The sequence below is a fragment of the Citrobacter sp. MGH104 genome, from assembly GCF_001034485.1.
GTDB lineage: Bacteria > Pseudomonadota > Gammaproteobacteria > Enterobacterales > Enterobacteriaceae > Citrobacter > Citrobacter freundii.
This window is the reverse complement of the sequence record NZ_KQ089818.1, coordinates 1,675,911-1,790,002: the sequence shown is the minus strand read 5'-3', so window position 1 is coordinate 1,790,002 and position 114,092 is coordinate 1,675,911. Positions and strand designations below refer to the sequence as shown.

Below are 114,092 nucleotides of genomic sequence, written 5' to 3'. Positions count from 1 at the left end.
ATGCTGCGTCGCGTCCGGCACGGTCGCCGTCGTAACAGCAAATTACGTTGTTCGTCGCGCGGAACAACAGTTGGATGTGATCGGCGGTGGTTGACGTCCCAAGGGATGCCACGGCGTAGTTAATGCCGTATTGCGCCAGCGCCACCACATCCATATAGCCTTCTACCACTAACAGGCGCTGTGGATCGGCGTTATCCTGCTGGGCTTCATAAAGACCATACAGCTGGCGACCTTTATGGAAAATATCGGTTTCCGGGGAGTTCAGATACTTCGGCAGGGCATCGCCCAGCACGCGTCCACCAAAACCAATGACCCGACCACGTTTGTCGCGGATGGGGAACATCACCCGTTCGCGGAAGCGATCGTAACTGCGTCCCTGATCGTTGGTGACCAACATCCCCGCATCAACCAGCGATTTGCGATTTTCAGCATTGCCGCCAAACCGTTTCAGGACGTTGTCCCAGCCGGGGGGCGCAAAACCAATAGCAAAACGGGTGATAACGTCGCTACTTAATCCTCGCTTTTCCAGGTACTGGCGCGCAGGGGTAGCGGCGGGTTGCATCAAAGACTGTTGATAAAAAGTGTTCAGGCCATCCATCAATTGATAAAGGCTTTGCCGTTGATGGCGCTCTATCTGACTGGGGCCACTGCCTGCTTCATAGGGCACTTCAAGGTTGTGCATTGCGGCCAGTTCTTCGACGGTTTCCACAAACTCGAGCTTGTCGTAGTTCATGAGAAAGTCGACGGCGTTGCCATGCGCGCCACACCCAAAGCAGTGATAAAACTGTTTTTCACCGTTTACGGTGAAAGAGGGGGTTTTTTCGTTATGGAACGGACAGCACGCGTGATAATTTTTGCCCTGCTTTTTCAGCTTTACCCGCGCGTCGATGAGATCGACGATGTCGGTTCTTGCCAGCAGGTCATTGATAAAAACGCGAGGAATTCGTCCAGCCATAAGCCCCTGTTTTTTGATGACTCATATACACAAAATCATTCAGGATGCATCAAGGCGGCAAGGAAGCGAATCCTCAGGAGCGTACAGCAGTACGTGTCTGGGGTGAGCGACTGCAGCCAACACTGAGGCAGCTTGAATGATGACGTGTATAAACGAAAATAAGCCGCGCATTCCTTCCGGAAGCACGGCCTTACAACTACAACTCAGTCTGAATTGAGAGCTTTGGCTCTCAATAGATTAGTACAGACGAGTACGGCGTGCGTTTTCGCGAGCCAGTTTCTTCGCGTGACGTTTCACAGCAGAAGCTTTAGCGCGCTTACGTTCGGTAGTCGGTTTTTCATAGAACTCACGACGACGAACTTCCGCCAGAACACCTGCTTTTTCGCATGAACGCTTGAAGCGACGCAGTGCTACGTCGAACGGCTCGTTTTCACGTACTTTAATTACCGGCATGTAACTCTCACCTTTAATAAATTCGGTTTGCCGCTGGCATCAACGCCAGCTTATTTCAAAATGGTGCGGAATTTTACTGCAATTGCTGCTGCTTTGTAAAGCACCGACGCGATTTTGAAAGGGACTTTTATAAGGACAAGGAGTATACACGAGCGGAACTCCTGGGGCGAACAAAGTTTTACATCAACCCGCATTGGTCCTACACTGCGCGGTAATAGAGCGAGGTAAAACAAGTCATGCGTGTACTGGGTATTGAAACATCCTGCGATGAAACCGGCATCGCCATTTACGACGATGAAAAAGGTCTTTTAGCCAACCAATTGTATAGTCAGGTGAAATTACACGCTGACTACGGCGGCGTAGTGCCAGAACTGGCCTCGCGCGATCACGTACGTAAAACCGTACCGCTGATCCAGGCCGCGCTGAAAGAGGCGGGACTGGCGGCAAAAGAGATCGATGCGGTGGCGTATACCGCAGGTCCTGGTCTGGTTGGCGCGCTGCTGGTTGGCGCAACCGTAGGACGTTCGCTGGCGTTCGCCTGGGGCGTACCGGCAATTCCTGTGCACCACATGGAAGGGCATCTGCTGGCGCCAATGCTGGAAGATAATCCCCCTGCGTTCCCGTTCGTCGCGCTGCTGGTTTCCGGCGGTCACACGCAGCTGATCAGCGTCACCGGTATCGGTCAGTATGAATTACTCGGCGAATCGATTGATGATGCTGCTGGCGAAGCGTTCGACAAAACCGCCAAGCTGCTGGGGCTGGATTATCCTGGCGGTCCAATGTTGTCAAAGCTGGCCTCGCAAGGCGTTGAAAAACGTTTTGTCTTCCCGCGCCCGATGACCGATCGTCCGGGGCTGGATTTCAGCTTCTCCGGGCTGAAAACCTTTGCCGCGAATACCATTCGTAATAACGAAAATGACGATCAGACGCGCGCAGATATCGCCCGTGCCTTTGAAGATGCGGTAGTTGATACGCTGATGATCAAGTGCAAACGCGCGTTGGATCAAACCGGTTTTAAACGTCTGGTGATGGCGGGGGGCGTGAGCGCGAACCGTACGCTGCGCGCAAAATTGGCTGAAATGATGCAAAAACGTCGTGGCGAAGTATTTTACGCGCGTCCGGAATTTTGTACCGACAACGGGGCGATGATCGCCTACGCGGGCATGGTGCGTTTTAAAGCGGGCGCAACGGCGGATCTTGGCGTAACCGTGCGCCCACGCTGGCCGCTGGCGGAATTACCGGCGGCGTGATTTTTTGCCCGGTGGCGCAATGTTACCGGGCAAGACGCTACATCCGCAGCATTCCTTTCTCTTCCAGAAACGCGATAATTTTTTCCAGACCCTCTCCGGATTTTAAATTACTGAACGTCCACGGACGCTCCCCGCGCATACGCAGGGTATCGCGTTCCATCACCTCCAGCGAGGCGCCGACGTAAGGGGCCAGATCGGTTTTATTGATAACCAGAAAATCGGATTTAGTGATCCCAGGACCGCCTTTACGCGGGATCTTCTCGCCTTCGGCAACGTCGATCACATAGATCGTCAGATCCGCTAATTCCGGACTGAAGGTGGCGCTCAGGTTATCGCCACCGCTTTCCACAAAAATCAGATCCAGATTGCCGAATTTCTCGCTCAGCGCCTCTACGGCAGCCAGATTCATCGATGCATCTTCGCGGATAGCAGTATGCGGGCAACCGCCGGTTTCCACACCGACGATCCTGTCTGGCTCCAGTGCGCCCGCCTCGGTGAGAATGCGCTGATCTTCTTTGGTGTAGATATCGTTGGTCACCACCGCCAGTTGATAGCTGCTGCGCATGGATTTGCATAACGCTTCCAGCAGCGCCGTTTTGCCGGAGCCGACCGGGCCGCCAACGCCCACACGCAGGGGATGCTTGTAGTTACTCATTTTTTCTCCTCAGGAGCGGAATAATCGGGAATATTGGGTTTCATGCCGGGCAGACGCGATAGCGGCCAACGGCGTTGCGGAGCCGAGACTGGCGTCAGGCGTCGCCAGCGCCTGTGCCAGCCCCTGCGCATAGCGATCGCAGAGCGCAATAATCAAACGCTGGGCCGCCTGTTGTCCAAAAGGAACCAGCTTGACGCCAGCCATCACAGCGCTCTCAATCCAGCTGTAGCCGAGGCTTAACGCCAGTTCGGTCAGGGGAATTCTCCAGCGCACGGCCAGCCAGGCCATGCCGCAGAGTTGGCTGTCGGTGAAGAGAGTGCGCCACTCTCGCGAGCAATCCGCCTCCCAGTCGGTGACCAGCCGCGTAAACGCCGCGCCCCGACTGCGTTCTTCATCCCGCAGTTCGCGAGTTTCCCGGCAGGCCAACAGGTAAGCGCTCCAGCGGCGCGCGGCATCGAGATCGTCCTGCTCGCAGGCGCGATACAGTCTCGCCAGCAGCGGTAGGTCGACGGTAAAAAAGTTCTGCTCCATCTGCTGAATTTGCCAGGCAGAGAAGTCATCGACGCTTTTCACCCAGCCAATCTCCACCGCCCATTCCAGACCCTGGGACCAGGTAAACGACCCCACCGGGAGTGCGCTGCTGGCGAGCTGCATCAGACGCAACTGTTGGGTGTTATGCATCAGTGCGCATGGCCGTGATGATGCCCGTGTGATTCACTGGCATAAGCGCCTGCTTCCGGTTCAAACGGTAGTTGAGCGAACGTCACCTCGAGGTTGAACTGGCGCAGCATGGCGTCCAGCACATGATCGTGGTGGTAGCGCAGCTCATCCGGCAGGATTTGCAGCGGAACGTGGCGATTGCCGAGGTGATAACAGGCTTTGGCGAGTAGGAAAGGATCGGCGCAGCGCACCACGGAAACCGACTCCGGCGCGGCGATCACTTCGATCACCTCGCTGCCATCGTCGGTGGTCAGCAGGTCGCCACCGCGTAACAGCAAACCGCGCGGTAGCATCAGCCCGGCTTCGCGACCGTCGTTCAGTGCCACTCTGGCACGACTTTTTACGCGCATATCAATGGGTAGCGTGACGCTTGCGGTGACGCGGTGAGCGTGGTCAAGGCGTTGGGTCAGGTAGATCATCGTCACTCCTAAAACAGAAAATAGCGTTGTGTCATCGGCAAAACGTTTGCCGGTTCGCTGGTAATCAGTTCGCCATCAATACGCACCTCGTAGGTCTGAGCATCGACGGTGATATTGGGTTGCAGGTCGTTGTGGATCATGTCGGCCTTTTTCACTGTTCTGCAGCCTTTAACGACGGCGATGGCGCTTTGCAGGTTGAGCTGCTGCACGATGTTTTGCGCATCAGCGGCCTGCGAAATAAAGGTCAGCCGGGTGTGATGCCGCGCTGCGCCAAGTGCGCCGAACATCATGCGGTAATGCACCGGCTGTGGGGTGGGAATCGAGGCATTGATGTCGCCCATCGGCGCACAGACGATCATCCCGCCTTTAACGATCGTCGCCGGTTTTACGCCAAAGAATGCCGGTGACCACAACACCAGATCGGCCAGTTTGCCAGGTTCAACGGAGCCGACTTCATGGGCGATACCGTGGGTTAGCGCCGGATTGATGGTGTATTTGGCGACGTAACGTTTAACGCGCAGGTTGTCGTTGTCACCGGTTTCTTCTGCCAACGGGCCACGCTGAACCTTCATGCGGTGCGCCACCTGCCAGGTACGCAGGATCACTTCGCCCACGCGCCCCATTGCCTGTGAATCGGACGAGGTCAGGGAAAAGGCGCCAATGTCATGCAGCACATCTTCGGCAGCGATCGTTTCCCGGCGAATGCGTGATTCGGCAAAGGCCACGTCTTCGGCGATATCTGGATCGAGATGGTGGCAAACCATCAGCATGTCGAGATGCTCGTCGATGGTGTTGATGGTATAGGGCAGCGTCGGGTTCGTAGAGGAGGGCAGGATATTCGGATGCGCGCAGGCGGTGATGATATCCGGCGCATGACCGCCGCCCGCGCCTTCGGTGTGAAAAGTATGAATGGTACGATCGCCAATCGCCGCCAGCGTATCTTCCACGAAACCGGACTCATTGAGCGTGTCGCTGTGCAGCGCGACCTGGATGTCCATTTCGTCGGCCACGGTCAGCGCGCAGTCGATAGCGGCGGGTGTGGCGCCCCAGTCTTCATGGATTTTCAGGCCAATTGCGCCTGCAGTGATTTGCTCGCGCAAGGCGTCAGGATTTGAGCCGTTACCTTTGCCCAGTAAACCGATGTTAACCGGTAACGTGTCTGCTGCCTGCAGCATGCGTGCGATGTACCACGGACCCGGCGTACAGGTGGTGGCGTGAGTGCCCGCGGCCGGACCGGTGCCGCCGCCGATCATCGTCGTCACGCCGGAAACCAGCGCCTCTTGCGCCTGCTGTGGGCAGATCCAGTGAATATGCGTATCCACGCCGCCTGCGGTGACGATCTTGCCTTCCCCGGCGATGACTTCAGTTCCCACGCCTATCGGGATCGTAACGTTGGGCTGAATATCGGGATTACCTGCCTTGCCGATGGCGAAGATCCTGCCGGCTTTGATACCGATATCCGCTTTCACGATCCCCCAGTGATCGACGATCAGCGCGTTGGTTATCACCAGATCCACACATGCATCGGCGCGCATTTGCCCCTGGCCCATGCCGTCGCGGATCACTTTTCCGCCGCCGAATTTGACCTCTTCACCGTAGGTGGTGAAGTCTTTTTCCACTTCGATCCACAGGTCGGTATCCGCCAGGCGCACTTTATCGCCAGTGGTTGGGCCAAACATGTCGGCGTACGCCTGCCGGGAAATGTCACTCATTATCTGCCTCCAGCGCGCCCATCACTTCGCTGCGAAAACCCACGATCCTTTGTGCGCCAGCAACGCGCACCAGTTCGACTTCGCGTTTTTGTCCGGGCTCAAAACGCACCGCTGTGCCCGCAGCAATGTTCAGACGAAAGCCGCGTGCGGCCAGCCTGTCAAAGTGCAGCGCCGGGTTCACTTCGAAAAAGTGATAGTGCGATCCCACCTGGATGGGCCTGTCGCCATGATTTTCCACCACGATCGTGCAGATCTCTCGCCCCTGATTAAGTGCGATACTGCCTTTTGCGATCTGATATTCACCTGGGATCATTGCCGCTCCTTAGACGATCGGATTGTGGACAGTGACCAGCTTCGATCCGTCCGGAAAGGTGGCTTCAACCTGAATATCCGGGATCATTTCCGGTACGCCTTCCATCACCTGATCACGGCGCAGCACGTGACGCCCGTCCTCCATCAGCGCGGCTACAGTTTGCCCGTCGCGCGCCCCTTCCATGATGAAAGCGCTAATCAGCGCCACCGATTCCGGGTAGTTCAGCTTCAGCCCGCGGGCCAGGCGACGTTCCGCCACCAGCGCGGCGGTAAACAGCAACAACTTATCTTTTTCTCTGGGGGTCAGTTCCATAAGGGTTCTCTTAGGTTTGCCAGATTCTCGGTAGTACAGGCGTTTTATGTGTCAGCAGCGGGCGCAAAAATTGCCAGATGTCACGCATAACGCGCTGAACAACCAGGTTGTCGTTAGCAAGAAAACGGATTGTCAGCAGCGAGTCGTTAAGCGTTGCCCCGGCGTAATCGCCAAGCGCCATAAGCCGCTCCCGCGTGCCCTCCAGCATGTGTTCGTTGGCCGGATAACACAGCAACGTGCCGACCCAGGGATGATGCGCGACGCCGCTCAGATTCCCCTCCTGCAATATCAAGCGTTCTATCAGCAGCGGCAGCCCATCTCGCCACACTTCCAGGCGATTTTGCAGCATGCCGTGGCTGAAAGTTTCCTGCATAACCGGTCGGCCAAGACACAGCAGATCCCAGGCCAGCAGGCGACTTGCGGATGTCAGATGAAAGACGGTCTGAATAGCGGCGTTGGCGCCGGGAAAGAGGATCGTATCCTGCGGCAGCCACTCCAGCGTGGCGTGCGAGGCGAGGGTAAAATGCTGGCGCAGCAACGCTTGTGGCCCTCGACTGCGATAAAACTTGCCCGCGCCGGGCTGGGTGATTAACGCATGGCTGTTTTCGTCGAGCGTGACGGCAATATGAAGCTCATCCCCGCCAACGATCCCCGCAGGTGGATGCAGCAAATAGAGGTGGCAGACGTCCTCTTCCGGGTAAAACGGGCGCTGAACTGTCAATGGACCATGATGACGCGCCGAGGCGAGCACCGTTTTGTGCCCGGTGCAGGAAAAATGCAGTTCCAGTTCGGCCTGCCAGCCTCGTGTGAGTGTCTCGTGCGCAACCGTGTCCAGAGCGTTTCCCCTATCAGCATGAGGGTGTTTGCATACAAAAAAGTATGCCTCAGCGCATCGGGAAATCGATCATATGAGAAGCTTATGGATTAAGGGGCGACAATATGCCGCCCAAGGGAGATTACAGTAAAACGAGGGGCATCCAGATCAGACCGGTGATCACCAGCAGCACGAGGAAAATCAGGCCAAAAATAGCGCCGAGTCGCCAGTAATCCACCGTTGGCAAATAACCGCTGCCGTAGTAGATAGGGCTAGGACCGGTGGCGTACGGGGTCAGAATGCTGCCCAGGCCAATGGCGGCGCCGACCATCAGGCAGAAGACCGGTAGCGGGATTTCCGGCATTGCCAGCGCGGCGGCAATCATCATCGGCGCGAGGGCAGAGGTATACGCCGTGGCGCTGGCAAAGAAGTAGCGCAGCAGATAGAACACCACGATCAGCGCCACCATCACCATCATCGGCGAATAGCCGCTCAGTCCTCCCGCCAGCAGCTTGCCGAACCAGGTAATAAAACCGGTGTTATTGAGCCCGGTGGCGAGCGTTATCAGCGAGGCCAGCCAGAAAAAGACGTTCCATGCGGCTTTATTGCTGACGATGTCATCCCAGCTAATGATGCGTAGTACCAGCATCAACGCCACCACGCTGTATCCGACCATTGCGGCGTCAATGTAGTCGCCGCCGAAGATCCACAGCACTAACGCGCCGACCATCAGTACCAGCATCTTTTTCTCGCGAGCGCAGAGCGGTCCCATCGCTTTTAGCTCTGTATCCGCCCAACGTGGAACCTGATCGCCGGATTTCAGTACCGGTGGATACAGCAGGTACGCCAGCCACGGCACGATCAGCACCAGTAAAATGCTCAGCGGCAGCATGCCTAAGAACCAGTCGCCCCAGCTCAGCGCCGTGTGGGACGCGCCTTTCATCAGGCCGATCAACAGCAGATTCGGTGCCATCGCCGTTAAGAAAATAGCGCTGGTAACGCAGTCAGCGACAATGCCCATCCACATGATGTACGAGCCAATGGAGCGTGAACTGGCGCTATTGGGCTGCGAGTTATACAGCGGCGGCAGGTTGCGGATAATCGGGTAGATTATTCCGGCTCCGCGCGCGGAGTTGGAAGGCGTGACGGGAGCGAGGATAAGTTCGGAGAACATCACCGCATAGCCGAGAAATAACGTCCGGTGCCCCATCTTTTTCACCAGCATCAGCGCGATTCGCCGACCAAGGCCGGTTTTCTCATAGCCAGTACCAAACATAAAGGCCGCGAAGATCAGCCAGATGACCGAGTTTGAGAATCCAGATACCGCCCACGACAGCGATTTGGCAGTAAATTTAAAACCGTCCTGCGCGAGTTGCTCCGGACTGAACAGCAGCCACGGTGAAAGGACGGCGATGATCGAAATGCCAATCATCGCCACCACCGCGCCCGGTACAGGTTCCAGAATAAGCCCGACAATCACACCGGTAAAGACGGCAAAATAGAGCCAGGTGTGACTCTCAAGACCGGTGGGGACGGGCAGAACAGCAATAATGGCGATGACCACCAGCGGAGCCAGGTATCGCCACCAACCAGCTAAAGGTGCCATTGTTGTATCCCTGCAAAGAGGGAGAGGCGTTACGCCCCTCCGGGAGGGTTATTTGATGTAGTGCACGTGCTCGCAGATTTCTTCGACGATAGGATCGCGACGTTCAGCGAACAGCTTTTTGTTTTCGGCAATCAGGTTATTACCGTGAGTATCGATGGAAACGATCAGCGGGCCGAACTCTTTTACCCGGCATACCCACAGAGATTCCGGCATGCCGAGTTCGGTCCAGTGTACCTCTTCAATTTCTTCAACCTGAGTAGCCGCCACGACCGCACAGCCAGCCGGGAAGATGACGTGCAGTGATTTAAACTGTTTGCAGCCTTCTTCCGTCAGCGGCCCCATGCCGCCTTTGCCGACCACCAGCTTGACGCCCGTCTGCTCGATAAAGTCTTTCTCAAACGCTTCCATACGCATGCTGGTAGTTGGGCCGACGGAGACCATCTCCCATTTTTCACCGTTCTTACGGACGATCGGGCCCGCATGGAAAATGGCTTTGCCGTTCAGGTCATAAGGAATCGGGCGCTTCAGTTCGATCAGGCGACGGTGGCAAACGTCACGGCAGGTCACCAGCGTGCCGGTCAGGTAAATGACATCGCCAACGCGAATGTCTGCCAGATCTTCGGTTTTGATCGGGGTTGTGAGGATCTTTTTCATAACGCGCTCCGGGTGTGAGACAGGTTTTCGAATGAGAGGTCGGCATGAACCAACAGCGTGCCGCGACGATGCGCCCAGCAGCCGGTAGAGACGGCAACGCCGATAGTCGACGGGTGGCGCGCGGCGGATTCGATATGTACGCCCATCACTGAGCTATTCCCGGTCAACCCTTGCGGCCCAATGCCCAGACGGTTAAGTCCTTCTTCCAGGCGCAGTTCCAGTTCTGCCGCTTTTGGGTTTGGATGGCGTGATCCGATTGGGCGCAGCACCGCTTTACGAGAAAGCACGGCAGCGGTTTCGACAGAGGTGGCAATACCCACGCCCACCAGCACCGGAGGACAGGCGTTAACTGCCAGCGTGGAGATATTTTCGAAGACAAATTTCACCACGCCTTCGTAGCCTTCAGAAGGCATTAACACTTTCGAGCGCCCCGGCAGCGTACAGCCGCCGCCTGCCATGTAGACTTCGATTTCCGCGTCATCGTTATCAGGGATGATGTCCCATGTGACCCACGGCACACCGGTACCGGTATTTTTTCCGGTATTCACTTCGTCAAAAATCTCAACCGCGTTATGGCGCAGCGGCGCTTTTACCGTGGCATCTTCAACAGCCTGTTTCAGAATGCTTTGCAGTTCGCCAAGTAGCGGAAAACGGGAACCGACCTTCACGAAGAACATAATCTCCCCGGTGTCCTGACAGGCTGGGCGGTTCAGGTCGATAGCTTTCTGCATGTTGTCAAACATGGTGTGGTAGATGATTTTACCCATCGGCGAGGTTTCGCCTTCACGCAGCTGTTTTAATTTATCCACAACATCGTCAGGCATGCGGGTAGAAATCATGGCGGTAAAGTCGGCGACAATGTTCGTCAGCGTAGTTATCGCATGTTGGTTATTTTGATTGCTCATCTTATTAACTCCAGTTCTTTTATTTGTCTGGAAATAAATTCTCCGCCACAAACTACCACTAAAAATGTGGTTTTATATTATTTGGCACTGTGAATATCTAATTAACAGTTCGTGAATGATGTCCAGATAAGGCAATAAAAATTGCGCCAGGGCAGGGTTTAATACGTATGGGAGAATTACACTGCGGTTAATCACATTACGGATTACCGATCATGCTGAATACGTATCCCCTGGCGAAAGACCTACAGGTGCTGGTTGAAATTGTTCATAGCGGCAGCTTTAGCGCCGCCGCTGCGACGCTGGGCCAGACGCCAGCGTTTGTGACGAAGCGCATTCAGATCCTCGAGTCCACGCTAGGGGCTACGTTGCTAAGCCGCTCGGCGCGCGGCGTGGCGCTAACGGAGAGTGGTCAACGTTGCTATGAACACGCGCAGGCGATCCTCGCAGGTTATCAACATCTGGTCGATGACGTTACGCAACTCAAAACGCGTCCGGCAGGGATGATTCGTATCGGCTGTAGCTTTGGTTTTGGGCGCAGTTATATTGCACCGGCAATTACAGAATTGATGCACAGCTATCCTGAATTACAGGTACATTTTGAACTTTACGATCGGCAAATTGATTTGGCGCAGGATAATATCGATTTGGATATTCGTATCAATGATGAAATTCCTGATTATTATATTGCTCATTTGTTAACGAAAAATAAAAGGATATTATGCGCAGCACCGACGTATTTACAAAAATACGGTGAGCCGACGACGTTACAGGAATTAATTCGGCATGATTGTCTGGTCACCAAAGAACGGGATATGACTCACGGGGTGTGGGAACTGGATAACGGTCAGGAGAAAAAGTCGGTTAAGGTGGCGGGACATCTTTCTTCTAACAGCGGTGAGATTGTGCTGCAGTGGGCGCTACAGGGAAAAGGGATCATGCTGCGTTCTGAATGGGACGTACAACCGTTTCTGGCCAGCGGTGAACTGGAGCGGGTGCTGCCGGACTATGCGCAGAGCGCTAATATCTGGGCGGTTTATCAGGAGCCGCTGTATCGCAGCGTGAAGCTTCGCGTGTGCGTGGAGTTTCTGGCGACGTGGTGTCAGAACCGATTAGGCAAACCGGTGGAGGGGTATCACATCCCCGAGGCCGGATAAGACGCCGACGCGTCGCTATCCGACAATAAAATCACTCGGGGTCTTTTTCGCGTTTTTTCTTTAGCTTGGTCCAGATCTTCGGCTCCTGACGACGCCACAGACGCTGAATGTTGTCATGGTGACGAAGCAGAATTAAGCACGACAACATGGACACCGGGAAAGTGAACTGGGGATTGAACCACCAGACGTAAAAAGGGGCGATCAGCGCACTGACGATAGCGCCTAACGACGAGTAGCCGCTTAACAGGACGGTTAGTAGCCAGGTTCCGGCCATCACGCCGGTTAAGTCCCAGCCAATCGGCGCAATTGCGCCAAAGGCGGTGGCAACGCCTTTTCCACCTTTAAAGCCGAAAAATACCGGCCAAATATGTCCCAGACAGGCGGCGATTGCGATCAACCCCAGCCAGAAGGGGCTGACGCCTAGCGCATAGGCACCCCAGACGGGTAACATACCTTTCAGGACGTCGAAAATCAGTACCGCGACGGCGGCTCCCTTGCCACCGATGCGCAGCACGTTTGTCGCGCCCGGATTCCCAGAGCCGCTGTCGCGCGGGTCCGGCAATCCAGCAAGGCGGCATACCAGAATAGCACTGGAAATTGAGCCACAGAGGTACGCGAAGATAATCATTCCAGGCGCGATTGCACTCATAAGCTGTTCCGTTTTGAAAATGTCGTGTAAAACGCTACTTCTGTGGATAATACGCATATTTCGCCGGAAGTGGTATCCGGGTTAGCCAAAAAGCAGGCAGGTCGTGATGGATATTGTATTTATAGAGCAACTTTCTGTAATCACCACTATTGGTGTTTACGACTGGGAACAAACGATCGAACAACGGTTGGTGTTCGATATCGAAATGGCATGGGATAACCGCAAATCAGCTAAAAGCGATGATGTGGCTGATTGCCTGAGCTATGCTGATATTGCTCAAACGGTTGTTAATCATGTGGAAGGTGGGCGTTTTGCGCTGGTAGAACGTGTGGCGGAAGAGGTGGCGGATTTGCTACTTAACCGCTTTAATTCACCGTGGGTGCGGATCAAACTCAGCAAACCTGGCGCGGTAGCCCGTGCGGCAAACGTCGGGGTCGTCATTGAGCGTGGCAATAATCTGAAAGAAAATAATTAATTTAATAATTTCTAAATCAAACGGGTATAAAAGAGTCCTTTCGTCGGCTCTTTTTTGCCGTGTTTTCTCTATCTAGGGGTTTATTAATGAGTGATATGCACTCGCTGCTGGTGGCGGCAATTTTGGGTGTGGTCGAAGGATTGACGGAATTTTTACCCGTTTCCAGTACCGGCCATATGATTATTGTTGGCCACCTGTTGGGTTTTGAGGGTGATACCGCAAAAACATTCGAGGTGGTGATCCAATTGGGGTCTATTCTGGCAGTGGTGGTGATGTTCTGGCGACGTTTGTTTGGCCTGATCGGCATTCACTTCGGCAAGGCCCCGCATGAAGGTACTGGCAAAGGTCGACTGACGCTGGGGCATATCCTGTTGGGGATGATTCCGGCGGTTGTACTGGGACTGGTGTTCCACGACACCATCAAGTCGCTGTTTAACCCGATCAATGTGATGTATGCGCTGGTGGTGGGGGGGGTACTGCTGATTGCCGCAGAATGCCTGAAGCCGAAAGAGCTGCGCGCGCCGGGTCTGGATGATATGACCTATCGCCAGGCGTTTATGATTGGCTGTTTTCAGTGTCTGGCGCTGTGGCCGGGTTTTTCTCGCTCAGGGGCGACGATTTCTGGCGGCATGCTGATGGGCGTGAGCCGTTATGCGGCTTCTGAGTTTTCATTCCTGCTGGCGGTGCCGATGATGATGGGAGCGACGGCGCTGGATCTCTACAAGAGCTGGTCGTTCCTTAGCGCATCAGATTTACCGATGTTTGCAGTCGGTTTTGTGACGGCGTTTATCGTGGCGCTGGTCGCGATCAAAACCTTCCTGCAGCTAATTAAGCGTATCTCGTTCATTCCGTTTGCGATTTACCGCTTTGTTGTGGCGGCTGCCGTCTATGTGGTTTTTTTCTGATCGCCACTAAATGCCGGATGGCGCTGCGCTTATCCGGCCTACGGCGTAATATGTAGGCCGGGTAAGGCATTTATGCCGCCATCCGGCAACGTCAGTTTAATGGGCAGGTTTGGGACACCGCTTCTCCTTCCAGTTGGCCACCGCCGCAATGCGGCGCCGGGTCAGTTCTTCACGAATTGCCTGACCTTTGAATCCCGCTTCCACGACATCTTTCGTGGGAACCGCCTGTGCAACCAGCCAGGCTTCACGCAACAGCCTGCCTTGCGGGTAATCCGCCGCTTCAAAACCGGTTCGCCCACGCACGTCGGCCTCGCTGGTGAGGGCGATTTGCTCCACGCGCTGCGGTTTGCGCCATGCATCGATGGAATCAAACAGCTTAACGATTGTTTTCGGTTGCAGGATCGGGAAGGTATGAATGAGGTCGTGGAACTCGGCCACCAGTTTGGCTAAATCACGGATGTCATTCGGCACGCGCAGGCGCTGACACAGTTGCTCGACCAGCTTAACGCCCGCCGGACCGTGGCCATGATGGCGCGGCCATAGCGCTTTAGGCGTTAATGCTTTGCCAAGATCGTGGCACAGCGTGGCAAAACGCACGTCGACCTCCGGGCTTAACATGGCTGCCATCGACAGCGTCATCAGCGTGTGAATACCGGTATCAATTTCCGGGTGCCACTGCGCGGGCGCGGGAACGCCGAACAGAGCATCCACTTCAGGAAACAGAACGTGCAGTGCGCCGCAGTCGCGCAGGACCTGAAAAAATACCTGCGGGTTGCGGGTAGTTAAGGCGCCTTCCGTTTCTTTCCACACGCGCTCTGGCGTCAAGTGTTCCAGTTCGCCAGCGGCGTTCATATCGCGCATCAGCGTCATGGTTTCGTCGGCAATACGAAAGCCAAGATGCGCATAGCGGGCAGCAAAGCGCGCTACGCGCAGCACGCGCAGTGGATCTTCGCTAAAAGCCGGGGAAACATGACGCAGCAGGCGGTTTTCCAGATCATCGCGTCCGTTATACGGGTCGATAATCTCCCCGTTGTCATCGCGGGCCATTGCGTTGATGGTCAGGTCGCGCCGCTGAAGATCGGCCTCCAGCGTCACATCTGGCGCGGCGTAGCAGGTGAATCCGGTATATCCCGAACCTGATTTGCGTTCAGTACGCGCCAACGCATACTCTTCCCGGGTTTGCGGATGCAGAAACACGGGAAAATCGCGGCCTACCTGTTGGTAACCCGCGTCGAGCATTCCTTGCGGCGTGGCACCGACAACGACCCAATCTTTATCTTTAATCGGTAGCCCTAATAACGCATCCCGAACAGCACCACCGACCAGATAAATCTTCACGCCACTTTCCTTTTGAAAAAAACATCCCTTAATCATATGTCAGTGTGGCGGAGAAGGCGATTCAGTTCATCCAGCGATCTTTGCGTTTACGGCTTGGGATCATGTGTGGCAGAACCAGACCGAGCAGCAGACCAAGACCCAGCACGCCGCCGCCATACATAAACCATTGCATGATGATAGTACGCTGCTTGTCATCAAGCTGAAGGTTGGCTGCGCTCACCTTCTTTTGCGCCACGATAAGTTCGTTCTTCAGCTTCTGGTTTTCTTGTTTCAGCCCGTCAATCACGCTGTCGCTCTGCGCTACCTTTTGCTGCATGTCGGCGGTACGCTGATTCCATGTGGTATCGATATTATTGAGCTTATCGGTCAAGGTCTTAACCTGGTTTTCCAGGTCGGGAACGCGGGTACGAAGGCTCGGCGTACTGTTCAGCTCTTTCAGTGGGATCCAGGCGGTACGTCCGGTGCTGTCTTTCACCTGGGCGTAGTTGGTGTTGGCATCGGTCTGTAATAGCGTGACTTCCTCGCCGGCGTTAACCGTACCCACGAGGCGATAATTATCTCCCGGACCGCTGCGGACCCAGGTGTTCAGTTCGTCAGAGACATAGCGCTTTTCTTCGGCATGAGAGACTGCAGTGGCGCTAAGTGCGAGTAAAGTTAATCCAATCAGGCGTAATTTTGGCATCAGGCTGTCGTTATTGTCATAGAAAGTGGAACGATAGTAGTGGCATCAGTGTCTCTACGCAAAGCATTCGACATCAATCGGAATCATCTGTGTCCTTTTTGCCACCACTCGAAACTTTTACGCCCGTCAAATTGCTCGTTGCATGGCAATTTGGCGCAAAATACTATCTACTGACCATAAAGAACGAACTTAGTTCGCAGTCAGTTTTCTCAACTGTGACATAACCCATAAGTACAAGACCATGGCCCAGGAAATCGAATTAAAATTTATCGTTAATAGTGACGCTGTCGATGCGCTACGTGAACGTCTGAATACGCTGGGGGGAGAGCATCATGCACCCAGCCAGTTACTAAATATTTACTACGAAACGCCGGATGCGTGGTTGCGTGGTCACGATATGGGGCTGCGTATTCGCGGTGAAAACGGTCATTACGAAATGACCATGAAAATTGCCGGACGCGTGACGGGCGGTCTGCATCAACGACCGGAATTTAACGTTGCGCTGGACGCGCCTGAGCTGGATCTCGCCTTGTTCCCAACGGAAGTCTGGCCTGATGGCAAACTGCCCGCTGAACTTGCTTCTCAAGTGCAGCCGTTGTTCAGCACCGATTTTTTCCGTGAGAAATGGTTGGTTGATGTTGATGGCAGCCGGATTGAAATGGCCCTCGATGTGGGGGAAGTGAAAGCGGGCGAGTTTGCAGAACCTATCTGTGAGCTTGAACTTGAACTGCTAAGCGGCGATACCCGTGCGGTACTGAAGCTGGCAAACCAGCTGGTTTCGCAAACCGGTTTACGCCAGGGCAGTTTGAGCAAAGCCGCGCGCGGTTATCATTTGGCCCTGGGGAATGCGCCGCGCGAACTCAAACCGACGCGGATTTTGAAGGTTCCGGCGAAGGCAAGCATTGAGCAGGGGTTGGAAGCGGCGCTGGAGCTGGCATTATCACAGTGGCAGTACCACGAAGAGCTGTGGGTACGCGGCGTTAAAGGGGCGAAAGCCGAGGTGCTGGCGGCAATGGGGCTGGTGCGTCACATTCTGATGTTGTTTGGCGGTAATGTGCCACGAAAAGCGAGCGCTCACTTACGTGATTTGCTGACCCAATCGGAAGCGATCATTACGTCGGACGTTTCTGCTATTTCGGCGGTTTACAGTACGCAAACGGCAATGGCCAAGCTGGCGCTGACCGAATGGCTGGTGACCAAAGGATGGCAGCCGTTCCTGGATGCGAAGGCGCAGGGCAAAATTGCCGACTCCTTTAAGCGCTTCTCTGATACCCATCTTTCACGCCATGCCGCTGAGCTGAAAACCGCTTTTGCGCAGCCGTTGGGCGATCAGTACGCCGATCAGCTTCCACGTTTGACGCGCAACATTGATAGCATGCTGATGCTGGCGGGATACTACGACGAAAATGTCGCATCAGAATGGATCGCTACTTGGCAGGGCTTACGTCGCGCCATTGCGGCCAACCAATATATTGAAATTGAACACTTCCGCAACGAGGCGATCGCGCTGGAACCGTTCTGGCTGCACAGCGGAAAACGATAATCAGGGCCGAGGCCGGGATGCCTGATGGCGCTGCGCTTATCAGGCCTACGCGATGTGTGTAACTGTCATGTAGGTCGGATAAGGCGAAAAGACGCATCCGGCACCATTCAAAGGATAACCCGTAAATGAAGCAGCTCTCTTCACCGTTACAGCAGTACTGGCCGACCGTTGTTGAGCGGCTGCCAGCAGCAATATCTGAGTCCTCGCTTAGCGTTCAGGCGAAGTCAGTACTTACATTCAGTGATTTTGTCCGTGACAGCATTATTGCCCATCCCGAATGGCTGGCTGAGCTGGAAAGCACTCCACCCCTGGCGGATGAATGGCAACACTATGCCAACTGGTTACAGCAAGCATTGGCTGACGTTAGTGACGAAAACACACTGATGCGTGAGTTACGCCTGTTTCGTCGTCGCATTATGGTGCGTATCGCCTGGGCACAGACGCTGTCGCTGGTGACCGAAGAGAGTATTTTGCAGCAGCTAAGTCATCTGGCTGAAACGTTGATCGTTGCCGCGCGCGACTGGTTGTACGCAGCCTGCTGTCGCGAATGGGGAACGCCGTGTAATCCTGAAGGTGTGGCGCAGCCGCTGCTGATTTTAGGCATGGGGAAACTGGGCGGCGGCGAGCTGAATTTTTCCTCCGATATCGACCTGATTTTTGCCTGGCCGGAACACGGCAGCACACAGGGTGGGCGTCGCGAGCTGGATAACGCGCAGTTCTTTACCCGTATGGGCCAGCGGCTTATCAAAGTGCTGGATCAGCCCACAATGGATGGGTTTGTCTATCGGGTGGATATGCGTTTACGCCCGTTTGGCGACAGCGGCCCGCTGGTGCTGAGCTTCTCCGCGCTGGAGGATTATTACCAGGAACAAGGGCGCGACTGGGAACGCTATGCGATGGTTAAAGCCCGCATTATGGGCGATGCCGACGGTACATACGTCAGCGAGCTTCGTGCCATGCTGAGGCCTTTTGTCTTCCGTCGCTATATTGATTTCAGCGTGATCCAGTCGCTGCGTAACATGAAAGGGATGATTGCGCGTGAAGTACGCCGTCGTGGCCTGAAAGATAACATCAAGCTAGGGGCGGGCGGCATTCGTGAAATCGAATTTATCGTGCAGGTATTCCAGCTGATTCGCGGTGGGCGCGAGCCATCGCTGCAATCCCGCTCGCTGTTACCGACGCTTAGCGCCATCAATGCGCTGCACTTGCTTTCTGATACCGACGCGGAACAACTGCGCGCAGCCTATCTCTATTTACGCCGCCTGGAAAACCTGCTGCAAAGTATCAATGATGAGCAGACCCAGACGCTGCCGGGTGATGAACTGAATCGCGCGCGGCTGGCGTGGGGGATGAACGTTGATGACTGGCAGCAGTTAACCGATGTGCTGACCAATCATATGGACAATGTGCGCCGGGTCTTCAACGAGCTGATTGGCGATGACGAAGCTGAAACCCAGGAAGAGTCGCTCTCAGAACAGTGGCGCGAATTGTGGCAGGACGCCTTACAGGAAGATGACACCACGCCAGTGCTGACGCATCTGGCGGATGACGATCGGCGGCGCGTGCTGTCTCTGATTGCTGATTTCCGCAAAGAGCTGGATAAACGCACCATTGGCCCGCGTGGACGCCAGGTGCTGGATCATTTAATGCCGCATCTGCTGAGCGATGTCTGTACGCGTGACGACGCCTCAGTCCCGCTGTCACGCATTACACCGCTGCTGGTGGGTATTGTGACTCGCACGACCTATCTGGAACTGCTGAGCGAATTCCCCGGGGCGCTGAAGCATTTGATTTCGCTCTGTGCGGCCTCGCCGATGGTCGCCAGCCAGCTGGCGCGGTATCCGTTGTTGCTCGATGAACTGTTGGATCCGAATACCCTGTATCAACCTACCGCGACGGACGCCTACCGTGATGAGCTGCGCCAGTATTTGCTGCGCGTGCCGGAAGATGACGAAGAGCAGCAACTGGAGGCACTGCGCCAGTTTAAACAAACGCAGCTACTGCGTATTGCCGCGGCTGATATCGCCGGTACGCTGCCGGTGATGAAGGTGAGCGACCATTTAACCTGGCTGGCGGAAGCGATTATTGATGCGGTAGTCCAGCAGGCGTGGACGCAGATGGTTGCTCGCTACGGGCAACCTACCCATCTTGGCGAACGTGAGGGGCGCGGTTTTGCCGTCGTCGGCTATGGCAAACTGGGCGGCTGGGAACTGGGTTACAGTTCGGATCTTGATTTGATCTTCCTGCATGATTGCCCGATGGACGTGATGACGGACGGTGAACGTGAGATTGATGGGCGACAGTTCTATCTGCGTCTGTCGCAGCGCATTATGCACCTTTTCAGCACCCGTACCTCGTCCGGTATTTTGTACGAAGTGGATGCGCGGCTGCGTCCATCCGGCGCGGCGGGAATGCTGGTGACATCAACCGACGCTTTCGACGATTACCAGCGCAACGAAGCCTGGACATGGGAGCATCAGGCACTGGTGCGTGCTCGTGTGGTATATGGCGACCCGCAGTTGACCTCTCAGTTTGATGCGATTCGTCGCGATATCATGACCCTCGTCCGTGATGGGAAAACCTTGCAGACCGACGTGCGTGAAATGCGTGAGAAAATGCGCGCCCATTTGGGCAATAAGCATCGGGATCGTTTTGATATTAAAGCGGATGAAGGTGGCATCACAGACATTGAGTTTATTACGCAGTATCTGGTGTTGCGCTATGCGCATGAAAAACCGAAGCTGACGCGCTGGTCGGATAATGTGCGCATTCTGGAATTACTGGCGCAAAACGACATTATGGACGAGCAGGAAGCGCTGGCGCTTACCCGTGCTTATACGACGTTGCGTGATGAACTTCACCATCTTGCGTTGCAGGAACTTCCGGGCCATGTGGCGCTGGAGCACTTTGACGCTGAACGTACACTGGTGCGTGACAGCTGGCAGAAGTGGCTGGTTGCCGAGTGAAGTGTGCTATTATCGCGCGCAAATTTTAAGACCCTCAGAGAATCTCTCAGGAGACAGGAATGAAAGTAACGCTGCCAGAGTTTGAACGTGCAGGAGTCATGGTTGTCGGTGATGTGATGCTGGATCGCTACTGGTACGGCCCTACCAGCCGTATTTCACCTGAAGCGCCGGTTCCGGTGGTGAAGGTCGATACCATCGAAGAACGTCCCGGTGGCGCAGCAAACGTGGCGATGAACATTGCCTCTCTGGGCGCAAATTCCCGTCTGGTGGGTTTGACCGGTATCGACGACGCGGCGCGTGCGCTGAGCAAAACGCTGGCGGATGTGAACGTAAAATGCGACTTCGTTTCCGTGCCGACGCATCCGACAATCACCAAACTGCGCGTGCTTTCCCGCAACCAGCAGTTGATTCGTCTGGATTTTGAAGAAGGTTTTGAAGGCGTGGATCCGCAGCCGCTGCACGAGCGTATTAATCAGGCGCTGGGTTCTATTGGCGCTCTGGTGCTTTCCGACTACGCCAAAGGCGCGCTGGCAAGCGTGCAGCAGATGATTGCGTTGGCGCGTAAGGCTGGCGTGCCGGTACTTATCGATCCGAAAGGGACCGATTTTGAACGTTACCGCGGCGCAACGCTGCTAACGCCGAACTTGTCTGAGTTTGAAGCGGTAGTGGGTAAATGCAAAAGCGAAGATGAACTGGTTGAGCGCGGCATGAAATTGATTGCTGATTTCGACCTTTCCGCACTGCTGATTACCCGTTCAGAACAGGGGATGACGTTGCTGCAACCGGGCAAATCGCCACTGCATATGCCGACGCAGGCGCAGGAAGTGTATGACGTGACCGGTGCGGGCGATACGGTAATCGGCGTGCTGGCGGCGACGCTGGCGGCGGGTAACACACTGGAAGAGGCGTGCTATTTTGCCAACGCTGCAGCCGGTGTTGTGGTCGGTAAACTGGGAACCTCCACCGTTTCTCCGATTGAACTGGAAAACGCGGTGCGTGGTCGGGCTGATACTGGTTTTGGCGTGATGAGCGAATCTGAGCTGAAACAGGCCGTTGCCAGCGCCCGCAAGCGCGGTGAGAAAGTGGTGATGACTAACGGCGTGTTCGACATCCTGCATGCGGGCCACGTTTCCTATCTGGCAAATGCGCGCAAGCTGGGCGATCGCCTGATCGTGGCGGTAAACAGCGATGCGTCGACCAAACGTCTGAAAGGAGAAACGCGTCCGGTCAACCCGCTGGAACAGCGCATGATCGTGCTGGGCGCGCTGGAATCCGTCGACTGGGTGGTCTCTTTTGAAGAAGATACACCGCAGCGTCTGATCGCCGGTATCCTGCCGGATCTGCTGGTCAAAGGCGGTGACTATAAGCCAGAAGATATTGCGGGTAGCAAAGAGGTATGGGCGAACGGCGGTGAAGTGCTGGTGCTGAACTTCGAAGATGGCTGCTCAACGACCAATATCATCAAGAAGATCAAGAAAGACAGCGATAAATAACAATTGGAATGTTTGTCGGATGGCGGTGTCCGGCCTACGAGGTTGTAGGCCGGATAAAACGCGTAAGCGTTGCCATCCGGCATTTCTGTTTCTTATTCTTCAGTCGTTTTCTCAACAGGCTGTGGACTGTTTTTCAGCGGATCGGCCAGTGCCGACAGCGAACCGCCGGACAAACCAATTTCATTTAACAGCGAGTCAATCAGCGGCGCTTGTGTACGATAGGCAAGGGCGGCGGATAATGCCTGCTCAGCCAGATTCCCTCCGGTTACGTTACCTGCGGTCACTTCACCGACGGCGCCGCCACGATTCAGACCATCAACCTGGATAATCTTGATCCCATCGATAGACTTCATTGGCTCAACGGATTTCTCAATGACTGCTGGCAGGGACTGCAGCAGGGCCAGCTTAAATTTCAGACTGGTCTGTTCGTCGGAAAGCACGTTGATAGCATCGTTCAGCGCACGCTGGGCTTCGGCTTCCGCCAGACCTTTTTTCCGCGTGGCTTCGGCCAGTTCCACAATTGCCGCCGCCTGCAATTCTGCGGCTTCTTTTTCCGCTTTTGCCCGGACGGTCAGTTCAACCGCCTGGGTTTCTGCATCCTGCGCAGCGGCAATCAACGCCACCTGTTTGGCACGATCCGCTTCTGCGGTCTGGCGGGTGGTTTCTACGTTCTGCTGGGCGCGAACCGCTTCGGCTAGTGCATCGTTAGCGCGTGCTTCAGCCTGAGACTGCTGTTCGGACTTGGCGGCAATGGCGATAGATTTTGTCTGATTAGCAATCTCCGTTACCTGCTGTTGTTCGATTTCTTTAATGCGAACTTCACGCTCGGCCTCGACTTTTCTGGATCGCACCGCCTGTTCGCGCTCGATTTCTGTTTCCTGAATCTGGCGTTCTGCAAGAATGCGCGTCTGCTCAGCTTCACGATGACGTTCGGCTTCGAAGGCGGCAATTTTGGCGTTTTGCTCGGCCGTGCGGGTCTTCACCTGCTGCTCCTGCTCGAGAGTCATGAAGGCTTCCTGCTGTTCGATTTCCAGCTTGCGTGCCAGCGCATCACGGTTTTTCTCACGAACGGCAACTTCTACGTCCTGCTCGACTTCGTTACGTTCGCGACGACGGCGTTCTGTTTCCTGGGTCAGCTTGGTCAGACCCTCGGCATCAAAGGCGTTATTCGGGTTGAAATGGACTTTTTCGGTCTGGTTAAAGTTGGTGAGTGAAACGCTCTCCAGTTCCAGGCCGTTTTTGGACAGGTCTTCCGCGACGGTATTTTGTACGCCCTGAACGAAGTTTTCACGCGTATCCTGCAGTTCATGCATGGTCATCTGCGACGCAGTGGCACGTAGGGCATCAACAAACTTATCTTCTATTAGCACACGTAAATCCTCTGGTGACAGCGTCCGCTGTCCCAGCGTCTGTGCGGCGGTAGCAATCCCTTCAACAGACGGTTTTACACGTACGAAAAAGGCGACGACGACATCCACGCGCATACGGTCTTTGGTGATGAGACTGTCGACAGTTGAACGGCTCACCTCAAGTTTGAGGGTGTTCATGTTGATAGGAATAATTTCGTGGAAGATAGGCATGACAATTGCGCCGCCGCTCATCACCACTTTTTGTCCGCCAAGACCGGTACGCACAAACGCCTGTTCAGCAGATGCGCGGCGATACAGGCGGGCAAAAATAATCCCGATAATTACTAAGACGACCACCGCCACAATGGAGGTAAACATCCATGAAGGTAACATGCCAAAAACATCATCCATCTATAAGATCCCTCTGTATAAAATTATAAAACAGTCGGCCAGGGGTTTAGCTCGGCCAGGTAACGCGTTGCGGAGAGTCGGCAGATAATCAGCACCTTGTCTCCTTTTTTGAATTCTTTGCCCGCTTCAGGCTCCAGCAGCACATAGTGAGTCTGCCCGAACTTATCGGTAAATTTGCCTTCGCAGGGGGTTCCGGCACTTGCGGAATGTCCGGTAATAATCGCCATGCTGCCGATAAATTCATCTTCAGCGAGGGCGGTGGTTTCATCCCGCGGCAGCCAGGGAACAATGATTTTTCCGCTGTAATGCACGGCGAAGACCGCAAGAATAAAGCTCACCGGAGCAAGCAGCAGGTTGCTGAGCGGTGCTTGCCACAGCGTGACCCAGCCATGCTGAAGGAGGATGCCGAAGAGTCCAAAGAAGCCAGCGAGTAAGCACAGTACGATCAGTGCCGGGATCCGCCCGATATTGAGATAGTGAAGCGCCTGGCCGATATTGCCGGAAGTCAGGGCATCGTAATGTTCGAGGTGAGCATCAAGCGCACCTGAAAGAAAATGGCCAAAAATAAGAGAGATGATTTCCAGTAGGCCAATCAACAGTACAAATGAAATAGCAAACAGGTAGGGGCTGTTGTAATCCGTGAATAATGCCAAGTTGTTTCCTCCTGTTACTGCGTTCCCTGTCCGTGTCAAAAGTAATGGTTTTACCTCTTACTTTTACATGACGTTACAATAACATGCGTTACCCTGGTCTTTAATCCGAAAAGGGGCTCATCCCCCTCTTAGATTTCGTAGGAAACTGTGAAGCAGGCGGTTTTTTTGCGCACAATATGTACAGAATAACTTCGTATCCAGGGAAATACTGAAATTAGAAAAAGCATATGGCCTTAGCAGATATTCAATAACTGGAGGGTATGCTCATGAACAGCAATATGTATTCAATGAACAATTTCGATTTCCTGGCCCGTAGTTTTGCCAGAATGCAGGCTGAGGGCCATCCCGTTGATATCCAGGCGATAACCGGGAACATGGATGAAGAACATCGAAGCTGGTTTTGCAAACGCTATGCGCTGTACTGCCAGCAGGCGACGGAAGCCAGGAAGCTAGAACTGGAACACTAACAGAAAAACGGGCCTTGCGGCCCGTTGTCGTTTTACTCTTGCGGATCGACTGACGGGATCGCGGGGGCAGGTTTAACTTCTGCCGTTTTTTCACGCGATTCCAGCTCAGTCAGACGTTGCTCAAGCAGCGCCAGCTTTTCACGTGTGCGCAATAAAACCTGAGTCTGTACATCGAATTCTTCACGGCTTACCAGATCCAGACGGGTCAGCTGTGACTGCAGCGTTTGACGAATTTTCTTCTCGACGTCTTCGCCAAACTCGCGGATCCCTTTCGGCATCGACTCGTGAACCTGACGAGCGATCTGCTCAATTTTTTTCGGGTCAATCATTGTGGTTTCCCTGAACTGGTACGTGTTGCTGCCTATTGTAGTGCGAACTGGCACAGGCATAAACCAGAATTGTGTGAAGCTAAGACGAGTAAAGGCGTTGATGAAGGTAATCAATAGCGTTATAGTTAACCCGCTTATTCTCAGGGCGGGGCGAAATTCCCCACCGGCGGTAAATCAACTGATGTTGAAAGCCCGCGAGCGCTTTTTGTTACGGCAAAAAGGTCAGCAGATCCGGTGTAATTCCGGGGCCGACGGTTAGAGTCCGGATGGGAGAGAGTAACGATCCAGTCGGGCATGGACCCGCTCACGTTATTTTTTTGCCGCTTAGACGGTACTCCTAAGACTGCCCTGATTCTGGTAACCATAATTTTAGTGAGGTTTTTTTACCATGAATCAGACGCTACTTTCCTCTTTTGGTACGGCTTTCGAACGTGTTGAACATGCGCTGTCTGCGCTGCGTGAAGGACGCGGTGTGATGGTGCTTGACGATGAAGATCGCGAAAACGAAGGCGATATGATTTTCCCGGCAGAGACCATGACCGTAGAACAGATGGCGCTGACCATCCGTCACGGTAGCGGTATTGTATGCCTGTGCATCACTGAAGACCGACGCAAACAGCTCGATCTGCCAATGATGGTGGAAAATAACACCAGTGCTTACGGCACCGGTTTTACCGTGACAATTGAAGCAGCAGAGGGCGTGACCACCGGTGTTTCCGCTGCGGACCGTGTGACTACGGTGCGTGCGGCAATTAAGGATGGCGCCAAACCTTCCGATCTTAACCGTCCGGGGCACGTTTTCCCGCTGCGTGCTCAGGCTGGCGGCGTGTTGACCCGCGGTGGTCATACTGAAGCGACCATCGACCTGATGACGCTGGCAGGGTTTAAACCGGCAGGCGTGCTGTGCGAACTGACCAACGACGATGGCACCATGGCGCGTGCGCCAGAGTGCATCGAATTTGCCGGCAAGCATAATATGGCGGTGGTGACTATCGAAGACCTGGTGGCTTACCGTCAGGCGCACGAGCGCAAAGCCAGCTAATCGTACAGTGCCATGGTGAAGAAAAGCCGATGCAATGCCATCGGCTTTTTTTTGTTTAGTTGTAGTTAATTTTAAATAACACTACCGTTTCAAATGGTCCGGTCTGAACGGCCTCGCCAGCGACTTGACTTAACTCTGCTTGATAACTTTTCTCTCTGGTCAATAATTCCGTATCAAATTCGGCATACTCTGCGTACTCGTTGTAGGTGGAGAGTGTATTATCTTCCATATTACGGATTTTTAATTGCAAGCCATTCCCTATTCTCAGTGAAGTATCATCTTCTGCTAATTCTTCAGTAGTATAGAATGAAGATGAAACTTTGAATGTATCAGTACATCCACTGTCTGCATTTAAATTCTTTATAGTCTTGATGGAGAAACTTTTGGTCATGGTTTTGGCATTGATTTCCATATTATTAAAGGTGCCAAAGTCAATGGTCTGATTTTCAGGATAGATGTTGAATTTTACGCTACAGTCCAGTACTCGAATTTGATCTAATCCAGTGACATGATATTTCAGGTTAGCGGCATCCGGGCTGACGTTGATACCACCAACACCATCAAACTGCACAAGAATATAATCGCCGATACTACTGGTGTAGTCATGGGGAGGCATAGAGATGACTTTTACATACAGGCGCATTCGTGCGATAAACGTTCTCGAGTAGTGTGTATCTTCCGCATTACCTGAGCAAAGATAATGTTCCCAACCGCTGGCTTTGATTTGCGCCGGGTTATAGATCTTCAGTTTCTGATTATCAATACACTGGTGGGTATCAATACTGATAGCACCTTGCGTCGCGTCATAATCAACGCCTTCGTAGGTGACACCTAACTGGTAGTAGGTATCATTGACAGAAGCATAGGGGTTAACCCAGGCATAGGCGTTTTCACCGCTATATCCATCATCGGAAGTGGCGTTATCACAGTACACGGGAATTTTTATATCATTACTTTCCCAGATTTTGTCCCCGGGTTTGGCGTTGTTAGGGACTGCAAACGGCTCGATAGCGGTATAACCTTCAACAGGACCTCCGGTGGCTCCCAGATAGCAGTGAACCGCCAGCGCTGAACGAAAAGGGAGCGCGATGAATATTAACAGCAGAAATAACCGTAGCGTGCGGATCATTTTCTGGCCTCCGGCACGATAAGATCGCATTGACCATGGCATTTCACGTTCAGCATGCGCAGTCCGCCATAATCATCCATATATCCTAGTGCGAACGCATTTCCGTTATAACCGCCGGCATTTAATGTGACAGAGGAAAAAGGGGCAATCATCTTACTGCTAAAGCCTGACAATTGGCTTTTGCTGTCTTTGCCAAAAAAAGCCAACGTAATGTAGTAGGCGGTAGGATTATTAACCAACAGCGTATTTCCCTGTTGGCTAACTTTGAGCTGAAGTTCAACTTCAGTACCCGGCTTTTTCTTCAAAGCCGCTGGACGCCAGAACAATTTCAATCGAGATTGCAGGGCCATCTGCACAATGGCATTGCTTCCCTTATTTTCTGGCGCAGGTGGAATTTCACGGACATTAAAATAGAACAGCGTTTCCCGATCCTGAGGTAGTGAGCGAGCTTTATCCTGCTTAACGATCCTCACTTGTGAAATTGCGCTGGGATTTAAGCGTTGTATTGGAGGCAGGGCAACCAGAAAGGTGTCGTCCTTATTACCTTTTTCATCTTCAATCCATGAATAGGCCAGATAGGGCAGCTGCTTGCTCTGGTTTTCGATTTTCAGGCTGCTGGCTTTTTCGTTGCCGTTAAATATTATCCGCGTTCTGTCAGGTTGAATTGCCGCCTGAGAGGTGAGTGATAAGGCGAGTAGTACTATTGGCAATTTTTTAAATAATGTCATTTTTCATCCTTAATTAATGACAAGGTAAAATAAGGTTTTGCGTGGTGATATCCAATGTGTCTGGTAATGCGAAGGTGCATGTCTTTTTATCACCCCATTGAACTGTAAAGTGTTGCCCACTGTCGACACCACCAAGCCAGGCATGACCTTCTTCACTGACCATTCCTACTTCGGTATTGCTGGCAATATGCCGAACGATCGCGCCAAGTGGCGGGTAGTCTCCATTTTCCATTCTGATGGCGACGGTAATATTTTTGCCTGCACGGGATATCAGCGCTTTGTAACCGATAGCTCCTTCCGTCCAGGTTTGGCGGGTGATCGTTTCATCAACGGTAACGCCGTCAGGGAGATCGTTCATGTTGACGGCGATGGTTGAGGGTTGATAACTGGATATCATCGGTACAACCGCATAGCCGAGGCGGTTGGTGCGATTGCTATCTCCCTGAACAGGTATATCGGCCACGCCATCTGTACCGATCATAACTCGAGGTTCATTACCAAAACTGCGACGATGCAAGGCAATACCTTTGCCCGTGGCTGTCATTGAACCGCTCCAACTGGCGCTGACAGAGGTGTAGTCGCTGGCAGCATAGCTTCCGGAGAACTGTAGTTCGCCCGCAGGGGTAGTATGCTGGTAGTTGCCCCTGAATTGCGCGCCGTTATCTGGCTTGTCGGTGGCGGTTCCTGCGGAAACGCCCCAGGTATTACGGGGATCGGAGGAATCATTCCATGAGAGAGTGTTAGTGGTGTTGCTGCTATTGCGCATGTCGTAATTCAACCGCCGACCAAAGTCGAAGGGAACGGAGAACGAAACGTAAATCTGCTTATCGTTATCACTCTCTTCGTAATGCGTTGTGCTGAAGGATGTAGATACTGATAAACCTTTCCAGTCACCGATATCGAAATTAAATCCGGCAGTTACGGATGCGGTAGTAGAGCTGTCGCCATCCCACCATTGCTGGCGTAGTGCGCTGACGTACAAATTCATCCGTAGAGGGTCAATCGGCTGGTTGAAGGAGATGCTAACGGTCTGCTTTTCGTCCTGCGTATCAGCATTGTTGTACTGATGGGCGATAAAGTTGGCATAGCTATGAAATTCACGTTCGGAGAAACGATATGCCGCAAGTGAAATCTGGCTGTTTGTCGCATCAAAGCGTTTGCTGTAGTTCAGTCGGTAACTGAGACCGTTTTCTTGATGACCATCATCGAAAGTGCTGCTGGCACGTGTAACGTCAAATGAAAGTGCGCCCAGCCATAGCATATTCTGCCCAATGCCGAGTGCCGCAGAGCGATAATCGCTGCCTCCTGCGAGGATCCCGCCATACAGCGAGGTATTGGACAATATTCCCCACGAGGCTTCTCCACTGGCAAAGGTCTCATCGATCACATAATGCGAGATGTCCGGACGTGCACGGCCTGCCGCGATTTTGTAACGGACCTGCCCCTCGCGGGTCAAGAAGGGCGTGGATGCTGCAGAAACCTGAAATGTATTGGTTCTGCCATCTTCCTCGGTGATTTTAACATCTAGCGTACCCTGTACCGATTGGTTGAGATCGGTAATGACAAAGGGGCCAGGGGCAACCTTTGTTTGATAAATAACGCGACCGGAGTGGCTGACGGTGACGGTTGCATTGGTTTGTGCGAGACCGCTGATTTGTGGGGCATAGCCACGTAATTCCCACGGCAGCATGCGATCGTCGCTTGCCAGTGCAGCGCCATTATAGGAAAAACCGTCGAAGATATTGGAACTTAGATCAGTTTCTCCCAGTGTGAGTTTGGCGCCCAGAGAAGGGAGAGGGCGAAAAAGATAGGTACGCGAAATGCTCCGTGTCGTTTGGGTGTTTTTTTCATTGCGGTTCTGACTGATTTGGTAATCGCTACGTAAGCGCCACGCGCCCATATTCAGACCCGAAGTACCGTATGAGTTTATATTTTCTGTACTTGCGCCCTGATCGGGGCGATAAGTGCTGGCAAATAAGTTGTAGTCGAAGAGCAAGCCATTTACGCCGTGATCCCAGGTGGATGGCGGCATCCAGCTCTCTGATTTCCATGCCATTAATACTTGCGGAATACTAATATCCAGGTGTTGATTCGCAATGTCTAGCGTAAACGCAATGTCGGCGTATGCGGTGAAATCTACGCAATTGTTCTGCATTGGCAGGGAACGTAAAATTTTCTCTTTTAACCCCAATTGCTCGGCAAGATCGGTAGGAATACAGACTGCAACACCTTCACCTTTTTTCCCCCAGCTCAGTTGGCGGCCAGAGGAGATTTGGTTTTTATTCACAGCAATTGTGACAAAGTAGTTCCCAGGGGCAATTGAGAGATCATCTTTTAGTAGTGAGAGATCCACACTGCTACGCATGGATTTATCCAGTACATTCAGGTTGAATTCGACGGCCAGAGTGGAAAATGACAACAGTAGCCCACATCCATAGGCCACGACCTTGCAGGTATTCATGGCAATCCTTACCTATACCCAAGCGTTGCAAGTGTTATAGGGTGGCCATCCGGCCACCATTATGTGACTACTTATAGGTAAGTCTGTAGGTTGCCGTCGCGGCGACAGCGCCCACGGTGACATCCGTTGCGCCAATTTTTTCCATATAGGCTTGGAATGGAAGGATTTGAGTCGCTGATCCTGCACTTAGATCAATGGTTTTTGCGGTCCCCAGAGTAATCTTCGTGCTTGTTTTGTCCAGAAGGCGTACGCCAACATTTGTTGCACCACTGGCAAAAGTATTGCTAAGCAGGCTGGTATCTTCAGCTGTAACGCTGTCACTGTTAAATGTGACATCAACTTTGGACACAGGTACATCGCTGCCATTATTTGAGTGTGGCAGATCGCAATTGACTAAGTGAAGGCTGGAGTCAACCGCATCAGAATGTCCGTTAGTATTGATATAGCTGGCAGGAACTTCACCCAGCTCAACCTGCTTGTCAATATCGTCAGGTTCAATGGCGCAAGGGGCATTAATAATGGTACCCGTGAAGGTTATTTTGCCGCTACCACCGTCAACATCGGCGAAGGCACTGGTGGTAGTTAATGTGGCGATAGCCACGGCTAATAACGTTTCTTTGCCTAGTTTCATACAATCATTCCTTTAGTAATATACAATATCCTTTATGCTTAAGTCGAAATAATAGGTTTTTTAAAATATTATATCACCAGAATATTTTGTTTTTGCGTGATATTCGGAATTTGACCCGGTATTGATTAAGTTTGGCGTATATATATTTCGATATTGCAATTTGCATTGCATTTGATGAGAGAATGAATGGTGTTTTATTATTGTTTTTCGTGGTGTTGACTCTAAGGTGGTTATTGTAAAACTGTGATTTAGATGAGTTTTTTTTCTGCAAATCAGAATATATAAATATTGATTTATTATTGTTTGCGCCAAATAATTTGCGTTTTGTATGATTTGAACCGAAGGGAATCCAGCGATAGGATTGTATAACCATCGTAAAAAAAGCAGAAATCTGAATACAGACTTCTGCTTTGATTTTTCCATTCAGGTTATTTGGCCCTGGCCAGTTTCAATGCCCATGCGCCGCTCATTATCACCAACAGCAATAAACATAAGCCAAAGGCTAGCAGGCATGCCTGCGCCATGTTCATAAATTGCCACGGTGGAAGCAGATACCAGCCTTCAGACTGTTGGTATAGATCGATAAACCACTTTTGCGTACTGCTGAGTGCCACGCCATCAGGCACTATGGGGGCATCATAGCCGCAATCTCCAGTGGGTTTAAACCACTCCGGAGCCCAGTTTGCCAGCGGCAAATTGAAAGGGAATGTCGGATCGGTGGAACACCCCTGGACGCCAAACAGCGAATCCGGGCTATGTACCGCATGATGAATATCATTGAGTTTGAGCGAGAACTTAATGCCCATGATGCTGCCGTAAAATGCCGCAATGCAGCCAATAAGCTTCAGAACAACATTTTTAGGGTTTATTGCCGCGATCAATCCACCGAAAACCATCACAAACATGGCAAAGCGAATGTAGACACACTGCTCGCAGGGGGCCATATAGAGATAGATTTGGAAAAACGAGTGGGCCAATATTATTAACCCGCCCATCGCGCAGGCCATCAGTAGCCACAGAAAGCGCCGTTCCTGCCATCTCACCAGCGTATCAACCGGCGTGGTACGTAAGTCCCGCCACAATCCTTTTATGAAAACCATAGCCTCGTCCCTGTTTATTTTGTTGCCAGCTCTCTGACAAGCTCAGCCATGGAGTCAATGGATTTGATACTCTTGGTGTAGATCAGGTATTTACCGTTAACGACGTAAGCCGGAACCCCCTGAATTTTGGCGACGTCGTATGCCGCTTTCCATTTCTCCAGCGTTTGCTGAACGGTGGGATCTTGCAGCGCGGCGTCAAAATCTGCCTGGCTCATGCCTGCAGCATCCAGGCCTGTTTTAATGAATGCGGCCGGATCTTTACCATCTGACCAGCGCTCTTTCTTGTCGTGGTAACCAGCGTAATAAGCGAATTTCGCTTTTTTGAACTGTGATTTGGCATCAAATAATGAAATCCCTGCTGCCTGATCTTTAGCAATCATTACTGCAAAAACTTCACTGGCCTGTTTACCATATTCCCCTTTGGTTTCCAGATGAAATGGTGTGAAGGTGACGAGATCGGCAACTTTTTCAGAAACCGGGCCAGTCACGGCTTTATCATATTTGTAACAGAACGGACAGGCGTAGCTGAATACTTTTATTAACGTCTTATCAGCATTAGGAATCGGTTTCTCTAAAACCATATAATCAGTGCCTTCTGTAAAAGCGGAGGCGGCAAACGACGAGGCAAGTGCGGCGGTTAATACCACGCTTTTAAATAATGAAGTAATCCATTTAGATGACATAATTAATCCTTAATCTAACGATATTATTTAAACATTTGTTGTGGGTGAACCAGTAATGCGCGGTAGTGCGTTTGGTTTGGCTTATCTGAAAGGACATCAATTTCGACTTTGACTTCTTTGGTCTTATAGTCAATTTCGTTGATTTTGCCGATGGTTGGTTGTCCAACGTCAAATAAATTAATTGAGCCACCAAAGCCAAACATGGTGTCACGGTCTTTCTGATATTCGATAACCGAGGTGATGGGACTATAGAAATCGTAGCCGCGTTCTTTTCCGTATTCCCAAATTTGCTGAACGGTTCCTTTTTTCTCGTCAACTTTATATTCGACGAAACGGGAATATTTCATCGTCGGCAATGCCGGTTGTTCGAGCCCACGACCATCGCCGTTGTCAAAGATGGTTAATGTCCCTTTGCTCGAGAGCCATGCGGTGTGTTGGGTGTAGGTAAAATCGAAATCAGTATTCTCGCACTTACCGTTTTCGTCACATTTTAGCGCGTTGCCCTTATCATCAACCGGTTTTAACAGCTTGCTTGCCAGCGCTTTATTCCAGCCTTTAGACGGTGCCAGAATCCACTTCACCTGTTTATCGCGACCGATTTTGACAACACCCTGATGGCGGGAAGAGATAATAATGGAGTCATCTTTGGCATCATAGGCAATGGAGTTAACGTGCGCCCAGTTACGACCTGCACCCACTCCGAGGGCGTCACCGTAAGGAGTATCTGGCTCCAGTTTCGCCTGTTGACCGGCATGAGCGAGGTCAACGTTGACGCATACCGCGCCTGCGTCCAGTGCACCCAGAAGCGCATCACGCATCGGATCGAGTATCTTTGTCAGATCCCACACATCAACCACACGACCGGACTTGTCTACTTCAATTATCTGATCGCGGATGGTTTGCACATGGATGCCATCTTCTTTGCGATAATCGCGTTTGCCCACGCGAAGCAACACGGTGTCGTTGATTGTTTCGATCGATTCATGCGACGCGTCGAGGAAGCCGCGCGGTAGCTTATGATCGGCCAGAATCTGCCCCATCATATCGAATTCGTACCAATGCTGACCCTGAACGGCTGTGAAGGTGCCGCGCGGTGTTTCCCGGATACCCATCAAGTAACCGCGCTTATTGATATCCATGTCATGGCCATCGTAAAAGGTATCTTGATCCAGCCACCAGCGGTATTCACCTTCCGTATCGACGACAAAGGTAAAGGGTGCGATATCAAAAGGTAATGCGCCACCGGCTGGACCTGCATCCAGGATGCCGGCATTTTTGTCTTTTTCCCCATGCCAGTGGAATTCTGCCCCCTGTGGGGTGAAAGTATGGGTATTCACCAGATAGAGACGGTCTTCAAAGCCAGGCGCTACCTTAATAACTTTCGTTTGCTGTAAATCGGAAATAGAACGGTTATCCATGTAGTGATTAACGATGGCGGACGTTTGCACCACATAATCATCCTTCATGGCTTTGCCATTTTCTTTATATTCAACGGTGACCTTATTGGCAAACTTTTGATAAAGGCCAAAAATAGGTATGCCATCGTAGGTAGCGAGTGACTCTTTGCCCACGGCATATGTCACAGGAATCCCTTTTTCACCTTTACCATGAACGGTGACTTTGACATCTGAAATAACGTGACTATCTAATTCAACCAGTGCGGTAAGCGGGGCGTTTCCGTATGGGTCAACCACTATTGCCCCCAGTTTTCCCGCAGGTTGAGCGGGTTGAAAACCTGCGGCAAACGAATTTCCAGCGGTTAATCCAAACGTCAGTGCGAGTGTGCCAGCGAGAAGTGTTTTTCGGTATTGTCTAAACATGGATATATCTCCTTATATTAACTTTAAATATAATTTCACTGAATATATTATGTTTTTACGATATGGCTAAAAATGAAAATGGTACTACTGATGTCACTTTTATTGTGGGTATATAAATATTGATGAAGTGTATTATTCTACAAAATCTAATTTTTATTGTTTTCTGGATAGTATGAGTGAGGTATTTTAAGGACAATGTTTATTATTGCTTAGTGTGATCTCGTCGACAGAGTTTTATTTTTTATAACTGTTTTAGCTATTGGCATAGCTGCTGGTTTATATGATCGAAATCATATATTTGTTTCTGAAATATGCCACTATAGGGGTATGTCAGAATAAGTTTATGTAAAATTTTAACGTTAAATGTTTAATGATGTTAAATGTTAAGGGTAAAAGAATGTTTATTGCCTGGTATTGGATCGTATTAATTGCACTCGTTGCATTGGGTTATTATTGCCATATGAAGCGTTATTGTCGGGCATTCCGACAAGACAGAGACGCATTGCTTGAGGCGCGAAACAAACTCTTCCGACGTTCTGGTGAAGATAACAGCGTGATTAAGGAACAGGAATAGTCCTTCACGTTCTGCTATGGATGAGCGGATGCTGTAAAATAGCAGGGTGGCATCCGCCCTCTGGATTATCCGACTCCCATGGACTGGAGGATGACGAGACTTAACCCCATCACCGACATTCCGCACAGAACCCCATAGCTGGGATTATTATTTGGGTCGATCTCTTTTGCCAGTGGCATCAATTCATCGACTGACAGCGCCACCATAATACCCGCGACTGCCGCCATTATTGCCGCCATCACCACAGGCGAGATGAGACTCCCCAGAATTAACCACGCCAGTACGCCGCCCAGTATTTCTGCCATGCCCGAGATCCCGGCCCAGAATATCGCCGTACGTTTGGAGCCCGTTGCTGCATAGACCGGACCTGCAACGGCTAATCCTTCTGGAATATTGTGTAATGCGACGGCAAGCGCAATACCAAAGCCCAGCTCGAGGTTGCTGCTGGCGGTAACAAACGTCGCAATCCCTTCCGGAAAATTGTGCAGGCTGATGCCGAGCGTTAATAAAATCGCGGTGCGTTTAATGGATCCGGGTAGAGGCTGCGTTGTTTTTTGTACCAGATCCTGAGGGTGCGCGTGCGGCAATAGACGGTCCAGGCCAAAGTAGCCCAGCAAGCCGACGATAAACATTCCGTAGCCTAGCACTGGCGACATGCCTTCAGCGGCCAGCGCAGCAGGTAGCATTTCCATTAGAGAGATCAGTAGCATAATCCCGGCAGCGAAGCCTAAAGAAAAGGCGAGAACGCGGTTGGAAGGCTTTTGCCCTAACACGCCGAGAAATGCGCCGATAAACGTGGCGGCACCTGCCAGTAAAGTCAGAAGTAAAGGTACTGACATCGACAAATAAAACTCCTTATCAATCTGCTTTCCGGACTGGATCGTCAAAATAACTGATGATCTTCATCATGGTTATCTGAGTTCTTCATCAACCGAATAAGCGTATTGTAATGGTATCAAAATGACTCCCTCAGTAAGGATATCATCATGTCTTCAACTCGTATGCCAGCATTGTTTTTGGGCCACGGTAGCCCGATGAATGTTCTGGAAGATAACGTTTATACCCGTGCCTGGCAGCAACTGGGGGAAACGTTGCCGCGTCCGAAAGCCATTGTGGTGGTCTCGGCGCACTGGTTCACCCGTGGAACGGGTGTGACAGCGATGGAAGCGCCTAAAACGATCCACGATTTCGGCGGTTTTCCGCAAGCGCTGTATGACACCCATTACCCAGCGCCAGGTTCGCCTGAACTGGCGCAGCACCTGGTTGATTTACTTGCTCCTGTACCCGTCGCGTTAGACAAAGAGGCGTGGGGTTTTGACCACGGTTCCTGGGGCGTACTGATCAAGATGTACCCGAATGCCGACATCCCGATGGTGCAGTTAAGCATCGATAGTACAAAACCGGCGGCCTGGCATTTTGAGATGGGCCGCAAGCTGGCGGCACTGCGTGATGAGGGTATTATGCTGGTGGCCAGTGGTAACGTGGTGCATAACCTGCGTACTGCGCGTTGGCACGGTGAGAACACGCCATATCCGTGGGCAACCTCATTCAATGATTATGTTAAGGCTAACCTGACCTGGCAGGGACCGGTTGAGCAGCACCCGCTGGTGAACTATCTCGATCATGAAGGTGGATCGTTGTCGAACCCGACGCCAGATCACTATCTGCCGCTGCTGTATGTTCTCGGGGCATGGGATGGTAAAGAGTCTGTTACGATCCCTGTAGATGGTATCGAGATGGGAAGTTTAAGTATGTTGTCGGTGCAGGTTGGGTTATGAACGCCCGATGGCGCTACGCTTATCGGGCATTAAGTTCGTGCCGTAGGCCGGGTAAGGCGGAGCCGCCACCCGGCACTCTCAATCATTCGACAAAAATATGCGGATAGAAACGTGACAGATCCTGCGTGATCAACGCGCGGTCTTCACGAATGCCGATCCCTGCGGGTTGATCGTTGATCAGCCAACTGCCAATCAGCATATAGCTGTCGCCAAACTTCGGTAGCTGATGGAACTGCTGCACGATCATGCCTTCTTCACCGTACGGTCCTTCCACCGCTTCGATCGTTTTACCGTTCTCAACGATCGACACGTTAGCGCCTTCACGCGAGAAGATCGGTTTGACAACGAATTTATCCATCTGTGGGTAGTCGTCTTCGGCGAAATACGCTGGCAGCAGGTTCGGATGATTCGGGAACATTTCCCATAACAGCGGTAACAGTGCTTTGTTGGAAATAATGCTCTTCCAGGCGGGTTCCAGCCAGCGAACGCCAGCATCTTCCAGCTTGGTGGAGAACATTTCACGCAGCATGAATTCCCACGGATAGAGCTTGAACAGGTTAGCGATCACCTGATCCTGCATATCGGTGAATTGGCCTTTTTCACCAAGACCAATATCTTCTACATAGAGGAATTCTGTAGCGATCTCAGCTTCGGCCGCGCAATCCTGCAGATACTGGATCGTACCGCGATCTTCCACCGTATCACGACAGCAGGTCAGATGTAGCAGTTGAAAACCATACCGTTCACGCAGCTCGGTGAAACGCTCGATAAGCTTTTCCTGCAGACTGTTGAACTGATCGCTGCCTTCCGGCAGGTTGCCCGCATTGAGCTGATCTTCCAGCCAGATCCACTGGAAAAACGCGGCTTCGTACAGCGAGGTTGGCGTATCAGCGTTGTTTTCCAGCAGTTTGGGTTCACCGGTTCCATCCCACGCCAGATCGAGACGTGAATAGAGCGACGGTTGCTGTGTCAGCCAGGACTGGCGGACAAAACCCCAGGTATGCTTCGGAATGCGAAACTTGGTCATCAGCTCATCGCTGGCAATGACCTTTTCCACCACTTTGAGGCACATTTGATGCAGCTCTGCGGTGACCTCTTCCAGCTTTTCAACCTGAGCAAGGGTGAGTTTGTAGTACGCGTCTTCACACCAGTACGGCTCGCCGTACATAGTGTGAAAATTAAAACCGTATTCGGTGGCTTTATCGCGCCAGTCCGGGCGCTCAACAATACTGACTCTTTCCATGACGATCAGCCACCCATTGAACGTGTGGTGGTGCCGCTTGCGCTACGCTGCATGGTGCTCTGTTTGGCCACAGACTCACCAAATCCGCCGCGGGTTACGGTAGAGGTGGTGGCTGGTTTCGGTGCCATAGCGGTTTTCGGTACGGTCATGGTGCGACCCGGCGTTGCTGCGCCGTAGTTTTTACCGCTGGCATCTGTGTATTTGCCGTAAGCCGGGCTGGCCGGGTTTTTCGAGCTAAACAGCGGTTGCTGAGCGCCCATTCCGCCACCCATCAGTCGGCCCATCATGTAGCCTGCCATCAGTGGCATCCAGAAGCTGCCGCTGCTTTGATTCTGCGCCTGAGCCTGACCTTCACCGGTCGGCGCCATACCTGCTTGCGCAGGAGCCTGCTGGCACTGGCCTTCGCCGAATTCAGCGATACAGTCTTCACGAGTGGCGTATTTTGGTGCGGTACGTTCAGCTTCTTTCAGCGCATTGTTAAACGCGGTAGTACATTCGGCGCTTTTACCTGGATTCGCTGCAGAGCAATCGTCAGCGTTCTGATAAAGCGAAACCGTTTCGTCACTCTTTTCACAGCCCGCGAGCATAAACACTGCGGTAACTGCCAGGGCGACAGGAGTCAGATGGCGCGCGCTCCAGCTTTTGCGGAACGAGGCGTGATGTATCGATTTTGTCCGTTTCATTTTTGTCTTCCAGGACCCAGTGGTAAACACAGTAAATAATGCTCAGGATAGAGGATGACTGGTCGAAATTGAAGCGGGAAGAGGCGAGAATGCGCAGGAAGGGGCGGATCTTTACGTTGTCTTACGTTCAGACGGGGCCGAAGCCCCGTCATCAGCATCAGTTACGGAACGGGTTGTTGCCGTTGCTGCTGGTTGAACGTGCTGCTGTCGGCTGAGCCGCAGGCAAATTGCCAGTGCCGTTAAAGTCATTCACTGCGGCATCTTGTTGTGGATTTTGCGGCGCTACGGTATCCGGTGTTGTGGATACCGGTTTACCCAGCGTATTGTTCAGTGCCACCAAATCCTGCTCGTTCAGCGTGCCGAGCGCAGATTTGACGTTTAACTGATTGATAAGATAGGTATAACGCGCATTTGCCAGTTGCTGCTTGGCATTGTATAGCGTGGTGGTGGCATCCAACACATCCACAATGGTACGTGTACCTACGGAATAACCGGCTTCCATCGCATCCAATGAGCTTTGAGCAGAGACAACCGCTTGTTTGTACGCGTTAATGCTACTAATAGAAGCATTAATGTTGTTGAATGAAGAACGAACGGTCTGCACCACGCTACGGTGTGCGCTTTCCAGTTGTTCACTCGCGCCAACAAAGTTGTACTGCGCTTGTTTCACCTGTGAGTTAACCATCCCGCCCTGGTACAGCGGCAGCGAGAAGCTCAGACCGATTTTGTTCTGGCCCATGTTGCTGTCGTCATACTGATTACCCGTAGTACCACCATGAGTTTTCGACCCGCTGTAGGAGGTGTCAGACACGCCTGTAGATGCGGTCAGGTCCAGCGTTGGCAGATGACCGTCCTGTGCCTGACGAATCTGCTCACGCGCCAGATCCTGGCTTAAACGCGCCTGCAATAAAGTCAGGTTGCGGTTTTCCGCTTCTTTCAGTAGCGCATTCACCGCCTGCGGTTTGTTGGTTTTGAAACCATCAACGTTCAGCGAAGCCAGTTCCGGGTAATAGTTACCGGTCACCTGACGCAGCTGTTCTACCGCGTTATCCAGATTGTTACGCGCGGTCACTTCGTTCGCCAGCACGGTGTCGTATTGTGAACGGGCGTTCTGCACGTCAGTGATGGCGACCAGACCAACGTTAAAACGCTGAGTGGTCTGATCTAACTGACGATAAACCGCATCTTTCTGTGCCTGGGTGTAAGACAGCACATCAATCGCGTTCAGTACGTTAAAATAGGCCGTAGCGGTATTCAGGATCAGCGTTTGCTGATCGGTCTGATACGTTACGTCCTGGATGCCCGCTGATTTTTCTTGCAGCGTCAGGGCACGCCATTTAGACATGTCGAACAGCGTCTGAGTCAATTGTAATGACGCGCTGGTGGCGTTGGAGTTGACGCCGTTTGCATCACGGTAGCCATTGCTGTAGGTGTAATCGGCACCTAAACCCAGTTGCGGCAGTAATGGACTACGCGCTTCGTTAATTTTTTCGAATGCAGCATCGCGATCGGCGGCGGATTTACGCAATTCCGGGTTGCTCAGGCGTGCTTGCTGATAAACCTGCATCAGGTTTTCTGCCTGGCTCAAAGTACTGAACCCCGACAGGCTCAGGCCGATAAGGATGGGGAGCAATTTCTTCATTTGCATTCCTTGTTGTGAAGCAGTATTTAGCGCTGATCAAATTGTAAAAATATTTGCTGATTCTAGCAGAATCCGCCACTGCAAAAAGTTGGCGTTACGTGCCATACGGCGTTAATTTGCATCAATTTAACACAAGGGCGTTCAAACATCAGTCAAACGACCTTGAAATTCACATTTTAATCACTATTGGTTTCAGGACAGCACAATGCGTAAACCAGACAACTTGCCAATGACTTTCACTAAAAATGATGTAGAAATTATTGCACGAGAAACGCTATACCGCGGTTTTTTTTCACTGGATCTTTATCGGTTCCGCCATCGCTTGTTTAACGGTGGTATGAGCGGTGAGGTAAAGCGCGAAATTTTTGAGCGCGGACACGCGGCAGTCTTGCTACCCTTTGACCCTGAGCGGGACGAAGTTGTACTGGTCGAGCAGATCCGTATCGCGGCGTTTGATACCAGCGAAAGCCCGTGGCTACTGGAAATGGTAGCCGGAATGATCGAAGAGGGCGAAACTGTTGAAGATGTGGCCCGTCGTGAAGCGATGGAAGAAGCCGGACTGGACGTTAAACGTACGAAACCCGTTCTGAGCTATCTGGCAAGCCCTGGCGGCACCAGTGAGCGCCTGTCTATTTTAGTTGGCGAAGTGGACGCTACGACCGCGAGCGGAATTCATGGTCTGGCTGATGAAAACGAAGATATTCGTGTTCATGTGGTGAGCCGGGAGCAGGCTTATCAATGGGTAGAAGAGGGGAAAATCGACAACGCGGCTTCTGTCATCGCCTTGCAATGGTTACAGCTGCACTATCAAGAGTTAAAAACTGAGTGGAAAAAATGAAGCGTTACACACCTGACTTCCCTGAAATGATGCGCCTGTGCGAAACCAACTATTCGCAATTGCGCCGCCTGCTGCCACGTAAAGATGCAGCCGGTGAAACAGTGAGCTATCAGGTAGCAAACGCACAATATCGGTTAACGATCGTTGAATCGACCCGATACACTACGCTTGTCGCGATCGAACAAACGGCGCCGGCCGTCACATACTGGAGCCTGCCGTCATTGACCGTGCGCCTGTATCATGACGCGAGGGTGGCTGAAGTGTGTTCAAGTCAGCAGATCTTTCGCTTCAAAGCGCGGTATGATTATCCAAATAAAAAGTTGCATCAACGCGACGAAAAGCATCAAATTAATCAGTTTCTGGCCGACTGGCTACGGTACTGTTTAGCACATGGAGCGATGGCGATTCCGGTTTATTAGCGTCGTGAAACCTAAGGACACCATTTGGAAAGCCTGTTAACCCTTCCTTTGGCTGGTGAGGCCAGAGTCAGGATCTTACAAATTACAGACACTCACCTGTTTGCCGAAAAGCATGAAACGCTGCTGGGTGTGAATACCTGGGACAGTTATCAATCCGTACTGGATGCCATACATGCAGAGTCGCCTGAGTACGATCTGATCGTCGCGACGGGGGATTTGGCGCAGGATCAATCCGCTGCGGCCTATCAGCATTTTGCTGAGGGCATCGCAAGCTTTCGTGCGCCCTGCGTTTGGCTACCGGGCAATCACGATTTTCAGCCGGCAATGTACAGCGCGCTGCAGGACGCGGGAATTTCCCCTGCCAAGCGTGTTTTCATCGGTGAGCAGTGGCAAATATTGTTGCTCGACAGCCAGGTGTTCGGCGTTCCCCACGGTGAATTAAGTGAATTCCAGCTCGAATGGCTGGAGCGTAAACTTGCTGATGCACCAGAGCGTAATACCTTGCTGCTTCTGCATCATCATCCTCTGCCTGCGGGTTGTAGCTGGCTCGATCAGCATAGCCTGCGCAATGCCGCTGAGCTGGATAACGTGCTGGTGAATTATCCACGCGTGAAGTATCTGCTGTGCGGGCATATTCATCAGGAACTGGATCTGGACTGGAACGGACGCCGCCTGCTGGCGACGCCATCGACCTGCGTGCAGTTTAAGCCGCACTGTTCCAACTTCACATTGGATACCATCAGCCCCGGCTGGCGGACGCTGGAGCTTTTTGCTGACGGGACGTTGCAGACTCAGGTACGTCGTCTGCAGGGTAATCGGTTCCACCCTGATACCGCTTCAGAAGGCTACTGATGTCTACGCTTCTCTATCTTCACGGATTTAATAGCTCTCCTCGTTCGGCGAAGGCGTGTTTGCTGAAAAACTGGTTGGCGGAGCACCATCCGCACGTTGAGATGATCGTACCGCAGTTACCGCCGTATCCGGCCCAGGCCGCAGAGATGCTGGAATCGATCATTCTTGAACATGGCGGAGAGTCGTTGGGGATTGTCGGCTCCTCATTAGGTGGTTATTACGCCACCTGGCTGTCGCAATGTTTTATGCTGCCGGCAGTGGTGGTGAACCCTGCTGTACGGCCTTATGAACTGCTGGTCGACTATCTCGGTCAAAACGAGAACCCCTACACGGGGCAGCAATATGTGCTAGAGTCACGCCATATTTACGATCTTAAAGTCATGCAGATTGACCCGCTGGAAGCGCCGGATTTGATCTGGCTGCTCCAACAAACGGGCGATGAAGTGTTGGACTACCGCCAGGCGGTGGCGTATTACGCCTCCTGCCGTCAGACAGTTATTGAGGGCGGAAACCACGCATTCACGGGCTTCGAAGATTATTTCAACCCGATTGTCGATTTCCTTGGACTGCACAGTTTCTGACGATCAATTCGAATTGCTTATTTAAACCATGACGCAAACTTATAACGCTGATGCCATTGAGGTACTCACTGGGCTTGAGCCGGTACGCCGTCGCCCTGGGATGTACACCGATACGACCCGTCCGAACCATCTTGGACAGGAAGTGATTGATAACAGTGTGGATGAAGCACTGGCGGGCCACGCGAAACGCGTGGACGTGATCTTACATGCCGACCAGTCTCTGGAAGTCATTGATGACGGACGCGGCATGCCAGTAGACATTCACCCTGAAGAGGGCGTTCCGGCGGTTGAGCTGATCCTCTGTCGTCTGCACGCGGGCGGCAAGTTCTCCAACAAGAACTACCAGTTCTCCGGTGGTCTGCACGGTGTGGGGATCTCCGTTGTTAACGCCCTGTCCAAACGTGTGGAAGTGAACGTACGCCGCGATGGGCAGGTATACAACATCGCGTTTGAGAATGGCGATAAAGTGCAGGATTTACAGGTTGTCGGTACCTGCGGCAAACGCAATACCGGGACCAGCGTGCACTTCTGGCCGGATGAAAGCTTCTTTGACAGCCCGCGTTTTTCTGTTTCGCGCTTAACGCACGTACTGAAAGCCAAAGCGGTACTGTGCCCGGGCGTTGAAATCACCTTCAAGGATGAGGTCAACAACAGCGAACAGCGCTGGTGCTACCAGGATGGTCTGAATGACTATCTGAGCGAAGCGGTGAATGGCCTACCGACGCTGCCGGAAAAACCGTTTATCGGTAATTTCAGCGGTGAGACGGAGACGGTGGACTGGGCGCTGCTCTGGCTGCCGGAAGGCGGTGAGCTGCTGACCGAAAGCTATGTGAACCTGATCCCAACTATGCAGGGCGGGACGCACGTCAACGGTCTGCGTCAGGGTCTGCTGGATGCGATGCGCGAGTTCTGCGAATACCGCAATATTTTGCCGCGCGGCGTGAAGCTGTCGGCGGAAGATATCTGGGATCGCTGTGCTTACGTGCTGTCGGTAAAAATGCAGGATCCGCAGTTTGCCGGACAAACCAAAGAACGCCTCTCTTCGCGTCAGTGTGCGGCGTTTGTTTCTGGCGTGGTGAAAGATGCCTTCAGCCTGTGGCTGAACCAGAACGTACAGTCAGCCGAACTGCTGGCTGAGATGGCGATTTCCAGCGCCCAGCGTCGTCTGCGTGCGGCGAAAAAAGTGGTGCGTAAAAAGCTGACCAGCGGTCCGGCGCTGCCGGGTAAACTGGCGGACTGTACTGCACAGGATCTTAACCGCACCGAACTGTTTCTCGTCGAAGGTGACTCCGCAGGTGGTTCCGCCAAGCAGGCGCGCGATCGTGAATATCAGGCGATCATGCCGCTCAAAGGTAAGATCCTCAATACCTGGGAAGTCTCTTCTGATGAAGTTCTGGCGTCTCAGGAAGTGCACGATATTTCGGTAGCGATCGGTATCGATCCGGACAGCGACGATCTGAGCCAGTTGCGTTACGGTAAGATCTGTATCCTGGCGGATGCGGACTCCGATGGTCTGCACATCGCCACGCTGCTGTGCGCACTGTTTGTGAAACACTTCCGCACGCTGGTGAAACACGGTCACGTGTACGTGGCGCTGCCGCCGTTATACCGTATCGACCTCGGTAAAGAGGTGTATTACGCGCTGACGGAAGAAGAGAAAGCGGGCGTACTGGAGCAGTTAAAGCGCAAGAAAGGTAAGCCGAACGTGCAGCGCTTTAAAGGACTGGGTGAAATGAACCCGATGCAGCTTCGTGAAACCACGCTGGATCCGAACACCCGTCGCCTGGTGCAGCTCATTATCGATGATGAAGACGATCAGCGCACCAACGCAATGATGGATATGCTGCTGGCCAAGAAGCGTTCTGAAGACCGTCGTAACTGGTTGCAAGAGAAAGGCGACCTGGCGGATCTCGAAGGCTAATTGACCGTTGAATGCCGGAAAAGCAACGTGCTTTCCGGCGTTATTGTTTATGCCGCTTGCGATACTGCAACGGCGTCTCGCCAATGCCTTTACCGAAGGCGCTGATGAAGTATGTTACCTCTGAAAATCCCACCTTTTGGGCAATCTCCCGCACGCTGATTTCACTGTGTAACAGCGCTTCACAGGCTTTGCGTAACCGCAGCGTATTGAGATAGTCGAGAATGCTCTCGCCCGTTTCCATCTGGAAGCGGCGGGATACATAGCTTTTTGATTTATTCAGTTCCTGCGCCAGCGCTGCCAGACTAAATTTGTGAGTGTAATGTTCATCCAGCCAGAACATCACCTGACTGGCAATTCCGCTGCTAATTTCCGGCATATTGCCATTATCGTCGGGTAACAGGCTGAATAAATTGACTAACAGACAGGCAACCTGCTCAGTGCTCAGCGGTTTTTGAGCGGCCATTTTTTCATAACGGCTGAAGAGAAAATCAACATGTGGATGAACATCCGCCGCGTCGACGACCCATGCTTCACTGCCGCGAATGCTCAGATTTTGCAGATGCTGTTGAGTATGAGGCAAGTCGCGCAGCACCTTCAGTACCGCATGTTGATCGAGATGAATAATGGTACGTCGATAACCATCCCGCGCCTGCTCATCGACCCAGATCTTGTGTAGGGTAAACGGCGGGAAAAAGAACATTCGTCCCGGTCGCATGGTGTATTGCTTATGGTCAACCGTAACCACGCCAAAGCCTTCTTCCACATACAGCACTTCCAGACACTGATGCCAGTGGTGATAACGCACCGTATTGGCGAATAAACGGCTGAACGACGCAACCGCATCATTAAGGGCGATCAGCTCCAGACGTTCTTGTGGTGAGGATAAAGTCATAGTGCAATAAATTTAAATTTTTGCCGCCGAATGGTAATTTATAAACCCTATTTTTAAATTTTCTCAATCACTGTTTTACTTTAATTCTGGTGCTGTGATTGACGTAACATTTCTGCTGCTCTGCGATTCACTATTCTTTAGCCACTTAATTCAGAGGGGCAGATTATGTGGTCAGCAACTGAAGAAAAATCAAATCCATTGTCATCACGCGAAGACGTAACGTGTGCGGTTAACGCCATTTTACGTGCGCTGGATCGGCAGTTTCCGGCGGGACAGGCTCAGTTTTCTCTTGGCAATACCTGTGCTCACTACAGCGCGGATATTGCCTGTATGGAAGGGCTTTCCCGGGCGTTATGGGGGCTATTTCCTCTGATGGCAGGCGGGGCTAAAGTGCCGTTTGCCGAAAAGTACATTCAGGCGATAAAACTCGGTACTGACCCACAAAGCCCACATTACTGGGGAGACACCGGTCCTTACGATCAGCGTCTGGTTGAGATGGCTGCTTATGGCCTGGGTCTGGCATTGTTACAGACGCAATTAACGCAGCATTTCTCCCTGAGCGAACGCGAGAATCTGCACCGCTGGCTGAATCAGATAACCGACTCGCAAATGCCGGACAGCAACTGGAACTACTTTGCGATTATCGTTCAGCTTGGTTTCAAGCGTGCAGGTCTGCCTTACGATCAGGCAGCTATCGATCGCCGCTTTGAGCTGATGGAAGCCTACTATCTTGGTGACGGTTGGTATTCCGATGGTCCCGGTCGACCGAAAGATTACTACATCTCAATGGCTTTTCACTTCTACGGCCTGTTGTATGCCACCCTCAGCCCGGATGACACCGAACGCGCTGTCGTTCTGCGTGAACGTTCGCGCTTGTTTGCCGAAGATTTTATTTACCTGTCCGCCGCTGACGGCGCATCGGTGCCGTTTGGCCGCAGCCTGACCTACCGCTTTGCCATGGTTGCCTTCTGGAGCGCGGTGGCGTTTGCCGAACTGGATGTTCTTTCGCCAGGCATAATCAAAGGGGTGATCCTGCGTCATTTGCGCTGGTGGCAGAAGCAGCCGATTTTCGATCGTGATGGCATTCTGACGCTGGGGTTTGCCTACCCGAATCTGGCGATGTGTGAAGACTACAACTCGCCGGGATCGCCTTATTGGGCATTGAAGGTTTTTTTGATTCTTGCACTGCCGGAGGATCATCCATTCTGGCAGGCTGAAGAGCTGGCGCTACCGCAACTGGTTGAAAAACGTGTTATCCCCCATGCTGCGCAGATCCTGCAGCATAGTGAGCATTCTGAGCATGTCATGATGTTGACCTCAGGCCAGCTTGAACTGAACAACTACGTTAATACCGAAGCCAAATACACCAAATTTGCCTACTCCAGCCGCTTTGGTTTCACCATTGAGCGCGGCCGTTACGGCATCAAACATGCAGCCTGTGACTCTATGCTGCTGTTGGCGGACGGCGATGGCTACTATCGTGGCCGTCGTCAGTGCGACGAGGTTCGGGTCGATGAGAATTTTATCTGGTCCCGCTGGGCTCCCTGGCATGACGTGATGATTGAGACCTGGCTTGTCCCGTTTGGCGAATGGCATCTTCGCCTGCACCGTATTAACAGTGCGCGAACGCTGCAAACGGTGGAAGGGGGATTTGCGGTGATGAAAGCCGAGCCTCGGTTATGTGAGTGTGGATGCCTCCTTGCGGCATGCAACGGAACCAGCGTTATCGTTGATCTGTCGCCGTCCATAGTTCGCCAGCCAGACAGCGTGGTCACGCCGCCGAACAGTAGCATCATGTTCCCTGAATGTGCGTCGATTCCTGTGTTGACCAGCGAAATCCCGCAGGGCGAAAGCTGGCTTTGCTGCGCCGTGAGTGCTAGCGGGCAGCAAAGACAGTACTCAGCCGTTCCGCAGCTATCCATCAACAATAACCAGGTTGTTATTCAGCAACCTGAAAGTGCACGCCAGTTGTCGTTCTTTTTATAGCGAGGGTGGTATGAAAAATAATTCAACGGGAAATCGGACTGAATATTATAAAATAAGCAGTTTTATATTCCTTTATTTCTTTACCTGGTCCGCAAGTATTGGTTTGTTGGCTATCTGGTTGGGGCAAAAAGCGCAGTTGAGCGGTACAGTGATTGGCACCGTATTTGCTGTGAATGGTATTTTCTCGGTTATTCTGAAGCCTATTTATGGTTATATCCTCGATAAAATAGGTATGAGCAAATATCTGCTCTATTTCGTCGTAGTGATGTCAGCGTTAATGGCACCGTTTTTTATTTATGTCTATCAGCCATTATTACTCTCCAATACCATGCTGGGTATTATAGTTGGCGCGATTTACTTGAGCTTTGCGTGGTATGCCGGGGTGGCGGCCTGTGAATCTTATTCTGACCGCTACAGCCGTCTGAACGGCATGGAGTTTGGGCAGATCCGTATGTGGGGGTCGCTTGGCTGGGCGGTGGCGTCATCGTTCTCTGGCCTGCTGTTTAACCTCTCACCGGCCTATAACTTTATGCTCGGCAGCCTGACGTCAGTGGTGATGCTGGTTGTTCTGGTGAGTCTGAAAGTCAATGTCAATGCGGCCAACGCCTCGGAGGTGATAACTAAAGAGAAAATCTCCCCGACGGATGTTTACGCCCTGCTGCGTAATCGCAAATTTTGGGCATTCTGCCTGTACGTTGCGGGCGTGGCGTGGATGATGTTTATCGCGGAGCAGCAGTTCTCCCGCTACTTCGTCACTTTCTTTGCCGATGTACATGAAGGGAACGCCGTCTTTGGTTATCTGGGCACCGTGCAGTCGGGAATGGAATTTGTCATGTACATGGTCATTCCGCTATTCGTCAATTATATTGGCGCGAAGCGTGGTCTGCTGATTGTTGGGGCGCTGGTGGGCGCGCGATTGGTGATATCTGGGCTATGTGACTCTCATTTATTAATTTCTGTGCTGAAGCCGCTATACGGCCTGGAGATCTGTTTATTACTGGTTTCCGTCTTCAAATATATTGCCGAGCATTTTGATAAACGTGTCAATGCGACCATGTATTTACTGGGTTATCAGGCGATGCTGTATGTCGGTAACGTGGTGGTTTCCTCTCCTGCCGGATTAATGTACGACCGGATAGGCTTTGAGAAGACATATATCATTATGGGCATTGTGGCGCTGACCTTTACATTGATATCGGCATTTACTTTATCAGCCTGTCAGAGCAAACGTGGCAAAAATATCGCTCTCGATATTGCTGAAAATACCCCTGCAAAATAATTTACGTCATAAGGAACCGAAATATGTTAAATCATATCGTTGAGGAATCGTTGCGCGTATTTCCTGGCAGTCCGGTTAATCCCGGCAGTTTTCAGGATCAAATAAGTTGCGCCCGAGAAGATGTCCTCGAATTGATTAGCCGTCATTTAACGGAATTCGGTGAACAATTTCCTGCCGAAACCTGTGTGCAAGGTTATTACCCACTGACAGAGAATGTGGAATGGACGACCAGCTTCTGGACCGGGCAGTTATGGCTGGCGTGGGAAATGAGTGGTGAGAGCAAATTTCGTGAGATGGCGGAGAAGCATGTGCGTTCGTTTGGTCTGCGTATTGCCGGACGCCACGATACCAACACCCACGACCTGGGATTCCTCTACACGCTTTCCTGTGTGGCGGCCTGGCGATTGACCGGCAATCGCGATGCTCGAGGTTTTTCCCTGATGGCGGCAGAAGCGCTGTTGGAGCGTTTTCATGAAAAGGCGCAGATCATCCAGGCGTGGGGCGATCTTCGCGATCCCGATCAGGCAGGACGGATGATCATTGACTGCAATATGAATCTGCCGCTGCTGTACTGGGCTAGCGAGCAAACGGGCGATCCGCGTTTTGCGAATGCGGCGAAGGCCCACGTTGCGCAGGCAGCCAAATATCTGATCCGCCAGGATGCGTCGACCTTCCACACCTACTATATGGACGTGCAAACCGGCGCACCGCGTTACGGTAATACGCAGCAGGGCTATGCTGATGATTCTTGCTGGTCGCGTGGGCAGGCATGGGGGATTTATGGTTTTCTGCTGAGCTATATTTACACTGGCGATACACAAATGGTGCAGCTGTCGAAAAAGCTGGCCAACTACTTTCTTAATCGCTTGCCGGAAGATGCCGTTTGCCACTGGGATCTGGCATTAGTCGGAACCGATGCGCTGCGCGATTCATCTTCGGCGGCGATTGCCGTCTGTGGTCTGCTGGAGCTGATTAAACATCTGCCGGTGACCGATCCGGATCGTGAGCGCTATCAGCAGTGGGCGATGGGGATCATGTCTTCGCTGACCAGGTATTATCTGATGGGCAAAGATGAGCAGGGGAACGGGCTACTGAAACACTCGGTGTATCACCTGTCGAGCAACAAAGGGGTCGATGAGTGTGCAAGCTGGGGGGATTACTTCTACGTTGAAGCGTTAATGCGCTTCACTCAGAGCTGGAAGCTGTACTGGTAATGAGTGTCCGGTGGCGCTGCGGTTGAATGCCGGATGGTGGCCTGAATGCCTCATCCGGCAAATCGACAACCTTAAATACCCGACTCCAGAATACGAATATTCATGTCCAGCACGTCACCTTTTACGGCTTCGCTGTAGGCTTTCATATGCGGGGTCTGCAAATGCGCTTCAAGATGCGCGATGCTTTCCCACTGCTCAACCATCACGATTGAATCTGGCGCTGTGGTCTGAAAACTCACACCTGCGGCATGATCCACCATCGGCGCATAGCCGTGGCAGCCTTCTTCTTTCAGTACGGTCGGAACGATTTTAGCAAACTGATCCAGTACCGCCTGGCGGTGATGTTGACCTGGACGTGTACGGATTTCTGCAATAACGGTAAGCATGGTTAACTCCTTCTAATTCCAGGTTACCAGTTAACCAAAAATTTCGGTCAGATGCTTGCGATATTCTGCGATATAACGCGGGACGTCCGGCATTTTAATCACGTCATTGGTGATAAAGGTCGGCAGCGCTTCCATTCCCAGGAACTGGTTTGCTTTATGGAACGGGAGATAGACGCCATCAACACCAACGCCATGGAAGAACTGGTCTTTTTCAGTGAAGGCTTCCATCGGTGCGTTCCAGGTCAGGGACAGCATGTATTTTTTGCCCTGAATCAGCCCGCCGGAGCCATATTTTTTAGAGGCATCTGAACGTGTGCGGCCATCGCTGGCGTACAGCGTGCCGTGACCTTCGGTAAACACGTCATCGATGTATTTTTTCACGGTCCACGGTGCGCCCATCCACCAGCCTGGCATCTGCCAGATAACCGCATCGGCCCAGACGAAATTCTGCACTTCTGTTTTTACGTCATAATCGCTGTCCGCGCGTACGACTTTAACATCATGCCCGAGGTCGCGCAGGATACCGTCCGCGACCTCGGTCAGGGTGTCATTCAGTTGGCCATTAGAATGGCCGAATTTTTTCGCCCCGTTGATAATCAGAATGTTGCTCATTTTGTGTCCTCAAGGAAATACGTTTGAGGACGATTTTACCCCCACCAGCGGTGCGGTGAAATTAGCAAAATGTGCAAAGTCTTTTGCGTTTATAGCAATAATTTTTTGCGAGCCAAGAGTGATTAGCTGAGTATAAGGCTAAATGAATTCTGAAATGTGTGTAACTGATAGGGGAAGAGATTTTTTATCCTAGTGAAGGAATAAAATGCTGTGGCTAGTTTTCCAAAAACATCAATATACTGAGGGATAACAATGGCCAATATTATATATGCGACTGTTACCGGTGAAAAGCAGGGCATGATTTCTGCTGGTTGTGGAACATCTGCTTCTATTGGTAATAAATACCAAATAAATCACACTGATGAAATTTTTGTCCTGCAATTCGATCATTCTATTAGTCGAGAGCATAATGTTTTACATCATCCTGTGAAATTTTATAAACCGATAGATAAGTCATCACCCTTGTTAAGTGCTGCGATATCTGAAAATGAAAAATTATCGGTTGTATTTGACTTTTATAGAACCGCCTCCGGTGGTGGTATTGAAAGATTTTACTCTATTGAGTTACAGGAAGTTTATTTGTCTAACATCTCATCCTGCTATCCTCATGCGCTAACTCATGTTGGTAATCAACCAGAGGAAATTGTTATGCTGAGTTATAAAAATATTACATGGAAACATCTTATTGCCGGTACTGAATCATATAGCTTATGGGATGAAAGGATTTTTTGACAATGAAAACTGATTTTGTGTTGAAAAACCGTTTCTGTACTATCCCACAGACAAAATTTCGGAAATGGGATGAAATTGATGTTTTATTTTGGAAGTTGGGTAGAAATGATGCGCGTGGTCGTTCAGGAGTTTTTTATTTGAATGCCTATAAAGATGCATATGTACAATACAACAGAGATAAAATCATTAATCATGCTAATGCTGCGGGGATACGCTCTGACCTGCTTGGTGCAGTAGCATGGATTGAATCAGGAGGAATGCCTGAAAATTTTAAATTTCAAGTTTTTGAAGCTAAAAGAATGATCGGGTTGGCGAATAAGCCTATAGATAAAACATCATTTGGTTCGGTAGCAGCACAGATACGCGTTGCGGCTGTTACATTTGGTCTTGATCCTTCGGAACTGACTACCAGGGATCAGTTGGAGTTAGCAACTTGTCTCATGGAGGATGATTTTAACTTGCGTGTTACAGCAAATTATTTGAGAGATCTTATTCTCTATGATTATCCTGATGTAGCAACACTTTATATGACCGATGAGCAATACATAATGGCAGGTGTGAGGTATAATCGGGGAGTTCAAAGGCGTTTAGACGATTTCATCCGATTAATAAGAAATCTACCCAAACGAGGTACAGAAGACTATAACTATATATCCTATGGTATGAGATTGCTGGAAATAAGAGAACATATCAGAACATTACTTAGAGAGTAATTATATATGTTAAAAGAAAAAATAATATCCATACTTGAAGTGTTTATATACATAGTCCTTGCATATTGGTTAACCGACACATTTTTTGCCTTCAATAAATACAGTTGGATGCTTGAACTGGATGACTCAATTTGTAGTATACCTGTCGTGTCAAACGATAACCGCAGTTTGCAGGCTGCCGTTGCAGCCTTTTTTTTGCTTACACCGCTTATCATTATCCTCATCAGAAAACTCTATGTCCGAAGAATGTTTGATTTCTGGTTATCTTGTCTCGCGATAGCCACCTGCCTTTTCTTCGGCTGGTGGCTTTTTTGGGGGCGTTATTTAAATTGCCACTAAGTCTGGTCTACCAACTGATCTTAGCTTCAAACCCGCCTTCCGGTGCGTTGCCAAACGAGGCTGACATTCCATGCAGTGTTGCGATACGGCGGACAATTGACAGGCCGAGACCGCTGCCGGTCACGCTTTGTCCCGGTGGACGATAAAAACGTTCACCGATGTGTGTAAGTACCTCCGGCGCAACGCCAGGACCATTATCTTTGACGCTGAAATTGCGGGCGTTGAGCGTCACTTCCACAATGCTCCCCTGTGGACTGTAGCGAATGGCATTATCCAGCAGATTTCGTACCATCAGGCTCAGCAACAGCGGCTGTCCTGTGCGCATAATATTGTGTGCGTTAATCTGCAAACGTACGTCAATGTGCGCCTGCTGGGCCGGGTGGTAGATATCCATCACCGCGGATTGCAGTAGCTCCTCCAATGAAATTTCCGCCACATCCTGAAGATTATCGAGGGAGTCGAGGCGCGAAAGCGTCAGGAGCTGATCGACCAGTCGGGTGGCGCGTTCAATTCCCGCATGTAGCTGCGCCAGCGCTTTTTCCCGCGTTTGCGGGTCGTCGTCTGACAGTTGCACCACTTCGGTTTGCACCTTCAGCGCGGTCAACGGACTGCGCAGCTCATGGGCGGCATCAGAAGTGAAGCGGCGTTCACGCACCATCATTGAGTGGATGCGGGTAAACAGCTGATTTAGCGATTCAACCAGCGGGCGCACTTCGCTTGGCACACCTTTCGAGTCGAGCGGCTCTTCTGATTCCGGGGCGCGCCAGCGCAGAGCTTGCGCCAGTTTTTTTAGCGGCCTGAGTTCGCGACTCAGCATGACCACCAGGATCAGCAACATCAGCGGCAGCGCAACCAGCCACGGGGTTAATTGTGCAGTAAGGATCGACAGCGCCATATCCTCCCGATATTCCCACTCCTGGCCCACCACAATGCGATATTTCCCATCAGCGGAATTTAGCCACAGGAAGCGCCAGGAATCGCTGTCGCCCCTGAGTTGGCCGTCGCTAAACCCTTCCCGGCTGTAGCTGTAGGGAATATCCTGGCCATTATCGCCATCGTGTAGCACCATTTTGCCGTCGGTGGAGTAGATGGCAAACGCCAGTGCGTCGTCATCAATATGGCCATGCTTCAGTTTCTTTGGCGTGCGGGCCATATTGCTTGAGGTGGTGACATCGCTGATATCCAGCGTGCTAAGCCGCTTGGCGAACAGCATCAGTTGGGTATCAAACAGCTCATCGACATTATCGGTAGTCTGCCTCCAGGCCACAAAACTGGATACGGCCCAGGTGGCTGATGCCAGAATCAGAAAAATAAGCGTTAGCCTGACGCGCAGGCTGAGGCGTTGTGTGAGTTTCATGCGTCACCCAGGGTGTAGCCAATGCCATGCACGGTACGGATAAAGTCGCTGCCGAGCTTACGGCGTAAGTGATGAACGTGGACCTCAACCGCATTGCTGGAGACATTTTCGTCCCAGGTATACAGTTTTTCTTCAATCAGTTTGCGGGGCAGGACGCGACCTTTGTTGCGCATCAGCAGTTCCAGCAGTGCGAACTCTTTAGGTTTGAGTGACAAAGGTTCACCCGCCGCCGTGGCGACCAATGCGCCAGGATCGAGCGTTACCTGGCCATGGCGCAATGTGTTGCTGGCCTGGCCGCTGGCACGACGCACCAGCGCCTCCAGTCTGGCAGCAACTTCGATCAGCGCAAAGGGTTTACACAGATAGTCATCTGCGCCCAGGCGCAGGCCTTCAACGCGTTCCGCCAGCGCGTCGCGAGCGGTCAGAATCAGTACCGGCTCCTGCTTCCCGTTAGCTCGCCATTCTCGCAAAATGTCCCGTCCGTCTATGCCTGGCAGTGTCAGGTCGAGGATTATCGCATCATAAGGTGCGCTGTAGAGTGCTTCTTTCCCCTGGCGGCCTTCGGTAAACCAGTCAATGCTGAAACCCATTTTACTCAGACCTGTTTTCAGGCCATCGCCAATCAACGTGTCATCTTCGATCAGTAAAATACGCATATGTTCTTCCCTGCGATAACTCATTTGCAGTCAGTAAACCTGTGGCTACAGTCTCTGTACAGTAAAAAAAGTATCTTTTTTTGCCTTAAGAAATTGTTAAGGATTAACTTATTTAATAGTCGTAAACCAACATGAAAGGGAGACATGACGATGAAAAAATTAGCTGCAATGGTTGCCGTAATGGCACTGTGTTCCGCACCTGTTCTGGCAGCTCAGCAGGGCGGCTTCTCTGGGCCAACGACAACCACTACGCAGAGCCAAAACGGCGGATTTGTCGGCCCTAACGGTAGCAGCACGACAGTAGAAAGCGCCAAATCACTGCGTGATGACACCTGGGTTACCCTGCGCGGGAACATCGTTGAGCGTATTTCCGACGACCTGTATGTGTTTAAAGATGCGACCGGCACAGTGAATGTGGATATCGACCACAAGCGCTGGAACGGCGTAACCGTCACACCGCAGGATGTGGTTGAAATCCAGGGTGAAGTGGATAAAGACTGGAACTCCGTTGAAATCGACGTGAAACAGATTACCAAAGTTGCTAAGTAATCCCCATCAGGGCCGCATTCGCGGCCCTTTTCTTTGTGACTCAACACGCCAGATAGGGTAGTATCTGCGGCAATATTGCCCTTCAATAGAGGGGTACAAAGTTGAGGAACCACGATTAATGAGCGATATGGCAGAGCGCCTGGCGCTGCATGAATTCACGGAAAACGCCTATCTGAACTATTCCATGTACGTCATCATGGATAGGGCGTTGCCGTTTATTGGCGATGGTTTGAAACCCGTTCAGCGTCGCATCGTGTACGCGATGTCCGAACTGGGGCTGAATGCCAGCGCCAAATTTAAAAAATCCGCCCGTACCGTCGGTGACGTGCTGGGTAAATACCATCCGCACGGCGACAGCGCCTGCTATGAAGCGATGGTGCTGATGGCGCAGCCGTTCTCTTACCGTTATCCGCTGGTTGACGGGCAGGGGAACTGGGGGGCGCCGGACGATCCGAAATCCTTCGCGGCGATGCGTTATACCGAATCCCGCCTGTCTAAATATGCGGAAGTCCTGCTGGGTGAACTCGGTCAGGGCACGTCGGACTGGGTGCCGAACTTCGACGGCACCATGCAGGAGCCGAAGATGCTGCCTGCGCGTCTGCCAAATATTCTGCTCAACGGTACGACCGGTATTGCCGTTGGTATGGCAACGGACATTCCGCCGCACAACCTGCGTGAAGTGGCAAAAGCAGCGATTACTCTGATTGAGCAGCCGAAAACGACGCTGGATCAGTTGCTGGATATCGTGCAGGGGCCGGATTACCCGACCGAAGCGGAGATCATTACCTCGCGCGCGGAGATTCGTAAGATTTACGAAAACGGACGCGGCTCCGTACGTATGCGTGCGGTATGGACGAAAGAAGACGGCGCGGTGGTGATTTCCGCGCTGCCGCATCAGGTTTCCGGGGCAAAAGTGCTGGAGCAGATCGCTGCTCAAATGCGCAATAAAAAGCTGCCGATGGTAGACGACCTGCGCGACGAATCGGATCACGAAAACCCGACTCGTCTGGTGATTGTCCCGCGCTCCAATCGCGTGGATATGGAGCAGGTGATGAACCACCTGTTTGCCACCACCGATCTGGAAAAAAGTTACCGCATCAACCTGAACATGATCGGTCTTGATGGGCGTCCGGCGGTGAAAAACCTGCTGGAGATCCTCACCGAATGGCTGGCGTTCCGCCGCGATACCGTGCGCCGCCGCCTGAATTATCGTCTGGAAAAAGTGCTCAAGCGCCTACACATCCTTGAAGGCTTGCTGGTGGCGTTCCTCAATATTGACGAAGTAATCGAAATTATTCGTCATGAAGATGAACCTAAGCCAGAGCTGATGTCGCGGTTTGGTATTTCTGAAACCCAGGCTGAAGCCATCCTTGAGCTGAAATTGCGCCATCTTGCCAAACTCGAAGAGATGAAAATCCGCGGCGAGCAGGATGAACTGGCGAAAGAGCGCGATCAGTTGCAGGCCATTCTGGCTTCTGAACGTAAAATGAATAACCTGCTGAAGAAAGAACTGCAGGCTGACGCTGAGGCCTATGGCGACGATCGTCGTTCTCCGCTGCAGGAGCGCGAAGAAGCGAAGGCGATGAGCGAGCACGACATGCTGCCGTCTGAGCCGGTGACCATTGTGCTGTCCCAGAGTGGCTGGGTGCGTAGCGCGAAAGGCCACGACATCGATGCGCCGGGATTAAGCTATAAAGCGGGCGACAGCTTTAAGTCGGCAGTGAAGGGTAAGAGCAATCAGCCGGTGGTGTTCGTGGACTCGACCGGCCGCAGCTATGCCATCGATCCGATTACGCTGCCGTCGGCGCGCGGTCAGGGTGAACCGCTGACCGGGAAGCTCACTCTGCCGCCGGGCGCGACGGTTGAGCACATGCTGATGGAAGGCGATGATCAGAAACTGCTGATGGCATCGGATGCGGGCTATGGTTTTGTCTGCACCTTCAATGACCTGGTAGCACGTAACCGTGCAGGTAAGGCATTGATTACGCTGCCAGAGAATGCGCGTGTCATGCAGCCGGTGGTGATTGAAGATGAAACCGATATGCTGCTGGCGATTACTCAGGCTGGTCGCATGTTGATGTTCCCGGTGAGCGATTTACCGCAGTTGTCGAAAGGCAAAGGGAACAAGATCATTAATATCCCTTCAGCGGAAGCGGCGAAAGGCGAGGATGGTCTGGCGCAACTTTACGTGCTGCCGCCGCAGAGCACGCTGACTATCCACGTCGGTAAGCGCAAAATCAAACTGCGTCCCGAAGAGTTGCAGAAAGTGACCGGCGAGCGCGGCCGTCGCGGCACGCTAATGCGTGGTCTGCAGCGTATCGACAGCATTGAGATTGACTCGCCTCGACGCGCCAGTCACGGCGACAGCGAAGAATAACGCTACCGTCCGGCTCTCCCTGTTAAAGCCCAGGGAGAGCCAACGTTAAAAATTCCCGTGAAACCGTTGTTTATTCGTGCGTTGCGATTAACAATACGCTTTTCCAGAGAGCCGCCCTTAACAAAGCCCTAACCTGATACCGCGTGATGAATCAGGTGACGTAAAATGCCAGGCTCTTAGGCCTTAGAGGTTGTTATGCTATATATTTTTCGTTTAATTATTACTGTTATTTACTGCGTTCTGGTCTGTATTTTCGGTTGCATATACTGTCTGTTCAGCCCGCGAAATCCAAAACACGTTGCAACGTTCGGTCATATGTTTGGCCGCCTGGCTCCCCTTTATGGTCTGAAGGTCGAGTGCCGCATGCCGGCAGACGCGCAGAACTATGGTAATGCTATCTATATTTGTAACCATCAGAACAACTATGACATGGTTACTGCTGCGAATATCGTTCAACCGCCGACGGTGACGGTAGGTAAAAAAAGCCTGCTGTGGATCCCTTTCTTCGGGCAGCTGTACTGGTTAACCGGTAACCTGCTGATTGACAGAAATAACCGCGCAAAAGCACACAGCACCATTGCTGCCGTGGTTAATCATTTCAAAAAACGCCGCATTTCTATCTGGATGTTCCCGGAAGGAACGCGTAGCCGCGGTCGCGGTCTGCTTCCGTTTAAAACCGGCGCGTTCCATGCAGCGATTGCTGCTGGTGTCCCGGTCATTCCGGTATGCGTTTCCACAACCTCGAACAAGATAAAATTAAACAGACTCAATAATGGTCTGGCGATTGTCGAGATGTTGCCGCCGGTGGATATTAGCCACTTTGGCAAAGATCAGGTTCGTGAACTGGCAGCACATTGCCGCACGTTGATGGAACAAAAAATCGCAGAGCTCGATAAAGAAGTTGCTGAGCGGGAAGCCGCCGGTAAGGTTTAATCCGCGCAATTCGGGTTTTTTACAGGAAATGACTTCCTGCGTGTTAATAGCCAGTTTTTTATGGAGTTTATATGTCATTCAGTCGGCGTCAGTTCATTCAGGCATCGGGGATCGCACTGTGTGCAGGTGCTGTTCCGCTGAAGGCTAATGCTGCCGGTCAGCAACAACCGTTACCTGTGCCTCCGCTGCTGGAATCCCGCCGGGGGCAGCCGCTATTTATGACGCTGCAACGTGCGCACTGGTCCTTTACACAAGGCACGCGCGCACCTGTCTGGGGAATTAACGGCCGCTACCTGGGACCGACAATTCGCGTCTGGAAAGGGGATGACGTCAAGCTTATCTACAGCAACCGTCTGACTGAGAATGTCTCGATGACCGTCGCCGGGTTACAGGTACCAGGCCCGCTGATGGGCGGCCCGGCGCGCATGATGTCCCCGAATGCTGACTGGGCGCCGGTGCTACCGATTCGCCAGAATGCCGCCACGTTGTGGTATCACGCCAATACGCCAAATCGTACTGCTCAGCAGGTCTATAACGGCCTTGCCGGGATGTGGCTGGTTGAAGATGAAGTGAGTAAATCACTGTCTATTCCCAACCACTATGGCGTGGATGATTTTCCGGTCATTATCCAGGACAAGCGGTTGGACAACTTTGGCACGCCGGAATACAGCGAGCCCGGCAGCGGTGGCTTTGTCGGTGATACGTTGCTGGTCAATGGGGCGCAAAGCCCGTATGTCGAAGTCTCCCGCGGCTGGGTGCGCTTGCGTTTACTGAACGCTTCAAACTCGCGTCGTTACCAGCTGCAAATGAGCGATGGCCGTGCGCTGCATGTGATTTCCAGCGATCAGGGCTTTTTACCTGCGCCCGTTTCGGTGAAGCAGCTTTCGCTTGCGCCTGGCGAGCGTCGTGAGATCCTGGTGGATATGACGAACGGTAATGAGGTCTCTATCACCTGTGGCGAGGCAGCCAGTATTGTCGACAGGATCCGCGGGTTCTTTGAGCCTTCCAGTATTCTCATCTCCACGCTGGTGCTGACTCTGCGTCCAACGGGGCTTCTGCCGCTGGTGACTGACAGCCTGCCAATGCGCCTGCTGCCAACGGAAATCCTCAGCGGTTCGCCGATTCGCAGCCGTGATATCAGCCTGGACGATGACCCTGGCATCAACGGTCAGCTGTGGGACGTCAATCGTATGGATATTACCGCTCAGCAGGGCTCCTGGGAGCGCTGGACTGTGCGGGCGGATATGCCCCAGTCCTTCCATATTGAAGGCGTCTCGTTCCTGATCCGTAATGTGAATGGCGCGATGCCGTTCCCGGAAGACAGAGGCTGGAAAGATACCGTCTGGGTTGACGGCCAGGTTGAATTACTGGTTTATTACGGACAGCCTTCCTGGGCCCATTTCCCGTTCTACTTTAATAGCCAGACGCTGGAAATGGCAGATCGCGGCTCAATCGGACAGATGTTGGTGAACCCGGCGCCGTAATGCGCCGGGATTTCCGTTATGCCCGCCAGAACATGCGCGAGAACAGGATCAGAATGGGGTAAATCTCCAGACGCCCCATGATCATGGCCGCGCACATCAGTAGCTTTGCTTCCTCATTTAAGGTGCCAAATGTCGTGGCGGTGACGCCAAATCCTAGCCCCATATTGTTGATGCAGGCGGCGACGGTGGCAAAAGAGGAGAAGAGATCGTAGCCCATCAGATTGAGCGCCCAGATAAAAAAGCTGGTGAACAAAACGTAGAGAAAGAAAAAGCTCCATACCGAACGCACCACCCGGTCGCTTACCACGCTATTGCCCACTTTAATGTTCAGCAGGGCACGGGGATGCGCGAGCTGGTGTAACTCCTGACGGCACTGCTTGAACATAATCAAAAAACGTAGCACCTTAATCCCCCCGCAGGTCGATCCCACACAACCGCCGAAGAAACTGGCGCTGAGCAGCATGAAGATCGTGTGCGAAGGCCACTGCGCGTAATCCGCCGTCGACAGGCCATTATCTGTCAGCATCGAACTGGCCAGAAAAAAAGCATGCACCAGGCTGTCCGTTAATCCATACATGCCTGCCCGCCAAACTTGCCAGGTGGCGATCAGAGTGACAACCAACGCAATAAGCAAAAAGAAACGCAGTTCGGCATTACGACGAAAGGGTTTGAAGGTACGTTTCGCGATAGCCACGTACCAGAGGGTGAAGTTAAACGCGGACAGCAGGGAAAATACCCCAGCGACCAGCTCGATCGCATGGCTGTTATAGAAGCCGATGCTTTCACTGCGAGTGGAAAATCCGCCGAGAGAAACCGTCGACAGCCCGTGGCATAAGGCATCGAAGAACGACATCCCGGCAGCCCAGTAGGCCAGAGTACAGATTAGACCCAGAATGACATAGGTCAGCCACAGCGTACGTGCAGTATCGGCAAGCCTTGGAGTGAGCCGTTCTTCTTTGAAGGGACCCGGCATTTCAGACTGATACAGCTTCATGCCGCCGATACCCAAAAGCGGTAATACCGCCACGGCGAGGACAATAACACCCAGGCCACCAATAAAATTGAGCTGAGCCCGATAGTAGAGATACGACTTCGGCATGGCGCTGACGTCGCCAATTACCGTTGCGCCCGTGGTGGTAATCCCGGAAACCCCTTCAAACAGGGCATCCGCAAAGGAGAGGTTTAAGCCATCGTCCATCCACATCGGCATCGCGCTGATAAACGAAAACAACAGCCAGAACAGGACGATAATAACGAAACCATCCCGTGTTCGCAGTTGAATACCCGCATGTTTGGTTGCCAGCCACGCCCCGCCGCCGAGGGTGAAGAAAGTCATAAATGTGCTGAAAAAAGCGAACAAGCTCCGCTCTTTGTTTAACAAAGCGATGGTCATCGGTGGCAGCATAGAAAAGCTGTAGAGAAGAACCAGAAACCCACACAGGTGAACAACAACCCGTAGCTGGGAAATATGCAGTGAATCGTTGAGTCGCAATGAAAAATCCCCCGCCGAAAAAGAGTTATCTCAGCTGGCCGGCATGGTGTTAATTATGATTGATAAAAATGAGCGTCGTAAAATTTAACAATTTATATAACTTTCTACTGCCCTGGTTCAGACTCCACTTCATTTCTTGTCGACATACAGCGTATAATCCCCGGCCTTTGATTATTTTTTTACCATTTTTGGAAGCATTATGAGCGCAATATCCCTGATCCAGCCGGACAGAGACCTTTTCTCCTGGCCGCAGTACTGGGCTGCCTGTTTTGGCCCGGCACCGTTTTTGCCGATGTCACGCGACGAAATGGACCAACTAGGCTGGGATAGCTGCGACATCATTCTGGTTACCGGCGATGCATACGTCGATCATCCCAGCTTTGGCATGGCAATATGCGGCCGTATGCTGGAAGCGCAGGGCTTTCGTGTAGGGATTATCGCCCAGCCGGAGTGGAACAACAAAGACGATTTTATGCGTTTGGGTAAACCGAACCTGTTCTTTGGTGTGACCGCAGGCAACATGGACTCGATGATCAACCGTTATACCGCCGATCGCCGACTGCGCCATGACGATGCCTACACACCAGACAACGTAGCAGGTAAACGCCCGGACCGCGCCACGCTGGTCTATACCCAGCGTTGTAAAGAAGCATGGAAAGATGTGCCAGTTATTCTCGGCGGCATTGAGGCCAGCCTGCGCCGTACCGCGCACTATGACTACTGGTCTGATACCGTTCGTCGCTCTGTTCTGGTGGATTCCAAAGCCGACATGCTGATGTTCGGCAACGGCGAACGTCCGCTGGTAGAAGTGGCGCATCGTCTGGCGATGGGCGAAACCATCGATCAGATCCGCGACGTGCGTAACACCGCGATTATGGTTAAAGAAGCGCTGCCGGGCTGGAGTGGGGTGGATTCCACGCGTCTCGACACGCCGGGCAAGATTGATCCGATCCCGCATCCGTACGGCGAAGATCTGCCGTGTGCCGACAACAAACCGGTCGCCCCGAAAAAGCAGGAAGCGAAAGCGGTAACCGTACAGCCGCCGCGTCCGAAACCGTGGGAAAAAACCTACGTGCTGCTGCCGTCCTTTGAAAAAGTGAAGGGCGATAAAGTGCTGTATGCGCATGCGTCGCGTATCCTGCACCACGAAACCAACCCTGGATGCGCGCGTGCGCTGATGCAAAAGCACGGCGATCGCTACATCTGGATCAACCCGCCAGCTATTCCGCTGTCTACCGAAGAGATGGATAGCGTCTTTGCGCTGCCGTACAAGCGCGTGCCGCACCCGGCGTATGGCGACAGCCGCATTCCGGCCTATGAGATGATCCGTTTCTCGATCAACATTATGCGTGGCTGCTTTGGCGGCTGTTCGTTCTGTTCGATCACCGAGCACGAAGGCCGCATCATCCAGAGCCGCTCTGAAGACTCGATCATCAATGAAATCGAAGCCATTCGCGACACCGTTCCGGGCTTTACCGGCGTGATTTCCGACCTCGGCGGCCCAACGGCGAACATGTATATGCTGCGCTGTAAGTCACCGCGTGCGGAGCAGACCTGCCGTCGTCTGTCATGCGTCTACCCGGATATCTGTCCGCATATGGACACCAACCACGAACCGACGATTAACCTTTATCGCCGGGCGCGTGATTTGAAAGGCATTAAAAAGATCCTCATTGCTTCCGGTGTGCGCTATGACATCGCGGTTGAAGATCCGCGCTATATCAAAGAGCTGGCGACCCACCACGTTGGCGGCTATCTGAAGATTGCGCCAGAGCATACTGAAGAAGGCCCGCTGTCGAAGATGATGAAGCCGGGGATGGGCAGCTACGATCGCTTTAAGGAGTTGTTCGATACCTACTCTAAACAGGCGGGTAAAGAACAGTACCTGATCCCGTACTTCATCTCCGCGCACCCGGGTACGCGTGACGAGGATATGGTGAATCTGGCGCTGTGGCTGAAACAACGTCGTTTCCGTCTGGATCAGGTACAGAACTTTTATCCATCGCCGCTGGCGAACTCCACAACCATGTATTACACCGGGAAAAACCCGCTGGGTAAAATTGGTTATAAGAGTGAAGACGTGGTGGTGCCGAAAGGTGATAAGCAGCGCCGTTTGCATAAAGCCCTGCTGCGTTACCACGATCCAGCTAACTGGCCGTTAATCCGCCAGGCGCTGGAAGACATGGGTAAAAAGCATCTGATCGGCGGTCGTCGTGAATGTCTGGTTCCGGCGCCTACGCTGGAAGAGATGCGCGAAGCACGTCGCCAGAACCGTCATACCCGTCCGGCGTTGACCAAGCACACCCCGGTGGCGCACCAGCGCCAGACCCCTGCCGCAAACAAAAAACGCGGGAAAGTAGCGGGACGTTAATTTGCTTTGCCCGGTGGTGAAATGCTTATCAGGCCTACGAGCAGCACAGTTTTGTAGGCCGGATAAGGTGCTTGCACCGCCATCCGGCAGAAGTGCTCAGTATTTATGCCTCACGAATTCTGGCCGCTAATGCGGCCAGTTTTGCATCATCCGCCCGTTCATGATCGTGTGATGACAGATACCCTTCATATTGCTCGAAAAATTTGGTCTGCCGCGACTCAATCGGTTTCCAGTGAGTTAGATCGCCAGTGCCGTGCATGGGGCTTAATTTGCTGTGCACATGGTCTACGCCGAAACCTTCGAAGAACATCCCCGTACGACTGACATCCGGGAAAGCCTTATCCAGTTTCTTAGCCACTTTTTGGGTTGCCATCATCAGGTCAGCCAACGCCTGCGGCGGCATATCGAAGGCATAGCTGGGGTAATGCTTTTTCGGGATCACCACGGTAAAACCGTCGGTGTTCGGGAAAATCGATAGAAAAGCCAGATGGTGCTCGTCTTCCCAGACCTTATGGCAGGGTGCTTTACCTTCAACAATTTGACAGAAAATACAGGTCATTCCTTTTCTCCGCAGGTAAGGTGATTCGTCAGGGCGCAGTTAGTTTAGTACAGACCCAACACCTTCCACCACATCAGACCTACGGTGATAAACACCGCCTGGTTAAACAAGCTAATGATAAATCCTGTGCGCCACCAGACGCCCGTTGGAACGTACCCGGCACCAAACAGGATTGGACCGCGAGCGTGGGTGTACTGGGTGAGCGAGCAGTACAAACTGCTGGTGAAGGCCAGCATTAACGCCGTGGGGGCTGCGGGGATATTCAGATGCAGTCCGACGCCGAGGAAAACGGCGTACAGCGCGGCAATCTGTGCATTACCGCTGGCAAAAAAGTAGTGGGTATAGAAGTAGGCGGCATTCAGCAGCAACAGGACGATCACCCAACTGGTACCGTGCATAGTACTGCTCAGGCTATCGCCGATCAGATTGCCAAACCAGGTAGTGAAACCTAGTTTTTTCAGCTGGTTCGCCATCATCAGCAGTGCGGCAAACCAAATCAGCGTGTCCCATGCGCCTTTCTCGCTTTTCACATCTTCCCAGCTCAGAACGCCGCTTAGCAATAAAATGGACAGTCCCACGAACGAGGCTGTAGTGGCGTCGACGCCTAACGTATCGCCAAAAATCCACAGCACCAGCAGTACGCCGACGGTAACCAGCATCAGCCATTCGCCGCGAGACATACTGCCCATTTCCGCCAGCTCTTTGCGCGCCAGGTTCGGGGCATCCGGCGTGTGCTTTATTTCCGGGCGCACGATCCAGTAGACCAGCAGTGGAACCAGCAGTAAGGACACAAGGCATGGCAGCAGCGCCGCCATAAACCAGCTGCCCCAGGTCAGCGTGACGCCCGCATTGGCCGCCAACTTCACCGCCAACAGGTTGCCGGTATAACCGGTCATAAAGAGCGCGGCGGTGACGTCGTTGACGTTGCCAATGCAGGTGATAAGAAAGGTACCGATTTTACTGCGGGACTCATCTTCCGGGTTCGAATGGAAACTGCGTGCCAGAGAGTCGGCAATCGGATAGATGACGCCGCCGCAGCGTGCTGTATTACTCGGCATTGCCGGGGAGAGGATCAGATCGGCAAAAGCCAGACCATAGGCGAGTCCCAGCGTGCGCTTGCCGAGCAGACGGATCATCTGCAGCGCAATGCGTCGTCCGAGGCCAGTTTTGATAAAACCGCGGGCAATCATAAAAGCCACGACGATAAGCCAGATAAGTGAACTGTTCAGTTCGCTTAGCGCTGTGGTGATAGCGCCGCTGGCGGTTTTATCCCCGGCCGCATAGGCGAGTGCAAAAACCGTAATCCCAATAATGCCAACCGCGCCGATGGGTAAAACTTTTGCCACGATAGAAGCAATTGTCGCAACGAAGATAATTGCTGAATGCCAGGCTGGCGCACTTAACCCGGATGGAGGGGGAAGTTGCCACAGCCCGGCAGAAATGAATGTTATAAGAATTAATGGGAGCCATTTGACTCCGCTACCTTTTTTCTCAGTCACGGTTACGCACCTATGGATATGGTGAATATATTCATCAAATAAATATATTTATATGATAATTAACAGGTTATGTTGCGCAATGCTGCTCCAGTGACTGCAAGAAATACAACAATATATGTGCGTGAATTGTTTCCTGATATTTCAAATCAGTAAAGGCCCGACGAGAGTGTCGGGCTGGAGGGAAGGGGTTAACCGCCGAACTGGTCCGGGTCTGGCCCCAGACGCTTGCCCTGATCGAGTTTCGCGATTTCGCCTAATTCATCTTTATCCAGGCGGAAGTCCCAGACGTTAAAGTTTTCTGCGATACGCGCAGGGGTGACCGATTTCGGAATCACCACCAGGCCGCTATCCAGATGCCAGCGGATGACAATCTGCGCCGGTGATTTGCCATATTTCTCTGCGAGGTCACGGATTATCTTTTGATCGAAGACGTCTTTGCCGCCCTGCGCCAGCGGGCTCCAGGATTCGGTCTGGATTTTATGTGTGGCGTTCCAGGCGTGCAGCTGGCGCTGCTGCATGAGCGGGTGAAGTTCTATCTGATTAATCACCGGAGGTACGCCGGTTTCATCCATCAGCCGCTGGAGATGGTTGATCTGAAAGTTGCACACGCCGATGCTCTTAATCAGCCCTTCTTTTTGCAGGTTGATCATGTTTTCCCACGCTTCAACGTAGTGGTCGATCGCCGGAACTGGCCAGTGCATCAGGTACAGATCGAGGTAATCAAGCTGGAGTTTCTCCATGCTTTCGAGCAAGGCTTCCCGGGGGCGTTTCTGGTCATCATTCCACAGCTTGGTGGTAATGAATAACTCTTCCCGTGGCACGCCTGCGTCACGTATTGCTTTGCCGACACCTTCTTCGTTTTTGTACGCTGCTGCGGTATCAATTGAGCGATACCCCACTTCCAGCGCTTTATGAATGGCAGTGATGACTTCTTCGTTGCTTGCCTTCCAGACCCCCAGGCCCAGTTGCGGCATGACGTTACCATCCTGTAGTTTGATAATGGTTGGAGTGGTCATAATTCCTCCCCTTAATTACTGTCACCGGAACATACTCCGGTGACATAGGTGTGACTTAAGTCTGGTATAAATACCCAAAAACGAAAGGCGGAGGTTAAAAAACCTTAGCGAGCAGCTTCGTAAATCCGACGGCTGACCTCAAGCGTAATGTCCTGATGTTCGCCCAGTTTCGTACCGCCATGCGCTTGCAGTTTTTCCAGCAGCGCCGGGATGGAGCTACCGTCCAGACCGTAGTCAGAGAGGCGAGTCGGTACGCCCATTTGTTCGAAGAAAGCGCGGGTTGCGGCAATGGCGGCGTCGATGCGCTGGTCATCGCTTCCTTCGGTGATATTCCAGATACGCTCTGCGTATTGCAGCAGTTTGGCACGCTTGGTATCACGTTTTTCATTCCACAGCGCTGGCAGAACGATGGCCAGTGTTTGAGCATGATCCAGACCGTGCATTGCAGTCAGTTCATGGCCCAGCATATGCGTTGCCCAGTCCTGCGGTACCCCTGCGCCAATCAGACCGTTCAGCGCCTGGGTTGCCGCCCACATGACGTTCGCACGCACGTTGTAGTTTTCCGGTTCCTGCAAGGCTTTCGGACCTTCTTCTACCAGTGTGAGCAGAATGCCTTCGGCAAAGCGATCCTGAATTTTCCCGTCGACCGGATAAGTCACATACTGCTCAACGGTATGAACGAACGCATCCACGACGCCGTTTGCAACCTGACGTGGCGGCAGGGTGTAGGTGTAAACCGGATCCAGTACGGCAAATACTGGCTGCACAAACGGGGTCATAAAGGCCAGTTTATCGCCGGTGGTTTTACGCGAAATTACCGCGCCGGAGTTAGATTCAGAGCCGGTTGCGGGCAGGGTTAATACGGAGCCCATCGGGATGGCGCTTGTTACGTCGTTGCCGTGGGTTTCCAGAATGCGCCATGGATCGATGCCGTCAGCGTACTGTGCAGCAGCCGCGATGAATTTGGTGCCGTCCAGCACGGAACCGCCGCCTACTGCCAGCAGAAACGTCACTTTCTCATCACGCACGATTTTTACCGCGTTCATCAGCGTTTCATAAGATGGGTTTGGCTCGATACCGCCAAACTCCAGCACGTCCAGACCTTTCAGCGCGTCCTGAACTTGTGCCAGGACACCTGTTTTTTTCACGCTGCCGCCGCCGTAAGTAACCAGTACGCGAGCGTCCTGAGGAATTTGATCGCGCAGCTCAGCAATCGCGCCTTTACCAAACAAAATACGTGTTGGGGTATGGAGATTAAAGTTGTTCATTGCTCGTTCCCTTTGGTGGGTAATAAAAGAGGGCAGGAGAGTGTCTGCCGGATGATGAACATTGTGGTCGCCCGCCGCGCTGCTCTCAATGCTCATTTCTGCCGATGTCTTGCCCATTTCTACAGACTGCTGGAGAAAACGGATAAATCTGCGCATTATGTCAGGGTCGAAAAACGATAATGAAATGGTGCCCCATGAACCGTGATGAGATCTGCCTTCTGCTGACAGATAAAATTAAGCATCTGAAAAACAATGAAAATAAACTTAACGAACTGCTGCCAGATGTCCGCCTGCTACACGGTACGGAGCCGGCGGCGCGTACACCAGTCATGTATCAGCCGGGCATCATATTTCTCTTTTCGGGACATAAAATTGGTTACATTAATGAGCGCGTATTTCGCTATGACGCCAACGAATACCTGCTGCTAACCGTACCTTTACCCTTCGAATGTGAAACGTATGCGACGCCGGAGGTTCCTCTGGCCGGTATTTACCTGAATGTCGATATCCTGCAATTGCAGGAGCTGTTGATGGACATTGGGGAAGACGAGCTGTTCCAGCCCGCTATGGCTGCCAGTGGGATTAACTCCGCGACGCTCTCAGACGAAATTCTCTGTGCTGCTGAGCGCCTGCTGGATGTGATGGAGCGACCGCTGGATGCGCGTATTCTGGGTAAACAGATCATTCGCGAAATCCTCTACCATGTGCTGACCGGGCCGCGTGGTGGCGCGTTACTTGCGCTGGTAAGTCGCCAGACGCATTTCAGTTTGATAAGCCGGGTACTCAAGCGGATTGAAACCAAATACACCGAAAACCTCAATGTAGAACAGCTGGCGGCAGAGGCGAACATGAGCGTATCGGCGTTTCATCATAATTTTAAAGCGGTGACCAGTACCTCGCCGCTGCAATATCTGAAGAGCTATCGCCTGCATAAAGCACGGATGATGATGATCCACGATGGAATGAAGGCCAGTGCGGCTGCAATGCGCGTCGGCTATGAGAGCGCATCGCAATTCAGTCGGGAGTTCAAACGTTTCTTTGGCGTAACGCCGGGGGAAGATGCGGCAAGAATTCGTATGATGCAGGGGAGTTGATTTCTTGTCGGCTTTAAAGCTAGCCGTGCGCCATCAATGAAATGCCGGAGTGACTCCGGCATACGGCTAATACTCAGGCGCTACAGTATTTTTTTTTAATCACCACGAACAGCGTTCCCAACAGACCTGCGGTTAACAGAGCAATCGGCAGGATCATTAAAAAGGTCATCACCTGATCTTCATGACGTTTGACGAACGGGATCATACTCAGCGCATAGCCGAAACTGGTAACGACGGTGACCCACAGCAGTCCGCTCAGCCAGTTAAAAAACTGGAACCGACGGTTAGGAAGCCCTGAAATGCCCGCCATCGTTGGCAGCAAGGTACGGACGAACGCCAGGAAACGCCCGGCAAGCAGCGCCATCAACCCGTGTTGGTCAAACATGCAGGTAGCGCGTTGATGGTATTTTTCAGGTAATTGCGCCAGCCAGCCTTTCACCGTGCGCGTGTTGCCCAGCCAGCGTCCCTGAATGTAGCTCAGCCAGCAACCCAGACTGGCGGCGGCAGTCAGAATAGCTATGGTAGGTAAAAAACTCATCACGTCCTGAGCGATCAGCGCCCCTGCCAGCAATAACAGGCTGTCTCCGGGTAAAAAGGAGGCGGGCAGCAGGCCATTTTCTAAAAACAGTGTGGCGAACATGACGAAGTACACCACGCTCACAACGTGTGGATCCGCCAGTGCGGCAAAATCGTGTTGCCAGAGCGCGGAGACAATATCTTGAATGACTACCATGGACTTTCCTGTGGAACAGCGTTTATGTGTGGATTGTACTCCTGAATTGTCCGGGATGCCTTGATCCCGGACGCAACAATTGCAGACTTTTCCACCAGAAGTGTCTGCATATATGTCCATCTATGGCAATTTTACTCGATTCGGGCAAATCCTGCGGCCAAATCGGCAATCAGATCGTCAACATTCTCTAAACCGATATGCAAACGGATGAGCGTTCCGCTGAAGTCCACCTCGCCTTGCGGACGGATTGCCGCAATGTGTTCCGGCTGGTTGGCGAGAATCAGCGACTCAAAACCGCCCCAGGAGTAGGCCATGCTGAACAGGCTGAAGTGATCCAGATACGCGGCCAGCTCCTCATTATTGAGTTTCTTATTCAATACAAAGGAGAACAGGCCGCTGCTGCCGGTGAAATCACGCTTCCAGAATTCATGCCCTTTACTGCCGGGCAGTGCCGGGTGGTTCACGCGGGCGACCTGCGGATGGCTGGCCAGCCACTCGGCGACCTTTAAGCTGCTTTCATGGTGCTGACGCAGGCGTACACTCAGCGTACGCAGCCCACGGCTGGTCATATAGGCGGTATCGGCGTCCAGCATTTGCCCCATCAGATACGCATTTTCGCGAAGTTGATCCCAGCAGCGGGCGTTAGAGACCGCCGTGCCGACCATGCCGTCGGAATGGCCAATCAGATATTTGGTGCCTGCCTGAATAGAAATATCGATACCAAAATCCAGCGCTTTGAACAGCACCCCGGCAGCCCAGGTGTTATCAATCATGATGATTGCGTCAGGTGCTACGCTTCTGACGGCGGCAACAATAGCCGGAACATCATGCACTTCCATGGTGACAGAGCCGGGCGACTCCAGAAATACGACTTTGGTGTTCGGCTGCATGTGCTTCACAATATCGGCGCCAATCAGCGGATCGAACCAGCCGGTGGACACGCCGAGCTTGCCGAGAATTTTGGTGCAGAAATCCTGACTGGGTTCATAGGCGGTATTGGTCATCAGCACATGATCGCCTTGCTCCACAAAAGCGAGGATGGTGTTGGCAACGGCAGCCGCACCGCAAGGGAACAAGGCGCAACCCGCGCCGCCTTCCAGTTCGCACATCGCTTCCTGCAGAGAGAAATGCGTCAGGGTTCCGCGACGTCCATAGAAAAGCGCACCGTTGGCACGGTTGTGTGTGGCCTGCTTTTTGGCCTCCACGGTGTCAAACACCAGCGAAGAAGCGCGCTGGATCACGCTATTTACCGAGCCCAGCGTGTATTTTTTACTGCGTCCTGCGTGAACGAGCTTGGTTTCAAGTTGCTTATCTGCCATGTTGTCTTACCTGTTTTTATACGTCTGGATGTCTAAACTACCATGAATCAAAGATGACGCATCCTGCAGAACGGTTATACAGTAGAAAATAATCTCAAAATGCTTCTGGTGACTTTTTTGCTGCGTAAGCGCAAGGAAAAGAAACCAAAGGTGCGGCAATATGTAAATAGTAATGAGAACGACTATCAATTCGACGTCGTTTTGATATCATTACGCTCAGATTTTGTGATTTGCGTCCTGGAGATACAGAGTGGGTAATAATTTGATGCAGACGGATCTTTCCGTCTGGGGTATGTATCAGCACGCCGATATCGTGGTTAAGTGCGTGATGATTGGGCTGATTTTGGCGTCAGTGGTCACTTGGGCTATCTTCTTTAGTAAGAGCCTTGAGTTCTTTACTCAGAAACGCCGCCTTAAGCGTGAACAGCAACTGCTGGCGGAAGCCCGCTCTTTAGATCAGGCAAGTGAGATTGCCGCAGGATTCGATGGCAAAAGCCTGGGCGCACAGTTGATTAACGAAGCGCAAAACGAGCTGGAACTGTCAGAAGGCAGTGACGATAACGAAGGCATTAAAGAGCGTACCGGCTTCCGTCTGGAGCGTCGCGTCGCGGCAGTAGGTCGTCATATGGGGCGTGGTAACGGGTACCTGGCCACCATCGGGGCTATCTCTCCATTCGTCGGTCTGTTCGGTACCGTATGGGGCATCATGAATAGCTTCATCGGGATTGCACAAACTCAAACGACAAACCTGGCCGTTGTTGCGCCGGGTATCGCAGAAGCGCTGTTAGCGACCGCAATTGGTCTGGTCGCAGCAATTCCAGCGGTTGTTATCTACAACATTTTCGCACGTCAGATTGGCAGCTATAAAGCGATGCTGGGTGACGTCGCGGCACAGGTGCTGTTACTGCAAAGTCGCGATCTGGACCTGAACGCAAGCGCATCCGCGCATCCGGTACGTGCAGCGCAGAAATTACGTGTAGGATAATGTTCCATGGCAATGAGCTTTAATGAAAACCTGGACGATAACGGTGAAATGCATGAAATCAACGTGACGCCGTTTATCGACGTTATGTTGGTTTTATTGATCATTTTTATGGTGGCCGCACCGTTAGCAACGGTGGATGTGAAAGTGAATCTTCCTGCCTCCACCAGCACGCCGCAGCCGCGTCCGGAAAAACCGGTTTACCTGTCTGTTAAAGCCGATAAAAGTATGTTTATTGGCAACAATCAGGTGACGGATGACACCATGATTAGCGAGTTAAATGCACTGACAGATGGGAAGAAAGACACCACCATTTTCTTCCGGGCAGATAAAACCGTTGATTATGAAACCATGATGAAGGTTATGGATACGCTGCATCAGGCGGGCTTCCTGAAGATTGGTCTGGTTGGCGAAGAGACTGTGAAAGCGAAGTAATCCTCCTCATTGCCGGGTAATGGTTGTCGCCTTACCCGGCGTGCCTCTCCTGATTCAACTCCCTCGCATACCTGTTCTTATCTGTTCTCGTCTAACGCGACCGTGGTTGTCCTGGTGGGTTCGTAGTTCCCTTCAGACAGCTTTCGTGTCAGGCGTAAGGTGGCTGTTTCCCGCGCGAGTATATGCTGGTAGGTGCTTTCCAGTCGGGCCATGATTTTGTCCCGCAGTTCTGGTTGCTGCTCCATAATGGCTTCGATCGCGGCACCGTAGATCTCTTCTTTAGCCTGTAGCGTGTAAATTTCACGCCGATTTTGCCATTTCATCCGCACCAGTGCAGCGGGAATAGAGACTATCTCCTGAGCAACGCTTTCCAGCGTCGCGTTTTTATTGGCAATCAACACGGCTAAATTTTGCTTTAAGACAAACTCATCGCTTTTATGGTTATCTAAAGCCAAATAAACATTGTTATCCTCAACATCTTTCATTTTATTTCTTTTCCAGAGAATAAAAAATAGGGTCGCTGGTTTCACGCGTAATTAAATTAAGCCAAATTTTGTTGCCCTGTTCATTTATGATGGCTGTTTTTTGAGTCAAAATTTTACTTAATTCTTGTGCGTTAATATCGCCTTCTGCTTGTAGTGAATTGAGCAGGCGAGAGAATGACTCAATTTTTGCTGCACGAAACAGACGCTCTTTTAAATGACGGTCGCACTCTTCAAATAGCATATTTCGTGACTGACCGGTAGCCGTTGAGCTAATCAAAATATCGGATTCGTAATCGCTTAATGTTCTCTTTCCCTGAGTCAAATTTTCACTATTATCTACGGGATTGGTATTGGTAGCGGGGCTGGATAAGTGAAAGTGCGAGGGAACAAGATGCTCGGGAAGCATGTTGAAATATCCTTTGATGCCAATGATATGTTGTTTTAAATAAACCAGGCCACGTTGACAATAGCATGGCGTAATTTTAAAATCAAAAAAAATGGAGCCAGTATATGAACAGTATATTTTATTCTGTTATTACCCTGCTATTGCTGACCTGCGGGGTACTTTTGTTAATGCGCAGTGCAAATAAAAACCGACATACCGAAAATGGGCACTCTGAAAACCAGCCGGAAATGCTGAGTAAAGAAGAAGGCGAGGACCATTTCTCGGTATTGATGAATTCGATTACGCCGGTCTGGTATTGGCGCGTTAATCACGAATATATCGATTTTATCCACTCCACGATCAAGCGGATGACAATGGTGGAGTTGAATGAGACACCTGGATTATTTGATGCGCAGCGGCGTTGTAGCGATCTCAACTCTGCGGTGTATAAATATTACGACAATATTAAAAAGCGCTGTTTGAGCGGTGAGAAGGTCCCGCATGCCGACCTGGACGTGCTCAACCTGCGTCAGTGTTTCAGGGAGTTCAGTCTGGAGGCTTATCCCGCGCTTGTCGCGCTGGTGTGGCCGGAGTATCAACGCCCGGAGATCAAAGCGGAAGAGGTGTGAAGGGGACTGTTTGGCCCGTATTACGTGCCGGGGAGGCTAACGCTGTCACCCGGCACGATGTTATATACGGCTATTTGTCAGATGAGGCCTGCCACAGGTTCAGCTTACCGTCCGCGACGTGCTTATCGATCTGCGCCAGTTCTTCGGTGCTGAACGTCAGGTTCGCCAACGCCTGAACGTTTTCCTCCAGTTGCTCCGGTCGACTGGCGCCAATTAATACCGAAGTCACCCGGTTGTCTTTTAGCAGCCAGCTTAAGGCCATTTGTGCCATCGACTGTCCACGCTGTTGCGCCATCTCATTGAGCAACCGCAGGCTGTTAAGATTTTCTTCCGTCAGCATATTTTCCGTCAGCCCACGAACTTTTTTCCCTTCACGCTGCATGCGTGAACCTTCCGGAATGCCGTTAAGGTATTTCCCCGTCAGCAGTCCCTGAGCCAGTGGCGTAAAGGCGATGCAGCCCATGCCATTGGATTCCAGCGTATCCAGCAGGCCGCTGCTGTCTACCCAGCGGTTAAGCAGGTTGTAAGACGGTTGGTGGATCAGCAGGGGAATTTTCCATTCCCGCATCAGCTCGGCCATTTTCTGCGTACGCTCTGGCGAATAGGATGAGATGCCGACATACAGCGCTTTGCCGCTCTGTACGGCGTGGGCCAGGGCTGAGGCGGTCTCTTCCATTGGCGTATTTTCGTCGACGCGGTGCGAGTAGAAGATATCGACATAGTCGAGGCCCATGCGTTTCAGGCTCTGATCGAGGCTGGCGAGCAGGTATTTGCGCGAACCGCCAGAACCGTATGGCCCTGGCCACATGTCATAGCCTGCCTTGGTGGAGATAATCAGTTCATCGCGATAGTGTGCAAAATCCTCGCGCAGTAATCGGCCAAAATTCTCTTCTGCGCTGCCTGGTGGCGGCCCATAGTTATTGGCTAAATCAAAATGCGTGATGCCTAAATCAAATGCTTTACGCAACAGGGCTCGCTGTGAATCCAGCGCCTGAACGTGCCCAAAACTGTGCCATAAACCCAGCGATAGAGCGGGTAAGCGCAAACCGCTGCGCCCACAGTAGCGATAGAGCATCTGTTCGTAACGTTCAGGATTGGCAAACCAGGCCATGAGATCTCCTTAGTGCAGGTGAATTTCGAAACAACGTTTCTATTCTAGCGGGTTCACGGTGAATATCCCGTTCACCAGGTCACACTGAGATGAAAAACTGGGCAAAAACAGGTCACTGTGCTTTGCTTAAAAAAACATCAATCAGGAGTGCGACGATGCCGCGTTTGACTGCCAAAGATTTTCCGCAAGAACTGCTCGATTACTATGACTATTACGCTCATGGCAAAATAACGAAACGCGAGTTTCTCAATATGGCAGCGAAATATGCAGTGGGTGGCATGACGGCATTGGCCTTATTCAATTTATTGAAACCCAACTACGCTCTCGCAACGCAGGTAGAATTTACCGATCCCGATATTCTGGCGGAATATATTACCTATCCCTCGCCTGAAGGACATGGTGATGTGCGGGGGTATTTGGTTAAACCAACGAAGGTGACGCGGAAAGTTCCGGCGGTGGTGGTAGTGCATGAGAATCGTGGGCTGAATCCGTATATTGAAGATGTGGCGCGACGGGTGGCGAAGGCGGGCTTTATGGCACTCGCGCCTGATGGGTTAAGTTCGGTAGGGGGATACCCAGGCAATGATGATAAAGGTCGGGAATTGCAGCAGCAGGTTGACCCCGTAAAGTTAATGAACGACTTTTTTGCCGCCATTGAATTTATGCAGCATTATTCAGGGACGACGGGAAAGGTAGGTATCACCGGATTTTGCTATGGTGGTGGTGTGTCGAATGCCGCAGCTGTGGCTTTCCCTGAACTGGCCTGCGCGGTGCCTTTTTATGGGCGTCAGGTTCCTGCATCAGATGTCCCTAAAATAAGCGCGCCTTTATTACTGCACTATGCGCAATTAGATACCCGAATTAATGAGGGATGGCCTGCATATGAAGCGGCGCTAAAGGCGAATAAGAAAGTCTATGAAGCATATATCTACCCCGGTGTTAATCATGGCTTTCACAATGATTCTACCCCTCGTTATGATAAAGCTACCGCTGAATTAGCCTGGGAACGTACCCTTGCGTGGTTTGATAAATATTTGCGATAGAAAACAATAGATTATTTAATGCTTTTAATTAATTACCTGAATAATAATGCTACCTAATTTCATTAGCATTCATATTGATATAGGGTGGAGAGATAGTGGATGTACTTAAGAAAGTAAAAAAATAAAGAACGCATTATATCTTCTCTACTGCCTGCCGATAACAAGGATAAGTATCGCCTGATGGCGAATTCCTCATCAACGGCAAGGAAATTATTATGCGTTTGCTGAAAAACTTCACTATTCGTATTGTCATGTTGGCAATACTGGGACTTTTCTGCCTGCTCTGGTCGGGCGTGGGTTTATTCAGTCTTCATTCGTTATCAAAAATATCTGAAGGCAATGATATTGACCGCCATCTTGTCCATCAGATGACGGTTCTCAGTCAGGGTAACGATCAGTACTTTCGCTTCGTAACGCGCTTAAGTCGCGCCATGGATGTCAAAATGAGCGGCGGAACGCCTGATTTTGCGCCGGCGCAGCAGTCCCTGGAGAATATGAGTAAAAAACTCCAGGAGATGAAAACATTGTCTCCAGGCCCCATGGATCCGGAAGTTGCCGCGGCGGTACTGACGAAGTGGCAGGCGCTGCTGGACAATGGCGTGATCCCGCAAATGCAGTTGGCAAAGCAGGGCACGCTCACGGCCTTTGCGGAACATGCCAGTACCGTTACGCCAGCGTTGAGCCGTGAATTTGGCGCCAGTGCCGAGCGTTTTAACGCCACGGCAGGAGAGCGGCTTGATACCACCCGCGTGATGGTCGATGGCAAAACGTCTATCATCCGAACGTTAATTATTACTGCTGTTATCCTCGGTATTGCCCTACTGTTCTTTACCGACCGTTACCTCGTCGCCATGATGGTGAAACCTCTGGGACGCATCCGTCAGCAGTTCCAGCAGATTGCGCAGGGCGATCTCAGCCATCCCATTGAAGATTTTGGTCGTAACTGTGTGGGTCAACTGGTGCCGTTACTGTGCGCGATGCAGGACAGCCTGCGCGAAGCCGTCAGTACCATCCGTTCAGGTAGTGACAACATCTGGCGAGGGGCGACGGAAATTTCCACCGGTAATAACGATCTCTCCTCACGTACTGAAGAGCAGGCCGCGGCGCTGGAAGAGACCGCTGCCAGCATGGAGCAACTGACCGCAACGGTAAAACTGAACGCTGAAAATGCGCGTGAAGCCAGCCAGCTTGCCGATACGGCCACAGAAACGGCAGGTAAAGGGAGCACGCTGGTTTCAGAAGTGGTTGAGACGATGGATGGTATTGCCGCCAGCTCTAAACAGATCGCGGAAATCACGTCAGTTATTAATAGTATTGCTTTCCAGACCAATATTCTGGCGCTGAACGCCGCAGTTGAAGCTGCCAGGGCAGGCGAGCAGGGGCGCGGTTTTGCCGTCGTTGCCGGTGAAGTACGCAACCTTGCCAGTCGCAGCGCCGGAGCGGCGAAAGAGATTGAGACGCTAATTGGCGAGTCATCGCGTCGTGTCGACCAGGGGGCTCGTCTGGTTAAAGAAACGGGATTAACCATGGAGGCAATTCTGCGCGGTGCCACCGAAGTGACGGTCATCATGAAGCAAATTGCCTCAGCCTCGGAAGAACAGAATAAGGGCATCTCGCAGGTGAGCGTGGCGATCACGCAGATGGACAGCGTAACGCAACAGAACGCTGCATTGGTAGAGCAAGTCTCCGCCGCTGCCGTGGCGTTGGAAAGACAAACAGAGGAACTGCAACGCTCGGTGCAACAGTTCCGCCTCTCAGCGAATGATGTGCAATACGCCGCTGCTAATACTGCTTCCCCTTCAGCAGACAACAAAACGTCTGCGGCAGCTAAAACGGATGAATGGGTGTCCTTTTAAGCTGGCATAAAAAGTTCGTGATACCTCTGGTCTTTGCTCAAAAAATCGCTATATAATTTATTATATAGCGATTGGAGATTATGCATGGACAACCATTTTGGAAAAGGCCTGATGGCCGGATTAAACGCCTCAAGTGCGGACAGCGCACGCTCAGTGGCGAATTTTTGTGCGGATTATAAGCGTGGTTTTGTGTTGGGATTTTCACATCGCATGTTTGAAAAAACGGGCGATCGACAGCTTAGCGCGTGGGAAGCGGGCATCCTCACGCGTCGCTATGGACTGGATAAAGAGATGGTTATGGATTTCTTTAGAGAGAATCAATCCAGTACAACAATTCGTTTTTTCATGGCTGGCTATCGACTCGAAGCTTGATCCGAAAGGGGTATTATCTTGCTTTAATTAATTACACTATTGACCTACGCCTTCGTTTTGTTGCTCCGTCGAAGTATTATAATGCACATAACCATATAAAAAGTGTGGTAATGGCGCGCCGATCGCAATATGCAACATGCGAATGGTGCAAAATAAAAGCCAGGTCTTCGCAACGGAATAACTATAAAATGACTGGAGATAACTCTCTCATCAATTCGAGCGGCATTAATCGCCGTGATTTCATGAAGCTTTGTGCAGCACTGGCCGCTACCATGGGGCTCAGTAGCAAAGCCGCCGCAGAAATGGCCGAATCAGTTTCTCGTCCTCAGCGCCCACCGGTTATCTGGATTGGTGCCCAGGAGTGTACGGGTTGTACTGAATCGCTGCTTCGCGCGACACACCCTACAGTGGAAAACCTCGTTCTGGAGACAATCTCTCTGGAATACCATGAGGTGCTCTCTGCCGCCTTCGGCCATCAGGTTGAAGAGAACAAACATAACGCTCTGGAGAAGTACAAAGGGCAATATGTTCTGGTAGTAGATGGATCTATCCCACTGAAAGATAATGGTATTTACTGCATGGTTGCCGGTGAGCCGATCGTGGATCACATCCGCCGGGCCGCAGAGGGCGCAGCCGCTATCATTGCCATCGGCTCTTGCGCCGCGTGGGGTGGTGTTGCTGCCGCTGGCGTTAACCCAACGGGGGCCGTCGGCCTGCAAGAAGTTCTGCCAGGCAAAACCATCATCAACATCCCCGGCTGTCCGCCGAACCCGCATAACTTCCTCGCAACGGTCGCCCATATCATCACTTACGGTAAGCCGCCGAAGCTGGATACCAAAAACCGTCCGACATTCGCCTATGGCCGTTTGATTCACGAGCACTGCGAACGTCGCCCGCACTTCGATGCTGGTCGTTTTGCGAAAGAGTTTGGCGATGAAGGCCACCGTGAAGGTTGGTGCCTCTACCATCTGGGCTGTAAAGGGCCAGAAACCTACGGCAACTGTTCCACGCTGCAATTCTGCGACGTTGGCGGCGTGTGGCCGGTGGCTATTGGTCACCCTTGCTACGGCTGCAACGAAGAAGGCGTCGGTTTCCATAAAGGTATTCACCAGCTTGCTCATGTGGAAAACCAAACGCCGCGTTCCGAGAAGCCTGACGTCAATATGAAAGAAGGCGGTAATGTATCTGCCGGAGCGATTGGACTGCTGGGTGGCGTAGTAGGACTGGTTGCCGGCGTCAGCGTGATGGCGGTACGTGAACTGGGGCGTCAGCAAAAGAAAGATAACGCTGACTCACGGGGAGAATAACCGTGAACAGACGTAACTTTATTAAAGCAGCCTCCAGCGGGGCATTGCTGTTGGGCGCAGCGCCGTCCATCAGTCATGCGGCTGCAGAAAACCGTCCGCCGATCCCGGGTTCTCTTGGGATGCTCTATGACTCGACGCTGTGCGTAGGCTGCCAGGCCTGTGTCACCAAGTGTCAGGATATCAACTTCCCGGCCCGTAACCCGGAAGGCGAGCAAACCTGGTCGAACAACGACAAACTGTCTCCGTATACCAATAACATCATCCAGGTGTGGCGTAGCGGAACAGGCGTGAACAAAGACCAGGAAGAAAATGGCTACGCATACATCAAGAAACAGTGCATGCACTGTGTTGATCCGAACTGCGTTTCCGTTTGCCCGGTCTCCGCGCTGAAGAAAGATCCGAAAACCGGCATCGTCCATTATGACAAAGACGTCTGCACGGGCTGTCGTTACTGCATGGTCGCCTGCCCGTACAACGTGCCTAAGTACGACTACAACAACCCGTTTGGTGCGCTTCACAAATGTGAACTGTGTAACCAGAAAGGCGTTGAGCGTCTGGACAAAGGCGGTTTGCCGGGTTGTGTTGAAGTGTGCCCAGCCGGTGCGGTGATTTTTGGTACCCGTGAAGAGCTGATGGCTGAGGCGAAAAAACGTCTCGCGCTGAAGCCTGGCAGCGAATACCACTATCCGCGTCAAACGGTGAAAGCAGGCGATACCTATCTGCATACGGTACCGAAGTACTACCCACACCTATACGGTGAGAAAGAAGGTGGTGGTACGCAGGTTATGGTGCTGACGGGTGTTCCTTACGAGGATTTGGATCTGCCGAAGCTGGATGATCTTTCAACTGGTGCGCGTTCCGAACATGTTCAACATTCCCTGTACAAGGGCATGATATTACCCCTGGCTGCGCTGGCGGGCTTAACCGTGCTGGTTCGTCGTAACACGAAAAACGACCATCACGATGGAGGAGACGATCATGAGTCATGATCCTAAACCGCTGGGCGGAAAAATAATCAGCAAACCGGTCATTATTTTTGGGCCGCTTATCGTCCTGTGTATGCTCCTGATCGTGAAACGTCTGGTCTTCGGATTGGGCTCAGTCTCCGATCTGAACGGCGGTTTCCCATGGGGTGTATGGATCGCGTTTGACCTGTTGATTGGTACTGGCTTTGCGTGCGGCGGTTGGGCGCTGGCGTGGGCGGTGTATGTTTTCAACAGAGGACAATACCATCCGCTGGTACGTCCGGCGCTGTTGGCGAGCCTGTTTGGCTACTCGCTGGGTGGTCTGTCAATCACCATCGACGTCGGTCGTTACTGGAACCTGCCGTATTTCTACATTCCGGGTCACTTCAACGTGAATTCGGTACTGTTCGAAACGGCGGTCTGTATGACCATCTATATCGGCATCATGGCGCTGGAATTTGCTCCGGCTCTGTTTGAACGTCTGGGGTGGAAAGTTTCTCTCAAGCGTTTGAATAAAGTGATGTTCTTTGTTATTGCCCTCGGCGCGCTGCTGCCAACCATGCACCAGTCTTCAATGGGTTCATTGATGATTTCTGCGGGTTATAAGGTGCATCCGCTTTGGCAAGCTTATGAAATGTTGCCGCTTTTCTCGGTATTAACCGCCTTTATTATGGGCTTCTCGATCGTCATCTTTGAAGGCTCACTGGTACAAGCGGGTCTGAAAGGTAACGGTCCGGACGAGAAAAGTTTGTTCATCAAGCTGACGAACACCATCAGCGTGCTGCTGGCGATTTTCGTGGTTCTGCGCTTTGGCGAACTGATCTATCGCGACAAGCTGTCGTATGCGTTTGCAGGCGATTTCTACTCAGCCATGTTCTGGCTTGAGGTCGTGCTGATGGTCTTCCCGCTGGTGGTGCTGCGCGTCACTAAGCTGCGTAATGACTCGCGCATGCTGTATCTGTCTGCGCTGAGCGCATTGCTGGGTTGTGCAACATGGCGTCTGTCCTATTCGCTGGTGGCGTTCAATCCTGGTGGTGGCTACCACTACTTCCCGACCTGGGAAGAACTGTTGATTTCTATTGGTTTTGTGGCTATTGAGATTTGTGCATACATCGTACTCATTCGTCTACTGCCGATACTTCCTCCTTTAAAACAAAACGATCAAAATCGTCATGAGGCGAGCAAAGCATGAGCCAGAGAATTACTATTGATCCGGTAACCCGTATTGAGGGTCATTTACGCATCGACTGCGAAATCGAAAATGGCGTGGTATCTAAAGCATGGGCTTCCGGTACCATGTGGCGCGGCATGGAAGAGATCGTGAAAAACCGCGATCCGCGCGATGCCTGGATGATTGTGCAGCGTATCTGTGGCGTTTGTACGACCACTCACGCTATCTCTTCCGTTCGTGCAGCAGAAAGTGCGCTGAATATTGATGTTCCGGTGAACGCACAGTATATCCGTAACATCATTCTGGCCGCGCACACCACGCATGACCACATTGTTCACTTCTATCAGCTGTCTGCGCTGGACTGGGTGGATATCACCTCTGCCCTGAAAGCTGACCCAGCGAAAGCATCTGCCATGCTGAACGGCGTGTCCTCCTGGCACCTGAACAGCGCAGAAGAGTTCACCAAGGTTCAGAACAAGATCAAAGATCTTGTTGCCAGCGGTCAGTTAGGCATTTTTGCTAACGGTTGCTGGGGGCACCCGGCAATGCAACTGCCGCCGGAAGTGAACCTGATTGCGGTCGCTCACTATCTGCAGGCGCTGGAATGCCAGCGTGATGCCAACCGCGTTGTGGCGCTGTTGGGTGGTAAAACGCCGCACATCCAGAACCTGGCGGTAGGTGGGGTTGCTAACCCGATTAACCTCGACGGTCTTGGCGTGCTGAACCTTGAACGCCTGATGTACATCAAGTCATTCATTGATAAGCTGAGCGACTTCGTTGAGCAGGTTTACAAGGTTGATACCGCAGTCATTGCTGCGTTCTACCCTGAATGGCTGGAACGTGGTCAGGGCGCGGTTAACTACCTGAGCGCGCCGGAATTCCCGACTGACGGTAAAAACGGCAGCTTCCTGTTCCCGGGTGGTTACATTACTAATGAAGATCTGTCGACCTATCGTCCGATCACCTCTCACTCCGATGAGTACCTGATCAAAGGGATTCAGGAGAGTGCGAAACACGCGTGGTACAAAGACGAAGCGCCGCAGGCTCCGTGGGAAGGCACAACGGTTCCTGATTACACCGGTTGGTCAGATGACGGCAAGTACTCCTGGGTTAAAGCACCGACCTTCTATGGTAAAACGGTTGAAGTGGGTCCGCTGGCCAACATGCTGTGTAAACTGGCGGCCAAACGCGAGTCTACTCATGCCAAGCTGAATGAAATCATCGCGATTTACACCAAGCTGACCGGTAAAACTATCGAAGTGTCTCAGCTGCACTCTACGCTGGGTCGTATTATTGGCCGTACCGTTCACTGCTGTGAACTGCAGAACGTTCTGCAGGATCAGTACAACGCGCTGATCGTGAACATCGGTAAAGGCGACCACACCACCTTCGTGAAACCGGATATTCCGGCAACGGGCGAATTCAAAGGTGTTGGTTTCCTCGAAGCGCCGCGCGGTATGCTGTCTCACTGGATGGTGATTAAAGATGGCATTATCAGCAACTACCAGGCGGTTGTACCGTCAACCTGGAACTCTGGCCCACGTAACTTTAATGATGAAGTGGGACCGTATGAGCGCTCGCTGGTAGGTACGCCGATTGCCGATCCAAACAAACCGCTGGAAGTGGTTCGTACCATTCACTCCTTCGATCCTTGTATGTCATGTGCGGTGCATGTGGTGGACGTTGACGGGAACGAAGTGGTCTCAGTTAAGGTTCTGTAATGCGGATATTAGTCTTAGGGGTCGGCAATATTTTGCTGACCGACGAAGCCATCGGAGTACGTATCGTTGAGGCATTAGAGCAACGGTACATCCTGCCAGACTTTGTTGATGTTCTGGACGGTGGTACGGCTGGGATGGAGCTTCTCGGCGATATGGCGAACAGAGATCATCTGATCATTGCTGACGCCATTGTGTCGAAGAAAAACACGCCAGGAACGATGATGGTCCTGCGGGATGAAGAGATCCCGGCGCTGTTTACCAACAAAATCTCTCCGCACCAGCTTGGCCTGGCCGACGTTTTGTCGGCCCTGCGTTTCACCGGAGAGTTTCCGAAAAAGCTGACGTTAGTCGGCATTATTCCGGAATCACTGGAGCCGCATATCGGGCTAACGCCAACGGTCGAAGCGATGATTGAACCTGCGCTTGAGCAGGTTCTTGCTGCGCTTAGCGAATCAGGTGTTGAAGCGATCCCTCGGGAGGCGGCTCATGTCTGAGGAGTTTGTCGGTTTTCAGACGGCCCCGAAGATGCAGATTCAGGCAGCGTTTGAAGAGGTTGCCCGGCGTTCGATGCACGATCTCTCTTTCTTGCACCCGAATATGCCGGTATATGTCTCTGATTTTACGCTGTTTGAAGGGCAGTGGACGGGGTGTGTTATCACACCCTGGATGCTCAGCGCACTGATTTTCCCTGGACCAGACCAGGTCTGGCCGGTACGTAAAGTCAGCGAAAAAATCGGGCTGCGTCTGCCGTATGGCGAGATGACCTTTACCGTTGGTGAACTGGAGGGCGTATCACAATACCTTTCCTGTTCACTGATGTCGCCGCTTTCGCACAGCATGTCTGCGCAAGAAGGTGTGCGCCTGACTGACGATTGTGCGCGAATGCTGTTATCGCTGCCGGTGAGCGATCCAAATGCGCCGCAGCTCAATCGCCGCGCGCTGCTGCTGGGTCGTCGGAACTGCGAAAATGCATGAGCTGTCCCTTTGTCAGAGCGCGGTTGAGATTGTTCAACAGCAGGCAGAGCAGCACGGTGTCAAACGTGTAACCGGCGTTTGGCTGGAAATCGGGGCGCTCTCCTGCGTTGAAGAGAGCGCCGTGCGTTTCAGTTTCGACATCGTCTGTCAGGGGACGCTGGCGCAAGGGTGTGAGCTGCATATTGATTACAAGCCAGCCCAGGCATGGTGCTGGGATTGCAGTCAGGTTGTGGAAATCACCCAGCATGATGCGCAGTGTCCACATTGTCAGGGGGATCGTCTGCGAGTTGATGCGGGCGATTCACTGAAAGTGAAAAGTATTGAAGTCGAATAACCCATAGGTTGCTATGGGGCGGAGTCAGATATGTGTATTGGAGTCCCTGGTCAGGTTCTGGCCGTTGGTGAAGATATTCACCAGCTTGCGCAGGTTGAAGTGTGCGGCATCAAACGTGATGTCAATATTGCCCTGATTTGTGAAGGTGATACGGCTGAGCTGGTCGGGCAGTGGGTGCTGGTGCACGTAGGGTTCGCCATGAGCATCATTGATGAAGATGAAGCTAAAGCCACGTTAGACGCACTTCGCCGTATGGAGTACGACGTCACCAGCGCGTGATTTTGTGCCGGATGGCGGCGCAAACGCCTTATCCGACCTACGGCATGACATCTTTGTAGGCCTGATAAGACGCCCCGGCGTCGCCATCAGGCATTTTAAGCCTGGCGCTTATCTTCGGTATTGGTATCGAAGTCGCTGGCTTCATGGCGTTCATGAAGCTGCTCGTTCAGAGGTCCGTTGGTGCGGTTCACAATACGACCACGCTTAACCGCCGGACGCGCCGCAATCTCTTTTGCCCAGCGCTGCACGTGCTTGTAGCTTCCTGCATCAAGGAACTCTGCCGCGTCGTACACGTTACCCAGAACCACATTGCCAAACCACGGCCAGACTGCCATATCGGCAATGGTGTATTCATCTCCGGCGACAAACTGATGCTGCGCTAACTGTTTATCCAACACGTCAAGTAAGCGCTTGGCTTCCATGGTGAAGCGATTAATCGCGTATTCAATTTTAACCGGCGCATAATTATAGAAGTGACCAAAGCCACCGCCAAGGAACGGGGCAGCACCCTGTAACCAGAACAACCAGTTTAGCGTTTCAGTACGTTTTGCCAAATCCTGCGGCAAGAAATAACCATATTTTTCCGCCAGATAGAGTAGGATTGCGCCAGATTCAAATACGCGAACCGGTGGGTTTTGCGAGTGGTCACGCAGTGCCGGGATCTTCGAGTTCGGATTCACCTCAACAAAGCCGCTGGAAAACTGATCTCCATCGCCGATGCGGATAATCCAGGCATCGTATTCCGCGCCCTTCACGCCCTGCGCCAGCAACTCCTCCAGCATAATCGTCACTTTCTGCCCGTTTGGCGTACCCAGCGAATAGAGCTGCAGCGGATGCTTGCCAACCGGCAGCGTTTTCTCGTGTGTAGCGCCGGAAACAGGGCGGTTGATATTGGCGAATGCGCCGCCGTTCGATTTTTCCCACGTCCAGACTTTCGCGGGCTGATAGGTATTGTCTGACATAGTGACCTGCCTTCTGAGTGGTTGTTTGATGCAGTGTAGCAGCCAGGTAGAACTCAATTTAACAGATTGGGACTTTATGCCGTTTTGTGCTGAAAGGGGAAGATAAATCTAACCCGTTCATTGTACCTGGCCCGTACTCCATGAAGAGGAAATCATTGTTACACGGAAATTGCTACCGTATTCACCATCAAAAATTGGCGGTGAATAAGCAGTAATAATGAAAAAGGGTGTTCCAGGAGTAAGCGGTTATCAGGGCCCGGCGGGTGGGTGGGGCGCGGTAAAAGCCGTCACTGCTTCGCTGTTTTCGCAAAAGGCTGTCGCCCGCGACATTATCGCGATGTTTAAAATGAACCAGGTGAAAGGGTTCGACTGTCCGGGCTGTGCGTGGCCAGACCCTGGCCATCGGGCACCGATGGAGCTGTGCGAAAATGGCGTTAAGGCGGTCTCCTGGGAGACAACCAACAAGAAAGCGTCACCGGAATTTTTCAGCCGTCATCCGGTTTCTACACTCTGGCATTACAGCGATTATGAACTGGAAAATATCGGTCGTTTGACGCATCCAATGAAATACGATGCCGCATCAGATACCTGGCAGGCGGTGGATTGGGATATCGCCTTCCAGGAGATCGGCGAGCGTCTGCGCAGCTATGATTCAGCACAACAGGTTGAGTTTTACACCTCCGGCAGAACGTCAAATGAGGCAGCGTTCTTGTATCAGCTGTTTGCCCGCGAATATGGCAGCAGCAACTTCCCTGATTGCTCAAACATGTGTCACGGACCGACCAGCGCAGGGCTAACGCCGGCCATTGGCCTTGGAAAAGGAACCGTTGAACTTGAGGACTTTGACCACTGCGATCTGGTGATTTGTATCGGGCATAACCCTGGCACTAACCATCCGCGCATGCTGACCACCTTACGCGACGTTGCCAAACGCGGGGCTAAAATTATCTCCATTAATCCGCTGAACGAAAGGGGGCTTGAGCGCTTTAGCTTCCCGCAAAGCGCGAAAGAGATGTTCACTGGTCAGGCGACGGCGCTGAGCAACGACTACTACCAGGTAAAAATTGGCGGTGACGCTTCGCTGCTCAAAGGCATCATGAAAGCGCTAATCGAAATGGACGAAGCGCGGATCTTATTGGATCAGCAGCCGACGCTCGATCATGCGTTTATCGAAGAGCATACCGCTGGATATGCCGCGTTGTATGATGACTTACGCCAGCGTAGCTGGGCGGAGCTGGAACAGGACTCGGGTCTGACGCGCAGTCAGATGGAAGATCTGGCGCACAGTTACAGTAAATCCCGCGCCACGATTGTTTGTTACGGCCTGGGCATCACCCAGCATAAAAACGGCACTGAGAACGTCCAGCAACTGGTAAACCTGCTGCTGCTGAAAGGCAATATAGGTAAGCCTGGGGCGGGGATCTGCCCGTTGCGCGGTCATTCTAATGTGCAGGGCGATCGTTCTGTGGGAATCAACGAAGCGGCGTCCGAAGATTTCCTGCAACGCCTTGAGACGTATTTTTCTATCCGTGTTCCGCGCAAACATGGTCGTTCCAGCGTGGAGAGTATTCGGGCCATCGAGCGGGGCGATGCAAAAGCACTCATCTGCATGGGTGGCAATCTGGCGGTGGCGATGCCCCAGCCGCAGCGTACCTTTGCGGCGATGAAAAATCTGGATCTGCAGGTCCATGTGGCGACCAAACTGAACAGATCACACCTGCTGCTGGCAAAACACAACTATTTGCTCCCCGCGTTGGGTAGAACCGAGCGCGATCTGCAAGCTACGGGCATTCAGTCTGTGACCGTCGAAGACTCAATGTCGATGGTCCACGCGTCCTGTGGCGCGCTGAAGCCGGCTTCCCGCTGGCTAAAATCCGAGCCCGCGATTGTGGCGGGCATGGCGCGCGCAACGCTGCCGCTTTCGCCGGTAAACTGGGAAGCGTTGACCGGGGACTACGCGCTGATCCGTAATGCCATTGAAGCCGTGATCCCGGCGTTCCACGACTACAACGCACGTATTGCCGAGCCGGGCGGATTTCGTATGGATATGCCTGCTTCGCGCCGTGAATGGCGAACGGAGAATGGCAAAGCCAATTTTATCGTCAGCCATCAGCGGGCGGTAGAGCGGGAAAATCAGCCTGCCGATACGCTGATACTGGCGACGCTCCGCAGCCACGATCAGTACAACACCACGATTTATGGTATGAACGATCGCTATCGTGGCATTACCGGTCGTCGGGATGTGGTGTTTTTAAGCGCCGAAGAAGCGATGAGCCGCGGTCTGAGCCAGGGTGATGTGGTCAACGTTCAGGCGCTGGACGACAACGGTCAGCCCTGCGCGGATCGCATCATGTACGGCTTAACGGTGGTGATTTACAACATGGCGGCGGGCTCAATTGGCGCGTATCTGCCTGAAGCGAATGTCCTGCTCTCGTTGGAGGCGGTGGATACACAAAGTTTGACTCCGGCCTATAAAAGCGTGCCGGTAATCCTTACCCAGGTGTAGTTCCTGTTGTGAATTTTTCGCCTCTGAGCGCCAGTCGCTGCGTTGAGGTGTATGATGATGTCGACCTCTGTCCGGTTAGTGTCGCAGAGCAGGCAATCAGAGCGAAAAATTCACGCCAACCTGCTCAGGCTGTATTGTTTTGAGGTAAGGTGCATGAGCAAAGGAACGACCAGTCAGGATGCCCCATTCGGGACATTATTGGGCTACGCCCCAGGTGGCGTAGCAATCTACTCTTCAGATTACAGCTCCCTCGACCCACGGGACTACGACGATGATGCGGCATTTCGCAGCTATATCGACGACGAATACATGGGCCACAAATGGCAGTGCGTAGAGTTCGCACGCCGCTTTCTCTTCCTTAACTATGGCGTGGTCTTCACCGATGTAGGCATGGCCTGGGAGATCTTCTCCTTACGCTTCCTACGTGAAGTGGTGAATGACAATATCCTGCCGTTACAGGCATTTCCCAATGGTTCACCCCGCGCACCGGTAGCAGGCGCGTTGCTTATCTGGCAAAAAGGCGGCGAATTTAAAGATACCGGGCATGTGGCGGTCGTTACCCAGTTGCTGGAAAACAAAATCCGTATTGCCGAACAGAACGTGCTCCATACGCCGCTGCCTCCCGGACAGCAGTGGACCCGCGAGCTGGAGATGGTGGTTGAAAACGGTTGCTACACCCTGCGGGATACCTTTGACGACACCACCATCCTTGGCTGGATGATCCAGACCGAGGATACTCGTTACAGCCTGCCGCAGCCGGAGATCGCCAGTGACTCGCTGAAAATTGGCGGCGCGCGACTGGAAGATAACGGGCAGTTTGACGGTAAATGGCTGGATGAACAGGATCCGCTGCAAAAAGCCTACGTGCTGGCGAATGGGCATGTGATTAATCAGGATCCGCATCAGTACTTCACTATTACCGAGAGTGCCGAGCAGGAGCTGATCAAAGCCACCAACGAGCTGCACCTGATGTACTTGCACGCGACCGACAAGGTGCTGAAAGACGATAACTTGCTGGCGCTTTTCGATATTCCGAAAATCCTCTGGCCGCGCCTGCGCCTTTCCTGGCAGCGTCGCCGGCATCATATGATCACGGGTCGTATGGATTTCTGTATGGATGAACGCGGACTGAAGGTGTATGAGTACAACGCCGATTCCGCCTCGTGCCATACCGAAGCTGGCTTGATTCTCGAAAGATGGGCTGAGCGGGGCTACACAGGGCAGGGACACAATCCGGCTGAAGGGTTGATCAACGAACTGGCGGGTGCCTGGAAGCACAGCCGCGCACGTCCGTTTGTCCACATCATGCAGGATAAGGATATCGAAGAAAACTATCACGCGCAGTTTATGCAGCAGGCGCTGCGTCAGGCCGGGTTTGACAGCAAAATTCTGCGTGGCCTCGATGAGCTACGTTGGGATGATGCTGGTCAACTGATTGACGGTGACGGTCGCCTGGTGAACTGTGTCTGGAAAACCTGGGCGTGGGAAACCGCGATTGAGCAGGTGCGAGAGGTCAGCGAAACAGAGTACGCCGCGGTACCAATTCGTACCGGGCATACGAATCAGGAAGTGCGTTTAATCGACGTGTTGCTGCGCCCGGAAGTGCTGGTCTTCGAACCTCTGTGGACGGTGATCCCAGGCAACAAAGCGATATTGCCAATCCTCTGGCAGCTATTCCCGCACCACCGCTATCTGCTTGATACCGATTTCACTGTTAATGAAGAGCTGGCACAAACCGGTTATGCGGTGAAACCCATTGCAGGACGTTGTGGCAGCAACATCGATCTGGTGAGCCATCAGGAAGAGCTACTGGATAAAACCAGCGGTAAGTTTGCCGAGCAGAAGAACATTTATCAGCAGCTTTGGTGTCTGCCAAACATTGCCGGTAAATATATTCAGGTTTGTACCTTCACCGTAGGCGGTAACTACGGCGGTACCTGCCTGCGCGGCGATGAATCACTGGTGATTAAAAAAGAGAGCGATATCGAACCGCTGATTGTGGTGAAGGAATAATCGCAACCCCCTGTGGTGGTGATGTTACTACCACGGGGTTATTTGATGGGAATAATTTTAGAAATACTCCAAAGCAAAAACCCGCCTTTTGGGCGGGTTCTTTGAATAGTGGTGCCCGGACTCGGAATCGAACCAAGGACACGGGGATTTTCAATCCCCTGCTCTACCGACTGAGCTATCCGGGCAACGAGTCGCATTAAACCCGATTCACTTCGTTTCGTCAACGAAATTTCTTCAAATCAATGCAGACTGCACAATCTATCACCACATTGTTGCTATTGCACGCATTCTCAGGCAAAAAAAGCCGTCCACGCTGCGGAAAGCGGCATTGCCAGTAGAAGGGCAGGAAGCATATTCACCACCGCAAACATTTTAATGCCACAAATCCGCAAACCGGTTGCAAGTAGCAACAGTCCGCCTACAGCGCTGAAATCGGCCATCATGGCTGGGGTTGTCAGCGGTAAAATCAGAGCCGCACAGGTGGCAAGCGTCAACTGAATTGCCAGCATCGGTATGAAAATGGCAGACACGGCGATCCCTAGCGAGCAGGCGAAGATAATAGCGGTGAAGAAATCGAGAAATGACTTGGCGATTAAAATATTAGGATCGCCGGTCATCCCTTCATGGATCGCCCCGAATATCCCGGTCCCGCTGGCGCAAAACAACACGATGATCGCCACATAGCTTTGGATAAAGGATTCGTGTGTTGCATTGGCATCCGATTTGGTGAAAAGCTGTTGCGCTTTGGCAACCGCGGCATTGATTCCTTTTTCCAGATGGCAGAATTCGCCAATTAATGCACCGATCAGTGTCGCCAGAACCATCACCGGCAAGTTAACGCATTTGATAACCAACAAGATACCAATTCCCAACGAGCACAACCCGAATATTGAGGTCATTGAGATCCGAATACGTTCGGGTAAGTGCTGACTGAGCAGCGCGCCGAGAACACCGCCTAATAAAATGGCGCTGGCATTAATAAAGGGTCCGATTACCACGTTTGCTCCTGCATACCCATTATCGTCTTGATGTTAAAGGCAACTGTTTGGGTGAAATTATGTTTCAGATTGCATTATTATGCCGCTATTGTCAGACGAAATGCTTGTTTATCTGTGAGGTTTAAGCACAGGATTTTATCTTGCGCCAGTAGGTGAAAGGTGCCATGATTGCGCGAATTTTCTCCTGTCTGAATGGGGCTGCCTGGGATGACATTACTCCCCCTACATCGCCTTCAACATCGCCTTTTTGCGCGACGTTCGCCCCTTCCTGCGACTTATCTTCACGCTCTCACCATGCGGTGAGGGCAGCGTACGCTCACTGCAGGATAACAGTAAGATCAGAGGCTATCTGCTTTTACTGATGTCTGGCGGTCGGGGCTGGTAACCAGTTTGACCCGTCATTTCGTGGGCAAAGCAATGCGGCTTTGCCCGGGACTTTTGATTTTCCCGAAACGGGTTATTGCGCTTATGAAATCAATGAAAATTGCCGCCAGTGGTGAACTGGCTTCTCGTCTTTCCAGCCATCGCCAGGTGGTTGCGCTGGACAGCACCGATTTTACTGACGTCGCGGCAGTCGTCATTACCGTTGCGGACAGCCGCAGTGGGATCCTGGCTTTGCTGAAACGCACTGGTTTTCATATACCGGTGTTTTTGTTCGCAGAGTCTGATGTCGATGTACCTGCGGGCGTTAACGCGGTGATTTGCGGTCAGGCTCAGGACTGGCTGGAGCTGGAGTCTGCTGCCTGTCAGTATGAGGAAGAGTTGCTGCCGCCGTTCTATGACACGCTTACCCAGTATGTCGAAATGGGGAACAGCACGTTTGCCTGCCCGGGACACCAGCACGGTGAGTTTTTTAAGAAGCATCCGGCGGGCAGACATTTCTATGAGTTCTTTGGCGAGAACCTGTTCCGCGCGGATATGTGCAACGCTGACGTTAAGCTGGGCGATCTGCTGATTCATGAGGGATCAGCGAAACATGCGCAGAAATTTGCCGCGAAAGTTTTCCACGCGGATAAAACCTACTTTGTGCTGAACGGGACCTCTGCGGCGAATAAAGTGGTCACCAATGCGCTGCTGACGCGCGGCGATCTGGTGCTGTTTGACCGCAACAACCATAAGTCGAACCACCACGGTGCGCTGATCCAGGCAGGTGCGACGCCGGTTTATCTGGAAGCGGCGCGTAATCCGTTTGGCTTTATTGGCGGCATTGACGAGCACTGCTTTGATGAGGCGTATCTGCGCCAGCAACTGCGTGAAGTTGCGCCGCACAAGGCTGACCAGCCGCGTCCGTTCCGTCTGGCGATCATTCAGCTCGGTACCTATGACGGTACGATCTACAACGCCCGGCAGGTGATCGACAAGATCGGTAGCCTGTGCGATTACATCCTGTTTGATTCTGCCTGGGTTGGCTACGAGCAATTTATTCCGATGATGGCCGATGGGTCACCGCTGCTACTGGAGCTCAATGCTGACGATCCGGGGATCTTTGTCACCCAATCGGTACACAAACAGCAGGCCGGATTCTCGCAAACCTCGCAGATCCACAAAAAGGATAACCATATTCGCGGTCAGGCGCGGTTCTGTCCGCATAAACGTCTGAACAATGCATTTATGCTGCATGCTTCCACTAGTCCGTTTTACCCGCTGTTTGCGGCGCTGGATGTTAACGCCAAAATCCATGAAGGCGAGAGCGGGCGTCGGCTATGGGCGGAGTGTGTAGCGCTGGGCATTGAGGCCCGTAAAGCGATTCTTACCCACTGTAAGATGATTCAGCCGTTTATTCCTCCGGTAGTTGATGGTAAGCCGTGGGAAAGCTATCCGACGCAGGTGATTGCCAGCGAGCGCCGCTTCTTTAGCTTTGAACCGGGTGCTAAATGGCATGGTTTTTCCGGCTACGCGCGCGACCAGTACTTCGTTGATCCCTGCAAGCTGTTGTTAACTACTCCGGGCATTGATGCGCAAACCGGGCAATATACTGAGTTTGGTATTCCGGCGACGATTCTGGCGCATTACCTGCGTGAAAACGGCATTGTTCCGGAGAAATGCGACCTTAACTCGATTCTGTTCCTGCTGACCCCGGCAGAAAGCACCGAGAAACTGGCGCAACTGGTGGCGATGCTGGCGCAGTTTGAGCAGCATATTGAGGACGATACGCCGCTGGCAGATGTGCTGCCCACCATCTTCAACAAGTATCCGGTACGCTATCGGGATTACACGCTGCGTGAACTGTGTCAGGAGATGCACGATTTATACGTCAGCTTTGATGTGAAGGATCTGCAAAAAGCGATGTTCCGACAGGAGAGTTTGCCTGCCGTGGCGATGAACCCGCAGGATGCCAACAGCGCCTTTATCCGTGGTGATGTCGAACTGGTGCGTATTTGTGATGCCGCAGGTCGCGTTGCGGCAGAAGGTGCGCTGCCTTATCCTCCAGGCGTTCTGTGCGTGGTACCGGGCGAAATCTGGGGCGGGGCGGTGCAACGTTATTTCCTGGCGCTGGAAGAGGGTGTTAACCTGCTGCCGGGCTTCTCGCCGGAGCTACAAGGTGTTTACAGTGAAACGGATGCAGATGGTATTAAGCGTCTGTATGGATATGTTGTGAAGTAAGCGCAAAAAAAGCGGGTTACCTTTTGGCAACCCGCTTTTCTCTGCGTAAACGTTAGTGCGCGATAGTTTGGGTGCCTGCCGGAACGCGTACGTGTTTGTATTTAAACAGCGCAACGAAGGCAAAAGCCAGAACCAGCGAGTAACCTGCGAAGATCAGCCACACGGTCTGCCAGTCGGTAATACCGTTCAGCGTATAGTGTTCAACTACTTTACCGCTCACCAGTCCGCCCAGAATACAACCGAAGCCGTTGGTCATCATCAGGAACATACCCTGTGCGCTAGCGCGGATTTCAGGGCGAACTTCTTTCTCCACGAATACCGAGCCAGAGATGTTGAAGAAGTCGAAGGCGCAGCCGTAAACAATCATCGACAGAACCAGCAGCACGGTACCGAACGGTGTCGGATCGCCGTAGGCAAACAGGCCGAAACGCAGCATCCACGCCACAATACTGATAAGCATTACATTCTTAATACCGTAACGGCTCAAGAAGAACGGGATGGTCAGGATAAACAGCGTCTCGGAAATCTGCGAGATCGACATCATCACCGAGGCGTGTTCAACGATGAAGCTACCGGAGAACAGCGGGTTGTTATCGAAGCTGTGCAGGAAGGTATTACCGAACATATTGGTAATCTGCAGCTCCGCGCCCAGCATCATTGAGAAGATGAAGAAAATCGCCATGCGCTTGTTTTTAAACAGCGCGAAAGCATCCAGGCCCAGCATGGACGACCAGCTCTGGTTTTTCTGCTGGTTAGCCACCGGAATATGCGGCAGCGTCAGCGTGAACAGCGCCAAAACAACGGACAGCGTTGCACCGATATACAGCTGCATATGACTCAGCTCGAAGCCGGAGAAGCTCACGCCCCACATCGCCATGATAAAGCCGATAGTGCCCCAGATACGGATTGGCGGGAAGTCCGTTACGATATCCATCCCGGCTGACTGCAGGCGATAGTAAGAAATGGTGTTGATTAACCCCAGCGTTGGCATATAGGCCAAAGAGTTAAGCAAGATCACAAAGAACATCGCGCCTGGGGTGGTGACTTCGGCTGCGGCGAACAGCGTTGCTGCACCGACCAGGTGACAAATGGCGTACACCCATTTCGCACTGATCCATTTGTCGGCCACGATCCCTAACAGCGTAGGCATAAACACGGCGGCGATCCCCAGCGAGCTATACACTGCGCCAATGGATGCACCATCGAATTTTAGGGTGACAAACATATAGGAGCCGAGGGTAGTGAGCCAACTACCCCATAAGCAGAACTGCAGAAACGAGAGCACTTTCAGCTGCAGCTTAAGATTCATGTTAATTTCCTCACACCGTAATGCGGATGAATGTTTTAAAAGGCACATTTGCCGGGGCTTGATGATGTGATTCTATCAACGAGGGACACTCTTTTTTTGTTACCTGTGACAAATATTTGCAAACAATTTCTGATTGCAAAGCAAAAGAGTGATGGAGTTAACACTTTACCCTCTTCCGGGCCCCGTTTACCGGGGCAGAAGAGGGGATATATTAGCGGCGTCGATATGATTTTTGTGCGGAATTGACCTTGTAAAGGTATCGGCGTGATTCAGCCGACGGATGTCGGGTAGTCAGCGTTTGATAAACGTCCCCCGGGGTCATGCTGTTGATAATATTCGCGGCCTGGATTTTATCGTTCGAGAAAACGCGCAGCACGCTGCCCGCACCGCCGTTATATGCCGTGATCACCGCGTAGCGACGGGACGTTGGATTATCAATGCCGCCTAAATAGACATTGTTGAGCATAGCCAGATAGGCGGTACCGGTATCAATGTTGCTGGCCGGGTCAAACAGGAAGCTACGGCTCGGTGTGCCGGAGCGCCCTTGCGAGCGAAACACATCTTTCCCGGCGCTGTGCTGTACCACCTGCATCAGTCCCAGCGCATCGGCATGGCTGACCGCATATGGGTTAAATGAGGATTCGGTTTGCATGATGGCCAGAATCAGCGACTCATCGACGCCATACTTACGCGAAGCCTGACGCACCATGCCGACGTATTTATGCGCGCGCTTATCAAGGTGGTTCGGTACCAGGTTGATCGTCACGCTATAGATGATGCGAATACCATTGCTGCGGCTTTTCAGGCGTGTTTTCAGCAGATAGTCAGCGAAATTGGTGGCACGCCCCTCCCAACGAATGGGCTGGCCGGTATTATCGACCACCTGCCCGTACAGGAATGGCTCTTTGGAAATCTTAATGTCGTCGACATCGGAATAGAGATCGATAGAACCCGGATCATCCCCCATCAGCAATGTCTTGATAATCGCCCGACGCAGGTGTCCGGCGGGATCTGTCCCGGCAATGGTCTCGACGGTTATCGTACCGTCATCAAAGTTGATATGGCTGCGGGTTTGATACTGATCGGTATACTTTACGTAGTCCTTTGGACCCGCAATCAGCACTTCCTTAAATCCCCACAAATTCTCAATGTTATGGGCAAATTGCCCCATCAGAATATCAAAACCGTTGGTATCCTTGACCCAGGCTTCGTTATAGGAATCGCCTTTTTTGGTCGAACTGGAACAGGAGATGAGCAACGGCGCAATAACGGCAAGCGCGAGAAATTTTTTCATCATTCCGGGAGTGCGTGTTGTGTTTGTTATTTGCAAGGACCAGAGTAAATCGTAGGCCGGATAAGCGCAGCGCCATCCGGCAACGGTTCTTAAGACTCTGGTGTATAGCCTTCAATATGCACGTCTTTGCCTTCAAACAGGAAGTTGATCATCTCCTGCTCAAGCAGTTTACGATGCTCAACGTTCATCATATTGAGCTTCTTCTCGTTAATCAGCATGGTTTGCTTATGCTGCCATTGCGCCCATGCTTCTTTAGAAATCTCGTTGTAGATGCGTTTCCCCAGATCGCCCGGGTACAGCTGAAAATCCTGGCCTTCTGCTTCGCGTTGCAGGAAAGTGCAAAAAATCGTTCTGCTCATAAAAAATCCTCTCTATCGACCGGTACGTTAAACGTGTGTACCGGCACGTAATTGCTGTAACAAACGCTCCACGGGAGCCGCCAGTCCGACCGACGGCGGTTGCGCTAAGTTATACCAGAGCGCGTTGCCTTCATCCATGCATGAGCCGAATGAAGACACAGGAAGCCACATAGGCACAATGTCTAAGTGGAAATGGCTAAAGGTATGGCGAAACGCATTAAGTTGGGTCAGATTATCTGCGTTAATTTGCCGTTGCGCCAGCCAGTTGCGCAGTCCATCTTCGTCGTCAAACTGTGGAAAACAGTATAAACCACCCCATAAGCCGCTGGGCGGTCGCTGTGCGAGCAGCACTTCGTCATTATGCTGCATCAGTAAAAAATAGCCCGTTCGTTCTGGCAGCGTTTGCTTGGGTTTTTTACCCGGGTACAACGCCCAGCTTGCATTGGCGCTGGCCACACAGCCATTTTCCAACGGACACAGCGAACATTTAGGTTTTGAGCGCGTACAGACCATGGCGCCTAAATCCATCATCGCCTGATTAAAACGCTCAACGCCATGGGCGGGCGTCACCTGCTCGCTCAACTCCCACAGCTTCTTTTCGACCTCTTTTTTACCCGGCCAGCCGCTTACAGCATAACAGCGAGCCAGCACGCGTTTGACGTTACCGTCGAGAATCGGAAAATGCTGACCCAGAGAGAGGGAAAGGATCGCGCCTGCGGTTGAGCGACCGACGCCAGGTAGGGCGGCCACCTCATCAAAAGTTTGCGGAAATATACCGCTATGTAGCGTGACAACCTGCTGCGCGGCTTTATGCAGATTACGCGCTCGGGCGTAATAACCCAGCCCGGTCCACAAATGCAGAACCTCATCCAGCGGCGCATGGGCTAAATCCGTTACCGTTGGGAAGCGCGCCATAAAGCGCTCAAAATAAGGGATAACGGTCGCAACCTGAGTTTGTTGCAGCATTACCTCAGAGAGCCATACTTTGTAAGGCGTCTTATCAATTTGCCAGGGCAGCGTTTTCCGCCCGTATTTGTCGTACCAGCTCAAAACCTGAGCCGAGAATTGAGACGCTTGCATGATTACCGTTTCATTATTGCCGGGGGCAAGATTGCAGCACAGCGGCAACGGGGTGTAAACCGGAACTTTCCGCTGCTCACTTTCTTCCTTTACTTGCATCCGGCAACTAACTTTGGATAATGCCCGTTTTCAGAACTCAAACACAGCAGACTAAACTTTTATGAAGAACGACGTCATTTCACCGGAATTTGATGAAAACGGCCGCCCTCTGCGCCGGATTCGTAGTTTTGTTCGTCGCCAGGGGCGACTGACGAAAGGGCAGGAGCACGCGCTGGAAAACTACTGGCCGGTGATGGGCGTTGAGTTCAGCGAAGAGCCTGTAAATTTCGCAGAACTGTTTGGCCGTGATGCGCCAGTCACGCTGGAAATCGGTTTTGGTATGGGAGCGTCGCTGGTCGCAATGGCGAAAGCGCGTCCGGAACAGAATTTCCTTGGCATTGAGGTTCACTCGCCGGGCGTTGGTGCGTGTCTGGCTTCAGCCCATGAAGAGGGTGTCGAGAACCTGCGCGTCATGTGCCATGATGCCGTTGAAGTCCTGCATAAAATGATTCCTGACAATTCTTTATCTATGGTTCAGCTGTTTTTCCCTGACCCGTGGCATAAAGCACGTCATAATAAACGCCGTATCGTTCAGGTACCGTTTGCTGAGCATATCTTAAGTAAGCTGAAGCTGGGCGGCGTATTCCACATGGCAACCGACTGGGAAGCTTATGCGGAACATATGCTGGAAGTGATGTCCTCCATTGACGGGTATAAAAACCAGTCCGAGAGTAACGATTATGTACCGCGCCCACAATCGCGCCCGGTAACCAAATTTGAACAACGTGGTCATCGTCTTGGCCACGGCGTATGGGACTTAATGTTCGAGAGGGTGAAATAATGGCAAAGAACCGTAGCCGTCGTCTGCGTAAAAAGATGCACATCGAAGAATTCCAGGAAGTAGGATTTTCGGTTGCATGGCGTTTCCCGGAAGGTACATCTGGAGAGCAGGTCGATCAAATCGTTGATGACTTTATCAATGAAGTTATCGAACCGAACAAGCTGGCTTTTGACGGCAGCGGCTATCTGGCCTGGGAAGGTCTGATCTGTCTGCAGGAAATCGGCAAATGCACCGAAGAACACCAGGCAATCGTGCGTAAGTGGCTGGAAGAGCACAAACTAGAAGAAGTGCGTACCAGCGAACTTTTCGATATTTGGTGGGACTAAGTAGCACAGGGTCGGCAAATGCCGGCCCGATTTGTCTTGAGGGAAAGATATGATGCGCAAAACGCTGCTGGCGGCAGTCCTAACGTTCACGGCGATGGCCGCACATGCAGATTACCAGTGCAGCGTCACCCCGCGTGACGATGTGATTTTGAGCCCACAAACGGTGCAGGTGAAGGGCGAGAACGGCGACCTGATTATTACCCAGACCGGCGATGTCACCTTCAACGGTAAACAGTACAGCCTGAACGCCGCACAGCGTGAGCAGGCCAAAGATTATCAGGCGGCGTTGCGTAGCAGCCTGCCGTGGATTGACGAAGGTGCCAGAGCGCGCGTAGAGAAAGGTCGCGTGGCGCTGGATAAAATCATCGCCAAAGAGGTCGGTGAAAGCAGCAACATGCGTGGCCGCTTAACCAAGCTGGATGCGCAATTGAAAGAGCAGATGAACCGTATCATCGAGCATCGAACTGATGGCCTGACCTTCCATTATAAGGCGATTGATCAAGTTCGCGCGGACGGACAACAGCTGGTTAATCAGGCGATGGGCGGTATTTTGCAGGACAGCATCAACGAAATGGGTGCCAAAGCCGTACTCAAAGGTGGTGGTAATCCGTTGCAGGGCGTGCTCGGTAGCCTTGGTGGCTTGCAAACCTCAATTCAAAACGAATGGAAGAATCAGGAACAAGACTTCCAACAGTTTGGCAAAGATGTTTGTGCCCGCGTCGTGACGCTGGAAAACGATCGTAAAACGCTGGTTAGCACTCTGAAATAATCTTCACCTCTTTTTAACGGCGCAGAAACATTCTGCGCCGTTTTATTTTGTACTTTTCTGTTTTTTTGATATCCATCTCTAAGAATAACAATTTGATGGAGATATAAATCTGGTTAATTGGAACTCGTCACATTATTCATCTGTAGGATAGACATAATGCTGCAAATTCAAGTAACTGGAGAAATAACATGGAGTTTTTCAAGAAAACGGCACTTGCCGCACTGGTTATGGGGTTCAGCGGCGCGGCGCTTGCACTGCCAAACATCACCATTTTAGCGACCGGCGGGACGATTGCTGGCGGTGGTGATTCCGCGACAAAATCTAACTACACGGCAGGCAAGGTTGGCGTAGAAAATCTGGTTGAGGCCGTACCTCAGTTGAAAGATATCGCTGTCGTTAAAGGCGAGCAGGTGGTGAACATCGGCTCCCAGGATATGAATGACGAAGTCTGGTTAACGCTGGCCAAAAAGATTAATACCGAGTGTGATAAAACCGACGGCTTCGTGGTGACACATGGTACGGATACCATGGAAGAAACCGCCTATTTCCTCGACCTGACCGTCAAGTGCAACAAGCCGGTCGTGCTGGTCGGCGCCATGCGTCCATCTACGGGTATGAGTGCTGATGGCCCGTTCAACCTGTATAACGCAGTGGTAACTGCCGCAGACAAAGCCTCTGCCAACCGCGGAGTGCTGGTGGTGATGAACGACACCGTTATGGATGGTCGCGACGTGACTAAAACCAACACTACCGACGTTGCTACCTTCAAATCCGTTAACTACGGCCCGTTGGGTTACATTCATAACGGTAAAATCGACTACCAGCGTACGCCTGCGCGTAAGCACACCACGTCTACTCCGTTCGATGTTTCTAAGCTGACCGAGTTGCCGAAAGTTGGGATTGTTTACAACTATGCTAACGCCTCCGATCTGCCGGCAAAAGCACTGGTAGATGCGGGTTACGCAGGGATCGTTAGTGCAGGTGTAGGTAACGGTAACTTGTATAAAACCATTTTCGATACGCTGGCAACCGCCGCGCATAAAGGTACCGTTGTGGTGCGTTCATCTCGTGTACCAACGGGTGCCACCACGCAGGATGCAGAAGTTGATGATGCAAAATACGGATTTGTGGCTTCAGGTTCCCTGAACCCGCAAAAAGCACGTGTTCTGCTGCAGCTTGCGCTGACTCAAACCAAGGATCCTAAACAGATCCAGGAAATGTTTAATCAGTATTAATCACTCCGGCCCCGGTCATTTGGCCGGGGTTCGTTTCTGTACACGCATTGTAATTCCCACGCAATAATGCTCCTTGTTATAATAACTGTTGTTATTATTTGGGTGGAGCCCCACGAATGAAAAAACAATGGACTGCTGGAATTGTACTCCTGGCAATGTTATCAACATATTGCCTTGCTAATGACGTTACTCCTCCGACTGACAAGATCCTTAAAGACCAATTTTATGCCGACTTTACGGGACTGATGAAGCTAGATGATATTTCGTTAAAGTTGATTAGCGCAGAAGGAAACCAGGCAACGTGGTCGGCAGAAGGTGATATGTCCGCTACTGAAGATCTCTATAGCATGGTCGGGATGGCGGGCGACTATAAATTTATGGAAAAAAACTGGGTTAAAGGTCATCAGGTTAAATTTTCTGCCATGGTGACATCTGTTGGTACACCTGCTTCAGGGTGGCGGACTGAGTTTTTTTCCATGCAAACAGCGGCTAAAAATATCGGTTATCCATTGTCAAAAACGGAAAATAAAGATCAGTACCTCGTGATTACCGACAGCAATTTCTATCCAAAGTTGGCCAGGATAGAGGCCAGCTATCACGATAAAAAAATTGCTCAGGAAAAAGCTCAGATCCAGATAGATAAAGTGGAAAAACAGATTGCTGACTTGGATACGCAAATTAAGCAATCATGGGGTAAGGATGCAAACGGCAATCCCCGTACCCGCAGCGATGTTATGCAAGAAAAGTTGCAGCAAATGTACGAGATCGACAGGCAAAACGATCCGCTGAAATTCGAGAATCATTACTATAAAACCGTATACGACCCCGCGCTTGCTTCCTGCCAGGCCAAACCAGAATGTGATGCTGCGCCGTTACGCGCTGCGCGTGATACTGCGCTTAATGAACAGAAGCGAGAATATTACCGTCAGCACGCGCTTATGAATGCAAAAATCAAAGAAGAGATGGCAGCGCAAGATGAAAAGCTGAAACCGCTTTATGACCAGCAAAGTGAGCTGCGTGGTCAGGGAATGGCGCTGGATACGCAGATCAATCAATTAAAAAGCGAGTATGAGCGCTGGGATAGAGAGATTACTGATTTACGGCGCAAAGGTATTATCAAATAAATTTCGAGTTCGGTAGCGTTAGCGCTACCGAACTTGATTTAAAACGCCATGTTCACCAGCCATTACTCCGCCAGAAACAGCTCCAACAGAGAGTTCAAAAACAGCTTACCGTGTTGAGTAATCTGCCAGTATTCATCGCATTCGCTCAGGTAGCCCTGGGAAATAGCCTCATCGATTTGTCGACGAATAACGTCCTCGGTAAGTCCGGTATATTGTCTGAACTCCGCGCGAGGCGCGGCCTCAAGCAACCGGAAACGGTTCATAAAGAACTCGAACGGCTTATCGGCTTCGGCGACATCACGCTGGCTTTCGAGATAACGCCCTTGCATGTAGCCACGCGGATGCCGCGTTTTGGTGGTACGCAGAATGCGCCCGTCCGGGAACGTAATTTTGCCATGCGCGCCGCAGCCAATACCGAGATAGTCGCCAAAACGCCAGTAATTAAGGTTGTGCTGACACTGATAGCCCGGCTTTGCATAGGCTGAGGTTTCGTACTGTTGATACCCGGCGGCGGTCAGCAACTGGTGGCCTTGCTCAAAAATATCCCACAGCGCATCATCGTCTGGTAAAACAGGCGGTCGGGAACCGAACAGCGTGTTGGGTTCGATGGTCAACTGATACCAGGAAAGATGCGGTGGATTGAGCGCGATGGCCTGCTGTAAATCGCCCAGCGCCTCTTCCAGCGTCTGATCTGGCAAACCATGCATCAGGTCGAGGTTAAAGCTGCGTAGCCCCAGACCGCTCGCCAGGTGTGCTGCTCGTTTGGCTTCTTCCGGTCCGTGAATACGTCCCAGACGCTCGAGTTTGGCGGAGCTAAAGCTCTGTACGCCAATTGAGATACGGTTTACGCCAGCGCGTTGATAATCAACAAAGCGATCGGCTTCCACCGTCCCGGGATTCGCCTCCATTGTGATTTCTGCATCTGCGGCCAGATTCAGCCGTGCACGCACGCCGTCGAGCAGCGTTTGCATTGCCGGGCCAGAAAGCAGGCTCGGCGTACCACCACCGATAAAAATTGTCTTTACTTCGCGCCCCTGGGCATGGGCCACCTCAGTATCCAGATCGCTCAGCAGGTGCTGAACATAGTCGTCATGAGGAACCTCGCCCTTAAGCGCATGCGAGTTAAAGTCGCAGTACGGGCATTTCTGCACGCACCAGGGGATGTGAATATAAAGACTTAGCGGCGGAAGGTTAACCATTGCGCAGGGCATCCAGCAGCAGCTTCAGTGCCTGTCCGCGGTGAGAAATCGCGCTTTTTTCTTCGCGGGTCAGCTCAGCAGCTGTTTTTCCTTCGGACGGCACAAAAAAGATTGGGTCGTAACCAAAACCACCGTTTCCGGCCGGTTCACGGGTAATCACGCCCGGCCAGCTTCCGTGGCACACTAAAGGCGTGGGATCGTCCGCATGGCGCATATACACCAGCACGCAGTGGAATTGCGCCTGACGCTGGTCATCCGGGACATCCCGCAGGGTGTGCAGCAGTTTTTCCAGGTTCTGCTGATCGGTCGCATCTTCGCCGGAATAGCGGGCTGAATAGATACCCGGCGCGCCGCCAAGGGCATTTACTGCCAGGCCGGAGTCATCAGCAATGGCTGGCAAACCCGTAATTTGCGCGGCATGACGCGCCTTCAGAATGGCGTTCTCAATAAACGTCAGCCCGGTCTCTTCTGCAGAATCAACACCCAGATCCGTTTGGGCAACAACATCAAGACCGAAATCACTCAGAAGAGAGGCGAGTTCACGCACTTTACCGGCATTGCCGGTCGCGAGGACAACTTTTTGCATGGGATACCTAATCAGTTAGCGCCGCAATTTCGGGCGGGATCTGTTGCGGATGAATAATTTTAACCTGTTTGTGACGACCAAGCTCGCCCTTCTCAATAACGACCTGGCTTTTCGCTACGCGGAACTGTTTGCCGAGAAACTTCACCAGATGGCTGTTGGCTTGTCCATCGACCGGCGGGGCGGTAATGGCGACTTTAACTTCGTCGCCATGTAAACCCACAATACTGTCACGGCTGGCTTTCGGCTGAATATAGAGCCGTAAAACCAGACCGTCGTCGCAGGGTGTAACGGCACTCATAGCGCCATCCACAGCCCCGGCAGCAGTATGTTGCCTGTCGCCTGTAACACTTCTGCGATACCCATGTTAATGACATAGAGCAGCAGAACCAGAATCATTGGGGAGAAATCGATCCCGCCCATGCCTGGAAGTATGCGACGGATAGGACGCAACAGCGGATCCGCCAGTTGAATCAGCACGTACTCCACCGGGCTGCGGCCCTGGCTGACCCAGCTCATAATCGCCATTACCAGCAGCACCCAGAAAATCAGCAGCCCAATGGTCTTCAGGACAATCAGCACGGCGGCGATCCAGATGATCGGCTGGAACGTGACCACCTTAAATAGCACGATGGCTTTGATAAAGCTGAGAACGAGCGCGACTAATGCTGATGCGCTGTCAATGGGCCCCATTGGCGGAATAATACGGCGTAACGGCCCAATAATGGGCTGAGTGATTTTCACAATAAACTGCGAGAACGGGTTGTAGAAATCGCAGCGAGACCATTGCATCCACACGCGCAGCAGCAGCGCCATGGTATACAGCTCAATTACCGTTGAGAGCAGGAAGGTCAACGTATTCATGGTGTTCCTTAATTTTCCTTATTTTTTAGTGTAATCACGAGCACCAAAAATGGCAGTGCCGATGCGCACCATCGTGCTACCCGCCGCGATAGCGGCATCCATATCATCAGACATCCCCAGCGAGAGCGTATCGATATTTGGATAGCGTGTTTTCAACCCGGCAAATGCTACAGCCATTTGCTGTGCAACTTCAAACTGCCTTACATAATCTGACTCAGGAGCGGGAATAGCCATCAAACCACGCAGGGTAATGCGCGGCAGCGCAGCGACTTCAGCGGCCAGGGCATCAAGCTCTGCCAGCGGAATCCCTGACTTACTGTTCTCATCGCTGATATTAATCTGGATCAGCACATTCAGCGGCGGCAAGTCTGCCGGGCGCTGTTCGCTCAGACGGGCAGCGATACGTAGACGGTCGATCGTATGGCACCAGTCAAAGTGCTCGGCGACCAGACGACTTTTGTTGGACTGCAGCGGGCCGATAAAGTGCCACTGCAGATCGTTGACGCCTTTTTCCTGAAAGTAGCGGATTTTATCCACCCCTTCCTGGACATAGTTTTCACCGAAGGCACGCTGCCCTGCGGTAATGGCTTCTTCGATGGCGCTCGCAGGTTTGGTTTTGCTGACTGCAAGCAACATAACTTCTTCTGAAGACCGCCCGCAACGCGTCGCGGCGGCTGAGATTTTGTCCCGGACATGTGCCAGGTTATGCGCGATATCGTTCATTTTCCGAGGATGTTCATATGAATATGGAAGAAATAGTGGCCCTTAGTGTAAAGCATAACGTGTCGGATCTACACCTGTGCAATGCATGGCCCGCGCGTTGGCGCAGGCGTGGAAAAGTCGAAAGCGCACCGTTTACCACGCCTGACGTAGAGAATCTGCTGATGTGCTGGCTCAGTGAGCAACAACAGGTACAGTTGCAGGAGCAAGGGCAGATTGATTTTGCCGTTACCCTGACGGACTCCCGGCGGCTGCGCGCCAGCGCATTTGTCCATCAGCAGGGAACCTCGCTGGCGCTAAGACTGCTACCGCTGGATTGTCCTCATTTAGACGATCTTCAGCCTCCCGCGGTCATACCTGAACTGCTTCACAGTGAAAATGGGTTGATTCTGGTGACAGGCGCTACCGGCAGCGGTAAATCTACGACCCTGGCGGCGATGGTGGAGTATCTTAATCAGCATATTGAGGGGCACATTCTGACGCTGGAAGATCCTATTGAATATCGCTACACCAGCCGACGTTGTCTGATTCAACAGCGGGAGGTGGGCGCACACTGCGCCTCTTTCGCCGCCGGTTTGCGCGGTGCGCTACGCGAAGATCCCGACGTTATTTTGCTGGGCGAGCTGCGCGACGTGGAAACCATTCGGCTGGCATTAACGGCGGCGGAAACCGGACATCTGGTGCTGGCAACGTTACATACGCGAGGTGCGGCGCAGGCCATCGCGCGGCTGGTGGATTCCTTTGCAGCAACAGAGAAAGATCCTGTGCGTAACCAACTGGCAGACAGCCTGCGGGCGGTTCTTTCGCAAAAACTTGAGGAGGATAAGCAGGGGGGACGCGTGGCGCTATTCGAACTACTCGTCAACACGCCCGCCGTGGGCAATTTGATCCGCGAAGGGAAAACGCATCAGCTACCCGGCGTGATTCAAACCGGGCAGCAGACAGGTATGCAGACATTTGCACAAAGTTTGCAGCAGCGACAGGCGCAGGGGCGGCTTTAATAGCCCTGCTCGAAATAGCTTTCCAGGATAATAACGGCAGAAGCGGAGTCCACTTTGCCTTTATTCAACGCCCGGTAACCGCCTTGCTCAAACAGGCCTGAGCGGGCTTCGACGGTGCTCAAACGTTCATCGTGCAGCGTTACGGTTACGCCAAAGCGACCATGAATGCGATTAGCGAATTTACGTGCGCGTGCGGTAAGGGGCTGCTCGGTGCCATCCATGTTGAGCGGCAGGCCGACAATGATTTCATCCGGTTGCCACTCTTTCAGCAGGCGTTCAATCAAATTCCAGTCTGGCGTACCGTCCTGTGCTTTGATGGCGGGCAATGGCCTGGCCGTACCGGTAATGCGCTGACCCACGGCGACGCCGATACTTTTCGTACCAAAATCAAAAGAGAGTAATGTTCCGTTCATCATGCGTGTCCCGCCACGCCGGGCATGGTCTGAATATCTATCCCGATAAGCTTCGCCGCATCGCGCCAGCGGTCGGCAATCGGCGTTTTGAATAAGATGTTGAGATCGGCAGGGGCCGTAAGCCAGGCGTTATCCAGTAACTCTTGTTCCAGTTGGCCCTTTTCCCATGATGAATAGCCTAATGCCACCAGCACCTCGGATGGTTGCTCCTGCGTGCCCAGAGTTTCTAATACATCGCGGGAGGTTGTGATGATGGTGTTATCAGAAATGCGAATACTGGATGCAAAGCGCGACGGTGGGGTATGAAGTATAAATCCACGGTCTTCTGCCAACGGGCCGCCGAGCATCACGGGCTTATCCAGACGAATGGCCGGATCGCGTTCTTCTGGAGTAATCTTCAGCTTTTCCAGAATCCCTTCAATTTGTAAGTTTTCCAGAGGCTTATTGACGATAATCCCCATTGCTCCGTTCTCATTGTGTTCGCAGATATACACCACGGAACGGCGGAAAATTGGATCCTGGAGAGCAGGCATGGCAATTAGAAAGTGATGCTGTAAATTCATTGTCAGAGGTTCTGTTTCCTGGTTCAAAAAAGCAACAGCGCCCAGTATGTGGGCAAACAGGAGCGCTGTCACTATTAGTATTGGTAGGGTCCCTTCTACCGGCGAGTTCTTTTATTTTTGCAGGCGCGCCTCAATGGCATCCATCAGCATACCGGTAATCGAAACCGGGAACTCCGCTTCAATTTCACGAATACAGGTTGGGCTGGTGACGTTAATTTCCGTCAGACGATCGCCAATGATATCCAGACCGACAAAAATCAAACCTTTCGCTTTCAGCGTTGGCCCAATGCGACGGGCAATTTCCCAGTCACTGTCGGTTAATGGACGCGGCTCGCCACGACCACCTGCGGCCAGGTTGCCACGGGTTTCGCCGCCCTGCGGAATACGCGCCAGGCAGTAAGGAACGGGTTCGCCATCGACCACCAGCACGCGTTTATCGCCGTCTTTAATGGCTGGCAGATAGTTCTGCGCCATGCAGTAGCGGGTACCGTGCTCGGTCAGCGTTTCCGCAATAACGCCAAGGTTCGGATCGCCTTCCTTCACGCGGAAAATAGAGGCCCCGCCCATGCCGTCCAGCGGTTTGAGAATGATGTCGCTGTGTTTTTGCCAGAAGGCTTTCAGCTGCGCTTTATTACGCGTGACCAGCGTTTCCGGCGTCAGATCGGCAAACCATGCGGTGAACAACTTTTCGTTGCAGTCGCGCAGGCTCTGCGGTTTGTTGACGATCAGCGTTCCTTTCTCTTCTGCACGTTCCAGAATATAGGTCGCGTAGATGAACTCGGTATCAAACGGCGGATCCTTACGCATCAGAATAACGTCCAGGTCTGCCAGCGGGAGATCCTGCTCGCTCTTGAACTCATACCATTTGTCGTAGTTCTGCTCTACGCTCAGGGTACGCGTATGGGCGCGGGCTTCGCCGTTGATCAGATAAAGATCGGCCATCTCCATATAATGAATTTCGTAACCGCGGCGTTGCGCTTCCAGCAGCATTGCGAAGCTGGAATCTTTCTTGATGTTGATGCTTGCGATGGGATCCATCACGATGCCGAGCTTGATCATGTTCTTCTCCGTTTATGCCTTAGCCCAGATCGCCAAAACGCACCTGAAGCGCGGTAATGGCGGTGAGCGCAGTTGTCTCAGTACGCAGAACGCGAGGTCCTAACAGAATATCAGTAAACTGATACCGTGCGGTCATGGCAATTTCATCTGCCGACAACCCACCTTCCGGGCCAATCAGCAAGCGGATACGCTCCACCGGGAGCGGCAGCGTATTAATGCTGGCGCTGGCGCGAGGATGCAGATTGAGCTTCAGTCCTTCGTCCTGTTCTGCGCACCATGCTTCCAGATCCATTGCCGGGCGAATTTCAGGCACCCGATTACGACCGCACTGTTCGCAGGCGGCAATAGCGATTTTCTGCCACTGCTGGAGCTTCTTGTTCAGGCGTTCATTGTCCAGTTTAACGCCGCAACGCTCAGAAAAAAGTGGCGTAATGAGGCTTACACCCAGTTCAATCGATTTCTGGATAGTAAATTCCATTTTTTCACCGCGCGACATTACCTGGCCCAGGTGGATATGCAACGGTGATTCCCGATCGTCGAGTTCAGCGTTAAGCACCTTCACTTCCACACTTTTCTTACTGGCGTGGGTAATTTCGGCGTCGAATACCTGATTGCTGCCATCAAACAGCTGTAGCGGCTGGCCTGGCCCCATACGTAGTACGCGGCCGATATGGTTGGCAGCATCTTCACACAGTGAAATTTGGCTACCGGAAGCGAGTGGCTCTGGGTGATAAATGCGAGGAATGCGCATAGTTAAACATCCGCGTCATGGCCCTGGGCTGCAACAGGCCAGGGCATGGTTAAAAATATTGCCGCTAGTGTAGGTTAGCTCTTTTGCGCCTGGCAAGCGCGTTGCACATAGGGGTTATGATTCCCCTGTACCTTCGCGATGCGTTCGTCGCGCTCACACTCCCAGTCGGTGACCGGATACTGCTTATTCCAGGCATTAAAAAGCTGGGTTTGCTGGCGAGAGAGCGTCAGGTTGTATTGGTCGCGCATATAAAAATAGGTACGCGCGATGGCGCCACGGGCGCGGGCAGGCGGCTCGGCAACTTTCTCTTTGAAATCAACCTTCATCGCGCACTGTCCATACTGGCCTTCGCCACCGTTCCACTGGCTGTACATGAAGTTAGCGCGATCGCCATTCACTTCACCTACCGCAGGCTGCAGGTTATGCATATCGCTTTCCATTTTGCGATAGACCGGATCTTTAGCGCAGTTTTTACGCCCTCCGTCCTGCCAGCACTGGCGCTGATGACCAAACTGCCAGGCGGGGACAACGTGCTCCCATTCAATTCGACTGGCGCGGTTTTCGTTTTTTCGCACTTTATAGCCGCAGGATTCGAGGTCCACGACCCCTTTTTTGCCTTGCCAGTTAATTTTACAACCGCAGTAGAAATCGCCTGGCGCATCGGCGTTAACTTTGACGCCCGCCGCTTTTGCCTGAGAAAAACTGTTGATGCCTTCGGCTAAAGCCGGGCCTGAAAATGCTGCGGCTAACAGGGCTGCAGCAAAAGAAAAATTACGGTACATCACGAACTCCGTGTCAAAACGAGCCCGCAACGTAGCGAAAGTCATTCCTGTATGCAATCAGTTAGATCAGAAAAGTTCCTGATAATTCTGAAGATTATTCTGCAATCAGTGGTTCGCCGCAGTGAACGCAGCGGTAGGTGGCTTCGCCGCGTATCACGCGGTTATGGCGGCGTACGGTCAGTTGGTGTTCCTGACACTTGCAGCGGTAAGTAAAGGTCTTACGCTGCACGGATTGCAGTTCGAACTGATGCGTGCGTCGGGCTGGCACGCCCAGCACGCTTTCCATCATCCATTTCCACTCTTTGCCGTGCGGCGGCACGCGGCCAAAGTATTTCCACACCAGTAAATGCGCCAGTTCATGGGGCACCACTTCGTTAACGAACGCGTCAACGTTCTCAATCAGCAGGACGGGATTAAGGCGAATTTCATAGGTTTGTAGCCACGCGGTACCCGCGGCGGTTCCGCGCTGTTGGTAAACCAGCTTTGGCTCCGGGTAATTGCGTTCGAGCTTGAGGTTGGCCTGAGCGAGCTTTTCCCGCAGGCTGCGCATAACGGCTTGCTGGATGGCGATAGGGAGACGGGAGGTTTTCATAGCGCCAGAGGATAGTGCGACAGGGAAGGGACTGCAAGAGGAAGGCTTCCTCCCGCGGGGGAGGAAGCTTTTCGTGATTAGTCGTGTGCGCCAATTTCGCGCAGTTTACGACCTTTCATCAGGTTACGTTCAATGTGTTCCAGAGAGACATTTTTAGTTTCAGGTATCAGCCACAGGGTCAGGAAGATGAACAGGACGTTCAGACCACCGTAGACCCAGAAAGTATTGGCGCTGCCCAGCGAGTTCAGCATCGTCAGGAAGGTTGCACCGACGATCATATTGGCAATCCAGTTGGTTGCGGTAGAGCAGGTGATACCGAAATCGCGGCCTTTCAGCGGTTGGATTTCAGAGCACAGAACCCAAATCAGCGGACCGGCGCTCATGGCAAAGCCAACGATAAACATCAGCAGCATCAGTACAGCGAAGTATTGCGCGGCCGCCGAGTGAATACCCACGTGCATCATCGTACCCAGCACGCCCATACCGACGGCCATGACGATAAAGCCGAGGATCAGCGTAGGCTTGCGGCCCCAACGGTCAACCAGGCCAATGGCGATAAAGGTTGCCAGCACGTTGGTCAGACCGACGATAACAGTCCCCCACATCTGCTCGGTGGTGTTGGTGTAGCCCGCCAGCTCAAAGATTTTCGGTGCGTAATACATAATGACGTTCATCCCGGTGAACTGCTGCATCACCTGTAACAGGACGCCAAGGAATACTGCGCGGCGGAAGTTGCTGTTTTCTTTAAACAGCGCCCAGCCGCTCTGCTTCACCTGCAGACTTTCACGAATTTCATCCAGCTCGCGTTTGGCTTCTGCGCTGGTATCACGCAAACGCAACAGAACACGTTCAGCATCGACAAAACGACGTTTAGCAGCAAACCAGCGTGGGCTGTCCGGCAGGAAGATAACGCCAACCAGCAGCAGCAGGGCAGGGATGATGATCACGCCCAGCATCCAGCGCCATGCGCCGCTGTAGCTAAACGCCGTATCGGAAAGATACGCACCCAAAATACCGATGGTGATCATCAACTGATACATAGAGATCATGCTGCCACGAATTTTTTCCGGGGCAATTTCAGACAGGTAAAGCGGCGCGGTATAAGACGCAACGCCTACCGCAAGGCCGAGCAGCACGCGGGAAACCAACAGCACTTCAACGTTTGGTGCCGCGGCGGAGAACAGTGAACCGGCAACAAACAGGATTGCGCCGATCATCAAACTCTTTTTACGCCCCAGTTTGAAGGAGAGCCAACCGCTGCCGACGGCACCCACGGCAGCACCAAACATCATCGAACTCACCACCCATTCCTGAGTGTGGGGGGTAATTTGGAACTCGTCGGTGATGAACGGTAAAGCTCCGGCAATAACACCGATATCCAGGCCAAAAAGTAATCCAGCCAGGGCTGCAAGAAAGCAGACAAAAAATGTCATGGCTTTGTTGGAACGCCCCGTTTTTTTATTGTCAGGCATGATGCCCTCCGGTTGGGTAGCTAGTTTTGTTGATGTTAAGGGTAGGTGAGTACGGGGTAAAAAAATGCGAATCACATCACATTAGTGTAATCGGTTACACTGGCATTCATGTAAGTTATTGGTTATTTGATTGAAAAATAACGTTATTTATTTCACATGAATAACATTGATTGTCTGAGTTTAAGATAATGCTGAAATATAATGTAACAGTGATGCAATCACAGTAACGAAGAGATGTTGATTCATGTTGGATCGAAATTCTACGATATGTAATCGCTTTCATTTGTTGTTTGCAACAAGGGAGATTAGCGTAGCTTTGGCTATGGGGTATGGAAGAGAAAAGGACATAAAAAAGACCAGCGCGAGGCTGGTCTTCATAAGCGTTGAACCGTGAGGGAATTACTTCAGACCGGCAGC

At 52.2% G+C, this 114,092-nt stretch carries 113 protein-coding genes, 1 tRNA gene and 1 riboswitch (2 of these 115 cut by a window edge); of the genes, 50 read left to right on the top strand and 64 right to left on the bottom strand.

Features of this window, described 5'->3' with window-relative positions; translation table 11 throughout:
• Both dnaG and rpsU read right to left on the bottom strand, forming a co-directional pair.
• Nucleotides 1–955, bottom strand: the 5' portion of a protein-coding gene (dnaG, locus tag SK34_RS08345) for a DNA primase (RefSeq protein WP_003024697.1). 791 nt of this gene lie to the left of the window's left edge; the window shows 955 of its 1,746 coding nt (coding positions 1–955); it begins with the start codon at nt 953–955; its stop codon lies off the left edge, out of view.
• A gap of 237 nt (nt 956–1,192) precedes the next feature.
• Complete coding sequence (rpsU, locus tag SK34_RS08340; RefSeq protein WP_001144069.1) at nt 1,193–1,408, bottom strand: 30S ribosomal protein S21; 216 nt, start codon at nt 1,406–1,408, stop codon at nt 1,193–1,195.
• Between the two features lie 236 nt (nt 1,409–1,644).
• On the opposite strand from rpsU, the gene tsaD reads away from it, so the two are divergent.
• On the top strand, nt 1,645–2,658 hold the full coding sequence (gene tsaD / locus SK34_RS08335) for a tRNA (adenosine(37)-N6)-threonylcarbamoyltransferase complex transferase subunit TsaD (RefSeq protein ID WP_046670280.1): 1,014 nt from the start codon (nt 1,645–1,647) through the stop codon (nt 2,656–2,658).
• Between the two features lie 37 nt (nt 2,659–2,695).
• On the opposite strand, the gene ureG is transcribed toward tsaD, so the two are convergent.
• The 10 genes from ureG to ttdA all read right to left on the bottom strand — a co-directional run bounded on the left by ureG (nt 2,696) and on the right by ttdA (nt 10,768).
• The gene (gene ureG / locus SK34_RS08330; protein ID WP_003024692.1) at nt 2,696–3,313 is read right to left on the bottom strand and encodes an urease accessory protein UreG; all 618 of its coding nucleotides are present in this window, start codon (nt 3,311–3,313) and stop codon (nt 2,696–2,698) included.
• A 9-nt stretch (nt 3,314–3,322) separates the two neighbouring features.
• Nucleotides 3,323–3,994, bottom strand: coding sequence for an urease accessory protein UreF (locus SK34_RS08325; protein ID WP_044713686.1), 672 nt, complete (start codon nt 3,992–3,994; stop codon nt 3,323–3,325).
• Nucleotides 3,994–4,452, bottom strand: a complete 459-nt coding sequence (ureE, locus tag SK34_RS08320; protein WP_003024684.1) for an urease accessory protein UreE — start codon at nt 4,450–4,452, stop codon at nt 3,994–3,996. The genes SK34_RS08325 and ureE overlap by 1 nt, the downstream gene beginning before the upstream one ends.
• A gap of 8 nt (nt 4,453–4,460) precedes the next feature.
• Complete coding sequence (gene ureC / locus SK34_RS08315; RefSeq protein ID WP_048232825.1) at nt 4,461–6,164, bottom strand: urease subunit alpha; 1,704 nt, start codon at nt 6,162–6,164, stop codon at nt 4,461–4,463.
• On the bottom strand, nt 6,157–6,477 hold the full coding sequence (locus SK34_RS08310) for an urease subunit beta (protein WP_003024680.1): 321 nt from the start codon (nt 6,475–6,477) through the stop codon (nt 6,157–6,159). Before SK34_RS08310 ends, ureC begins: the two co-directional genes overlap by 8 nt.
• Before the next feature lie 9 nt (nt 6,478–6,486).
• On the bottom strand, nt 6,487–6,789 hold the full coding sequence (locus tag SK34_RS08305) for an urease subunit gamma (protein ID WP_003024678.1): 303 nt from the start codon (nt 6,787–6,789) through the stop codon (nt 6,487–6,489).
• A 10-nt stretch (nt 6,790–6,799) separates the two neighbouring features.
• Entirely contained in the window at nt 6,800–7,624 is an 825-nt protein-coding gene (locus SK34_RS08300; RefSeq protein ID WP_196491836.1) for an urease accessory protein UreD, read from the bottom strand.
• 121 nt (nt 7,625–7,745) lie between these two features.
• Nucleotides 7,746–9,209 (bottom strand): anion permease, encoded by a 1,464-nt coding sequence (locus SK34_RS08295; protein WP_032937357.1) that lies wholly within the window; start codon nt 9,207–9,209, stop codon nt 7,746–7,748.
• Between the two features lie 48 nt (nt 9,210–9,257).
• Complete coding sequence (ttdB, locus tag SK34_RS08290) at nt 9,258–9,863, bottom strand: L(+)-tartrate dehydratase subunit beta (RefSeq protein ID WP_003838111.1); 606 nt, start codon at nt 9,861–9,863, stop codon at nt 9,258–9,260.
• Nucleotides 9,860–10,768, bottom strand: a complete 909-nt coding sequence (ttdA, locus tag SK34_RS08285) for a L(+)-tartrate dehydratase subunit alpha (protein WP_016150995.1) — start codon at nt 10,766–10,768, stop codon at nt 9,860–9,862. Before ttdA ends, ttdB begins: the two co-directional genes overlap by 4 nt.
• Before the next feature lie 212 nt (nt 10,769–10,980).
• Here ttdA and ttdR point away from each other — a divergent pair, with 212 nt between their 5' ends.
• Complete coding sequence (gene ttdR / locus SK34_RS08280; protein WP_016150994.1) at nt 10,981–11,922, top strand: L-tartrate utilization transcriptional activator TtdR; 942 nt, start codon at nt 10,981–10,983, stop codon at nt 11,920–11,922.
• A 31-nt stretch (nt 11,923–11,953) separates the two neighbouring features.
• Here the strand turns inward: ttdR and plsY are convergent, their stop codons facing one another.
• A complete protein-coding gene (gene plsY, locus SK34_RS08275; protein ID WP_003024662.1) occupies nt 11,954–12,571 on the bottom strand; it encodes a glycerol-3-phosphate 1-O-acyltransferase PlsY in 618 nt (205 codons plus the stop codon).
• A 106-nt stretch (nt 12,572–12,677) separates the two neighbouring features.
• On the opposite strand from plsY, the gene folB reads away from it, so the two are divergent.
• Nucleotides 12,678–13,046: a bifunctional dihydroneopterin aldolase/7,8-dihydroneopterin epimerase gene (gene folB / locus SK34_RS08270; RefSeq protein ID WP_003838117.1), complete on the top strand. Its 369-nt coding sequence runs from the start codon at nt 12,678–12,680 to the stop codon at nt 13,044–13,046.
• A gap of 86 nt (nt 13,047–13,132) precedes the next feature.
• Entirely contained in the window at nt 13,133–13,951 is an 819-nt protein-coding gene (bacA, locus tag SK34_RS08265) for an undecaprenyl-diphosphate phosphatase (RefSeq protein ID WP_048232824.1), read from the top strand.
• Nucleotides 13,952–14,047: 96 nt separating this feature from the next.
• Here the strand turns inward: bacA and SK34_RS08260 are convergent, their stop codons facing one another.
• Together SK34_RS08260 and SK34_RS08255 are read right to left on the bottom strand one after the other, a co-directional pair.
• On the bottom strand, nt 14,048–15,289 hold the full coding sequence (locus tag SK34_RS08260) for a multifunctional CCA addition/repair protein (RefSeq protein WP_044713693.1): 1,242 nt from the start codon (nt 15,287–15,289) through the stop codon (nt 14,048–14,050).
• A 61-nt stretch (nt 15,290–15,350) separates the two neighbouring features.
• On the bottom strand, nt 15,351–15,971 hold the full coding sequence (locus SK34_RS08255; protein ID WP_048232822.1) for a TIGR04211 family SH3 domain-containing protein: 621 nt from the start codon (nt 15,969–15,971) through the stop codon (nt 15,351–15,353).
• A 241-nt stretch (nt 15,972–16,212) separates the two neighbouring features.
• Here SK34_RS08255 and SK34_RS08250 point away from each other — a divergent pair, with 241 nt between their 5' ends.
• From SK34_RS08250 to hldE, 3 genes are all read left to right on the top strand, one after another.
• Nucleotides 16,213–17,514 (top strand): CYTH domain-containing protein, encoded by a 1,302-nt coding sequence (locus tag SK34_RS08250; protein WP_048232820.1) that lies wholly within the window; start codon nt 16,213–16,215, stop codon nt 17,512–17,514.
• Between the two features lie 125 nt (nt 17,515–17,639).
• Nucleotides 17,640–20,480 carry a bifunctional [glutamate--ammonia ligase]-adenylyl-L-tyrosine phosphorylase/[glutamate--ammonia-ligase] adenylyltransferase gene (gene glnE / locus SK34_RS08245; protein WP_003846303.1) on the top strand — a complete coding sequence of 947 codons (2,841 nt, stop codon included), beginning with the start codon at nt 17,640–17,642 and terminating at the stop codon, nt 20,478–20,480.
• Between the two features lie 59 nt (nt 20,481–20,539).
• The gene (hldE, locus tag SK34_RS08240) at nt 20,540–21,973 is read left to right on the top strand and encodes a bifunctional D-glycero-beta-D-manno-heptose-7-phosphate kinase/D-glycero-beta-D-manno-heptose 1-phosphate adenylyltransferase HldE (RefSeq protein ID WP_048232819.1); all 1,434 of its coding nucleotides are present in this window, start codon (nt 20,540–20,542) and stop codon (nt 21,971–21,973) included.
• 92 nt (nt 21,974–22,065) lie between these two features.
• On the opposite strand, the gene SK34_RS08235 is transcribed toward hldE, so the two are convergent.
• Nucleotides 22,066–23,733, bottom strand: coding sequence for a flotillin family protein (locus SK34_RS08235; protein ID WP_048232817.1), 1,668 nt, complete (start codon nt 23,731–23,733; stop codon nt 22,066–22,068).
• A 23-nt stretch (nt 23,734–23,756) separates the two neighbouring features.
• Complete coding sequence (locus tag SK34_RS08230) at nt 23,757–24,386, bottom strand: OB-fold-containig protein (RefSeq protein ID WP_048232814.1); 630 nt, start codon at nt 24,384–24,386, stop codon at nt 23,757–23,759.
• Nucleotides 24,387–24,646: 260 nt separating this feature from the next.
• On the opposite strand from SK34_RS08230, the gene glgS reads away from it, so the two are divergent.
• Nucleotides 24,647–24,853, top strand: coding sequence for a cell surface composition regulator GlgS (glgS, locus tag SK34_RS08225; protein ID WP_019077704.1), 207 nt, complete (start codon nt 24,647–24,649; stop codon nt 24,851–24,853).
• Between the two features lie 32 nt (nt 24,854–24,885).
• Here the strand turns inward: glgS and ubiK are convergent, their stop codons facing one another.
• Nucleotides 24,886–25,182: a ubiquinone biosynthesis accessory factor UbiK gene (gene ubiK / locus SK34_RS08220; RefSeq protein ID WP_003024618.1), complete on the bottom strand. Its 297-nt coding sequence runs from the start codon at nt 25,180–25,182 to the stop codon at nt 24,886–24,888.
• Nucleotides 25,183–25,314: 132 nt separating this feature from the next.
• A riboswitch (FMN riboswitch) is annotated at nt 25,315–25,464 on the top strand.
• A gap of 106 nt (nt 25,465–25,570) precedes the next feature.
• Between ubiK and ribB the strand changes: the two genes are divergently transcribed.
• Entirely contained in the window at nt 25,571–26,224 is a 654-nt protein-coding gene (gene ribB / locus SK34_RS08215; RefSeq protein WP_003838130.1) for a 3,4-dihydroxy-2-butanone-4-phosphate synthase, read from the top strand.
• Nucleotides 26,225–26,279: 55 nt separating this feature from the next.
• On the opposite strand, the gene SK34_RS08210 is transcribed toward ribB, so the two are convergent.
• The 8 genes from SK34_RS08210 to zupT all read right to left on the bottom strand — a co-directional run bounded on the left by SK34_RS08210 (nt 26,280) and on the right by zupT (nt 36,189).
• Nucleotides 26,280–27,353 (bottom strand): type 1 fimbrial protein, encoded by a 1,074-nt coding sequence (locus tag SK34_RS08210; protein WP_048232812.1) that lies wholly within the window; start codon nt 27,351–27,353, stop codon nt 26,280–26,282.
• The gene (locus tag SK34_RS08205) at nt 27,350–28,081 is read right to left on the bottom strand and encodes a fimbrial biogenesis chaperone (protein ID WP_048232810.1); all 732 of its coding nucleotides are present in this window, start codon (nt 28,079–28,081) and stop codon (nt 27,350–27,352) included. Before SK34_RS08205 ends, SK34_RS08210 begins: the two co-directional genes overlap by 4 nt.
• A gap of 13 nt (nt 28,082–28,094) precedes the next feature.
• Nucleotides 28,095–30,542 (bottom strand): fimbria/pilus outer membrane usher protein, encoded by a 2,448-nt coding sequence (locus tag SK34_RS08200; protein WP_048232808.1) that lies wholly within the window; start codon nt 30,540–30,542, stop codon nt 28,095–28,097.
• A 67-nt stretch (nt 30,543–30,609) separates the two neighbouring features.
• Nucleotides 30,610–31,173: a fimbrial protein gene (locus SK34_RS08195; RefSeq protein WP_044713712.1), complete on the bottom strand. Its 564-nt coding sequence runs from the start codon at nt 31,171–31,173 to the stop codon at nt 30,610–30,612.
• Nucleotides 31,174–31,601: 428 nt separating this feature from the next.
• The gene (gene dsbI / locus SK34_RS08190; RefSeq protein ID WP_003838131.1) at nt 31,602–32,273 is read right to left on the bottom strand and encodes a protein-disulfide oxidoreductase DsbI; all 672 of its coding nucleotides are present in this window, start codon (nt 32,271–32,273) and stop codon (nt 31,602–31,604) included.
• A gap of 14 nt (nt 32,274–32,287) precedes the next feature.
• Entirely contained in the window at nt 32,288–32,956 is a 669-nt protein-coding gene (locus tag SK34_RS08185) for a thiol:disulfide interchange protein DsbA/DsbL (RefSeq protein ID WP_048232806.1), read from the bottom strand.
• A gap of 23 nt (nt 32,957–32,979) precedes the next feature.
• The gene (locus SK34_RS08180) at nt 32,980–34,776 is read right to left on the bottom strand and encodes an aryl-sulfate sulfotransferase (protein WP_048232805.1); all 1,797 of its coding nucleotides are present in this window, start codon (nt 34,774–34,776) and stop codon (nt 32,980–32,982) included.
• Nucleotides 34,777–35,415: 639 nt separating this feature from the next.
• Entirely contained in the window at nt 35,416–36,189 is a 774-nt protein-coding gene (gene zupT / locus SK34_RS08175; protein WP_048232804.1) for a zinc transporter ZupT, read from the bottom strand.
• Nucleotides 36,190–36,336: 147 nt separating this feature from the next.
• On the opposite strand from zupT, the gene ygiD reads away from it, so the two are divergent.
• The gene (gene ygiD / locus SK34_RS08170; RefSeq protein ID WP_048232802.1) at nt 36,337–37,128 is read left to right on the top strand and encodes a 4,5-DOPA-extradiol-dioxygenase; all 792 of its coding nucleotides are present in this window, start codon (nt 36,337–36,339) and stop codon (nt 37,126–37,128) included.
• An 82-nt stretch (nt 37,129–37,210) separates the two neighbouring features.
• On the opposite strand, the gene SK34_RS08165 is transcribed toward ygiD, so the two are convergent.
• The 3 genes from SK34_RS08165 to tolC form a co-directional block, all read right to left on the bottom strand.
• Complete coding sequence (locus SK34_RS08165) at nt 37,211–38,371, bottom strand: glutathionylspermidine synthase family protein (protein WP_048232800.1); 1,161 nt, start codon at nt 38,369–38,371, stop codon at nt 37,211–37,213.
• A 5-nt stretch (nt 38,372–38,376) separates the two neighbouring features.
• On the bottom strand, nt 38,377–39,054 hold the full coding sequence (locus tag SK34_RS08160) for a DUF1190 family protein (RefSeq protein WP_003024591.1): 678 nt from the start codon (nt 39,052–39,054) through the stop codon (nt 38,377–38,379).
• Between the two features lie 157 nt (nt 39,055–39,211).
• The gene (gene tolC, locus SK34_RS08155) at nt 39,212–40,696 is read right to left on the bottom strand and encodes an outer membrane channel protein TolC (RefSeq protein WP_032937374.1); all 1,485 of its coding nucleotides are present in this window, start codon (nt 40,694–40,696) and stop codon (nt 39,212–39,214) included.
• Nucleotides 40,697–40,901: 205 nt separating this feature from the next.
• Here tolC and nudF point away from each other — a divergent pair, with 205 nt between their 5' ends.
• From nudF to parE, 5 genes are read left to right on the top strand one after another with little or no spacing between them, the layout of a single operon-like run.
• Entirely contained in the window at nt 40,902–41,534 is a 633-nt protein-coding gene (gene nudF, locus SK34_RS08150; RefSeq protein WP_003024585.1) for an ADP-ribose diphosphatase, read from the top strand.
• Nucleotides 41,531–41,953 carry a DUF1249 family protein gene (locus SK34_RS08145; RefSeq protein ID WP_048232799.1) on the top strand — a complete coding sequence of 141 codons (423 nt, stop codon included), beginning with the start codon at nt 41,531–41,533 and terminating at the stop codon, nt 41,951–41,953. The genes nudF and SK34_RS08145 overlap by 4 nt, the downstream gene beginning before the upstream one ends.
• A gap of 24 nt (nt 41,954–41,977) precedes the next feature.
• Nucleotides 41,978–42,805: a 3',5'-cyclic-AMP phosphodiesterase gene (gene cpdA / locus SK34_RS08140; RefSeq protein ID WP_003838143.1), complete on the top strand. Its 828-nt coding sequence runs from the start codon at nt 41,978–41,980 to the stop codon at nt 42,803–42,805.
• Complete coding sequence (yqiA, locus tag SK34_RS08135; RefSeq protein WP_003024575.1) at nt 42,805–43,386, top strand: esterase YqiA; 582 nt, start codon at nt 42,805–42,807, stop codon at nt 43,384–43,386. The genes cpdA and yqiA overlap by 1 nt, the downstream gene beginning before the upstream one ends.
• A 28-nt stretch (nt 43,387–43,414) precedes the next feature.
• Nucleotides 43,415–45,307: a DNA topoisomerase IV subunit B gene (gene parE / locus SK34_RS08130; protein WP_003024571.1), complete on the top strand. Its 1,893-nt coding sequence runs from the start codon at nt 43,415–43,417 to the stop codon at nt 45,305–45,307.
• Nucleotides 45,308–45,347: 40 nt separating this feature from the next.
• Here the strand turns inward: parE and SK34_RS08125 are convergent, their stop codons facing one another.
• Nucleotides 45,348–46,199, bottom strand: a complete 852-nt coding sequence (locus tag SK34_RS08125; RefSeq protein WP_046670287.1) for a helix-turn-helix transcriptional regulator — start codon at nt 46,197–46,199, stop codon at nt 45,348–45,350.
• A 165-nt stretch (nt 46,200–46,364) separates the two neighbouring features.
• On the opposite strand from SK34_RS08125, the gene SK34_RS08120 reads away from it, so the two are divergent.
• From SK34_RS08120 to SK34_RS08110, 3 genes are read left to right on the top strand one after another with little or no spacing between them, the layout of a single operon-like run.
• Nucleotides 46,365–48,185, top strand: a complete 1,821-nt coding sequence (locus SK34_RS08120) for a DUF2264 domain-containing protein (RefSeq protein WP_048232797.1) — start codon at nt 46,365–46,367, stop codon at nt 48,183–48,185.
• 10 nt (nt 48,186–48,195) lie between these two features.
• Complete coding sequence (locus SK34_RS08115; protein WP_048232794.1) at nt 48,196–49,464, top strand: oligosaccharide MFS transporter; 1,269 nt, start codon at nt 48,196–48,198, stop codon at nt 49,462–49,464.
• Nucleotides 49,465–49,487: 23 nt separating this feature from the next.
• On the top strand, nt 49,488–50,678 hold the full coding sequence (locus SK34_RS08110; RefSeq protein WP_048232792.1) for a glycoside hydrolase family 88 protein: 1,191 nt from the start codon (nt 49,488–49,490) through the stop codon (nt 50,676–50,678).
• 71 nt (nt 50,679–50,749) lie between these two features.
• Here the strand turns inward: SK34_RS08110 and SK34_RS08105 are convergent, their stop codons facing one another.
• Both SK34_RS08105 and SK34_RS08100 read right to left on the bottom strand, forming a co-directional pair.
• Nucleotides 50,750–51,064: a putative quinol monooxygenase gene (locus SK34_RS08105; RefSeq protein WP_003024557.1), complete on the bottom strand. Its 315-nt coding sequence runs from the start codon at nt 51,062–51,064 to the stop codon at nt 50,750–50,752.
• Nucleotides 51,065–51,094: 30 nt separating this feature from the next.
• A complete protein-coding gene (locus SK34_RS08100; protein ID WP_003838153.1) occupies nt 51,095–51,676 on the bottom strand; it encodes an NAD(P)H-dependent oxidoreductase in 582 nt (193 codons plus the stop codon).
• A gap of 252 nt (nt 51,677–51,928) precedes the next feature.
• Here SK34_RS08100 and SK34_RS24945 point away from each other — a divergent pair, with 252 nt between their 5' ends.
• Genes SK34_RS24945 through SK34_RS08085 form a run of 3 tightly spaced genes read left to right on the top strand, consistent with a single transcriptional unit; the run spans nt 51,929 to nt 53,460 of the window.
• Entirely contained in the window at nt 51,929–52,408 is a 480-nt protein-coding gene (locus SK34_RS24945) for an Hcp family type VI secretion system effector (protein WP_048232791.1), read from the top strand.
• 2 nt (nt 52,409–52,410) lie between these two features.
• A complete protein-coding gene (locus tag SK34_RS24940) occupies nt 52,411–53,121 on the top strand; it encodes a hypothetical protein (protein WP_048232789.1) in 711 nt (236 codons plus the stop codon).
• A 6-nt stretch (nt 53,122–53,127) separates the two neighbouring features.
• Entirely contained in the window at nt 53,128–53,460 is a 333-nt protein-coding gene (locus SK34_RS08085) for a DUF2645 family protein (RefSeq protein ID WP_044713727.1), read from the top strand.
• 7 nt (nt 53,461–53,467) lie between these two features.
• Here SK34_RS08085 and qseC read toward each other — a convergent pair whose 3' ends face one another.
• Complete coding sequence (gene qseC, locus SK34_RS08080) at nt 53,468–54,817, bottom strand: quorum sensing histidine kinase QseC (protein ID WP_048232787.1); 1,350 nt, start codon at nt 54,815–54,817, stop codon at nt 53,468–53,470.
• Nucleotides 54,814–55,473: a quorum sensing response regulator transcription factor QseB gene (gene qseB, locus SK34_RS08075; protein WP_032937384.1), complete on the bottom strand. Its 660-nt coding sequence runs from the start codon at nt 55,471–55,473 to the stop codon at nt 54,814–54,816. Before qseB ends, qseC begins: the two co-directional genes overlap by 4 nt.
• Nucleotides 55,474–55,623: 150 nt before the next feature.
• Between qseB and SK34_RS08070 the strand changes: the two genes are divergently transcribed.
• The 4 genes from SK34_RS08070 (at nt 55,624) to ftsP (ending at nt 60,816) form a co-directional block, all read left to right on the top strand.
• Nucleotides 55,624–56,022 carry a YgiW/YdeI family stress tolerance OB fold protein gene (locus SK34_RS08070; RefSeq protein WP_003024544.1) on the top strand — a complete coding sequence of 133 codons (399 nt, stop codon included), beginning with the start codon at nt 55,624–55,626 and terminating at the stop codon, nt 56,020–56,022.
• 118 nt (nt 56,023–56,140) lie between these two features.
• A complete protein-coding gene (gene parC, locus SK34_RS08065; RefSeq protein WP_003024543.1) occupies nt 56,141–58,399 on the top strand; it encodes a DNA topoisomerase IV subunit A in 2,259 nt (752 codons plus the stop codon).
• 195 nt (nt 58,400–58,594) lie between these two features.
• Nucleotides 58,595–59,332, top strand: a complete 738-nt coding sequence (plsC, locus tag SK34_RS08060) for a 1-acylglycerol-3-phosphate O-acyltransferase (protein ID WP_003024540.1) — start codon at nt 58,595–58,597, stop codon at nt 59,330–59,332.
• 71 nt (nt 59,333–59,403) lie between these two features.
• Entirely contained in the window at nt 59,404–60,816 is a 1,413-nt protein-coding gene (gene ftsP, locus SK34_RS08055; protein ID WP_003024538.1) for a cell division protein FtsP, read from the top strand.
• Nucleotides 60,817–60,832: 16 nt separating this feature from the next.
• Here ftsP and SK34_RS08050 read toward each other — a convergent pair whose 3' ends face one another.
• Nucleotides 60,833–62,308: a TrkH family potassium uptake protein gene (locus SK34_RS08050; protein WP_048232785.1), complete on the bottom strand. Its 1,476-nt coding sequence runs from the start codon at nt 62,306–62,308 to the stop codon at nt 60,833–60,835.
• A gap of 199 nt (nt 62,309–62,507) precedes the next feature.
• Here SK34_RS08050 and SK34_RS08045 point away from each other — a divergent pair, with 199 nt between their 5' ends.
• Nucleotides 62,508–64,679 carry a YgiQ family radical SAM protein gene (locus tag SK34_RS08045; RefSeq protein WP_003024532.1) on the top strand — a complete coding sequence of 724 codons (2,172 nt, stop codon included), beginning with the start codon at nt 62,508–62,510 and terminating at the stop codon, nt 64,677–64,679.
• 103 nt (nt 64,680–64,782) lie between these two features.
• Here the strand turns inward: SK34_RS08045 and SK34_RS08040 are convergent, their stop codons facing one another.
• The 4 genes from SK34_RS08040 to yqhD all read right to left on the bottom strand — a co-directional run bounded on the left by SK34_RS08040 (nt 64,783) and on the right by yqhD (nt 69,021).
• Nucleotides 64,783–65,238, bottom strand: a complete 456-nt coding sequence (locus SK34_RS08040) for an HIT family protein (RefSeq protein ID WP_003024529.1) — start codon at nt 65,236–65,238, stop codon at nt 64,783–64,785.
• 44 nt (nt 65,239–65,282) lie between these two features.
• The gene (locus SK34_RS08035) at nt 65,283–66,737 is read right to left on the bottom strand and encodes a DASS family sodium-coupled anion symporter (protein WP_003024523.1); all 1,455 of its coding nucleotides are present in this window, start codon (nt 66,735–66,737) and stop codon (nt 65,283–65,285) included.
• Nucleotides 66,738–66,925: 188 nt separating this feature from the next.
• Entirely contained in the window at nt 66,926–67,753 is an 828-nt protein-coding gene (gene dkgA, locus SK34_RS08030; protein ID WP_044713733.1) for a 2,5-didehydrogluconate reductase DkgA, read from the bottom strand.
• Nucleotides 67,754–67,857: 104 nt separating this feature from the next.
• Nucleotides 67,858–69,021 carry an alcohol dehydrogenase gene (yqhD, locus tag SK34_RS08025; RefSeq protein ID WP_003838168.1) on the bottom strand — a complete coding sequence of 388 codons (1,164 nt, stop codon included), beginning with the start codon at nt 69,019–69,021 and terminating at the stop codon, nt 67,858–67,860.
• 194 nt (nt 69,022–69,215) lie between these two features.
• On the opposite strand from yqhD, the gene SK34_RS08020 reads away from it, so the two are divergent.
• Complete coding sequence (locus tag SK34_RS08020; RefSeq protein WP_003024513.1) at nt 69,216–70,115, top strand: AraC family transcriptional regulator; 900 nt, start codon at nt 69,216–69,218, stop codon at nt 70,113–70,115.
• A gap of 73 nt (nt 70,116–70,188) precedes the next feature.
• On the opposite strand, the gene yghB is transcribed toward SK34_RS08020, so the two are convergent.
• Nucleotides 70,189–70,848 (bottom strand): DedA family general envelope maintenance protein YghB, encoded by a 660-nt coding sequence (yghB, locus tag SK34_RS08015; protein WP_003024510.1) that lies wholly within the window; start codon nt 70,846–70,848, stop codon nt 70,189–70,191.
• Nucleotides 70,849–70,979: 131 nt separating this feature from the next.
• Nucleotides 70,980–72,167 carry a cystathionine beta-lyase gene (gene metC / locus SK34_RS08010; protein WP_003024509.1) on the bottom strand — a complete coding sequence of 396 codons (1,188 nt, stop codon included), beginning with the start codon at nt 72,165–72,167 and terminating at the stop codon, nt 70,980–70,982.
• A gap of 250 nt (nt 72,168–72,417) precedes the next feature.
• Between metC and exbB the strand changes: the two genes are divergently transcribed.
• Together exbB and exbD are read left to right on the top strand one after the other, a co-directional pair.
• Nucleotides 72,418–73,152 carry a tol-pal system-associated acyl-CoA thioesterase gene (gene exbB, locus SK34_RS08005; protein WP_003024507.1) on the top strand — a complete coding sequence of 245 codons (735 nt, stop codon included), beginning with the start codon at nt 72,418–72,420 and terminating at the stop codon, nt 73,150–73,152.
• Nucleotides 73,153–73,158: 6 nt separating this feature from the next.
• The gene (gene exbD / locus SK34_RS08000; RefSeq protein WP_003024505.1) at nt 73,159–73,584 is read left to right on the top strand and encodes a TonB system transport protein ExbD; all 426 of its coding nucleotides are present in this window, start codon (nt 73,159–73,161) and stop codon (nt 73,582–73,584) included.
• Nucleotides 73,585–73,661: 77 nt separating this feature from the next.
• Here exbD and SK34_RS07995 read toward each other — a convergent pair whose 3' ends face one another.
• Nucleotides 73,662–74,069 (bottom strand): hypothetical protein, encoded by a 408-nt coding sequence (locus SK34_RS07995; RefSeq protein ID WP_003024504.1) that lies wholly within the window; start codon nt 74,067–74,069, stop codon nt 73,662–73,664.
• A gap of 1 nt (nt 74,070) precedes the next feature.
• The gene (locus SK34_RS07990; protein WP_003838181.1) at nt 74,071–74,475 is read right to left on the bottom strand and encodes a hypothetical protein; all 405 of its coding nucleotides are present in this window, start codon (nt 74,473–74,475) and stop codon (nt 74,071–74,073) included.
• A 104-nt stretch (nt 74,476–74,579) separates the two neighbouring features.
• Between SK34_RS07990 and SK34_RS07985 the strand changes: the two genes are divergently transcribed.
• Nucleotides 74,580–75,083 carry an ESA_00282 family adhesion-associated protein gene (locus SK34_RS07985; protein ID WP_044713736.1) on the top strand — a complete coding sequence of 168 codons (504 nt, stop codon included), beginning with the start codon at nt 74,580–74,582 and terminating at the stop codon, nt 75,081–75,083.
• Nucleotides 75,084–75,153: 70 nt separating this feature from the next.
• Here SK34_RS07985 and SK34_RS07980 read toward each other — a convergent pair whose 3' ends face one another.
• Nucleotides 75,154–76,194: an aldo/keto reductase gene (locus tag SK34_RS07980; RefSeq protein ID WP_003024497.1), complete on the bottom strand. Its 1,041-nt coding sequence runs from the start codon at nt 76,192–76,194 to the stop codon at nt 75,154–75,156.
• A gap of 155 nt (nt 76,195–76,349) precedes the next feature.
• On the opposite strand from SK34_RS07980, the gene yghX reads away from it, so the two are divergent.
• The 11 genes from yghX (at nt 76,350) to hybG (ending at nt 86,217) form a co-directional block, all read left to right on the top strand.
• Nucleotides 76,350–77,237, top strand: coding sequence for a YghX family hydrolase (yghX, locus tag SK34_RS07975; protein WP_003838186.1), 888 nt, complete (start codon nt 76,350–76,352; stop codon nt 77,235–77,237).
• A gap of 215 nt (nt 77,238–77,452) precedes the next feature.
• Nucleotides 77,453–79,093: a methyl-accepting chemotaxis protein gene (locus SK34_RS07970; protein ID WP_044713738.1), complete on the top strand. Its 1,641-nt coding sequence runs from the start codon at nt 77,453–77,455 to the stop codon at nt 79,091–79,093.
• A gap of 84 nt (nt 79,094–79,177) precedes the next feature.
• Nucleotides 79,178–79,465, top strand: coding sequence for a DUF2623 family protein (locus SK34_RS07965; protein ID WP_003838189.1), 288 nt, complete (start codon nt 79,178–79,180; stop codon nt 79,463–79,465).
• Nucleotides 79,466–79,653: 188 nt separating this feature from the next.
• Nucleotides 79,654–80,772, top strand: coding sequence for a hydrogenase 2 small subunit (hybO, locus tag SK34_RS07960; RefSeq protein WP_003024486.1), 1,119 nt, complete (start codon nt 79,654–79,656; stop codon nt 80,770–80,772).
• Nucleotides 80,773–80,774: 2 nt separating this feature from the next.
• On the top strand, nt 80,775–81,761 hold the full coding sequence (gene hybA / locus SK34_RS07955; protein ID WP_003828357.1) for a hydrogenase 2 operon protein HybA: 987 nt from the start codon (nt 80,775–80,777) through the stop codon (nt 81,759–81,761).
• Nucleotides 81,751–82,929, top strand: coding sequence for a Ni/Fe-hydrogenase cytochrome b subunit (hybB, locus tag SK34_RS07950; protein ID WP_003024479.1), 1,179 nt, complete (start codon nt 81,751–81,753; stop codon nt 82,927–82,929). Before hybA ends, hybB begins: the two co-directional genes overlap by 11 nt.
• Nucleotides 82,926–84,629, top strand: coding sequence for a hydrogenase 2 large subunit (hybC, locus tag SK34_RS07945; protein WP_003024476.1), 1,704 nt, complete (start codon nt 82,926–82,928; stop codon nt 84,627–84,629). The genes hybB and hybC overlap by 4 nt, the downstream gene beginning before the upstream one ends.
• On the top strand, nt 84,629–85,123 hold the full coding sequence (locus tag SK34_RS07940; RefSeq protein WP_016150977.1) for a HyaD/HybD family hydrogenase maturation endopeptidase: 495 nt from the start codon (nt 84,629–84,631) through the stop codon (nt 85,121–85,123). Before hybC ends, SK34_RS07940 begins: the two co-directional genes overlap by 1 nt.
• The gene (gene hybE / locus SK34_RS07935) at nt 85,116–85,604 is read left to right on the top strand and encodes a hydrogenase-2 assembly chaperone (RefSeq protein ID WP_003024465.1); all 489 of its coding nucleotides are present in this window, start codon (nt 85,116–85,118) and stop codon (nt 85,602–85,604) included. The genes SK34_RS07940 and hybE overlap by 8 nt, the downstream gene beginning before the upstream one ends.
• Complete coding sequence (gene hypA / locus SK34_RS07930; RefSeq protein ID WP_003024462.1) at nt 85,597–85,938, top strand: hydrogenase maturation nickel metallochaperone HypA; 342 nt, start codon at nt 85,597–85,599, stop codon at nt 85,936–85,938. Before hybE ends, hypA begins: the two co-directional genes overlap by 8 nt.
• Before the next feature lie 30 nt (nt 85,939–85,968).
• Nucleotides 85,969–86,217 carry a hydrogenase maturation factor HybG gene (gene hybG / locus SK34_RS07925; protein ID WP_003024459.1) on the top strand — a complete coding sequence of 83 codons (249 nt, stop codon included), beginning with the start codon at nt 85,969–85,971 and terminating at the stop codon, nt 86,215–86,217.
• Nucleotides 86,218–86,312: 95 nt separating this feature from the next.
• Here hybG and yghU read toward each other — a convergent pair whose 3' ends face one another.
• Nucleotides 86,313–87,179 (bottom strand): glutathione-dependent disulfide-bond oxidoreductase, encoded by an 867-nt coding sequence (gene yghU, locus SK34_RS07920; RefSeq protein ID WP_016150976.1) that lies wholly within the window; start codon nt 87,177–87,179, stop codon nt 86,313–86,315.
• 217 nt (nt 87,180–87,396) lie between these two features.
• Between yghU and SK34_RS07915 the strand changes: the two genes are divergently transcribed.
• Both SK34_RS07915 and gss read left to right on the top strand, forming a co-directional pair.
• Entirely contained in the window at nt 87,397–89,685 is a 2,289-nt protein-coding gene (locus SK34_RS07915) for an FdhF/YdeP family oxidoreductase (RefSeq protein ID WP_048232782.1), read from the top strand.
• Between the two features lie 153 nt (nt 89,686–89,838).
• Nucleotides 89,839–91,698: a bifunctional glutathionylspermidine amidase/synthase gene (gss, locus tag SK34_RS07910; RefSeq protein WP_003838200.1), complete on the top strand. Its 1,860-nt coding sequence runs from the start codon at nt 89,839–89,841 to the stop codon at nt 91,696–91,698.
• A 109-nt stretch (nt 91,699–91,807) separates the two neighbouring features.
• On the opposite strand, the gene SK34_RS07905 is transcribed toward gss, so the two are convergent.
• Together SK34_RS07905 and SK34_RS07900 are read right to left on the bottom strand one after the other, a co-directional pair.
• A tRNA-Phe gene (locus SK34_RS07905) sits at nt 91,808–91,883 on the bottom strand.
• A 105-nt stretch (nt 91,884–91,988) separates the two neighbouring features.
• Nucleotides 91,989–92,696, bottom strand: a complete 708-nt coding sequence (locus SK34_RS07900) for a DUF554 domain-containing protein (RefSeq protein ID WP_003838201.1) — start codon at nt 92,694–92,696, stop codon at nt 91,989–91,991.
• A gap of 468 nt (nt 92,697–93,164) precedes the next feature.
• On the opposite strand from SK34_RS07900, the gene SK34_RS07895 reads away from it, so the two are divergent.
• On the top strand, nt 93,165–95,300 hold the full coding sequence (locus SK34_RS07895) for an ornithine decarboxylase (RefSeq protein ID WP_048232780.1): 2,136 nt from the start codon (nt 93,165–93,167) through the stop codon (nt 95,298–95,300).
• Between the two features lie 52 nt (nt 95,301–95,352).
• Here SK34_RS07895 and SK34_RS07890 read toward each other — a convergent pair whose 3' ends face one another.
• From SK34_RS07890 to mutY, 4 genes are all read right to left on the bottom strand, one after another.
• Nucleotides 95,353–96,609, bottom strand: coding sequence for a nucleoside permease (locus SK34_RS07890; RefSeq protein ID WP_003027130.1), 1,257 nt, complete (start codon nt 96,607–96,609; stop codon nt 95,353–95,355).
• A 211-nt stretch (nt 96,610–96,820) separates the two neighbouring features.
• The gene (gene mltC, locus SK34_RS07885; RefSeq protein ID WP_049001609.1) at nt 96,821–97,906 is read right to left on the bottom strand and encodes a membrane-bound lytic murein transglycosylase MltC; all 1,086 of its coding nucleotides are present in this window, start codon (nt 97,904–97,906) and stop codon (nt 96,821–96,823) included.
• Nucleotides 97,907–97,992: 86 nt separating this feature from the next.
• Nucleotides 97,993–98,262, bottom strand: coding sequence for an oxidative damage protection protein (locus SK34_RS07880; protein ID WP_003027126.1), 270 nt, complete (start codon nt 98,260–98,262; stop codon nt 97,993–97,995).
• 27 nt (nt 98,263–98,289) lie between these two features.
• Nucleotides 98,290–99,342: an A/G-specific adenine glycosylase gene (gene mutY, locus SK34_RS07875; RefSeq protein ID WP_048233782.1), complete on the bottom strand. Its 1,053-nt coding sequence runs from the start codon at nt 99,340–99,342 to the stop codon at nt 98,290–98,292.
• Nucleotides 99,343–99,502: 160 nt separating this feature from the next.
• Between mutY and trmB the strand changes: the two genes are divergently transcribed.
• The 5 genes from trmB to SK34_RS07850 all read left to right on the top strand — a co-directional run bounded on the left by trmB (nt 99,503) and on the right by SK34_RS07850 (nt 103,676).
• The gene (trmB, locus tag SK34_RS07870) at nt 99,503–100,222 is read left to right on the top strand and encodes a tRNA (guanosine(46)-N7)-methyltransferase TrmB (protein WP_003027117.1); all 720 of its coding nucleotides are present in this window, start codon (nt 99,503–99,505) and stop codon (nt 100,220–100,222) included.
• Nucleotides 100,222–100,548 carry a YggL family protein gene (locus tag SK34_RS07865; RefSeq protein WP_003027115.1) on the top strand — a complete coding sequence of 109 codons (327 nt, stop codon included), beginning with the start codon at nt 100,222–100,224 and terminating at the stop codon, nt 100,546–100,548. Before trmB ends, SK34_RS07865 begins: the two co-directional genes overlap by 1 nt.
• Before the next feature lie 49 nt (nt 100,549–100,597).
• Nucleotides 100,598–101,317 carry a YggN family protein gene (locus SK34_RS07860; RefSeq protein WP_032950065.1) on the top strand — a complete coding sequence of 240 codons (720 nt, stop codon included), beginning with the start codon at nt 100,598–100,600 and terminating at the stop codon, nt 101,315–101,317.
• 188 nt (nt 101,318–101,505) lie between these two features.
• The gene (gene ansB / locus SK34_RS07855) at nt 101,506–102,552 is read left to right on the top strand and encodes an L-asparaginase 2 (protein ID WP_003027108.1); all 1,047 of its coding nucleotides are present in this window, start codon (nt 101,506–101,508) and stop codon (nt 102,550–102,552) included.
• A 116-nt stretch (nt 102,553–102,668) separates the two neighbouring features.
• Nucleotides 102,669–103,676, top strand: a complete 1,008-nt coding sequence (locus tag SK34_RS07850) for a DUF1202 family protein (protein ID WP_048232778.1) — start codon at nt 102,669–102,671, stop codon at nt 103,674–103,676.
• A 62-nt stretch (nt 103,677–103,738) separates the two neighbouring features.
• Here SK34_RS07850 and hemW read toward each other — a convergent pair whose 3' ends face one another.
• Genes hemW through SK34_RS07825 form a run of 5 tightly spaced genes read right to left on the bottom strand, consistent with a single transcriptional unit; the run spans nt 103,739 to nt 107,045 of the window.
• Nucleotides 103,739–104,875, bottom strand: a complete 1,137-nt coding sequence (gene hemW / locus SK34_RS07845; RefSeq protein WP_032937402.1) for a radical SAM family heme chaperone HemW — start codon at nt 104,873–104,875, stop codon at nt 103,739–103,741.
• The gene (locus SK34_RS07840; protein WP_003027104.1) at nt 104,868–105,461 is read right to left on the bottom strand and encodes an XTP/dITP diphosphatase; all 594 of its coding nucleotides are present in this window, start codon (nt 105,459–105,461) and stop codon (nt 104,868–104,870) included. Before SK34_RS07840 ends, hemW begins: the two co-directional genes overlap by 8 nt.
• A gap of 7 nt (nt 105,462–105,468) precedes the next feature.
• Nucleotides 105,469–105,759, bottom strand: a complete 291-nt coding sequence (yggU, locus tag SK34_RS07835; protein WP_003027101.1) for a DUF167 family protein YggU — start codon at nt 105,757–105,759, stop codon at nt 105,469–105,471.
• Nucleotides 105,756–106,322: a YggT family protein gene (locus SK34_RS07830; protein ID WP_003027097.1), complete on the bottom strand. Its 567-nt coding sequence runs from the start codon at nt 106,320–106,322 to the stop codon at nt 105,756–105,758. The genes yggU and SK34_RS07830 overlap by 4 nt, the downstream gene beginning before the upstream one ends.
• An 18-nt stretch (nt 106,323–106,340) precedes the next feature.
• Nucleotides 106,341–107,045: a YggS family pyridoxal phosphate-dependent enzyme gene (locus tag SK34_RS07825; protein WP_003838215.1), complete on the bottom strand. Its 705-nt coding sequence runs from the start codon at nt 107,043–107,045 to the stop codon at nt 106,341–106,343.
• Nucleotides 107,046–107,062: 17 nt separating this feature from the next.
• Between SK34_RS07825 and SK34_RS07820 the strand changes: the two genes are divergently transcribed.
• Nucleotides 107,063–108,043, top strand: a complete 981-nt coding sequence (locus SK34_RS07820; RefSeq protein ID WP_016150970.1) for a type IV pilus twitching motility protein PilT — start codon at nt 107,063–107,065, stop codon at nt 108,041–108,043.
• Here SK34_RS07820 and ruvX read toward each other — a convergent pair.
• The 8 genes from ruvX to metK form a co-directional block, all read right to left on the bottom strand.
• On the bottom strand, nt 108,040–108,456 hold the full coding sequence (gene ruvX, locus SK34_RS07815) for a Holliday junction resolvase RuvX (RefSeq protein ID WP_003027087.1): 417 nt from the start codon (nt 108,454–108,456) through the stop codon (nt 108,040–108,042). The genes SK34_RS07820 and ruvX overlap by 4 nt on opposite strands.
• Nucleotides 108,456–109,019: a YqgE/AlgH family protein gene (locus SK34_RS07810; protein WP_003027086.1), complete on the bottom strand. Its 564-nt coding sequence runs from the start codon at nt 109,017–109,019 to the stop codon at nt 108,456–108,458. Before SK34_RS07810 ends, ruvX begins: the two co-directional genes overlap by 1 nt.
• A 111-nt stretch (nt 109,020–109,130) precedes the next feature.
• The gene (gene gshB, locus SK34_RS07805) at nt 109,131–110,078 is read right to left on the bottom strand and encodes a glutathione synthase (RefSeq protein WP_003027083.1); all 948 of its coding nucleotides are present in this window, start codon (nt 110,076–110,078) and stop codon (nt 109,131–109,133) included.
• A gap of 19 nt (nt 110,079–110,097) precedes the next feature.
• Nucleotides 110,098–110,829, bottom strand: coding sequence for a 16S rRNA (uracil(1498)-N(3))-methyltransferase (gene rsmE / locus SK34_RS07800; RefSeq protein ID WP_003027080.1), 732 nt, complete (start codon nt 110,827–110,829; stop codon nt 110,098–110,100).
• A 74-nt stretch (nt 110,830–110,903) separates the two neighbouring features.
• Nucleotides 110,904–111,611, bottom strand: coding sequence for a deoxyribonuclease I (endA, locus tag SK34_RS07795; RefSeq protein WP_016150969.1), 708 nt, complete (start codon nt 111,609–111,611; stop codon nt 110,904–110,906).
• Between the two features lie 94 nt (nt 111,612–111,705).
• Nucleotides 111,706–112,203: a SprT family zinc-dependent metalloprotease gene (locus SK34_RS07790; protein ID WP_003846365.1), complete on the bottom strand. Its 498-nt coding sequence runs from the start codon at nt 112,201–112,203 to the stop codon at nt 111,706–111,708.
• A 77-nt stretch (nt 112,204–112,280) separates the two neighbouring features.
• Complete coding sequence (galP, locus tag SK34_RS07785; protein WP_003027074.1) at nt 112,281–113,675, bottom strand: galactose/proton symporter; 1,395 nt, start codon at nt 113,673–113,675, stop codon at nt 112,281–112,283.
• Nucleotides 113,676–114,074: 399 nt separating this feature from the next.
• On the bottom strand, nt 114,075–114,092 hold the 3' end of the coding sequence (metK, locus tag SK34_RS07780) for a methionine adenosyltransferase (RefSeq protein WP_003027071.1). 1,137 nt of this gene lie beyond the right edge of the window; 18 of the gene's 1,155 nt are visible here — the last part of the coding sequence; the start codon falls outside the window, past its right edge; the stop codon is at nt 114,075–114,077.

Coding starts and splice junctions, on each gene's coding strand:
- rpsU (WP_001144069.1), bottom strand. CDS start 1,408: ATGCCGGTAATTAAAGTACGTGAAAACGAGCCGTTCGACGTAGCACTG.
- tsaD (WP_046670280.1), top strand. CDS start 1,645: ATGCGTGTACTGGGTATTGAAACATCCTGCGATGAAACCGGCATCGCC.
- ureG (WP_003024692.1), bottom strand. CDS start 3,313: ATGAGTAACTACAAGCATCCCCTGCGTGTGGGCGTTGGCGGCCCGGTC.
- SK34_RS08325 (WP_044713686.1), bottom strand. CDS start 3,994: ATGCATAACACCCAACAGTTGCGTCTGATGCAGCTCGCCAGCAGCGCA.
- ureE (WP_003024684.1), bottom strand. CDS start 4,452: ATGATCTACCTGACCCAACGCCTTGACCACGCTCACCGCGTCACCGCA.
- ureC (WP_048232825.1), bottom strand. CDS start 6,164: ATGAGTGACATTTCCCGGCAGGCGTACGCCGACATGTTTGGCCCAACC.
- SK34_RS08310 (WP_003024680.1), bottom strand. CDS start 6,477: ATGATCCCAGGTGAATATCAGATCGCAAAAGGCAGTATCGCACTTAAT.
- SK34_RS08305 (WP_003024678.1), bottom strand. CDS start 6,789: ATGGAACTGACCCCCAGAGAAAAAGATAAGTTGTTGCTGTTTACCGCC.
- SK34_RS08295 (WP_032937357.1), bottom strand. CDS start 9,209: ATGGCACCTTTAGCTGGTTGGTGGCGATACCTGGCTCCGCTGGTGGTC.
- ttdB (WP_003838111.1), bottom strand. CDS start 9,863: ATGAAAAAGATCCTCACAACCCCGATCAAAACCGAAGATCTGGCAGAC.
- ttdA (WP_016150995.1), bottom strand. CDS start 10,768: ATGAGCAATCAAAATAACCAACATGCGATAACTACGCTGACGAACATT.
- ttdR (WP_016150994.1), top strand. CDS start 10,981: ATGCTGAATACGTATCCCCTGGCGAAAGACCTACAGGTGCTGGTTGAA.
- plsY (WP_003024662.1), bottom strand. CDS start 12,571: ATGAGTGCAATCGCGCCTGGAATGATTATCTTCGCGTACCTCTGTGGC.
- folB (WP_003838117.1), top strand. CDS start 12,678: ATGGATATTGTATTTATAGAGCAACTTTCTGTAATCACCACTATTGGT.
- bacA (WP_048232824.1), top strand. CDS start 13,133: ATGAGTGATATGCACTCGCTGCTGGTGGCGGCAATTTTGGGTGTGGTC.
- SK34_RS08255 (WP_048232822.1), bottom strand. CDS start 15,971: ATGCCAAAATTACGCCTGATTGGATTAACTTTACTCGCACTTAGCGCC.
- SK34_RS08250 (WP_048232820.1), top strand. CDS start 16,213: ATGGCCCAGGAAATCGAATTAAAATTTATCGTTAATAGTGACGCTGTC.
- glnE (WP_003846303.1), top strand. CDS start 17,640: ATGAAGCAGCTCTCTTCACCGTTACAGCAGTACTGGCCGACCGTTGTT.
- hldE (WP_048232819.1), top strand. CDS start 20,540: ATGAAAGTAACGCTGCCAGAGTTTGAACGTGCAGGAGTCATGGTTGTC.
- SK34_RS08235 (WP_048232817.1), bottom strand. CDS start 23,733: ATGGATGATGTTTTTGGCATGTTACCTTCATGGATGTTTACCTCCATT.
- glgS (WP_019077704.1), top strand. CDS start 24,647: ATGCTCATGAACAGCAATATGTATTCAATGAACAATTTCGATTTCCTG.
- ubiK (WP_003024618.1), bottom strand. CDS start 25,182: ATGATTGACCCGAAAAAAATTGAGCAGATCGCTCGTCAGGTTCACGAG.
- ribB (WP_003838130.1), top strand. CDS start 25,571: ATGAATCAGACGCTACTTTCCTCTTTTGGTACGGCTTTCGAACGTGTT.
- SK34_RS08210 (WP_048232812.1), bottom strand. CDS start 27,353: ATGATCCGCACGCTACGGTTATTTCTGCTGTTAATATTCATCGCGCTC.
- SK34_RS08205 (WP_048232810.1), bottom strand. CDS start 28,081: ATGACATTATTTAAAAAATTGCCAATAGTACTACTCGCCTTATCACTC.
- SK34_RS08200 (WP_048232808.1), bottom strand. CDS start 30,542: ATGAATACCTGCAAGGTCGTGGCCTATGGATGTGGGCTACTGTTGTCA.
- SK34_RS08195 (WP_044713712.1), bottom strand. CDS start 31,173: ATGAAACTAGGCAAAGAAACGTTATTAGCCGTGGCTATCGCCACATTA.
- dsbI (WP_003838131.1), bottom strand. CDS start 32,273: ATGGTTTTCATAAAAGGATTGTGGCGGGACTTACGTACCACGCCGGTT.
- SK34_RS08185 (WP_048232806.1), bottom strand. CDS start 32,956: ATGTCATCTAAATGGATTACTTCATTATTTAAAAGCGTGGTATTAACC.
- SK34_RS08180 (WP_048232805.1), bottom strand. CDS start 34,776: ATGTTTAGACAATACCGAAAAACACTTCTCGCTGGCACACTCGCACTG.
- zupT (WP_048232804.1), bottom strand. CDS start 36,189: ATGTCAGTACCTTTACTTCTGACTTTACTGGCAGGTGCCGCCACGTTT.
- ygiD (WP_048232802.1), top strand. CDS start 36,337: ATGTCTTCAACTCGTATGCCAGCATTGTTTTTGGGCCACGGTAGCCCG.
- SK34_RS08165 (WP_048232800.1), bottom strand. CDS start 38,371: ATGGAAAGAGTCAGTATTGTTGAGCGCCCGGACTGGCGCGATAAAGCC.
- SK34_RS08160 (WP_003024591.1), bottom strand. CDS start 39,054: ATGAAACGGACAAAATCGATACATCACGCCTCGTTCCGCAAAAGCTGG.
- tolC (WP_032937374.1), bottom strand. CDS start 40,696: ATGAAGAAATTGCTCCCCATCCTTATCGGCCTGAGCCTGTCGGGGTTC.
- nudF (WP_003024585.1), top strand. CDS start 40,902: ATGCGTAAACCAGACAACTTGCCAATGACTTTCACTAAAAATGATGTA.
- SK34_RS08145 (WP_048232799.1), top strand. CDS start 41,531: ATGAAGCGTTACACACCTGACTTCCCTGAAATGATGCGCCTGTGCGAA.
- yqiA (WP_003024575.1), top strand. CDS start 42,805: ATGTCTACGCTTCTCTATCTTCACGGATTTAATAGCTCTCCTCGTTCG.
- parE (WP_003024571.1), top strand. CDS start 43,415: ATGACGCAAACTTATAACGCTGATGCCATTGAGGTACTCACTGGGCTT.
- SK34_RS08125 (WP_046670287.1), bottom strand. CDS start 46,199: ATGACTTTATCCTCACCACAAGAACGTCTGGAGCTGATCGCCCTTAAT.
- SK34_RS08120 (WP_048232797.1), top strand. CDS start 46,365: ATGTGGTCAGCAACTGAAGAAAAATCAAATCCATTGTCATCACGCGAA.
- SK34_RS08115 (WP_048232794.1), top strand. CDS start 48,196: ATGAAAAATAATTCAACGGGAAATCGGACTGAATATTATAAAATAAGC.
- SK34_RS08110 (WP_048232792.1), top strand. CDS start 49,488: ATGTTAAATCATATCGTTGAGGAATCGTTGCGCGTATTTCCTGGCAGT.
- SK34_RS08105 (WP_003024557.1), bottom strand. CDS start 51,064: ATGCTTACCGTTATTGCAGAAATCCGTACACGTCCAGGTCAACATCAC.
- SK34_RS08100 (WP_003838153.1), bottom strand. CDS start 51,676: ATGAGCAACATTCTGATTATCAACGGGGCGAAAAAATTCGGCCATTCT.
- SK34_RS24945 (WP_048232791.1), top strand. CDS start 51,929: ATGGCCAATATTATATATGCGACTGTTACCGGTGAAAAGCAGGGCATG.
- SK34_RS24940 (WP_048232789.1), top strand. CDS start 52,411: ATGAAAACTGATTTTGTGTTGAAAAACCGTTTCTGTACTATCCCACAG.
- SK34_RS08085 (WP_044713727.1), top strand. CDS start 53,128: ATGTTAAAAGAAAAAATAATATCCATACTTGAAGTGTTTATATACATA.
- qseC (WP_048232787.1), bottom strand. CDS start 54,817: ATGAAACTCACACAACGCCTCAGCCTGCGCGTCAGGCTAACGCTTATT.
- qseB (WP_032937384.1), bottom strand. CDS start 55,473: ATGCGTATTTTACTGATCGAAGATGACACGTTGATTGGCGATGGCCTG.
- SK34_RS08070 (WP_003024544.1), top strand. CDS start 55,624: ATGAAAAAATTAGCTGCAATGGTTGCCGTAATGGCACTGTGTTCCGCA.
- parC (WP_003024543.1), top strand. CDS start 56,141: ATGAGCGATATGGCAGAGCGCCTGGCGCTGCATGAATTCACGGAAAAC.
- plsC (WP_003024540.1), top strand. CDS start 58,595: ATGCTATATATTTTTCGTTTAATTATTACTGTTATTTACTGCGTTCTG.
- ftsP (WP_003024538.1), top strand. CDS start 59,404: ATGTCATTCAGTCGGCGTCAGTTCATTCAGGCATCGGGGATCGCACTG.
- SK34_RS08045 (WP_003024532.1), top strand. CDS start 62,508: ATGAGCGCAATATCCCTGATCCAGCCGGACAGAGACCTTTTCTCCTGG.
- SK34_RS08040 (WP_003024529.1), bottom strand. CDS start 65,238: ATGACCTGTATTTTCTGTCAAATTGTTGAAGGTAAAGCACCCTGCCAT.
- dkgA (WP_044713733.1), bottom strand. CDS start 67,753: ATGACCACTCCAACCATTATCAAACTACAGGATGGTAACGTCATGCCG.
- yqhD (WP_003838168.1), bottom strand. CDS start 69,021: ATGAACAACTTTAATCTCCATACCCCAACACGTATTTTGTTTGGTAAA.
- SK34_RS08020 (WP_003024513.1), top strand. CDS start 69,216: ATGAACCGTGATGAGATCTGCCTTCTGCTGACAGATAAAATTAAGCAT.
- yghB (WP_003024510.1), bottom strand. CDS start 70,848: ATGGTAGTCATTCAAGATATTGTCTCCGCGCTCTGGCAACACGATTTT.
- metC (WP_003024509.1), bottom strand. CDS start 72,167: ATGGCAGATAAGCAACTTGAAACCAAGCTCGTTCACGCAGGACGCAGT.
- exbD (WP_003024505.1), top strand. CDS start 73,159: ATGGCAATGAGCTTTAATGAAAACCTGGACGATAACGGTGAAATGCAT.
- SK34_RS07995 (WP_003024504.1), bottom strand. CDS start 74,069: ATGAAAGATGTTGAGGATAACAATGTTTATTTGGCTTTAGATAACCAT.
- SK34_RS07990 (WP_003838181.1), bottom strand. CDS start 74,475: ATGCTTCCCGAGCATCTTGTTCCCTCGCACTTTCACTTATCCAGCCCC.
- SK34_RS07985 (WP_044713736.1), top strand. CDS start 74,580: ATGAACAGTATATTTTATTCTGTTATTACCCTGCTATTGCTGACCTGC.
- SK34_RS07980 (WP_003024497.1), bottom strand. CDS start 76,194: ATGGCCTGGTTTGCCAATCCTGAACGTTACGAACAGATGCTCTATCGC.
- yghX (WP_003838186.1), top strand. CDS start 76,350: ATGCCGCGTTTGACTGCCAAAGATTTTCCGCAAGAACTGCTCGATTAC.
- SK34_RS07970 (WP_044713738.1), top strand. CDS start 77,453: ATGCGTTTGCTGAAAAACTTCACTATTCGTATTGTCATGTTGGCAATA.
- SK34_RS07965 (WP_003838189.1), top strand. CDS start 79,178: ATGGACAACCATTTTGGAAAAGGCCTGATGGCCGGATTAAACGCCTCA.
- hybO (WP_003024486.1), top strand. CDS start 79,654: ATGACTGGAGATAACTCTCTCATCAATTCGAGCGGCATTAATCGCCGT.
- hybB (WP_003024479.1), top strand. CDS start 81,751: ATGAGTCATGATCCTAAACCGCTGGGCGGAAAAATAATCAGCAAACCG.
- hybC (WP_003024476.1), top strand. CDS start 82,926: ATGAGCCAGAGAATTACTATTGATCCGGTAACCCGTATTGAGGGTCAT.
- SK34_RS07940 (WP_016150977.1), top strand. CDS start 84,629: ATGCGGATATTAGTCTTAGGGGTCGGCAATATTTTGCTGACCGACGAA.
- hybE (WP_003024465.1), top strand. CDS start 85,116: ATGTCTGAGGAGTTTGTCGGTTTTCAGACGGCCCCGAAGATGCAGATT.
- hypA (WP_003024462.1), top strand. CDS start 85,597: ATGCATGAGCTGTCCCTTTGTCAGAGCGCGGTTGAGATTGTTCAACAG.
- hybG (WP_003024459.1), top strand. CDS start 85,969: ATGTGTATTGGAGTCCCTGGTCAGGTTCTGGCCGTTGGTGAAGATATT.
- yghU (WP_016150976.1), bottom strand. CDS start 87,179: ATGTCAGACAATACCTATCAGCCCGCGAAAGTCTGGACGTGGGAAAAA.
- SK34_RS07915 (WP_048232782.1), top strand. CDS start 87,397: ATGAAAAAGGGTGTTCCAGGAGTAAGCGGTTATCAGGGCCCGGCGGGT.
- gss (WP_003838200.1), top strand. CDS start 89,839: ATGAGCAAAGGAACGACCAGTCAGGATGCCCCATTCGGGACATTATTG.
- SK34_RS07895 (WP_048232780.1), top strand. CDS start 93,165: ATGAAATCAATGAAAATTGCCGCCAGTGGTGAACTGGCTTCTCGTCTT.
- SK34_RS07890 (WP_003027130.1), bottom strand. CDS start 96,609: ATGAATCTTAAGCTGCAGCTGAAAGTGCTCTCGTTTCTGCAGTTCTGC.
- mltC (WP_049001609.1), bottom strand. CDS start 97,906: ATGATGAAAAAATTTCTCGCGCTTGCCGTTATTGCGCCGTTGCTCATC.
- SK34_RS07880 (WP_003027126.1), bottom strand. CDS start 98,262: ATGAGCAGAACGATTTTTTGCACTTTCCTGCAACGCGAAGCAGAAGGC.
- mutY (WP_048233782.1), bottom strand. CDS start 99,342: ATGCAAGCGTCTCAATTCTCGGCTCAGGTTTTGAGCTGGTACGACAAA.
- trmB (WP_003027117.1), top strand. CDS start 99,503: ATGAAGAACGACGTCATTTCACCGGAATTTGATGAAAACGGCCGCCCT.
- SK34_RS07865 (WP_003027115.1), top strand. CDS start 100,222: ATGGCAAAGAACCGTAGCCGTCGTCTGCGTAAAAAGATGCACATCGAA.
- SK34_RS07860 (WP_032950065.1), top strand. CDS start 100,598: ATGATGCGCAAAACGCTGCTGGCGGCAGTCCTAACGTTCACGGCGATG.
- ansB (WP_003027108.1), top strand. CDS start 101,506: ATGGAGTTTTTCAAGAAAACGGCACTTGCCGCACTGGTTATGGGGTTC.
- SK34_RS07850 (WP_048232778.1), top strand. CDS start 102,669: ATGAAAAAACAATGGACTGCTGGAATTGTACTCCTGGCAATGTTATCA.
- hemW (WP_032937402.1), bottom strand. CDS start 104,875: ATGGTTAACCTTCCGCCGCTAAGTCTTTATATTCACATCCCCTGGTGC.
- SK34_RS07840 (WP_003027104.1), bottom strand. CDS start 105,461: ATGCAAAAAGTTGTCCTCGCGACCGGCAATGCCGGTAAAGTGCGTGAA.
- yggU (WP_003027101.1), bottom strand. CDS start 105,759: ATGAGTGCCGTTACACCCTGCGACGACGGTCTGGTTTTACGGCTCTAT.
- SK34_RS07830 (WP_003027097.1), bottom strand. CDS start 106,322: ATGAATACGTTGACCTTCCTGCTCTCAACGGTAATTGAGCTGTATACC.
- SK34_RS07825 (WP_003838215.1), bottom strand. CDS start 107,045: ATGAACGATATCGCGCATAACCTGGCACATGTCCGGGACAAAATCTCA.
- SK34_RS07820 (WP_016150970.1), top strand. CDS start 107,063: ATGAATATGGAAGAAATAGTGGCCCTTAGTGTAAAGCATAACGTGTCG.
- ruvX (WP_003027087.1), bottom strand. CDS start 108,456: ATGAACGGAACATTACTCTCTTTTGATTTTGGTACGAAAAGTATCGGC.
- SK34_RS07810 (WP_003027086.1), bottom strand. CDS start 109,019: ATGAATTTACAGCATCACTTTCTAATTGCCATGCCTGCTCTCCAGGAT.
- gshB (WP_003027083.1), bottom strand. CDS start 110,078: ATGATCAAGCTCGGCATCGTGATGGATCCCATCGCAAGCATCAACATC.
- rsmE (WP_003027080.1), bottom strand. CDS start 110,829: ATGCGCATTCCTCGCATTTATCACCCAGAGCCACTCGCTTCCGGTAGC.
- endA (WP_016150969.1), bottom strand. CDS start 111,611: ATGTACCGTAATTTTTCTTTTGCTGCAGCCCTGTTAGCCGCAGCATTT.
- SK34_RS07790 (WP_003846365.1), bottom strand. CDS start 112,203: ATGAAAACCTCCCGTCTCCCTATCGCCATCCAGCAAGCCGTTATGCGC.
- galP (WP_003027074.1), bottom strand. CDS start 113,675: ATGCCTGACAATAAAAAAACGGGGCGTTCCAACAAAGCCATGACATTT.